This is a genomic window from Nocardia goodfellowii (assembly GCF_017875645.1).
Taxonomy (GTDB): domain Bacteria; phylum Actinomycetota; class Actinomycetes; order Mycobacteriales; family Mycobacteriaceae; genus Nocardia; species Nocardia goodfellowii.
Window position 1 is genome coordinate 4331865 of the sequence record NZ_JAGGMR010000001.1, and the last position, 113364, is coordinate 4445228.

At 66.4% G+C, this 113364-nt stretch carries 108 protein-coding genes and 1 pseudogene (2 of these 109 running past the window's edge); 77 read left to right on the plus strand and 32 right to left on the minus strand.

The window, feature by feature from the left end; all coding sequences use genetic code 11:
* Positions 1-144, plus strand: the 3' end of a protein-coding gene (locus BJ987_RS19855; RefSeq protein ID WP_209892175.1) for a pyridoxal-phosphate dependent enzyme. Its footprint begins 1176 nt before the window's first position; the window shows 144 of its 1320 coding nt (coding positions 1177-1320); the start codon falls outside the window, past its left edge; it ends in the stop codon at positions 142-144.
* Positions 145-149: 5 nt separating this feature from the next.
* Positions 150-1364: an aminotransferase class V-fold PLP-dependent enzyme gene (locus BJ987_RS19860; protein ID WP_209892178.1), complete on the plus strand. Its 1215-nt coding sequence runs from the start codon at positions 150-152 to the stop codon at positions 1362-1364.
* Between the two features lie 21 nt (positions 1365-1385).
* On the opposite strand, the gene BJ987_RS19865 is transcribed toward BJ987_RS19860, so the two are convergent.
* Genes BJ987_RS19865 through BJ987_RS19885 form a run of 5 tightly spaced genes read right to left on the minus strand, consistent with a single transcriptional unit; the run spans position 1386 to position 6382 of the window.
* Positions 1386-2252, minus strand: coding sequence for a class I SAM-dependent methyltransferase (locus tag BJ987_RS19865; protein ID WP_209892181.1), 867 nt, complete (start codon positions 2250-2252; stop codon positions 1386-1388).
* 47 nt (positions 2253-2299) lie between these two features.
* A complete protein-coding gene (locus BJ987_RS19870) occupies positions 2300-3481 on the minus strand; it encodes an MFS transporter (protein WP_209892184.1) in 1182 nt (393 codons plus the stop codon).
* Positions 3482-3528: 47 nt separating this feature from the next.
* The gene (locus BJ987_RS19875; protein ID WP_209892187.1) at positions 3529-4491 is read right to left on the minus strand and encodes an ABC transporter substrate-binding protein; all 963 of its coding nucleotides are present in this window, start codon (positions 4489-4491) and stop codon (positions 3529-3531) included.
* Between the two features lie 41 nt (positions 4492-4532).
* Positions 4533-5342, minus strand: coding sequence for an ABC transporter ATP-binding protein (locus BJ987_RS19880; protein ID WP_372446882.1), 810 nt, complete (start codon positions 5340-5342; stop codon positions 4533-4535).
* Positions 5342-6382, minus strand: coding sequence for a FecCD family ABC transporter permease (locus BJ987_RS19885; protein WP_245367287.1), 1041 nt, complete (start codon positions 6380-6382; stop codon positions 5342-5344). The genes BJ987_RS19880 and BJ987_RS19885 overlap by 1 nt, the downstream gene beginning before the upstream one ends.
* Positions 6383-7239: 857 nt before the next feature.
* On the opposite strand from BJ987_RS19885, the gene BJ987_RS19890 reads away from it, so the two are divergent.
* Positions 7240-7464: a hypothetical protein gene (locus BJ987_RS19890; RefSeq protein ID WP_209892193.1), complete on the plus strand. Its 225-nt coding sequence runs from the start codon at positions 7240-7242 to the stop codon at positions 7462-7464.
* 90 nt (positions 7465-7554) lie between these two features.
* On the opposite strand, the gene BJ987_RS19895 is transcribed toward BJ987_RS19890, so the two are convergent.
* Positions 7555-8736 carry a PP2C family protein-serine/threonine phosphatase gene (locus BJ987_RS19895; protein ID WP_209892196.1) on the minus strand — a complete coding sequence of 394 codons (1182 nt, stop codon included), beginning with the start codon at positions 8734-8736 and terminating at the stop codon, positions 7555-7557.
* A gap of 139 nt (positions 8737-8875) precedes the next feature.
* On the opposite strand from BJ987_RS19895, the gene BJ987_RS19900 reads away from it, so the two are divergent.
* The 8 genes from BJ987_RS19900 to BJ987_RS19935 all read left to right on the plus strand — a co-directional run bounded on the left by BJ987_RS19900 (position 8876) and on the right by BJ987_RS19935 (position 19362).
* Entirely contained in the window at positions 8876-9358 is a 483-nt protein-coding gene (locus tag BJ987_RS19900) for a MarR family winged helix-turn-helix transcriptional regulator (RefSeq protein ID WP_209892199.1), read from the plus strand.
* Positions 9359-9630: 272 nt separating this feature from the next.
* Positions 9631-9981, plus strand: coding sequence for an STAS domain-containing protein (locus BJ987_RS19905; RefSeq protein WP_209892202.1), 351 nt, complete (start codon positions 9631-9633; stop codon positions 9979-9981).
* Between the two features lie 221 nt (positions 9982-10202).
* A complete protein-coding gene (locus BJ987_RS19910) occupies positions 10203-10511 on the plus strand; it encodes an STAS domain-containing protein (protein WP_209892205.1) in 309 nt (102 codons plus the stop codon).
* The gene (locus BJ987_RS19915; RefSeq protein ID WP_209892208.1) at positions 10508-11437 is read left to right on the plus strand and encodes an anti-sigma factor RsbA family regulatory protein; all 930 of its coding nucleotides are present in this window, start codon (positions 10508-10510) and stop codon (positions 11435-11437) included. The genes BJ987_RS19910 and BJ987_RS19915 overlap by 4 nt, the downstream gene beginning before the upstream one ends.
* Before the next feature lie 195 nt (positions 11438-11632).
* Positions 11633-15886 carry a HAMP domain-containing hybrid sensor histidine kinase/response regulator gene (locus BJ987_RS19920; RefSeq protein ID WP_209892211.1) on the plus strand — a complete coding sequence of 1418 codons (4254 nt, stop codon included), beginning with the start codon at positions 11633-11635 and terminating at the stop codon, positions 15884-15886.
* On the plus strand, positions 15883-18264 hold the full coding sequence (locus BJ987_RS19925; protein WP_209892213.1) for a SpoIIE family protein phosphatase: 2382 nt from the start codon (positions 15883-15885) through the stop codon (positions 18262-18264). Before BJ987_RS19920 ends, BJ987_RS19925 begins: the two co-directional genes overlap by 4 nt.
* Positions 18265-18558: 294 nt before the next feature.
* The gene (locus BJ987_RS19930) at positions 18559-18939 is read left to right on the plus strand and encodes an RNHCP domain-containing protein (RefSeq protein WP_245366050.1); all 381 of its coding nucleotides are present in this window, start codon (positions 18559-18561) and stop codon (positions 18937-18939) included.
* 9 nt (positions 18940-18948) lie between these two features.
* A complete protein-coding gene (locus BJ987_RS19935) occupies positions 18949-19362 on the plus strand; it encodes an RNHCP domain-containing protein (protein WP_209892217.1) in 414 nt (137 codons plus the stop codon).
* A gap of 62 nt (positions 19363-19424) precedes the next feature.
* Here the strand turns inward: BJ987_RS19935 and BJ987_RS19940 are convergent, their stop codons facing one another.
* A complete protein-coding gene (locus BJ987_RS19940) occupies positions 19425-20603 on the minus strand; it encodes an MFS transporter (protein ID WP_209892220.1) in 1179 nt (392 codons plus the stop codon).
* 73 nt (positions 20604-20676) lie between these two features.
* Between BJ987_RS19940 and BJ987_RS19945 the strand changes: the two genes are divergently transcribed.
* Positions 20677-21432: a DeoR/GlpR family DNA-binding transcription regulator gene (locus BJ987_RS19945; RefSeq protein WP_209892223.1), complete on the plus strand. Its 756-nt coding sequence runs from the start codon at positions 20677-20679 to the stop codon at positions 21430-21432.
* Between the two features lie 199 nt (positions 21433-21631).
* Here BJ987_RS19945 and BJ987_RS19950 read toward each other — a convergent pair whose 3' ends face one another.
* The 3 genes from BJ987_RS19950 to BJ987_RS19960 all read right to left on the minus strand — a co-directional run bounded on the left by BJ987_RS19950 (position 21632) and on the right by BJ987_RS19960 (position 23368).
* Positions 21632-22201 (minus strand): hypothetical protein, encoded by a 570-nt coding sequence (locus tag BJ987_RS19950; protein ID WP_209892226.1) that lies wholly within the window; start codon positions 22199-22201, stop codon positions 21632-21634.
* 98 nt (positions 22202-22299) lie between these two features.
* A complete protein-coding gene (locus tag BJ987_RS19955; RefSeq protein ID WP_209892229.1) occupies positions 22300-22839 on the minus strand; it encodes a hypothetical protein in 540 nt (179 codons plus the stop codon).
* 19 nt (positions 22840-22858) lie between these two features.
* The gene (locus BJ987_RS19960) at positions 22859-23368 is read right to left on the minus strand and encodes an anthrone oxygenase family protein (RefSeq protein ID WP_209892231.1); all 510 of its coding nucleotides are present in this window, start codon (positions 23366-23368) and stop codon (positions 22859-22861) included.
* A gap of 76 nt (positions 23369-23444) precedes the next feature.
* Between BJ987_RS19960 and BJ987_RS19965 the strand changes: the two genes are divergently transcribed.
* The 8 genes from BJ987_RS19965 to BJ987_RS20000 all read left to right on the plus strand — a co-directional run bounded on the left by BJ987_RS19965 (position 23445) and on the right by BJ987_RS20000 (position 31757).
* The gene (locus BJ987_RS19965; RefSeq protein WP_209892234.1) at positions 23445-24044 is read left to right on the plus strand and encodes a TetR/AcrR family transcriptional regulator; all 600 of its coding nucleotides are present in this window, start codon (positions 23445-23447) and stop codon (positions 24042-24044) included.
* 715 nt (positions 24045-24759) lie between these two features.
* Positions 24760-25866, plus strand: coding sequence for a polyprenyl synthetase family protein (locus BJ987_RS19970; protein WP_307869687.1), 1107 nt, complete (start codon positions 24760-24762; stop codon positions 25864-25866).
* A gap of 13 nt (positions 25867-25879) precedes the next feature.
* A complete protein-coding gene (gene crtI, locus BJ987_RS19975; RefSeq protein ID WP_209892237.1) occupies positions 25880-27415 on the plus strand; it encodes a phytoene desaturase family protein in 1536 nt (511 codons plus the stop codon).
* Positions 27412-28401, plus strand: a complete 990-nt coding sequence (locus tag BJ987_RS19980) for a phytoene/squalene synthase family protein (RefSeq protein WP_209892240.1) — start codon at positions 27412-27414, stop codon at positions 28399-28401. Before crtI ends, BJ987_RS19980 begins: the two co-directional genes overlap by 4 nt.
* 8 nt (positions 28402-28409) lie before the next feature.
* Entirely contained in the window at positions 28410-28760 is a 351-nt protein-coding gene (locus BJ987_RS19985) for a lycopene cyclase domain-containing protein (RefSeq protein ID WP_209892242.1), read from the plus strand.
* Positions 28757-29089, plus strand: coding sequence for a lycopene cyclase domain-containing protein (locus BJ987_RS19990; RefSeq protein ID WP_209892244.1), 333 nt, complete (start codon positions 28757-28759; stop codon positions 29087-29089). Before BJ987_RS19985 ends, BJ987_RS19990 begins: the two co-directional genes overlap by 4 nt.
* Positions 29086-30672 (plus strand): FAD-dependent oxidoreductase, encoded by a 1587-nt coding sequence (locus tag BJ987_RS19995; protein ID WP_209892247.1) that lies wholly within the window; start codon positions 29086-29088, stop codon positions 30670-30672. The genes BJ987_RS19990 and BJ987_RS19995 overlap by 4 nt, the downstream gene beginning before the upstream one ends.
* A 53-nt stretch (positions 30673-30725) precedes the next feature.
* Complete coding sequence (locus tag BJ987_RS20000) at positions 30726-31757, plus strand: DUF5914 domain-containing protein (RefSeq protein WP_372446883.1); 1032 nt, start codon at positions 30726-30728, stop codon at positions 31755-31757.
* 45 nt (positions 31758-31802) lie between these two features.
* Here the strand turns inward: BJ987_RS20000 and BJ987_RS38030 are convergent, their stop codons facing one another.
* Positions 31803-32999 (minus strand): PucR family transcriptional regulator, encoded by a 1197-nt coding sequence (locus tag BJ987_RS38030; RefSeq protein WP_209892251.1) that lies wholly within the window; start codon positions 32997-32999, stop codon positions 31803-31805.
* 320 nt (positions 33000-33319) lie between these two features.
* On the opposite strand from BJ987_RS38030, the gene BJ987_RS20010 reads away from it, so the two are divergent.
* The 5 genes from BJ987_RS20010 to BJ987_RS20030 all read left to right on the plus strand — a co-directional run bounded on the left by BJ987_RS20010 (position 33320) and on the right by BJ987_RS20030 (position 41356).
* The gene (locus BJ987_RS20010) at positions 33320-35077 is read left to right on the plus strand and encodes a hypothetical protein (protein ID WP_245367290.1); all 1758 of its coding nucleotides are present in this window, start codon (positions 33320-33322) and stop codon (positions 35075-35077) included.
* Between the two features lie 203 nt (positions 35078-35280).
* Positions 35281-36321: a methyltransferase domain-containing protein gene (locus tag BJ987_RS20015; protein ID WP_209892258.1), complete on the plus strand. Its 1041-nt coding sequence runs from the start codon at positions 35281-35283 to the stop codon at positions 36319-36321.
* A gap of 304 nt (positions 36322-36625) precedes the next feature.
* Positions 36626-36862 (plus strand): hypothetical protein, encoded by a 237-nt coding sequence (locus tag BJ987_RS20020; protein ID WP_209892262.1) that lies wholly within the window; start codon positions 36626-36628, stop codon positions 36860-36862.
* 68 nt (positions 36863-36930) lie between these two features.
* The gene (locus BJ987_RS20025) at positions 36931-40176 is read left to right on the plus strand and encodes a type 2 lanthipeptide synthetase LanM family protein (protein WP_209892265.1); all 3246 of its coding nucleotides are present in this window, start codon (positions 36931-36933) and stop codon (positions 40174-40176) included.
* Complete coding sequence (locus tag BJ987_RS20030; RefSeq protein ID WP_209892268.1) at positions 40154-41356, plus strand: JmjC domain-containing protein; 1203 nt, start codon at positions 40154-40156, stop codon at positions 41354-41356. The genes BJ987_RS20025 and BJ987_RS20030 overlap by 23 nt, the downstream gene beginning before the upstream one ends.
* A 20-nt stretch (positions 41357-41376) precedes the next feature.
* Here the strand turns inward: BJ987_RS20030 and BJ987_RS20035 are convergent, their stop codons facing one another.
* The 3 genes from BJ987_RS20035 to BJ987_RS20045 form a co-directional block, all read right to left on the minus strand.
* Positions 41377-42570, minus strand: a complete 1194-nt coding sequence (locus BJ987_RS20035) for a lanthionine synthetase LanC family protein (RefSeq protein WP_307869905.1) — start codon at positions 42568-42570, stop codon at positions 41377-41379.
* A 21-nt stretch (positions 42571-42591) separates the two neighbouring features.
* Positions 42592-43434 carry a nucleotidyltransferase family protein gene (locus BJ987_RS20040; RefSeq protein ID WP_209892274.1) on the minus strand — a complete coding sequence of 281 codons (843 nt, stop codon included), beginning with the start codon at positions 43432-43434 and terminating at the stop codon, positions 42592-42594.
* A 149-nt stretch (positions 43435-43583) separates the two neighbouring features.
* Positions 43584-45089 carry an MFS transporter gene (locus tag BJ987_RS20045; protein WP_209892277.1) on the minus strand — a complete coding sequence of 502 codons (1506 nt, stop codon included), beginning with the start codon at positions 45087-45089 and terminating at the stop codon, positions 43584-43586.
* 116 nt (positions 45090-45205) lie between these two features.
* On the opposite strand from BJ987_RS20045, the gene BJ987_RS20050 reads away from it, so the two are divergent.
* The 5 genes from BJ987_RS20050 (at position 45206) to BJ987_RS20070 (ending at position 48941) form a co-directional block, all read left to right on the plus strand.
* Positions 45206-45658 carry a MarR family winged helix-turn-helix transcriptional regulator gene (locus BJ987_RS20050; protein ID WP_209892281.1) on the plus strand — a complete coding sequence of 151 codons (453 nt, stop codon included), beginning with the start codon at positions 45206-45208 and terminating at the stop codon, positions 45656-45658.
* Between the two features lie 74 nt (positions 45659-45732).
* Complete coding sequence (locus tag BJ987_RS20055) at positions 45733-46149, plus strand: winged helix DNA-binding protein (RefSeq protein WP_209892284.1); 417 nt, start codon at positions 45733-45735, stop codon at positions 46147-46149.
* A 56-nt stretch (positions 46150-46205) separates the two neighbouring features.
* Positions 46206-47423 (plus strand): MFS transporter, encoded by a 1218-nt coding sequence (locus BJ987_RS20060; RefSeq protein WP_209892287.1) that lies wholly within the window; start codon positions 46206-46208, stop codon positions 47421-47423.
* Positions 47420-48010: an NADPH-dependent FMN reductase gene (locus tag BJ987_RS20065; RefSeq protein WP_209892290.1), complete on the plus strand. Its 591-nt coding sequence runs from the start codon at positions 47420-47422 to the stop codon at positions 48008-48010. Before BJ987_RS20060 ends, BJ987_RS20065 begins: the two co-directional genes overlap by 4 nt.
* Before the next feature lie 43 nt (positions 48011-48053).
* A complete protein-coding gene (locus BJ987_RS20070; protein WP_209892293.1) occupies positions 48054-48941 on the plus strand; it encodes a TIGR03621 family F420-dependent LLM class oxidoreductase in 888 nt (295 codons plus the stop codon).
* Here the strand turns inward: BJ987_RS20070 and BJ987_RS20075 are convergent.
* Complete coding sequence (locus BJ987_RS20075; RefSeq protein ID WP_209892296.1) at positions 48922-49575, minus strand: DsbA family oxidoreductase; 654 nt, start codon at positions 49573-49575, stop codon at positions 48922-48924. The two genes, BJ987_RS20070 and BJ987_RS20075, sit on opposite strands and share 20 nt — an antisense overlap.
* 85 nt (positions 49576-49660) lie before the next feature.
* On the opposite strand from BJ987_RS20075, the gene BJ987_RS20080 reads away from it, so the two are divergent.
* The 19 genes from BJ987_RS20080 (at position 49661) to BJ987_RS20175 (ending at position 71994) form a co-directional block, all read left to right on the plus strand.
* The gene (locus BJ987_RS20080; protein ID WP_209892299.1) at positions 49661-50107 is read left to right on the plus strand and encodes a winged helix-turn-helix transcriptional regulator; all 447 of its coding nucleotides are present in this window, start codon (positions 49661-49663) and stop codon (positions 50105-50107) included.
* Between the two features lie 230 nt (positions 50108-50337).
* Positions 50338-53262 carry an AAA family ATPase gene (locus BJ987_RS20085; protein ID WP_245366052.1) on the plus strand — a complete coding sequence of 975 codons (2925 nt, stop codon included), beginning with the start codon at positions 50338-50340 and terminating at the stop codon, positions 53260-53262.
* 103 nt (positions 53263-53365) lie between these two features.
* Positions 53366-54163 carry an AfsR/SARP family transcriptional regulator gene (locus tag BJ987_RS20090; protein ID WP_281070380.1) on the plus strand — a complete coding sequence of 266 codons (798 nt, stop codon included), beginning with the start codon at positions 53366-53368 and terminating at the stop codon, positions 54161-54163.
* A 108-nt stretch (positions 54164-54271) separates the two neighbouring features.
* Positions 54272-55435, plus strand: a complete 1164-nt coding sequence (locus BJ987_RS20095; protein WP_209892307.1) for a helix-turn-helix transcriptional regulator — start codon at positions 54272-54274, stop codon at positions 55433-55435.
* Between the two features lie 25 nt (positions 55436-55460).
* Positions 55461-56738 (plus strand): MFS transporter, encoded by a 1278-nt coding sequence (locus tag BJ987_RS20100; RefSeq protein WP_209892310.1) that lies wholly within the window; start codon positions 55461-55463, stop codon positions 56736-56738.
* A 163-nt stretch (positions 56739-56901) separates the two neighbouring features.
* Entirely contained in the window at positions 56902-58665 is a 1764-nt protein-coding gene (locus BJ987_RS20105; protein WP_209892312.1) for an acetyl/propionyl/methylcrotonyl-CoA carboxylase subunit alpha, read from the plus strand.
* A 20-nt stretch (positions 58666-58685) separates the two neighbouring features.
* The gene (locus tag BJ987_RS20110; RefSeq protein WP_245366054.1) at positions 58686-60167 is read left to right on the plus strand and encodes an FAD-dependent monooxygenase; all 1482 of its coding nucleotides are present in this window, start codon (positions 58686-58688) and stop codon (positions 60165-60167) included.
* A gap of 20 nt (positions 60168-60187) precedes the next feature.
* Positions 60188-60514 (plus strand): TcmI family type II polyketide cyclase, encoded by a 327-nt coding sequence (locus BJ987_RS20115; protein WP_209892315.1) that lies wholly within the window; start codon positions 60188-60190, stop codon positions 60512-60514.
* Positions 60511-61788 carry a beta-ketoacyl-[acyl-carrier-protein] synthase family protein gene (locus BJ987_RS20120; protein ID WP_209892318.1) on the plus strand — a complete coding sequence of 426 codons (1278 nt, stop codon included), beginning with the start codon at positions 60511-60513 and terminating at the stop codon, positions 61786-61788. Before BJ987_RS20115 ends, BJ987_RS20120 begins: the two co-directional genes overlap by 4 nt.
* Positions 61785-63008, plus strand: coding sequence for a ketosynthase chain-length factor (locus BJ987_RS20125; protein ID WP_209892321.1), 1224 nt, complete (start codon positions 61785-61787; stop codon positions 63006-63008). The genes BJ987_RS20120 and BJ987_RS20125 overlap by 4 nt, the downstream gene beginning before the upstream one ends.
* A gap of 13 nt (positions 63009-63021) precedes the next feature.
* The gene (locus tag BJ987_RS20130) at positions 63022-63279 is read left to right on the plus strand and encodes a phosphopantetheine-binding protein (RefSeq protein WP_209892323.1); all 258 of its coding nucleotides are present in this window, start codon (positions 63022-63024) and stop codon (positions 63277-63279) included.
* Between the two features lie 33 nt (positions 63280-63312).
* A complete protein-coding gene (gene fabG / locus BJ987_RS20135; protein ID WP_209892326.1) occupies positions 63313-64095 on the plus strand; it encodes a 3-oxoacyl-ACP reductase FabG in 783 nt (260 codons plus the stop codon).
* A gap of 29 nt (positions 64096-64124) precedes the next feature.
* The gene (locus tag BJ987_RS20140) at positions 64125-65069 is read left to right on the plus strand and encodes an aromatase/cyclase (RefSeq protein WP_209892329.1); all 945 of its coding nucleotides are present in this window, start codon (positions 64125-64127) and stop codon (positions 65067-65069) included.
* Between the two features lie 3 nt (positions 65070-65072).
* Positions 65073-67040, plus strand: a complete 1968-nt coding sequence (locus tag BJ987_RS37350; RefSeq protein ID WP_245366055.1) for an SDR family oxidoreductase — start codon at positions 65073-65075, stop codon at positions 67038-67040.
* A 34-nt stretch (positions 67041-67074) separates the two neighbouring features.
* A complete protein-coding gene (locus tag BJ987_RS20155; protein WP_209892332.1) occupies positions 67075-68646 on the plus strand; it encodes an acyl-CoA carboxylase subunit beta in 1572 nt (523 codons plus the stop codon).
* Positions 68643-68846 (plus strand): acyl-CoA carboxylase subunit epsilon, encoded by a 204-nt coding sequence (locus BJ987_RS20160; RefSeq protein ID WP_209892335.1) that lies wholly within the window; start codon positions 68643-68645, stop codon positions 68844-68846. Before BJ987_RS20155 ends, BJ987_RS20160 begins: the two co-directional genes overlap by 4 nt.
* Positions 68847-68862: 16 nt before the next feature.
* Positions 68863-69873, plus strand: coding sequence for an LLM class flavin-dependent oxidoreductase (locus tag BJ987_RS20165; RefSeq protein ID WP_209892338.1), 1011 nt, complete (start codon positions 68863-68865; stop codon positions 69871-69873).
* Positions 69854-70777 (plus strand): ACP S-malonyltransferase, encoded by a 924-nt coding sequence (gene fabD / locus BJ987_RS20170; RefSeq protein WP_209892340.1) that lies wholly within the window; start codon positions 69854-69856, stop codon positions 70775-70777. The genes BJ987_RS20165 and fabD overlap by 20 nt, the downstream gene beginning before the upstream one ends.
* A gap of 338 nt (positions 70778-71115) precedes the next feature.
* Complete coding sequence (locus BJ987_RS20175; protein WP_209892343.1) at positions 71116-71994, plus strand: alpha/beta fold hydrolase; 879 nt, start codon at positions 71116-71118, stop codon at positions 71992-71994.
* Between the two features lie 59 nt (positions 71995-72053).
* Here BJ987_RS20175 and BJ987_RS20180 read toward each other — a convergent pair whose 3' ends face one another.
* Positions 72054-73547 (minus strand): alpha/beta hydrolase, encoded by a 1494-nt coding sequence (locus BJ987_RS20180; protein ID WP_209892346.1) that lies wholly within the window; start codon positions 73545-73547, stop codon positions 72054-72056.
* Positions 73548-73701: 154 nt separating this feature from the next.
* Positions 73702-73881, minus strand: a complete 180-nt coding sequence (locus BJ987_RS20185; RefSeq protein ID WP_209892348.1) for a hypothetical protein — start codon at positions 73879-73881, stop codon at positions 73702-73704.
* A gap of 324 nt (positions 73882-74205) precedes the next feature.
* On the opposite strand from BJ987_RS20185, the gene BJ987_RS20190 reads away from it, so the two are divergent.
* Both BJ987_RS20190 and BJ987_RS20195 read left to right on the plus strand, forming a co-directional pair.
* Positions 74206-74871 (plus strand): TetR/AcrR family transcriptional regulator, encoded by a 666-nt coding sequence (locus BJ987_RS20190; RefSeq protein WP_209892351.1) that lies wholly within the window; start codon positions 74206-74208, stop codon positions 74869-74871.
* A gap of 18 nt (positions 74872-74889) precedes the next feature.
* Positions 74890-75528 (plus strand): LysE family translocator, encoded by a 639-nt coding sequence (locus BJ987_RS20195; RefSeq protein WP_209892354.1) that lies wholly within the window; start codon positions 74890-74892, stop codon positions 75526-75528.
* 110 nt (positions 75529-75638) lie between these two features.
* Here BJ987_RS20195 and BJ987_RS20200 read toward each other — a convergent pair whose 3' ends face one another.
* Positions 75639-77135 (minus strand): carboxylesterase/lipase family protein, encoded by a 1497-nt coding sequence (locus tag BJ987_RS20200; RefSeq protein ID WP_209892357.1) that lies wholly within the window; start codon positions 77133-77135, stop codon positions 75639-75641.
* A 318-nt stretch (positions 77136-77453) separates the two neighbouring features.
* Here BJ987_RS20200 and BJ987_RS20205 point away from each other — a divergent pair, with 318 nt between their 5' ends.
* Positions 77454-78467, plus strand: coding sequence for a magnesium and cobalt transport protein CorA (locus BJ987_RS20205; protein WP_307869688.1), 1014 nt, complete (start codon positions 77454-77456; stop codon positions 78465-78467).
* A gap of 42 nt (positions 78468-78509) precedes the next feature.
* Here BJ987_RS20205 and BJ987_RS20210 read toward each other — a convergent pair whose 3' ends face one another.
* Positions 78510-79328: an alpha/beta fold hydrolase gene (locus tag BJ987_RS20210; RefSeq protein ID WP_209892363.1), complete on the minus strand. Its 819-nt coding sequence runs from the start codon at positions 79326-79328 to the stop codon at positions 78510-78512.
* Between the two features lie 246 nt (positions 79329-79574).
* Here BJ987_RS20210 and BJ987_RS20215 point away from each other — a divergent pair, with 246 nt between their 5' ends.
* A complete protein-coding gene (locus BJ987_RS20215; protein WP_209892366.1) occupies positions 79575-80333 on the plus strand; it encodes a GbsR/MarR family transcriptional regulator in 759 nt (252 codons plus the stop codon).
* Positions 80334-80682: 349 nt separating this feature from the next.
* Here the strand turns inward: BJ987_RS20215 and BJ987_RS20220 are convergent, their stop codons facing one another.
* On the minus strand, positions 80683-81333 hold the full coding sequence (locus tag BJ987_RS20220) for a hypothetical protein (RefSeq protein WP_209892368.1): 651 nt from the start codon (positions 81331-81333) through the stop codon (positions 80683-80685).
* Positions 81334-81732: 399 nt separating this feature from the next.
* Between BJ987_RS20220 and BJ987_RS20225 the strand changes: the two genes are divergently transcribed.
* From BJ987_RS20225 to BJ987_RS20270, 10 genes are read left to right on the plus strand one after another with little or no spacing between them, the layout of a single operon-like run.
* Positions 81733-82752 (plus strand): VOC family protein, encoded by a 1020-nt coding sequence (locus BJ987_RS20225; RefSeq protein ID WP_209892371.1) that lies wholly within the window; start codon positions 81733-81735, stop codon positions 82750-82752.
* 47 nt (positions 82753-82799) lie between these two features.
* Positions 82800-83744, plus strand: a complete 945-nt coding sequence (locus BJ987_RS20230; RefSeq protein ID WP_307869689.1) for a fumarylacetoacetate hydrolase family protein — start codon at positions 82800-82802, stop codon at positions 83742-83744.
* A complete protein-coding gene (locus BJ987_RS20235) occupies positions 83741-84730 on the plus strand; it encodes a C-terminal binding protein (RefSeq protein WP_209892374.1) in 990 nt (329 codons plus the stop codon). Before BJ987_RS20230 ends, BJ987_RS20235 begins: the two co-directional genes overlap by 4 nt.
* Positions 84730-85713, plus strand: a complete 984-nt coding sequence (locus BJ987_RS20240; RefSeq protein WP_209892377.1) for a phosphotransferase family protein — start codon at positions 84730-84732, stop codon at positions 85711-85713. Before BJ987_RS20235 ends, BJ987_RS20240 begins: the two co-directional genes overlap by 1 nt.
* A complete protein-coding gene (eno, locus tag BJ987_RS20245) occupies positions 85710-87023 on the plus strand; it encodes a phosphopyruvate hydratase (protein WP_209892380.1) in 1314 nt (437 codons plus the stop codon). The genes BJ987_RS20240 and eno overlap by 4 nt, the downstream gene beginning before the upstream one ends.
* Positions 87020-88006, plus strand: a complete 987-nt coding sequence (locus tag BJ987_RS20250) for a fumarylacetoacetate hydrolase family protein (protein WP_209892383.1) — start codon at positions 87020-87022, stop codon at positions 88004-88006. Before eno ends, BJ987_RS20250 begins: the two co-directional genes overlap by 4 nt.
* A complete protein-coding gene (locus tag BJ987_RS20255) occupies positions 88003-89016 on the plus strand; it encodes a cyclase family protein (protein ID WP_209892386.1) in 1014 nt (337 codons plus the stop codon). The genes BJ987_RS20250 and BJ987_RS20255 overlap by 4 nt, the downstream gene beginning before the upstream one ends.
* A 41-nt stretch (positions 89017-89057) precedes the next feature.
* Positions 89058-90170 carry an FAD-dependent monooxygenase gene (locus BJ987_RS20260; protein WP_209892387.1) on the plus strand — a complete coding sequence of 371 codons (1113 nt, stop codon included), beginning with the start codon at positions 89058-89060 and terminating at the stop codon, positions 90168-90170.
* Positions 90167-91216: an amidohydrolase family protein gene (locus BJ987_RS20265; RefSeq protein WP_209892390.1), complete on the plus strand. Its 1050-nt coding sequence runs from the start codon at positions 90167-90169 to the stop codon at positions 91214-91216. Before BJ987_RS20260 ends, BJ987_RS20265 begins: the two co-directional genes overlap by 4 nt.
* A 51-nt stretch (positions 91217-91267) precedes the next feature.
* Positions 91268-92221, plus strand: a complete 954-nt coding sequence (locus BJ987_RS20270; protein ID WP_307869690.1) for a LysR family transcriptional regulator — start codon at positions 91268-91270, stop codon at positions 92219-92221.
* Between the two features lie 44 nt (positions 92222-92265).
* On the opposite strand, the gene BJ987_RS20275 is transcribed toward BJ987_RS20270, so the two are convergent.
* Entirely contained in the window at positions 92266-92943 is a 678-nt protein-coding gene (locus BJ987_RS20275; RefSeq protein ID WP_209892395.1) for a TetR/AcrR family transcriptional regulator, read from the minus strand.
* Between the two features lie 243 nt (positions 92944-93186).
* Between BJ987_RS20275 and BJ987_RS20280 the strand changes: the two genes are divergently transcribed.
* The 3 genes from BJ987_RS20280 (at position 93187) to BJ987_RS20290 (ending at position 96048) form a co-directional block, all read left to right on the plus strand.
* Entirely contained in the window at positions 93187-94428 is a 1242-nt protein-coding gene (locus BJ987_RS20280; protein ID WP_209892398.1) for an FAD-dependent oxidoreductase, read from the plus strand.
* 100 nt (positions 94429-94528) lie between these two features.
* Positions 94529-94780 (plus strand): cold-shock protein, encoded by a 252-nt coding sequence (locus BJ987_RS20285; protein ID WP_209892402.1) that lies wholly within the window; start codon positions 94529-94531, stop codon positions 94778-94780.
* A 134-nt stretch (positions 94781-94914) separates the two neighbouring features.
* Positions 94915-96048 (plus strand): AbrB family transcriptional regulator, encoded by a 1134-nt coding sequence (locus BJ987_RS20290; RefSeq protein WP_209892405.1) that lies wholly within the window; start codon positions 94915-94917, stop codon positions 96046-96048.
* Between the two features lie 420 nt (positions 96049-96468).
* On the opposite strand, the gene BJ987_RS20295 is transcribed toward BJ987_RS20290, so the two are convergent.
* Both BJ987_RS20295 and BJ987_RS20300 read right to left on the minus strand, forming a co-directional pair.
* Positions 96469-96735, minus strand: coding sequence for a hypothetical protein (locus tag BJ987_RS20295; RefSeq protein WP_209892408.1), 267 nt, complete (start codon positions 96733-96735; stop codon positions 96469-96471).
* 367 nt (positions 96736-97102) lie between these two features.
* Positions 97103-97780, minus strand: a complete 678-nt coding sequence (locus BJ987_RS20300; RefSeq protein ID WP_209892410.1) for a DUF6461 domain-containing protein — start codon at positions 97778-97780, stop codon at positions 97103-97105.
* A gap of 596 nt (positions 97781-98376) precedes the next feature.
* Between BJ987_RS20300 and BJ987_RS20305 the strand changes: the two genes are divergently transcribed.
* Positions 98377-98715 (plus strand): hypothetical protein, encoded by a 339-nt coding sequence (locus tag BJ987_RS20305; protein WP_209892413.1) that lies wholly within the window; start codon positions 98377-98379, stop codon positions 98713-98715.
* Positions 98716-98745: 30 nt separating this feature from the next.
* Here BJ987_RS20305 and BJ987_RS20310 read toward each other — a convergent pair whose 3' ends face one another.
* Complete coding sequence (locus tag BJ987_RS20310; RefSeq protein WP_209892416.1) at positions 98746-99645, minus strand: oxidoreductase; 900 nt, start codon at positions 99643-99645, stop codon at positions 98746-98748.
* 84 nt (positions 99646-99729) lie between these two features.
* On the opposite strand from BJ987_RS20310, the gene BJ987_RS20315 reads away from it, so the two are divergent.
* Positions 99730-100299, plus strand: a complete 570-nt coding sequence (locus BJ987_RS20315; RefSeq protein WP_209892419.1) for a TetR/AcrR family transcriptional regulator — start codon at positions 99730-99732, stop codon at positions 100297-100299.
* Between the two features lie 227 nt (positions 100300-100526).
* On the opposite strand, the gene BJ987_RS20320 is transcribed toward BJ987_RS20315, so the two are convergent.
* Positions 100527-100946 carry a GlcG/HbpS family heme-binding protein gene (locus tag BJ987_RS20320; RefSeq protein ID WP_209892422.1) on the minus strand — a complete coding sequence of 140 codons (420 nt, stop codon included), beginning with the start codon at positions 100944-100946 and terminating at the stop codon, positions 100527-100529.
* Positions 100947-101042: 96 nt separating this feature from the next.
* Here BJ987_RS20320 and BJ987_RS20325 point away from each other — a divergent pair, with 96 nt between their 5' ends.
* A complete protein-coding gene (locus BJ987_RS20325; RefSeq protein WP_209892425.1) occupies positions 101043-101489 on the plus strand; it encodes a MarR family winged helix-turn-helix transcriptional regulator in 447 nt (148 codons plus the stop codon).
* Between the two features lie 81 nt (positions 101490-101570).
* Here the strand turns inward: BJ987_RS20325 and BJ987_RS20330 are convergent, their stop codons facing one another.
* Positions 101571-102068: a nucleoside deaminase gene (locus BJ987_RS20330; protein WP_209892428.1), complete on the minus strand. Its 498-nt coding sequence runs from the start codon at positions 102066-102068 to the stop codon at positions 101571-101573.
* A gap of 309 nt (positions 102069-102377) precedes the next feature.
* A complete protein-coding gene (locus BJ987_RS20335) occupies positions 102378-102884 on the minus strand; it encodes a TetR/AcrR family transcriptional regulator (RefSeq protein WP_245367303.1) in 507 nt (168 codons plus the stop codon).
* Between the two features lie 150 nt (positions 102885-103034).
* On the opposite strand from BJ987_RS20335, the gene BJ987_RS20340 reads away from it, so the two are divergent.
* On the plus strand, positions 103035-103883 hold the full coding sequence (locus tag BJ987_RS20340; RefSeq protein WP_209892434.1) for an SAM-dependent methyltransferase: 849 nt from the start codon (positions 103035-103037) through the stop codon (positions 103881-103883).
* 57 nt (positions 103884-103940) lie between these two features.
* On the opposite strand, the gene BJ987_RS20345 is transcribed toward BJ987_RS20340, so the two are convergent.
* Positions 103941-104531 (minus strand): GNAT family N-acetyltransferase, encoded by a 591-nt coding sequence (locus BJ987_RS20345; protein ID WP_209892437.1) that lies wholly within the window; start codon positions 104529-104531, stop codon positions 103941-103943.
* A 113-nt stretch (positions 104532-104644) separates the two neighbouring features.
* Between BJ987_RS20345 and BJ987_RS20350 the strand changes: the two genes are divergently transcribed.
* Entirely contained in the window at positions 104645-105208 is a 564-nt protein-coding gene (locus BJ987_RS20350) for a TetR family transcriptional regulator (protein ID WP_209892440.1), read from the plus strand.
* 437 nt (positions 105209-105645) lie between these two features.
* On the opposite strand, the gene BJ987_RS20355 is transcribed toward BJ987_RS20350, so the two are convergent.
* On the minus strand, positions 105646-105972 hold the full coding sequence (locus BJ987_RS20355; RefSeq protein ID WP_209892443.1) for a hypothetical protein: 327 nt from the start codon (positions 105970-105972) through the stop codon (positions 105646-105648).
* 279 nt (positions 105973-106251) lie between these two features.
* Here BJ987_RS20355 and BJ987_RS20360 point away from each other — a divergent pair, with 279 nt between their 5' ends.
* Entirely contained in the window at positions 106252-106641 is a 390-nt protein-coding gene (locus BJ987_RS20360) for a VOC family protein (protein WP_209892446.1), read from the plus strand.
* Positions 106642-106714: 73 nt separating this feature from the next.
* Here BJ987_RS20360 and BJ987_RS20365 read toward each other — a convergent pair.
* The 3 genes and pseudogenes from BJ987_RS20365 to BJ987_RS20375 form a co-directional block, all read right to left on the minus strand.
* Positions 106715-106867, minus strand: a pseudogene (locus tag BJ987_RS20365) (IS30 family transposase); the annotation flags it as partial.
* A 76-nt stretch (positions 106868-106943) separates the two neighbouring features.
* Positions 106944-108104, minus strand: coding sequence for an IS110 family RNA-guided transposase (locus BJ987_RS20370; RefSeq protein ID WP_209892452.1), 1161 nt, complete (start codon positions 108102-108104; stop codon positions 106944-106946).
* Positions 108105-108441: 337 nt separating this feature from the next.
* On the minus strand, positions 108442-109047 hold the full coding sequence (locus tag BJ987_RS20375) for a nuclear transport factor 2 family protein (RefSeq protein ID WP_209892455.1): 606 nt from the start codon (positions 109045-109047) through the stop codon (positions 108442-108444).
* A 161-nt stretch (positions 109048-109208) separates the two neighbouring features.
* On the opposite strand from BJ987_RS20375, the gene BJ987_RS20380 reads away from it, so the two are divergent.
* The 5 genes from BJ987_RS20380 to istA all read left to right on the plus strand — a co-directional run.
* Positions 109209-109589 (plus strand): ATP-dependent DNA ligase, encoded by a 381-nt coding sequence (locus BJ987_RS20380; protein WP_209892458.1) that lies wholly within the window; start codon positions 109209-109211, stop codon positions 109587-109589.
* Positions 109590-109678: 89 nt separating this feature from the next.
* On the plus strand, positions 109679-111223 hold the full coding sequence (locus BJ987_RS20385) for a DUF6119 family protein (protein ID WP_209892460.1): 1545 nt from the start codon (positions 109679-109681) through the stop codon (positions 111221-111223).
* 614 nt (positions 111224-111837) lie between these two features.
* A complete protein-coding gene (locus BJ987_RS20390; protein ID WP_209892463.1) occupies positions 111838-112047 on the plus strand; it encodes a hypothetical protein in 210 nt (69 codons plus the stop codon).
* A 670-nt stretch (positions 112048-112717) separates the two neighbouring features.
* Positions 112718-113104, plus strand: a complete 387-nt coding sequence (locus tag BJ987_RS20395) for a hypothetical protein (RefSeq protein WP_209892466.1) — start codon at positions 112718-112720, stop codon at positions 113102-113104.
* 180 nt (positions 113105-113284) lie between these two features.
* Positions 113285-113364, plus strand: partial view of an IS21 family transposase gene (gene istA / locus BJ987_RS20400; protein ID WP_372446947.1) — the 5' end (the start) only. The gene runs 1138 nt beyond the window's last position; the window shows 80 of its 1218 coding nt (coding positions 1-80); it begins with the start codon at positions 113285-113287; its stop codon lies off the right edge, out of view.

Here is a 113364-nt window from a genome sequence, read left to right on the forward strand (position 1 = left end):
CCGGTCCTGCTGGTCTGCCCGATCGGCGAGAAATCCGTGCGCTACGCGGCGCTGTTGCGGCGCATGGGTCACCGGGATGTGCGCAGCCTGCGCGGCGGTGTCGTGGCATGGCGTGACGCGGGCGCGCCCCTGGTCCGGGACTGAGTGCGATGGCGACGACGACAACAACCAGTGTGTTCGACCGGCTGGCGGACTGGCAGCGCGACGTGCGCGGTGAGTTCCCGATCCTCGCCCGGCAACCGGACCGGATCTATCTCGACAGCGCGGCCACCGCGCAGAAGCCGGGCGCGGTGCTCGACGCGGTCACCGAGTTCTTGACCACGATCAACGCCAATGTGGGTCGCGGTTCCTACCCGTGGGCGACCGCCACCGGCGGCCGGATCGAGGCGGCCCGGGACAGCGTCCGCCGCGCGCTCGACGATCGCAGCACGGAATCGTCGGTGGAGTTCGTCGGTGGCACCAGCCACGGGTTGCGCACCGTCGCCCAGGATTGGCTGGCGGAACTCCTCGAAGACGGGGACGAGATCATCGTCCCGTTCGGTGACCACCAAGCCAACCTGCGGCCCTGGCTGGACCTGCGCGATGACCTGGCCCGCCGCGGCCGCACGGTGCGGGTGGTGGCGATGCCCGTGGACGCGGCCTCGGGTGACTACGATCATCGCGCGCTTCCGTCGGTGGTGACCGCGCGCACCCGGTTCGTCGCGGTCACCCACGTGCATCACGTCTTCGGCGCCGATATGAACGTGCATCGGATTCGCGAGGCGGTCGGGCCGGAGGTGGCGATCTGCTTGGACGCCGCGCAGAGCGTCGGCCATCGGCCGGTGTCGGTGGCGGATCTCGATGTCGATTTCGTAGTGTTCTCCGGTCACAAGATGTTCGCGTTGCCCGGGGTCGGCGCGGTGTGGGCGCGGAATCGGCGCGGGCCCCGGTTCGCGGTGCGCGGCTGGGCGGGCACGCCGAATACCGCCGGGATCATCAGTGTGGCAGCCGCTTTCGACTGGCTCGACAAAACCGGACTGTCCGAGATCCAGGCCTGGAACACCGCGCTGTGCGCTCGGTTGACCGATGAACTGAGCCGGCTGCGCGGCATTCAGGTGCTCGGCTGTCAGAACAGCCTGACCGCCTCCTCGCCGGTGCAGCGCAGGGAGAGCATCGTGACTTTCCGGCACGAACGGGTCCGGTCCGACGATCTGGGCTTCGTCCTGGCCGACGCCGGGATCATGGTGCGCGCCGACAGTCATTGCCAGGCCGGGCGTGACGCGCGGGACCTCGCGGTCCGGGTCAGCGTCCAGGCGTACAACACACCCGAGGAGATCGATCGGCTGCTCGAGGTGGTGCGCAGGTGTGAAGGGATGGCGTCGTGAGCAGCATTGCCCCGGTGGACATCACCGCGGCGCGCGCCCCCAGAACGCCGTGCGGGCGGTGAGCAGCGCCAAGTCGGTGCGCCGGCCCAGCCAGTGCGCGCCGGTCGGGTCGAGCAGCAATTCCCAAGCGGCCGCGTCGTTTTCGTGCAGGTACGGCTTGGCCCGGTTCACCCGCGCGGCCAGTTCGTCGAGCACCACCGTGCGCACGTCGTCGGAGAGTGGAGCGGGATAGTCGACCAGTGCCGTGCGACTGGTCACCGCCGTCAACCCGGCCGCGGTCATGATCTCGGCCCAGCCGCGCCGTGGCCGCCGCGCGCCCGCCCGGCCCGAGAACCATTGCGTGGACCAGCGGTTGTGCGCCTCGTCGAGCCGTATCTCCAGGCCGGGCAGACCCACCCCGACGTCCCAGGGCAGGCATCGGGCCGGTAGGCCGCCTTCGGCCAGGCAGAGCACGCCGCCCGGCCGCAACAGCCGCGCCAAAGCGCGAACGGACGCCTCCCAATCGAGGGTGTGGTGCACACATGCCGAAGACCAGAGGGCGTCTACGGGTTCGCGCACTGGCGGTGCACCGCGTTCCAGATCGTGCAGGATCGGTCGGATCCGGCCGTCGACTCCCGCCGCGCGCGCCGCCGTCATCGTGGCCTCGAGCATGGTCGAGTCGAGATCCACGGCATAGACGCGACCGCGCTCGCCTACCGCCTGAGCCAGGGCCACCGTGGCCGAACCCGCGCCGGGACCGAGGTCGACCACCACATCCCCCTCCATGACCTCGAGCGGAGACAGCAGCTGCAAGGTCGAATCGAGGAAGACCGATTCGGCGGCGGCCGGGTTGTCGGTGGAGGTTCCGGTGCCCGGCCGCGCGATCTTCGACTGCTCGGTAGAGGTCATCCGTTAATGATAATGATCTCCATTAGCTTGTACAGCCGGTGGGGGTATTACGCCGTGTCGCGGGCGTCGTCGGTCCCGCGAAGGACGCGCAGAAGTGCGAGTGCCAGGGCGGTCGGCAGGCCCAAGGCGATGGCTAGGCCGGTGTGTCCCGCCAGGTCGAGCCCGAGACCGCCCAGCAGCGCTCCGGCGAATACCCCCAGGCTCATGCCCGCGGCGTTGACGCTGAACGCGATCGTCGACAGCTCGCCCCCGAGACGCGCGAGCAGGGTGGTCAGCTGCGCGGCGACGACCGCGTGACTGAAGCCCATCAGGGCAGTCCCCAGGAGCGCGGCCGGCAACGCCGGAGCGTGGAAGACGCCGAGCACGGCGACGAGAGCGCCGAGCAGGCCGACGGCCAGCGTGGTGCGCGGGCGTCGGCCCATCGCCGAACCAGGGTCGCGGACCCATCGCCCGGTCGCGTAGTTCCCGAGGAAGAAGGCCGACCCGCTGAGCGTCCATACCAGCGCGAAAGTCGTTGCGGAATAGGCTAACCGGTCATGGTAGAAGACCGCGAGGAACGCGAGGTAGCCCATGAACGAGGTGGTGCGCAGCGCGGCGATCGCGATGAGGACGAGGAGATCCGGTCGAGATCGCAGCCGTCGCCACGAGTCGGCGTAACCGGTCGGCATCGACGGCGATGCCGGACTTCCGCCAGCCCCGGCCCGGAGAAAGCCGGCGGCGATGAGCGCGCTCACCGCCGCCGTGATCCACAGCGCGCCTTGCCAACCGCGCCAGACGCCGAGCCCGCCGATCACCGGTCCGGCGAGTACCGCCGCCAGCGACTGGGTCGCGGTGACCGTGGTCGCGGCTCTGCCCATGTTGCCCGGATCGGAGAACCTGGAGGTCGCCAGTGTGAGCAGGGTCGGCGTCAGCACCGCGGTGGCCAGTCCGATGCCCACGCAGAACGCGATCAACGCCGCGAACCTCCCGGAGGTGGCCAGCAGACTCGTCCCGGCCAGCAACCCGAGCGCGGCGGCGGCGACATGTTGCCTGGGCCATCGGGTCAGCAACGGCGCCAGCGCGATTCCCGCGACGAGCGCCGCGAGACCACCGAGGCCGCGCAGAAAGCCGACCTCGGCCTCGCTCGCCCGTACGGTCGCGGCGATAGGCACCAGGAACGTCGAATAGATCGTGAACGGAAACAGGCTGATGATCGCGGCGAGCAGTACCAGCCAGAGCGCTCGAACCATTCGACGGTCGGACACCGGTCCGTCGTCGGTGCATGTCGGCCCGGCGGTCACCTCGCGGCCGTGTACTCGCGCAGATACGCGGCGAACTTCTCCAACCCGTCGATGTTGCGCGGACTGGAGATGCCCTCGTTGTAGTCGAGAACGAAGAAGTTGTTCGCGACGACGGCGGGCAGCGCGGCGGTGGCCGGGTTGGTTTTCAGGAAGTCGATCTTCTGCTGTGCCGGCGCGTCCTGATATTCGAGGATGATGATGACTTCGGGCGCGGCGTCGACCACCGCTTCCCAGCTCGTCGCGGTCCACCGGGCGGGGACGTCACCGAAGACGTTGACACCGCCCGCGAATCGGATGATGTCGTTGGGTGGGACTTGGCTCGCCGCGGTGTAGGGCTTGTCGGTGCCCGAGTCGTAGAGGAAGACCTTGACCGGCGGTCCGGTAGGCGCTTTCTCGCGGACCTCGGCCACGCGCTGGCGGTATCGCTCGATCAACGCCGTCGCGCGTTCCCGCACGCCGAAGATCTGGCCCAGCCGCTCCAGGTCGGTGTAGAGACCGTCGAACGGTGTGTGGCGCTCGGGGAAACCCGGGTAGTTGAAGCATGATTCGGCGTGCATGAAACTTTGGATGCCCAGCGTGTCCAGGATCTCCGGCGTAATGCCCCGGGCATCGGAGAAGCCCGAATTCCAGCCCGCCACAACGAAATCCGCGTTGGCGTCCACCACCAGTTCCCGGTTGAGCAGGTCATCGCTCAAGAACTCGACCTTCGCGTAGTCCGCCGCCCAGGGCGACTCGGTCACCGGAGGGTTCGCGGGCGGCAGCACATAACCGTGGACATGATCGGCCAAACCCAACGCGAACATCTTGTCGGCGCTGCCGCCCTCGTAGACCACCGCGCGCTGCGGGACGGTGTATTCGACGGGCTCCCCACAACGCTGCACGGTGGTTTTCGCGCCTGCCGCACCGGCGGAGTCCTCGATGTTGGCACCACAGGCGGCCAGCAGAAACGTCGCTGCCACGACCGTGACCAGGCGCCGTCGCGGGGCAGGGGTAGGTGTTTTCACAGGGGTCCTCCCGGAACCGCGGTCGTCATGGATGGGTGCTTGCCGGGCAGCGCGAACAAGATCTGCGGGGCGCCCGTGAGCGGGTGCTCGACCACCGCGACCTCGACGCCGAATACTTCGGCGATCAGTGCCGGTGTCAGTACTTGTTTCGGCGTACCCGCCGTGATCAGCCGGCCGTCGGCGAGAACACCGATCCGATCACACGCTGCCGCAGCGAGATTCAAGTCGTGGAGTACGACCAGGACCGTCGGTGCCGCCGCCCGGAGCATCCCGAGCAATTCGATCTGGTGGCGGATGTCGAGATGATTCGTCGGTTCGTCCAGAATCAGGATGCTGGGCTGCTGGGCCAGCGCGCGGGCCACGAGCACTCGCTGCCGTTCACCGCCGGAGAGCTCCAGGATCCCGCGCTCGGCGAGATGGATGACGTCCAGCCGCGTCATGGCGTCCCGGACCAGTTCACGTTCGCGGTCGTCGAGCTGTTGGTTACCGCGCTTGAACGGCGCCCGTCCCAGCGCGACCACCTCGGCCACGGTGAAATCGAAGTCGGCCCCGCTTTCCTGGGTGAGCGCCGCCACCCGCTGGGCGGAATCGCGGCGTGAAAGCGTCGACAGCTCGTCGTTCCCGACCCAGATGGCACCGCCACTCGGTTTCAGGGCGCGATAGACGCAGCGCAGGACGGTGGATTTGCCGGAGCCGTTGGGGCCGATCAGTCCGAGGATCTCACCGGAGGCAGCCGCCAGGTCGAGGCTCCGGACGATCTCGCGGCCGTCGATCCGCATGGTCAGATTTTCGACGTGTAATCGCACTACGCGCCTCCGAAGACGTAGGCCTTGCGGCGCATCAACACGATGAAGGCCGGTACGCCGACCAGCGCGGTGATCGCCCCCAGCGGAAGCTCGCGGGGTGCGACGACGGTGCGGGCCAGCAGATCCACCCAGACCATGAGGATCGCGCCGAGAAACGGAGCGACGAGCAGCAGCCGGGCATGCGCCGCGCCGACGATCATCCGGGTGATATGCGGAACGATCAGGCCGACGAACCCGATCGTGCCGCTGACGGCGACCATCGCGCCGGTCAGCAGCGCGGTGAGGAGGAACATGCCGCGCCGGGCGGCCAGGGTGTCCACGCCGAGACTGGCGGCCGTCTCGTCGCCGAGCGACATCACGTCCAGCACGCGGCTGTAGCGCGCCAGCACCGCGATCCCCAGTACCGAGACCGCCGCCACCACGGGCAGCGAACCCCAGGTAGCGGCCCCGAACGATCCCATCGACCAGAACAGCACCGTGTTGGTGGCCTCGCCGGTAGGCGCGAAGTAGATCAGCACACTCATCACAGCCTGGAAGCCGAACGCGAGTGCTACTCCGGTGAGTACGAGTCGCAGCGGTGTCACGCCGAGCCTGTTGTACGCCACGGCGTAAACGAGTGCGGTCGCGGCCAGCGCGCTGAGGAACGCCCCCACCGAGACGGCGTAGATACCCAGACCCGCCAGGGCGCCGAACAGCGACACCGTGACCGCCCCGACCGAAGCGCCCGAGGAGACCCCGAGAATGTATGGGTCAGCCAGCGAATTGCGGACCAGTGCTTGAACCACGGCACCTACGGCACTGAGCCCCGCCCCGACCACGGCGGCGAGCAGCACCCGCGGAGTGCGGATTTGCCACACGATCTGATAGCGGCTCGCGTCGGCGAGATCCACGCTGCCGTTGGTCACCGCGGCCCAGAGGAATCGGGCGGTTTCGGTGGGATGGATCGACGCCGAGCCGAACCCGATGGCGACCAGCGCCGAGGCGGTGAGGACTACTCCCAGCGTCGCCACCAGCACCGCGGTGCGCGCCGGGGTCGCCAAGCCGTCCTTCGGGGCGCCCGTGCCCAGCGCTGCGGGGCCGCGTACCGCGTTCTGCGAACTCACGTGTCATCTCTTACTGCCGAAGATATTGATAATGATTACCATTTCGGGGTAATTGTCTCAACTCGTCGGTTCCCGGCGGCCATCCGCGCCGGAGGATCATGATCCGGGCGCGCTCTCGAGCCGATGACACTTGCACTCATCTGGCGTGAGTGCTAAAACAAATCTATGTCAAGCGGCATAGGTTATCTGAGTCGGTAAATTGAATACTGCGGTCGGCGGCAAGGCGCCAACGCCTGGCCCCCGACCGGACTCGGCACTTCTACCCGAGGAGTCGCGTCATGAGCACCACCACCGATATTCGATCACCGGACATCCTGGACGCGCGATTGCTTTTGCTCGATCCAGACGTCGAGGCGCTGTTCAGCGCAGTAGAGCAGATCCTGTGCGAAGCCCTCGACCCGGTGCGGGTGACGGGGCGAAGCAGAGGTTCGGCGCCTGGATCACCCGCGTCGCGGTGTGCGGCGGATCCGGTGGAGCCCGCGCGGCTCAGTGGGCGTCGGCCCAGAACCGGAAGACCCACCGAGCGTGCACCTCCGCCGGATACCAGGGGTCTATGGGTTCAACAGGAAAGAGATCAATCGAAAGTGAGGTGATGACTACATTCGAAAGAACCAGGGACTGAACACATGTCACATCACTCTTCCTGATGGCGGGGTGGGCCGGGCGCTGGTCGCACAGCCCACCCCTACCGCCGCCGACCGAGGGGGCCGAGGCGTGGACATTCGCGCGATCCCTTGATGGCCCTGCTCAGGCCGCTCCCGACGAGTTCACCTGCATACGAAGAGGATTCATCCATGGCGCTATGGCACGCACACCATTATCTTCTGGTTCTGCTCACCACCTTGGCTGCGCTCGCCGTCGCGGGTGTCCCGCCGATCATTCTGCTGATCGTGCCCGCGATCGCCGCGGTCGCGATCTTGGCCATGCTGATACGCCAACCCCTACCCGAACCCGGCAACCACCATGGGACGGCGGACCCGGTGCGCGCGGCAGCGGACCGCCCCGAAGCTACCGCCTAGCGCATGATGTGCGACCCGTGCGCGGCGGGAAACACTGCCCTGCGACACCTTCCGGCGGCATCGTGAGGCGACCCAGGTGAGTGCGTCACTTCACTCCTCGCGGGGTCCGCTCCAATCGATACAGACCACGACGGCGTCGTCGAGCAGGTCGGTGCCCTCGTGGTAGTCCAGCAACTCGGTGATGATGGCTCGCGCGGCCTCGGGGGCGGGCAGGTTACTCGACGCGTGGATCGCGAGATCGAGGTTGGTCGTGCCGTATTCGACGCCGGTGGGCGCCTGCGCGGTGTGGACTCCGTCGCTGACGATGACCAGCCGGTCGCCGGGCTCGACCTGGAAGGTTTGCTCGCGGTAGTCGGTGCCGTCGAACATGCCGAGCGGCAACTGTGCCTCGAACGAAATCAGTTCGACCGCGCCGTCGCGCAGCCGCAGCGCGCGCGGCGAGCCCGCGTCGACGACACCCACCCGGCCGGTGGCGATCTCGAAGCGCAGCAACAGCGTCGACACATGCTGGCTGCCCCCGTACTGGGCGTAGACGGCCTGGTCGGCCAGGCAGGCCTGATCGGCGATGTCCAGGCCGGCTCGGCGTGCGTTCCGGAGGGCGCTGATCGCCAGGTTGGTCAGTAGCGCGGCTCCGATGCCCTGGCCCATGCCGTTGGATACGGTGACGGTCAGGTACTCCGCCGAGGTGCTCCAGTCGAAGTTGTCGCCGCCGATGGTGTAGGCGGGCTCGAGCTGCCCGCCCAGGGTGTATTCCGCACGGGCGCAACCGCGCCCGGGCAGCAGTTGCCATTGCATCTCCGCGGCCAGGCTGAGGCGTTCCCTGCGGCGGGCTTGCAGGTAGAGGTCGGTGTCGCGTTCGGCGACGATCAGTTCGTGGCCCAGCATGGTGCCCAGTCCGGCCAGGATGTCCTGTCGGTCGCCGCTGGGCGCGGACGGCAAGTGGGCTCGCAGGATGCCCAGCCGGTCGCCGCGCACGGTCACTGGCAGATGGATCACGACGCCTTCGGCTCCCGGTCCGGGTTCCAGGAGCACCTGCTGAGCGCTGAACGCGCGCCCGGCGGTTGTTGTCCTGATCGCCAAAGGTGTTGCGGTGTGCGGCAATTCGGTGACCGGTTGCAGCACCGACAGGCGGTAGTCGGCCAGCAGCAGGTCCACCGAGGTCGCGGCGAAATCCTGCTGCAGCGTGGCCCGGAGCACGTCGAGCAGTGCGTGGGGTGCGCTGGCGCGCAGTGCCCGCTCGGCGTGCCCGAGCGAGTCACCGGTGCGAGTCATGTGGCCTCCGAGAGTCGGCGCGCCCCCGAGGGCTACGTTGCTGCGGTCGATCGCAACGATTGTCGCGCGACATAAGTTAGATGACGTTACCGCGTGCCAGGGGTATCGTCGCACCGGGCCGACGTGTCACAGTAGTGGCATGAGCAGTGCGCGGCGGCCGGACCGATCCGGGACCGATCTTGCCGCGACCCTGGAAGAAGCGGCGGCGCGCCTGGTAGTGCTGTGGGGCCAGGCTCAGCAGGCTGTCGGGACTCGGGTGTCCCCGTCGCAATTGCAGGCCCTGACCATTGTGCAACGGCACGGCCAGATCAACCTCAACGGGCTGGCCGCCGAACTCGACGCGATGCCGTCCTCGGCCAGCCGGCTGTGCGACCGGCTGCAGGCGGCGGGATTGCTTGCCCGCACCGCGAGCCCGGCCAACCGCCGGGAAGTGATGCTCGCGTTGACCAGGGACGGCCAGCGGTTGCTCGCCGAGATCAGTACCACCAGGCGGCGCGCGCTGGCCCAGGTCCTGCAGGGGATGAGCGCCGCTGGGCGCGTGGCCCTGCTGACCGGGCTGGAGGAATTCACCGCCAGCGCCGAGCAAAGCCCTGTCGTCGCGGATCAGCAGCGTCGAGCCTGACCGGCCCCGCGGTGATCGTTAGTTTCCGTGCGGCAATCGATCAGATATCTGGCGGCTACGGCGTCGAGAGCCCATGGCGGAGAAGGCAATCAACCGCAACTGACGCTGACGGTGTGCGGTGGCCGAGTGTGTGCGATCGTCGAGGGTCGCCACCCAGCAGGGTCATTGTCCGGGCGCGCGAATGTTGCCCCGGGGTTGGCTCGTCAACATTTGTCATGAGACAATCGTTTGGTGGATCGCGCCGGACCGATCCCGTGGAGGTGAGGTCGGTAGTGAGTTCATCCAGCGCCGTCCCGGCGATAGGCCCGAGGTCACAACGGTATCGCAACATCGGACCGGGTGAGGTGCGGTGTTTTCCGCAGGAAGTGCCCCCGCGGGTGGCACTGCGCGGCGAGATCGACTTGACCACGGGTCCGCAGCTGGACCTGGCCTATCAGGAACTCGCGCAACTCCCTGCGGGCGATGTCGTGCTCGACCTGACCGAAGTCACCTTCCTCGGATGCGTGGCACTCCGCCTCGTGTTCGGGCTCACCGCCCGACTGGCGCCGACCGGACACGAGGTCGTCATTCACGCGCCGAGCCCGCCCGCCCGGCGCCTGCTCGAGCTCGCGGGCTTCCTGTAGGGACCGCTCGAATGCGATCAACTGCCCCGCGAGAGATCCGGTAACGCGGTCACCGCGTTCGACGACTAGATTTTTGTGCGTGGGTGCGTGCCCGGATACTCTGTGTAGCCGGGAAGTTGATTCTTCTCCGGTCTGGTTGTAATAGTCACGCTGCGACGGTGATGCAGGCGTCCGAGTGCGGATGCTCCCCGCGCGGCAGTCGAGTCAGAAGGGTATCGAGCATGGCTGCTCTAGAGGTGAAGCCATTGCCCGATCGTCCCGGACTGCGGGCCAGCGGTGAGATCACCGCGGTGACCCGATCGTCGTGGGAAGGCGCCTTGGCGGAGTTGGCTCGGCGGCATGCGGATGTGTCGTTCGTCGAGCTGTCGGAGGTGGAGTTCGTCGATGTGTCCGGGGCGACGGCGTTGGCGGTGACCGCGTTGAACTTGACCGCCGGGCGGGTCGTGATAGAACGCCCGCCGTCACATTTGTCGCGCGTTCTGGAATTGTTTTGGCCGAACCTGCACCGAATCGAGGTGACGCCGCGATGAGCGCACCTGCCGCGAGTGAGGCGTTCGTGCATCCCGCCCTGTTCTATCGCACCGCCGAGGAGTACACGCAGCAGACCGTGTCCTTCCTACGCGAGGGCATGGCGGCGGGTGAACCGATGGCTGTCGCCGTGCCCGGACCCAACCTGGAATTGATCCGGCGCGGGATGGGCTCGGCGGCCGAGGACATTGTGTTCCTGGATATGACCGAAGCCGGCCGCAATCCCGGACGGATCATCCCCAAGGTGCTCCGGGGATTCGCCGACGCGCATCCGCAGGGGCGGGTGCGTATCATCGGCGAGCCGATCTGGGCTGGGCGCAGCGTGACCGAGTATCCCGCGTGCGCACAGCACGAAGCCCTGATCAACGCGGCCTTCGAGGGACGTCCGGTCACGATCCTGTGCCCCTATGACGAAACCCACCTGGACGCGGCCGTCCTGGCCGACGCGCGAGTGACCCACCCGACGCTGATCAGCGGAGGCCTCGAGCAGAGCAGCGACTCCTACGATTGGCAGTCGGTCGTGGCGCGCTACAACGAACCGCTGTCCCCGGCACCGAATGCCGCTGTCTTCTCCTTCGGCGAGGCGGAACTCCGGGAAGTCCGTTACTTCGCGGTGGAGCAGGCCGGACGGTTGGGCCTGACGGGCACGCGATTGCAGGATGCCGAGTTGGCGGTCGGTGAACTGACCACCAACAGCGTCGTGCACGGTGGCGGCAGCGGCACACTCGCGATCTGGGCCGAGCAAGGTCAGGTCGTGTGCGATATTCGCGACGGCGGCCGGTTCACCGATCCGCTGGCCGGTCGCAAACCACCGGAGCCGGGACAGCTGGGCGGCCGGGGCTTGATCCTGGTCAATTACATGGCCGATCTGGTTCGGGTGCACACCAGCGCCGAGGGCACGACGATCCGCTTCTACCTCAACCTCTGAAGCTCCGAAAAATCTGATCTGTAGACGGCTTCACCACGTACGCGCACGGCGTAAAGTCACCGTGCGGGTGGGTCTTCCGCAACCGGCGACACATCGTTCGTCGCCGAATTCTCGTGTGGCGTGGCGACGGTTCGGCGTGCCCGCCAGGGCCGGACAGCTGTTCGGTTCTGACCGGTCGATCAACAAGGATGGGGAATGACGGAAACGGCGGCGCCTGACCGTGTGGTGACCGAGCCGGCCGCTGTGGCCACGGATCAGGTCGAGTTGCGCCAGCTCTTGGCCGGGTTGACGGCGGTGCGCGACGGCGATTTCGGAACCCGCTTGCCCACCGACGCCGATGGTTTGCTCGGTGAGATCGCCACGGTGTTCAACGGCATGGTGGACCAGTTGTCGCTGTTCACCTCCGAAGTCACCCGCGTCGCCCGCGAAGTCGGCACCGACGGCCGGTTGGGCGGTCAAGCCGAGGTGCCCGGGGTTTCGGGGACCTGGAAGGATCTCACCGATTCGGTGAACGCGATGGCCGGCAATCTGACCGACCAGGTCCGCAATATCGCCCAGGTGACCACCGCGGTCGCGGGCGGTGATCTGAGTCAGAAGATCACCGTCGGCGCGCGCGGGGAGATCCTGGAGCTGAAGAACACCATCAACACGATGGTCGATCAGTTGTCCTCGTTCGCCGATGAGGTCACCCGGGTGTCCCGCGAGGTCGGCACCGAAGGCATCCTCGGTGGTCAGGCCGACGTCAAGGGCGTCTCCGGGACCTGGCGCGATCTCACCGATTCGGTGAACTTCATGGCGGGCAACCTGACCGCGCAGGTCCGTTCGATCGCTCAGGTCGCCACTGCGGTCGCCGGGGGCGATCTGACGCAGAAGATCCGGGTGGACGCGCGCGGGGAGATTCTCGAGCTGAAGAACACCATCAACACGATGGTCGATCAGTTGTCCTCGTTCGCCGACGAGGTGACCCGGGTGTCCCGCGAGGTCGGCACCGAAGGACGACTCGGTGGTCAAGCCGACGTCAAGGGTGTGTCCGGGACCTGGAAAGACCTCACCGAGTCGGTCAACGTGATGGCCGACAACCTCACCGCGCAGGTCCGTTCCATCGCCCAGGTCACCACCGCGGTCGCCGGGGGCGATCTGACGCAGAAGATCCGGGTGGACGCGCGCGGGGAGATTCTCGAACTCAAGGAGACCATCAACACGATGGTCGATCAGTTGTCCTCGTTCGCCGACGAGGTGACCCGCGTGGCCCGCGAGGTCGGCACCGAGGGCAACCTCGGCGGTCAGGCGACGGTGCGCGGCGCGTCGGGGACATGGAAAGACTTGACCGACAACGTCAATGTCATGGCCTCCAACCTGACCAACCAGGTTCGATCGATCGCGCAGGTCGCCACCGCGGTGGCGCGCGGTGATCTGAGTCAGAAGATCACGGTGGAAGCCAAGGGCGAGGTCGCCGCGCTGGCGGGGGTGATCAACACGATGGTCGACACGCTTTCGGCGTTCGCCGACGAGGTCACCCGGGTGGCCCGCGAGGTCGGCACCGAGGGCATGCTCGGCGGCCAGGCCCGCGTGCCCAATGTGGCGGGCACGTGGAAAGACTTGACCGACAACGTCAACTCGATGGCGAACAACCTGACCAACCAGGTCCGCAACATCGCTCAGGTCACCACCGCGGTCGCCCAGGGCGATCTGACCCGCAAGATCGACGTGGACGCGCGGGGCGAGATCTTGGAGCTGAAGACCACGATCAACACGATGGTCGACCAGCTGTCCGCGTTCGCCGCGGAGGTCACCCGCGTCGCCCGGGAGGTGGGCTCGCAGGGCCGGTTGGGCGGTCAGGCCGAGGTCGAAGGCGTGTCGGGCACCTGGAAGCGCTTGACCGAGAACGTCAATGAGCTGGCGGGCAACCTGACCCGCCAGGTCCGCGCTATCGCGGAGGTGACCAGCGCCGTCGCCGAGGGCGACCTGACCCGCTCCATCACCGTGGAGGCTTCCGGCGAGGTCGCGGAGTTGAAGGACAACATCAACTCGATGGTCGAATCGCTGCGCGAGACGACCAAGGCCAACCAGGATCAGGACTGGCTCAAGACCAACCTGGCGCGCATCTCGGGTCTGATGCAGGGCCAGCGTGACTTGAACGTGGTGGCCGAACTGATCATGGACGAGCTGGCGCCGCTCGTCTCGGCGCAGTTCGGCGCGTTCTATCTGGCCGACGATGCGGCCGAGCGGCCGGAGCTGCAGTTGATCAGCTCCTACGGCAGTCCTGAGGAGCCCGGTCGGGCGACGCGGTTCGCCTTCGGTCAATCCCTGGTCGGTCAGGCGGCGCGCAGCCGCCGCACGATCGCCGTGGACAACGTCCCCGGCGACTACGTCACCATCGCCTCCGGATTGGGCCGGGCCGCGCCGGTCAACCTCCTCGTGCTGCCGATCGTGGTGGAAGAGCAGGTGCTGGGCGTCATCGAGCTGGCGTCGATGCACCGGTTCACCCACATCCACCGTGACTTCCTGGATCAGTTGATGGAGACGGTGGGCGTCAACGTCAACACGATCGTCGCCAACGCCCGCACCGATGAACTGCTGGCCGAGTCGCAGCGCCTGACCATCGAATTGCAGGCGCGCTCCGAAGAACTGCAGATCCGGCAGGAGGAGTTGCAGCGTTCCAATGCCGAGATGGAGGAGAAGGCGGCGCTGCTGGTCATGCAGAACCGCGATATCGAGGCCAAGAACCTCGAAATCGAGCAAGCCCGGCAGGAATTGGAGACTCGCGCCCAGGAGCTGGCGCTCGCGTCGAAATACAAGTCGGAGTTCCTGGCCAATATGAGCCACGAGCTGCGCACGCCGCTCAACAGCCTGCTCATCCTCGCGCAACTGCTGGCCCAGAACCCGACCCGCAACCTCACCGCCAAGCAGGTCGAATACGCCGGCATCATCCACTCGGCGGGTTCGGATCTGTTGCAGTTGATCAACGACATCCTCGATCTGTCCAAGGTCGAGGCGGGCAAGATGGACATCACGCCCGAGCAGGTGCCGCTACGTAAGTTGCTGGACCATGTGGAGGCCACTTTCCGGCCGGTGACCACCCAGAAGAGTCTCGGCTTCCGGATCACGACAGCCCCCGGCCTGCCCGTCGACCTGCTGACCGACGATTCCCGCCTGCGGCAGGTGCTGGGCAATCTGTTGTCCAATGCCGTGAAGTTCACCGAGAGCGGATCGGTGGAGCTGCGGATGGAGCCCGCCGAGGCGCGTGAGCTGCCGACAGCCGTGCGCAGGCACGGCCCGGCCATCGCCTTCCGGGTCATCGACACCGGCATCGGTATCGCCGAGCACCAGCTCGAGTCGATCTTCGGCGCGTTCCAGCAGGCCGACGGCACGACCAGCCGCAAGTACGGCGGCACCGGTCTCGGGTTGTCGATCAGCCGGGAGATCGCCTATCTGCTCGGGGGCGCCATCACCGCGAAAAGCTCTCTCGGCCAAGGCAGTACCTTCACCCTCTACCTTCCGGTCGGCCGGCCCGACTTCCAGGAAGCGCCCTATCCGGAGCGTGACGACGCCGAGCCGGGTGCCGCCGTGGTCACTTCCGCGCCCGCGTTCGCCCCGAAACAGCAGCGCAAACTGCTGGTGGTGGAGGAGCGCCCGCGCGGCCTGCTCTCGCTGGTAGCGCAGAGCGCCGTGGCCGATCTCGCCGCGGGCAACGATCCGCGCGGCCCGGTCCAGGTCGTCACCGCGGTGGGCGTGGAAGAGGCGGCGGCGGCGATGGCCGCCGAGGCGTTCTACTGCGTGGTGCTGGAGTTGGACATGCCCGACAGCGCCGCGCTGGTGTTTCTGGACCGGATGGACGGCGACGCGGCATTGAGCAGCGTGCCGGTGCTCGTCCACAACCGCCGGCTCGACCCGGAGCAGGAGCGCGCGCTGCACGAGCGCGGCGCGCGCCAGCCGTTGGAGTTGTTGTCCAGCCTGGATGAGCTGCGGGAGCGGATAGCGCTGCACATCTCCGCGGAAGCGCCGGGGGACGTGCTGCCGCTGGTGCGACGCGAGGAGGCGCCGGCCACCGCGCCGCCGGGGCCGCGCGGCGTGCTCGCCGGCCGGACCGTTCTCATCGTCGACGACGACGCGCGAAACCTGTTCGCGCTCAGCAGCATCCTCGAACTACACGGCATCCACGCGCTGCACGCCGAGAACGGGCGGGAGGGCATCGATATGCTGCTCGCCCATCCCGAGACGGATCTGATCCTGATGGACGTGATGATGCCGGAAATGGACGGCTACACCGCGACCTCGACTATCCGCGAGATGCCGCAGTACGAAAGCCTGCCGATCATCGCCGTCACAGCCAAGGCCATGCTCGGTGATCGGGACAAGAGCCTGGCCTCGGGCGCCAACGACTATGTCACCAAACCGGTCGACGCGGACGCCCTACTCACCTGCATCGAGCGCTGGCTGGGCAGATGATCGAGCCGAACAGCGACGACGCCGCGCTCGAGCCGGCGAGCGGACCGTCGGCACCGCCCGCGGTCACTCGCCTCGCGGCGACGGTGGAGCGCCTACGCAACCAGGTCCAGCAGGCGCAGGCCACCGCGGACGGTCGGGCGCTGCTCGAGATGGCCAAAGGCGTACTGGTCGAACGACTGCGGTGCGGGCCCGCGGAGGCGGCGGCTCAACTCGACACGCTGTCCGCCCAATCCGGTGTCACCGCACTGGAATTGGCCGCGGAGCTGGTCAACCAGGCGGCGCAGGACAAGATCGGTGCGGCGGTGGGGGAGTTCCTGCTCGGCACCGCCACGCCGGCCGAGTCGGCCACGGCGGTGCGGCTGCGCACCGCCGAGAGCGGGTTGCTGGCGGCCGGGGATACCCAGCGCGTGGCGGAAGCGCTGCTCGAGCATGCCGCGGCGCCCTTGGGCGCCACGGCCGTGGCGATCTGGTCGGCGGGTACCGATTCGTCGTTGACCCTGGTGGGTTTCGCCGGAATCGCCGCACCGGAAGCCGAGCGGTGGCGGTATGTGCCGCCGGGGGTCGCGACCCCGGCGCGGCAGGTGCTGATGCGGCGCGAGGCGCTGTGGATCGAGGATATGAGCGGGTCCGGGCTGCCGTCGATCGGCGACCGGCATGGTGGCCGCGCCGCGCTGCCGGTGGCGGCCGGCGGCAAGCTGCTCGGCGTCCTCGAGATCAGCTGGCCGCGCCCGATCGCGCCGCAGCCGCCGCAGATCCACCGGCAACTGGAAGCGCTGGCCGAATTGTGCGCGCACACTTTGGAATCCGACCTGACCGCCGTGCGCGCCGCGGAGCGGCACGCTGCCGCCGAGCTCGTCCGGCTGGCCGACGGCTTGTTCGACCCCGCACTGGTGCTGACTCCGCATCTCGATGACGACGGCACCCTCACCGACTTCCGCATTCACCACGTCAATACCTGCTTCGTCGACCTGGCGGGACGTCCCAGTGGGCTGGTGCACGGTTCCCTGCTGCTCGAGATGTATCCGATGGCCGCCACCGAGGGCCAGTTGTTCGAGCTGACCGAGCATGTCTTCGCCACCGGCGAGACCTACCGCGCCGACCGGGTCGCGCTGACCGAACTGGTCGACCAGATTCCGCTGACCGTCGCGGCCGCGCTCAGTATCAGCCGCCACGGCGACGCCGTCCTCATGGTGTGGCGGATCGAGGACGAGACGGCGCGGTTGGCGTCGCTGTTGCAGCATGCCCAGCGCCTGGGCCGGGTCGGCGGGTTCGAGGAGAACGCGGCTACCAGCGAAATAACTTGGAGTGAACAGCTTTTCGGGCTCTACGGCCTGCCGCCGTCCGGCGAACCGATCCCGCTGTCCGAGCTGCCGGCGCACGTGCACGCAGCGGACGCCGACACCGCGCGGCGATTCCTGCGGACCTTGCTGCGCTATCGCCGACCGGCGTCCACGGCGTGCCGCCTGATCCGGTCGGACGGTGTGACCCGTCATATCCGGATCATCGCCGAACCGGTGCTGGACGCGGCGGGACACCTGCTGGCGATTCGCGGTGCCTACCAAGATGTCTCGTCGCAGCACTGGACCGAGATCGCGCTGTCGGCCACCCGTGACCGGCTGACGCACACGGAGGTACACGCCGCCGAGCAGAGTCGCCTGGCGCGGCAGCTTCAGCAGGCGATCATGCCGGACGCGCAACCGGCCACCGACGCCTTCGGTTTGCGGATCGCGGTGCGCTACCGGCCGACCGAGCAGGACCATCTCGTCGGCGGCGACTGGTACGACACGCTCGTTTTGCCCTCCAAAGAGATCCTGGTGTCGGTCGGCGACATCACCGGCCACGGCATCGCGGCCGCGACCGGAATGGTCGTGCTGCGCAACGCTCTTCGCGGTCTCGCCGCCACCGGCGCCGGACCGGGCCAGATGATGTCCTGGTTGAACCAGGTGGCCCACCATCTGACCGACAGCATCTTCGCCACCGCGATCTGCGGCCTGTACGACCCGCACACCCGGATTCTGCGCTGGGCCAGGGCGGGGCATCTGCCGCCGGTGCTGATCCGTGCCGGCCGGGCCACGCCGCTTCCCGAGCTCAAGGGCGTGATCCTCGGCGCATTGTCGGAGACCACGTATGAGGAGGGTGAGCTGCGACTCGAAACCGACGACACGTTGCTGCTCTACACCGACGGTCTGATCGAACGTCGCGACCGCGAGCTCGATGACTGCATACAGCGACTGCTCACGCTATCGGCCGAATTCACCGGAACCCTGGACGAGCGTCTGGACCAATTGCTCGACGGCAGTGACGCCGATACCGACGACGACACCTGCGTGGTCGGTATCGAAGTCGGCTCCGGCCAAGGGTTTTCGTCACCGCGCTGATGTTCCGCCGATAGCCGCTGACTGTCCCCGGGACCTGCCGAGAGCACCGCGAATAATTCGGTGGCGGAGAGCGGCCGGCCGTTGCTACGGTGCCCGGGTGCGGACGACGCGCATCCGATTCGACTGGCGGAAGGACTGATTTATGCCCCGGCCCGCGCCGAGAGCGCCTCAGAGTGCGTACTCGGCTTGCCTTTCCGCCAGCCGCACGCACTGACCGGCTTTCCGCGTCGTCGAGGCGCGCTCGGCCTACTCCTGCCGTTTGCATATCAGCTTTCTGCCAAGGAGTGATCCGGGTTGCCCCATCAAATTTCCGCCCAGAACGAACCCAGTCCGGCCGTAAAGACCGGCACCTTCACCTGTATCCGCTGCGGGCTCACCGTTTCCGTGCTCGCGCCCGGCAACAGCCGGCGCAATCACTGTCCGAGCTGCCTGCACTCGTGTCACACCGTCGACCATGTCGAGGGTGGCGTATCCGAGTGCCACGGACGCATGGCTCCGCTGTCGATCGCGGTGCGCCGCGGCGGTGACTGGGCCATCGTGCATCGGTGTGCGCGCTGCTACGAGCTGGCATTGCATGCGGTCAGCGAGGATGACAATCAGCTGATCCTCATGCGCCTGGCAGTGCGCCCGCTCGCGGAGCCGCCGTTCCCGCTCGAAGTCTTCGGCGACCTCTAGGCGGTCGCGATGCCTCGAAGGAACAAGACGGTCTCCGCTCGACCGCAACGCGGCAAAACCGTATTGCACGGTCTCGGTGGGGAATCCGGTGCGAGCTTCCGGTGTATCGGCTGTCGTCTGGATGTGCCGATCGCCGTACCGGGTACTTCGCACCGAAATCACTGTCCACACTGTTTGACCAGCCGCCATGTCGATGGCCGCATCCCCGGCGACCGCGCGAACAGCTGCCGCGGCCGTATGCTCGCGGTCAGTTCGACCGTGCGCGACAACGGGGAATGGGCACTGGTCCACCAGTGCCTGGAGTGCGGGACATTGAAACTGAATCGCATTGCCGCGGACGACAATGCGCTGGCGCTGCTGCGAATCGCACTGCGTCCCTTGGCGGATCCACGTATCGGCCGCCGGGCGCTGTTCGCACTGTGACCGCCGGTCCCCACCACCGTGTGTGGTGGGGACCGGAATTCGCGGGCGAATGCCGCCGGTGTCTACGCCGTGCCCTTTTCCCGTAAAACACCTGCCGCGCACGCGGTGACAGCACACAGGGCCACCGGCAGCAGGAACGTGATATTCAGTGGCATGAAGTGCGTCATCGGACCGATCACTGCGGGACCGGCCAGCACTCCGAGATAGCCGATCCCCGCGACCCGCGCGACGTTGCTCCCGGCGGCGGTCTGATCGGCATGCCCTGCGGCGCTGAACAATTGGGGCACGCACCCCGACAGCCCGATTCCGGCGATCGTCCAGCCGATCAGCGCCACCGGGATCCACGGCGACATCGCCGCGATCGCCAGCCCGATGGCCGCTATCGCGGCGCCGTAGCGCAGGATCGCGATCGCGCCGAATCGGGCGGACATGCCATCCGCGAGGAATCGTCCGACGGTCATCGCCGTCGCGAACGCACCATAGGCGAAGGCGGCGGTGGCCGCGGAGGCACCGAGGATGTCGCGTAAATGCAGCGCACTCCAATCGTTGGCCACCCCTTCACACAGCATGAGCATCAGTGCGAGCGCCGCCATGATCCAGATGCGGCGCGGTGTTCGCGTCGGCTCGGCGGCCGTGTCGGTGCCGGGCGACGGCGCACGCTCCGGCCGCAGCAACAAGGTGCGGCACGCCACGGACACGGCTATCCCGGCAGCTGCCGCGGACCCCAGCGTGAGCGCCGCATTCCAGCCCAGGCTGAGCGTCGCCGCGCCGACCAGAGCGGCCAGGACGCCGCCGATGGAAAAGGTCGCATGGAACGCTGACATGACCGGACGCCCGTAGCCCCGTTCCACCTGCACGGCGTGCACGTTCATGCTGACGTCCATGGCGCCGTTGCCGCAGCCGACCAGCAGTAGCGCCGCACCCAAAGTCCAAGCGTCGGTGGCGATTCCGGGTAGAACCAAAGCAACGCTGAACAACGCCGCGCTGACCGGGACCACCGTTCGCGCCCCGAAGCGATCGGTCAGCGGACCGACGACCTGCATTCCCGCGAAGGCGCCCGCGCCGAGCAACAGCAGTAGCCACCCGAGTACTGCGTGGCTGACCTCCGTACGGTGCGCGATCGCTGGAATGTGCACGATCCACATACCCAACAGGAAACCGTTGAGTCCGAAGTAGACGAAGGTGGCCAGACGTCCCGCCCGCAGGGTGTCAAGAGGTTTGCGATACGTGGTTTGGTGCATGTTACGAACATAACTAACACTGTCGATGTTAGAAAGCCTATGAATAGAACAGAGAATCTGTTAGTTTTGCGGCATGGCGGGTTCTGACAGATTGCGGCAGATCACCGAAGCCGTCCGCGAAGCGGGCCGGCTGGGCATCGCGGAACTGGCGGAAATCACCGGCGCTTCGGAAATGACCGTCCGGCGCGACCTCGAGGCGCTGGCCGAACAGGGTGTCCTCGAACGCTATCGCGGGGGAGCCCGCAGCCTCCTGCTGCGCGGCGAGGAACCACCCTTCGGCCTGCGGCTGCGCGAAGGCGTGGAGGCCAAACGCCGGATCGCCGCCGAAGTCGCCGCATTCATCTCCGACGGCGAGTCCGTCGTCCTCGACAGCGGCACCACCTGCCTGGAAGTAGCCCGCGCCCTCACCCACCGCCGGCTCACCGTCATGCCACTCTCGCTACACGCCGTCAACGCCCTCACCGGCGCCCCCCACCTGACACTGCTGGTCCCCGGCGGTCAACCGCGCCCCGTCGAACTGGCCCTGACCGGCCCCCTAACCGAATCCTCCCTAGCCGCACTACGTTTCGACACCGCGGTGCTCGGCTGCTGCGGTCTCTCCGAAACCGGTCTCACCGCCTACGACTTAGGCGACGCCGCGATCAAACGCGCAGCCATAGCTTCATCCCGCCGCGTCATCGCCGCCGCCGAGGGCGCGAAGCTCACCCGAACCGCCTTGGCCTTTGTCGCCCCCGCCGCCGCCCTGCACGCTGTCATCACGGATGAGACCGCGCCGGAGGATGCGAGGCAAGCGCTCGCCGCGGCGGGCGTGAGTGTACGAACGGTCTGACTCGCGAGGCGAGGAGGAGCGTCGCCTCGCAGAGGAGACGGCACATCCCTGTTTATGAATATGCGCATCTATTGATTCAGACGGGCTAGCTGCCTTTGACAAACGAACCGGTGGGATCTTGGCCCGGTTCCGAATAGCTGATGAGAGGCCGAGGCTCCGGCAGGAGATTGAAACGGCACTATCCTCCGCGAAACCAGTGTCAGGGGCGTTCGGTCCAGCTGCCCACGAAGTGCCCCACCTCATAGGGCTCCGGCATCAGAAGCAAATCCGCCTGCAATCGTGCTCCCTCGGCGGCTCCCGCCAGCACCTGCCATGCCGCCCGGCCGGTGGCATCACCCCGTAGCGCCGTGCCTCCCACCAGCACCAGCATTGCGACCCGCTCGGCCCGAGTGGCCAAATCCCGGCCCAGGGTCGCGCATTCCTGCGGGGTGGCATCGAAGCAGACAGCCTGATACTCGACATCGGCCGTCAGCATTCCAGGAGGGCGGCCGAAATGTAGAAGCCATTCGCCGACCGAGAGCGACAGTGGCAGGGGCTCCGGATCGGTGTGGGTTTGCCCCCATCCGGACTGCCAGTCGATGCCGTGCACCCGAAGGCTTGGATAGGCGGCGGCGGGGTCGAAGGTCCGCGTCGTCTCGTCCCCGCCGACGAGCACCAGCAGTTGCGCTGCCTTCTCGTCGACGGGACGAGCGCCGAAACCCGTGCGGCAGGCGTACCCGTTCTCGTTCACGCCCAGCTGTGGAAGTTGTAGTCGCTGAATCGATTCCACGCACGCATCGCGAAGTCGATCCCATCGTGAACAGTCGTCACCCGCGACTTCGGGTATCAATCCTGGCGGATGCGGACATACGGCAGCGGAGATCAGCGTCACGTATTCTCCGGCTTCCCGCCAGTGTCGAAACCTGGTGCCGGATTGTTGGTGAATCCACCGATCTGCTCGCAGTGCCCATCTGTAGTCGTGGCCCACACCTCTGTATCGGCGGGGCGCCAGATGGCCAGCGTGTCGGGATAGTGTGTCAGTTCGGCCAGCATGGAGTCCGGTCCGCGAAACATCAGCACAACCTTGATTGCGGCCGGAAACTCGTAGGTCATCCCTTCGGGCTCCACGATGATCGAGTATCGATGGCTGTCAGGTGACGCTGTGACCGCCAGTTGGAACTCCATCGGCCAATCATGCCGGACGGACCAATTTTTCGGCCGGTTGTCGTCGAGCCGGTGGTCCAGGCAGGCTCTTAAGAACATCAGTGAATCGGCCACCGCGGGATCGCTCAGGTTCTCGATCACTACACGCCGCAACGGTGTGCGGTGGTCTTCGACTACTTCGCCTTTGTCGCGCCCGCCTTCCGGGCGTAATCGAGGAGCCCGGCGCTGAGAACGCAGGCACGGCTCGATTGCATAGGGGTTCAAGGGTTTTGGTGTGGGCGAGTTACCGCGCCGCCGCAACCGGTATCTGCGGCGGGGCGTCATCCGAGTCGCGGGCCGCGGCGCGTAAGGCGAGCAGGATTATCAGGGCGAAGGCGAGGAGTGCTGTGCCGGTGCGTAGGTAGTGGAAGTTGTCCCATCGGGTGAGGATTTCGGCGTAGTCGGTGGGTGCGCCTGCGGTGACCCATCTGTTGATTTGGTGGTTGATCGGGACGTTTCCGAAGCGGGTGATCACGAAAGTTGCCGCGACCAAGGCGCCGGACAGGGTGGCGAGTAGGCGAGGGCGTCCCGTGGTTACGGCGGCGAGGGCTGCGCAGGCCAGTGCGGCGAGGGCCATGGTGAGTTGCATGCTGATGCTGTTGTTCCGCATCAGTTCGGTGTGGAACTCGAGCCGCATCTGTAATGGGACGCGACGGAAGGTGGGGGCGAGGTTGGCTGCGCCGTAACCGAAGGCGCCGGCGAGTAGGCCGGTGGTGAGCAGGGCGAGGGCATGGGTGAGTCGGACGCGATTCATGGGGACTCCAGCGATAGAATTCTTACAGTGCTGTAAAGGCTAGGGCCGTCGCGTAATTTTGACAAGGATGTAAGAGTTGACCGGAGACCGGGAACCGAAGCGGCGAGCCGACGCCGAGCGCAGCAGGGCACTCATTCTGGAGGCGGCCGCTCGGTTGCTCTCCGAGCAACCTGGGGCGGGGATGGCCACGATCGCGGAAGCAGCCGGGCTGACGCGCCAGACGGTGTACGCCCATTTCGCGTCCCGCGACGAATTGCTCACCGCCACTGTCGATCACATCACCGCCCAGGCCAAAGCGGCGTTCGACGCCGCCGACCTCGATGTCGGGCCGGCCACCGACGCCCTGTTGCGGCTGCTCGATATCGGCTGGCGGTTCTTCCGGAAATCGCCGATTCTGCACCACGTCGGAGCCTTCGCGGGGCCGGGTGTCCGCAGCCGCGCCGTTCCACTGAACGCTCGCTTGCTGGCCCTGATCCGGCGTGGCCAGGAAGGGGGCGAATTCGACGCCACTGCTTCCCCGCAATGGCTGGTCGCCGCCATCATCGCGCTCGGAAATACGGCCGGTGACGAGGTGCGCGCCAACCGTATGACCGTCGCTGAAGCCCAGAAGGTATTGCGTCATAGCGCGTTACGGCTGCTGTGTAGCCGACCGGAACCCGGTTTCGAACGGCACTGACGGCCGGTGCCTCTTCATGCCGTCGCAAATGGCTGAAGTCCGTGGCGAATCCGATGCGACCGGTGCGGGACGGCGTCGTCACTTCCACGGACGGCGACCGAAAGTGATGCCTAAGTGATGCAATCGGCAAACCGTTGCATGGGGGAGACGTAGGACGCTGCGGTTGCGCGGACGGCGTTCATTCGGGGCGATGCCCTATGGCTCAATTGTCGGACGGTCCGGCGCGGCGTCCTGCTAGAAGTCCACGGCGCTGAACTCAGCCGCCCGTGCCGGTGGAGCGCCTACATACCTCGGCGGGCCTGGCTCAGAACCGATGGCTTCGGCGATCCCGCCGTCCCACTTGCACAGCCTGTCCGACGCGGTTGATCGGCCGAGTCGCCCTTAGGTGCATCGTTTTTGCATCGTTTGCGTTAGGATAATTTCCGAGGAACTGGGACGTACACGGCCGTGGCTCCCGCTCGCGGTCGGCAGCAGCCACTACGATTCGCAGCGAGTCGCGGGTGCAGGTCTGCGTTGACGCAGTCGCGCACTTCGGTGGGATCGCGTTGTGTCAGGTGCCGGACGTAGCAGCAACGACCAGCGAAGGAAACGCGGCATTGGGTCGATATCTGGTGGCAGCCACTCCGATACCCGGACATGTGTCCCCGCTGCCGGCTGAACTCGGTGCGGACCGATCCATGGCCATCGATCCGTCCTCGGGAAGGGGATAATTCCTGTGAGCACTGTCGCCTTCGATTCAGCGCGGGTGCCTTTCGGCTCGCCGGCGCCGGGCTTGGACGCGGGTTTCGAGCACTGGCATCGTGCGACCCGTTCGCGAGTGCGCGACGAGCTGACGGAATTCCTGCGGCGGGTGCGGGTGGACGAACTGCGCGCCGCCGGCGTGGACGAGGTGCTCGCCCAGTACGCCGTCGGTGGCAAATGCCTGCGTTCGACCTTCATGTATCTGGGCTGGCTGTGCGTCCGGGACCCTGATCCCGTCGCTTTGCGCGCCGCGGCCAGTCTGGAGTTGCTGCACGCTTTCGCGCTGTTGCAGGACGACGTGATGGACGACGCGGTGCTGCGCCGCGGTGCCGACGCGGCCCACGTTCGACTATCGGCGTGGCATCAGGGTCGTCCGGAGGCCGCGGCGGGATTCGGGGCGTCGGCGGCGACCCTGGTCGGTGACATGTGCCTGGTGTGGGCCGAACAGATGCTCCGGGAGAGCGGAGTCGGTGACCACGCGTTGTCGCGGCTGTGGCCGCGATACGACGCCATGCGGATCGAATTGGCGGTCGGGCAGTTCGCGGACCTGGCCAACGACGCCCGCGAAAGTCCGGCGTTGACCACGGTTCTCGATATCGCCCGCGCGAAATCGGGCAACTACACCGTCCGGCGGCCGCTGGAACTCGGTGCGGCCCTGGCCGGTGGAACCGAGCCGATCCTGGGCACCCTCGGCCACTACGGAACGCTCATCGGCGAGGCTTTTCAACTGCGTGATGATCTGCTCGGCATCTTCGGAGCCGCCGGTCGCACCGGCAAGACCGAGGACAGCGATCTGGGGCAGCGCAAGGCCACCAGTGTGGTGGTCGCCGCCCTCGAGATGGCGGAAAGCGCTGTGCGAGAAGAACTATCGAGTCTATTGGCGCGACCCGACCTCGACGTGGACGCGATCGCCCGCTGCCGGGCGCTGATCGAGATCTCCGGTGCCCCAGGGCATATCGAGGCGATGATCGCCGACCGGGTCGCCGACGCCCGGCTCGCCTTGCGCGACAGCGTGCTGGACGACGGTCCGCGGCTGGCACTGGAGCACATGGCGTCGCTGTGCACCGCACGGAATGTGTGAGGAGAGGACGAGGATGCGCACGGTCAAAGGACGCGGCGACCATATCGTGGTCGTGGGAGCAGGCCTGGCGGGGTTGTCCGCCGCACTCCATCTGGCCGGGCGCGGGCGGCAGGTGACCGTTGTCGAACGCGAATCGGTGCCGGGCGGACGAATGGGCCGACTGGACCTGAACGGCTACCGTATCGACACCGGCCCAACGGTTTTGACCATGCCCGAACTGCTGGACGAACTCTTCGACGCGGTCGGGGAGCGAACCCGTGACCGTCTGGACCTGGACCCGGTGGACCCGGCCTACCGGGCGCACTACGCGGACGGCCGAACCTTCGATGTGCACAGCGACGAGAATCGGATGATCGACTCGATCACCGAGTTCGCCGGTCCCGCCCAAGCCGCGGGGTATCGGGCGCTGCGGTCCTGGCTCACCCGGTTGTACACCGCCGAGTTCGACCGGTTCGTCGCCGCGAACTTCGATTCACCGCTGTCGATGTCGATCCCGGCGCTGGCGCGATTGACCGCGCTGGGCGGATTCCGCGGCTGGGACCGCAAGGTGGGACAGTTCATCACCGACCCGGATCTGCGGCGGGTGTTCACCTTTCAATCGCTCTACGCCGGAGTCGCGCCCGAGCGGGCGTTGGCCGCCTACGCGGTGATCGCCTATATGGACACCGTGGCCGGAGTGTACTTCCCGCGCGGAGGCATGCGGGCCGTGCCGGATGCGCTCGCGGCCGCGGCCGAAGCCGCGGGAGTGCGCTTCCACTATCGGACCTCGGTGACCGAACTCGAGCGTGTGGCCGGAAAAGTGCTCGCAGTGCGCACCGAGGAGGGCGAACGGATCGAGTGCGACGCCTTGGTGCTGACCACCGAACGACACCGGGCCCACCAGCTGCTCGCCCACCGCTCGCGTCGTCCGATCGCCGTGCGGCCGGCACCCTCGGCGGTGGTGCTGCACGTCGCCTGTGCCCGGGACCGGCGAATACCGCACCACAGCCTGCTGTTCGGCGCGGCGTGGAACGACAGCTTCCGCGAAATCATCGACGAGGGACGAGTCATGACCGATCCGTCGATCCTGGTGACCAAGCCGACAGCGGGTGACGGCGAACTCGCCCCCGACGGTCGTGACCTGCTGTACATCCTGGCCCCCGCCCCGAATCTCGGGCGCGGTGGAATCGATTGGGAGCGAACGGGTGAGGGATACGCGCAGGAGATTCTTGAGCTCGCCGGACACCGTCTCGGCACCGCCCGTCCGCGCGACACCGAGTTGCTGCGCGTGGTCACGCCCGCGGACTGGGCGCGCCAGGACATGCTGGCGGGCAGTCCATTCGCCCTGGCGCACACCTTCGCGCAAACCGGTCCATTCCGGCCCGCCAACATGATTCGCGGTATCGACAATGTAGTGCTGGCGGGCGGATCGACCCTGCCGGGTGTCGGCATCCCGCCGGTTCTGATCTCCGGGCGGCTGGCCGCCGACCGGATCACCGGCCCACCCGGGCGCGGGCATCGGGCCACTGCCGTCGCGGTGGCCTCCCGCGCGGATCGGCAGGCGACATGACGCGCGCCGAACTGGACGCGGCCGGAATCACCGATTCGAGTCTGCGTCGGTCCTATCTGTGTTGCCGTGAGCTCAACGCCGCCCACGGTAAGACGTTCTTCCTCGCGACCAGGTTGCTCGCACCCGACCAGCGCCCGGCTGTGCACGCGCTCTACGGTTTCGCCCGCCGCGCCGACGATATCCTCGACGACTTCGATCCGGTGCTGACGCCCGCCGATCGCGCACAGCGTTTGCGCTCGCTCGCCACCCAATTCGACCGCGCGGATACCGCCGGTGACCCGGTGCTGGCCGCCGTGCTGCACACCGCCCAGACCTATCGGATACCCCGGCACCTGTTCGAGGCCTTCCTGAGGTCCATGCGGATGGACCTGACGGTGACCGACTATCCCGATCGGGCCGCGCTGGACCATTACGTCTACGGTTCCGCGGAGGTGATCGGGATGCAACTGCTGCCGGTTCTGGGCACCACCGAATCCGTCGAGGCCGCAACGCCTTTCGCTGCCGCGCTGGGAAAGGCCTTTCAGCTCACCAACTTTCTCCGCGACGTCGACGAGGACCTGGCGCGCGACCGGGTGTATCTCCCCGCCGACGAACTCGCCGCCTACGGGGTGGATCGGGGACTGCTGGAGTGGTGCCGCCGGCGTCGCCGGGTCGACCCGAAGGTCCGCCGAGCATTGGCCGAACAGCATCGGATCACCCGGGACATCTACGCCGAAGCGCGGCGCGGCATCGAACTGCTGGCGCCACGCTCGCGTCCCTGCGTGGAAACGGCGGCGGTGTTGTACGGGGAGATCCTCGATCGCATCGAGAGTGCTGACTTCGAGGTATTCGGACGGCGCGCCAGAGTCGGGACCAGGCGTCGCCTGCGGGTCGGTGCGGCAGGATGGCTGCGCGCCCGACGGGCTCGGCGCATACCGCACAGCCCGGCCGGTCCGGGCACGAGTTCAGAACCGTTCGACACCGCCGAATTCCGTGAACACGGCTGAGGAGAACAATGGAGCACTGGCACTACTCGTTGGTCCTGGCGGCATGTCTGGCGCTGACCGCCCCGCTCGAGTTTGTCGGACCCGGTGTCTATCGACGTCCGCACCTGCTGTTTCAAGCCCTGTGGCCGGCCGCGGCGCTCTTCGTCGTCTGGGACCTGGTGGCGATCGCGGCGGGCGTGTGGGATTTCAACGAGCGCTACACCCTCGGAGTGCTGTTGCCGGGCCGGATGCCGGTGGAGGAGTTGCTGTTCTTTCTCGTGGTACCGCTGTGCGGGCTGCTGACTTTCGTGGCGGTCCAAACGCTCCTCGACCTGGCCGCCCGCCGACGTGGCCTCGTCTCGAAATCGGCCGGTCGATGAACCTCACCAGTGTCGGGTACACGCTGCCGGTGCTGCTGGCGGTCCTCGCCGTGTGCGTGGCCGAGGTGCGGTGGCTGCGCACGGGATTGTTCCGCCGTCCGGCCTACTGGCTGACGATGTCGATCGTGCTGGGATTTCAGATCCCGGTGGACGGCTGGCTCACGCGACTCGACGCGCCGATCGTGCTGTACAACCCCGAACATATTCTCGGCGTGCGGTTTCCGTGGGATATCCCGGTCGAGGACTTCTTGTTCGGATTCGCGCTGGTTACCGCGGCGCTCCTCGGGTGGGAACGTGGCCGGCAGCGGCGCGCGGGTGCCCAGCGGTGACCGCGGCACATACCGGCTACGGCCGCGATCGGCGGCGCGTACGGCTACCCGCGGCGCCTGGGCACCGCAATCTCGGACGCACCACCTCCGCACCGCACGTGGTGGTGGTCGGCGCGGGGATCGCGGGCCTCGCGGCGGCCACGGGGTTGGCCGAGCGTGGCTGTGACGTCGACATCGTCGAGCGGGAAGAGTATCTGGGCGGCCGAGTCGGCGGGTGGACCGAACGGCTCTCCGACGGGACGCCGGTGGGGATGAACCGCGGCTTCCACGCCTTCTTCGCCCAGTATTACAACCTGCGAAAGTTGTTGGGGCGTAGCGATCCCCGCTTGGACCGGTTGGTCCGGCTCACCGATTATCCGCTGATCGACGCCCAGGGCCGCCGCGACACCTTCCGCGGGCTGCCCCGCACCCCGCCGTGGAACGCGCTGGCCTTCGCGCTGCGCAGCCCTAGCTTCCGGCTGCGCGACCTGATCCGCATGGACCCGCGAGCCGCCGCGCCCCTGGCCGCGGTGTCGGTCCCCGACATCTACGCCCAACTCGATGACGTGGACGCGCAAACGTTCCTGCGCGACATCAATTTTCCGGCCCCCGCCCGGCACCTGGCGTTCGAGGTGTTCTCGCGCAGCTTCTTCATCGAGCCCGACCGCATGTCGGCCGCTGAACTCGCGACGATGTTCCACATCTACTTTCTCGGATCGAGCGAGGGGCTGGTCTTCGATGTGGCGCGCGACAACTTCGACGTCGGCCTCTGGTCGCCGCTCGCGGAGTATCTGACCGCACCGCGCACAGCGAGCAAGCCGGGGACCGTGCGCATCCACCGAAAGACATCCATCGAACGCGTCGAGCCCAAAGGGGCCGGGTTTCTGCTCGTCGACGACACCGGTGCGACGAGGGAGGCCGACGCGGTGGTGCTCGCCGCCGATATCGCCGGTCTCCGTCGCATCGTCGCCGCCTCACCCGAACTCGGAACTTCCGAATGGCGTTCCCGCATAGCCGCTTTGGCGCTGGCGCCCGCTTTCGCGGTGCATCGGCTCTGGCTGGATCGGCCGGTGCGCCCGCACCGGCCGGGATTCCTCGGCACCGGCGGAATGGATCCGCTCGACAACATCAGCGTGCTGGATCGCTATGAACGCGGAGCCGCCGAATGGGCCGCGGCCACCGGGGGAGGGGTCGTCGAACTGCATGCCTATGCCGCGGCCGCGACGATCCCCCCGCCGACCACCCGCAACCAGGTGCGCGATCGGCTGCTGGCGCGGCTCCACGCGATCTATCCGGAGACCGCGGCGGCGACCATCGTGGGCGAATCGATGTTGTGGCGACAGGATTGTCCACGGTTCTCGCCCGGCGACTTCGCCGGCCGTCCCGGCATCGAGACCCCGCACCCACGGCTGGCGCTGGCCGGAGACGGTATCCGGGTCGACCTGCCCGTGGCACTGATGGAACGCGCCGCGACCACCGGTTGGCTCGCGGCCAACACGCTGCTGCGGCAGTGGGGTGCGGCGGGGCACGAACTGCACTCGGTGCCGGTCCGCGGGCGCTCGACGCTGCTGCGCGAGTTCGCGTCTCGGGAGCGGGCTCGATGAAGGAACCAGAAGGAGCAGTACCACGAGCCGTCGTTTTCCGGGAGGTCTCAGCAGTGAAGGTAGTCAAGGCCGTCGGCGCTCGTGTCGACCGCATCGCATGGCTGGAAAAGTCACCGTTGCAACGGTTTTCACCGGAGGTATGGTCGCGGCAGCGGCCCACCTATTCGGACGCCGACCCCGCCCTGATCACCGCCGCCCTGAAATGGTCACAGCGACGGCCCTCCGGAAACTGGTATGTCGTAGCCGCGAGCCGTGCCATTCGCCGCGACCGGCCCCTGGGCTTCCGGATCGGGGGCAGGGAGGTCGTGGCCTGGCGCGACGAGGCCGGCGGCCTGCACACCGGGCCGGGCGCCTGCCCGCATCTCGGTGCGCCGTTGACCTCGGCGGAAGTCGACGACGACGCGCTGATCTGCCGATGGCACGGCATGCGGGTCGGCCCGCACGACAGCGCGTCCCGATGGTGCCCCTATCCCAGTTTCGACGACGGCGTGCTGGCATGGGTGCGACTGGACTCCGTGGGCGGCGAAACCCCGACCGACGCACCGATCATCGGCCCGCGACCCGCCGACACGACGGTGCACGCGGTGACCCGGCTGATCGGTGGCTGCGAGCCGCGCGACATCATCGCCAATCGCCTCGACCCCTGGCATGGATCCTGGTTTCACCCCTACTCGTTCGCGTGCCTGGAGGTGACGCGTACGCCGCCGCGCGACGAGATCACCGAGGAGAACCACGGTTTCCTGCTGAATGTGACCTTCCGGGTGACCCGCGGGCTCGGCGTGCCCGTCCAGGCGGAGTTCACCTGCCCTGACCCGCGCACCATCGTCATGCGCATCGTCGAGGGGGAGGGTAAGGGCAGCGTCGTCGAAACCCACGCCACCCCACTGGGTCCCGGCCCCGACGGCCGCGCGCGCACGGCGGTGGTGGAGGCGACCATCGCCGATTCCGAGCGGCCGGGATTCCGCTACGCGCGTCGCGCGGCACCGCTGCTGCGCCCGCTGATCAATCACGCGGCCACCCGGCTCTGGCGTGATGACATGGCCTACGCCGAGCGCCGATATCAGTTACGCACGCACCAGTGCTGACCGGTGGACATCGTTGTCCGGTGCGGCGCGCCGACGCCTTCGCGACTACCCCGCATGCGCCGCCGCGGGGGATCGGTCGGTGTATCGGCGCACGATCAGCGCCGACCGCAGTCGCCACAGACCCGCGACGCTGCAGGGATCGCAGCCGGTCAGTTGGTGAATCCTTTTGAGCCGATAGTCGATGGTGTTGGTGTGCACGTGCAGTTTCTTGGCCGTGCGCTGGCGATTCATGTCGTTGGCGAGATGCGTCGTCAGGGTGTGCAGTAGTTCGGGATGGTCGTCCAGCGGAATCAGCAAGGCGCGCAACACGTCTCGCGCCGGCCCCGGCCGGGTGAGCTGAAAATGCAGACCGAGATCGCTCATCCGGTACAGGCCCGGTTCCACGTGCATGGCCGTGGCCGTATCGAGGAAGTCGTGCGCCTGCCGGTCGGCCGCGGGGATATCGGAGGTGGCGGCTGTGAGTGCCACCGCGATCAAAGGTTGCCGTGTCGCCTCTGCCAGCGCGTCGAACAATTCGCCGAGTCCGCTGTCCTCGACGAAATCATGCGGGATCAGCAGTGTGCCGCCGTCGGCGCCGACGATCGACAACGCCTGTGGCCCACAGTATTCGGTCAGGGCGGCGTCGATGCGGGTGGCCGTGGCCGGGCCGTTCTCGGACTTGCTCCGATCCGCGACTGCCGGAACCCCCAGGGCGATGACGTGGTAGCGGGCGCTGATCGGAATGCCGCAGTGGCGGGCGAGCGGACCGGCGTGGTCCCCGCGCAGTAGAGCGACGGCGAGGTTACGGGTCGCCGCGTGGTGGGAGTTCGCGGGTGCCGGTAGCTGGCATGTGTAGACACGGCTGAGCCGCACGTGCACCGATTCCAGGGTGTCGAGTTGCCGCCGGGTCGCCATGCGCCATTCGTCGGCGGAGAGTTGCCGCCCGTCGACCCGCTCGGACCCCGCACGGAAACCGGCGTACACCGCTTGCTGGAGACGGTCCAGGCCGAGGCCGAGTTTCGCCCATAGCCGCGCCGAGGATTCTAGCTCGGCGATCCGGCCGGCCAGGTCTTCGCCCCGGTAGCCGGCGACCGCCAGTTCCGTGCAGGCATGAATGACCTGCGCGCTCAGGTCGGCAGGAGGGACTTCGCCGCGCTCGAGTGCGGCGGCCGACGGCGGCGTCGCTGCCGGAGCGGAACCGCGCGAAATGTGCACCGAACGAGCGCGCGCGGATGCTGTGCTGTGCCGAACTGTTGTATTCACGGAATCCGACTTCCTTCCACCGACCGTTTGGTGACCGTGGCCAGCGGTCAGCAGATCGTACAAGATCAGTGCACAGTTGTACACTGAGTGGAACGACAACGGACCGGCCTTCGGATTCGAGCGACTGCTGTGGAAGGCATGTCAGTGCACATGCGTGCACGTTCGAGCCTGCGACCGCTATCTTTGTGCTACTTTCCGTAACGCTAAGTTGCGGTTCGTGATGGAGGTCTGTGGTGCCCGACACTGTCGACGGGGACATCGTCCGGCTCGCCCAATCGGGCAGCGAAGGCGGTGGGGCAGCGTTGGATCAGGTGGCGCTGATGTCCGGCTCCGCCGGCGTCATCGGCCTGATCCTGCTGTGGATCGGATATCTGCACCGCGCTCGGCGGATCAGCTGGCTGCAGCGCGTCGCGGACGGCCTCGGACGCCTGTTCAACCGTCCCGGCTGGGTAGCGCTGCCGGTGGCCTTGTTCCTGGCCACGATCCTCACCGCCCTGCTCGGCTTCATCTGGGACGTCAGCCTGCATATCGGTAACGGCCGCGACGAGGGGCCCCTGGCCAACCCGGCCCACTATTTCATCCTCGTGGGACTGTTCTTCCTGTTCACCGCCGGCATGACGGCCATCGTGCTGCCCCTCGACGAGAAGCCGGGCCCGGCCGCGGTGCGCATCACCCGCACCTGGTACGCCCCGGTCGGCGGCATCCTCATCGCCGGCGCCGGCCTGTACGCTCTGATCGGGTTTCCGCTCGACGACATCTGGCATCGGATGTTCGGCCAAGACGTAACCCTGTGGGGCCCAACGCATCTGATGCTCATCGGCGGTGCGGGACTCTCCCTCGTCGGTGTGCTGCTGCTGGAGTACGAGGGCCGCCGCAACCGGCCCGATCCCGGCCGCCCCGAAGGCGGGTGGCTGATCCGCTCGTTCGCCTTCGGCGGGTTGCTGATCGGCTTGTCGGTGTTCCAAGTGGAGTTCGATTTCGGGGTCGAGCAGTTCCGGCTGGTGCTGCAGCCCATGCTGATCGTCGCGGCATCCGCTGTTGCCCTGGTCGCCGCTCGGATCACGCTCGGTCCGTTCAGCACGCTCGTGGTGGTGGCCTTCGCGGCAGTGGTCCGGGGGGCCGTGGCCTGGCTGGTCGGCGGACCGATCATCGACGCACCACGCAACGTGTTTCCCCTCTATCTCGGCGCCGCGATCGTGGTGGAGGTAGCGGCGCTGCTGCCGCTGGCACGGCGGCGGCCGATCTGGTGGGGTGCGGCCACCGGGTTCGGCATCGCCACCGTGGGACTGTGGCTCGAATCCTGGTGGATCCAGCGGATGTTCGTCGACGCGTGGCCCGCCGCGATGTGGCCCGAGATGCTCGCGATGGCTGTCCCGGTCGGAGTCGCGGGCGGTGCGGTCGGCGCGATGCTGGCGATCGTCCTGCGCGGCGAACCACTACCGCGCCCCGCGATCCGCCGTGGCCTGGTGTGCGCGGCCGTGGTGGTCGCCGCCGCCGCTACCGCGAACGGTTTGACCATCCACGTCCCGCAGAACGCCTCGGCCGAGGTCACCTTGACCGACGCCGAACCCGATGCCGGTCGGATGGTGACCGCCGAAATCCGCCTCAGCCCAGCCGATCTCGTCGGCGCGGACCCGGAATGGGTGCAGATCCTGGCCTGGCAGGGCGGCATCGGAAGCGACAGCCCCGGGCGCGGCCTGGTGGTCGATCAGCTCGAACGGCTGAGCGCGGGCCACTATCGGTCGACCCGCCCGGTTCCGGTGCACGGCACCTGGAAGACGGTCCTGCGCGTGCAAGATGGCCGCACACAGACCGCGATGCCGATCTACATGGCCGCCGATCCAGGGATAGGCGCCGAGGAGGTGCCCGCGCTGGCGTCGTTCCAACGGGACTTCGTCGCTGAGATCACCGTCCTGCAGCGAGAGCGCTCCTTCGACCATCCCGCCTGGTTGTTCAGTGCCGCTTCCCTGGTCGTGCTGTTGTGCAGCCTCGCATTGATCGCCGCGCTGTCCTGGGGAGCCGCCCGGATCAACGATCGATATCTGGCGGAAGACCGGGTTCCCGCACCCGCACCGTGACAGCGGATGCCGTTGTCGCCGGGAGTGGTTCACGGCCAACGCTCCTCGACTGTCGCGGGCGGTTGGCGGCGATCGCCTACCGCCTGCTCGGGTCGGCCGACCAGCTGACGTCGGCGCGCGCCGCGAAACCTATGTGGGACAACGGCTCCCCGAGACCTTGTTCGCCGGAGACCCGATGTCGGGCCCCGCCGATACCGTCGCCGGTGCCACAGATCGGCGGCAATAAAGAACGAATCGGCGGATGCGCCACCGGCTGTCACCGGAACGGCGGATACTTCAGTGGCATCAGCGCGCTGGAAGGCCAACCGATGGAGAAGGCGACAGAGACAGGCCGGCACGACCTTCGCTCGTCTGCCTGGTTCCGAGACCAGCGGGATTTCTGGTGGAACGATGACTTCATCGCGCTGCTCGCCGAAAGATGGCGTCTTGACGAGGCGCACTCGCTGGCCGACATCGGGTGCGGTCTCGGTCATTGGGCACGGTTGCTCTTCCCGTTCCTGGGTCCTGATGCTCGACTGACCGGGGTCGATCGAGAGGTGACCTGGCTGGCGCGTGCGCGGGAGGTATTCCTCGATGCTTACCCGGCTGCTGTGGCTGCGGGACGCGTGGAATTCGATCAAGGCGACGTGAACTCGCTCGCTCTTCCTGCCGACACATTCGACGTGGTCACCTGCCAAACTCTTTTGATGCATCTCGACAAACCCGAGCGAGGTTTGGCCGAAATGTTTCGTATCGCGAAGTCCGGGGGTCTCGTCGTTTGTGTCGAGCCCAGCAATCTGTTCAATATGATGTCGTTCGATTCATGCACCTCTGAACAGTCCACCGAGGACTTGGTGCGGAATTTCGAGTTTTGGCTTCGATTCCAGCGCGGCCGGATCGCTTTGGGTAAGGGCGATATTTCGATAGGAGAGCGCCTGCCCGGAATGTTCGCGGAAATAGGCTCGACCGATATAAACGTCTATCTCCGCGATAAAGCGTTCCCGGTCTACCCTCCGTATTCAGGTCCGGAACAGGAAGCCACACTGGAGCCGATAAAGGCTTGGGAAAGCAGCGACACAGGGCCGTGGAATTACGCACAACTGGCGCGTTATTTCCTGGCAGGCGAAGGAACCGCGCCGATGCTGGAGTCTCAGCTGGCGGCCATGCGTGCGGAAGGAGAACGGCAGTTCAACGCTGTTTCTGAAAAACGATATTCATGCGGCGGCGGCGCTGTCGTATATATCGTCAGCGGCCGGAAACCTTGATCTGAGCTCGTCGGCAACGCCGACAGCCCGTCCGTCGAGCCGTCCGGACAGCCGGCCGCCGGAGCCGGGCTTAAGCCGAAGGGCGCCTTGGCGACCCGGTCGGAACCTCCTCGATCGCCGGCGGCCCGTGTCGACGCGCGCAACCCATCTGACGGCGCGGAAATGACCTTGGATCGGACGGCAAGAAGTCTCGGCAACACCGAAAAAATGCGGCTCCGCAGTCATATACTGGTATGGGTCGTGGGGCGGTCCGTCGAAAAATTCGAACGCGTGCGCCCTGAGGCTCAACACCCAAGGAGGAGCCATGCTCGACCAGGTCGAAATTGCACATGCGCTCAAGGATAAAAATTACTTCCACTCTCTTCGGCCGGCGGAGCAAGAAGCCGTCGTCACCGCTGGCGGAATCGGGGCTGTCGATATCAGCGACGAGAGCCTCGAGTCCGTCAGCAGCGGCCTTGAAGGTGGAAGTCAAATGCTTTACACTGGCACGGATGCGCAGGAGGAGGGGGGCTCCCAGACAATGATCATTTGCACGTGCTGAGTGATTGGCGATGGTATCTGCGGATGGCTCCAGCCATCCGCAGAACTTCCTTTTGAGGAAGCGCAGCTATGGGCTCTCTACCTTTTGGTGCGGAGTGGTGGACTTCTCTTACGCTGAATGAGCGCCAGACGCTCCAGGCGGTCGCGCCGCCGGAACCATCGAATACCGAAAATTCCGCGACGGTCCGCCGCCGGTTCGAGCAGTGGAAATCCCAATCCCCTTTTTGCCGGGAAGACTACTTTGTGCGGCGCCTGGCATTCGACGATCTGGATGAATCATCCTTCAGCGATCTGCTGGGCGAGTCCGCGACGGCACTGCAACGTCGGTTCCCACAGGTGCCCTCGTGGCTTGCGCGCATCCAGTCCGCCTACAGCGCAACGAGTCCCAGCCGCCTGCCGGTAGTGGGGCCCTTGATCGAAAGCGCGAACGCCGAACTGAGTAGAAAAGTCGAAGAGCTCGCGCGCGCGTGGCCGGATGTCGATGCCGAATGGGGTTCTCTCGTCGAACAATTGATCAGTGCGATGGTCGCTCGGATCGATGACCGGATCAGCCGGACGGTGGTCCTCGAGATGAGGGTGGCGGCCCTGCAGGGGACCTTGACGGGCGATGACCCGAGTGCGCGTTTCCGGACTTTCCTGGACCGGTTGCGAGACCCGCGCCATGCGCTACTTTTCTTGGCACAGTATCCGGTCCTCGCGCGGACGTTGACAGACTGCGTCGACGATTGGACCGAGGCTTCGATCGAGCTGCTGGAACGTGTGTGTGCCGACTGGGCGAGCATCCAGAGCACCTTCTTGCCCGGCCGCGACGCCGCGCTGACGAGCATCGAAATGGGCTTGGGTGACCTCCACCGCCGAGGTCGTGAGGTATGTGTCCTGCGTTTCGCTTCCATCGGGCGCGTGCTCTACAAGCCACGGTCCCTGGCGATCGACCAGCACTTCGCACTCTTGCTGAGCTGGCTGCACGAACGAGGTGCGCCGGCCTTACGCCTGCCGCGCATAGTGGATCGCGGCAGCTATGGCTGGTCCGAGTTCGTCTCGCCGGCTCCGTGCCGCGACCGGGCGGAAGCAGGTGAGTTCTACCTGCGTCAAGGCGCATTGCTCGCGGTTCTCTACCTGTTGAACGCCAACGACTTTCACTACGCGAATCTGATCGCGGCCGCGGGGTACCCCGTCCCCGTCGATCTCGAGACCCTCTGCGGTCCGGATTTCGGGCAAGCGCAGGAGGACTCCTACGATTCGTACTCAGCATTCGAACTGGCGACCTCGGTGGTCGGCACCATGCTGCTGCCGTACTCGGACGACAATGCGGGCCGGCGTGCGGTCGACCGCAGCGGACTGGGCTCGCGCGAAGGGCAGCTGTCGGCCGATCCGATGCCGCGATGGGATCACCTCGGTACCGACGAAGCCCGCCTGTCGTTCGAGCGGCGTACGTTGTCCGCGGGACACAATCGGCCCGAACTCGACGGTTCTGCCTTGCATGCGTGCGAGTTCACCGCGGAAGTCGAAACAGGATTCTCCGCGATGTATCGCCTGCTTGAGTCGAATCGCGAAGACCTGGTATCGCCCGCGGGTCCGCTGACCGCCATGCTGAATGACGAAGTGCGCGTGGTCTTTCGAGCGACACAGTTCTACGAGAAGATCCTTCGCCAGAGCTACCACCCGGACTACCTCAGCGATGCGCTCGATCGCGAGCGGCTTTTCGATCGCCTCTGGTTCGGCATGGATCGGACGCAGTTCCCCCACATCACACGTCGATTGCTGTCGAGCGAACGCCAGGATCTCTGGCGCGGCGAAGTCCCTTATTTCAGTACGTGCGTCGGGTCACCGGATCTGACCGCGAGCGACGGCAGACGTATCGACCAGTTCTTCATCCGTTCGGGATGGGACATGGTTCAGCACCGGCTGGCTTCGCTGGGAGAAACGGACCTGCGCACGCAACTCTGGTACATCCGCGCCTCGCTCAGCACCCTCGCGCTCAACAACGAGACCACCTTCCAGCGTTACCAGGCCCCGGTCGACGCACGACCGGCCGATCGCGACCGCCTGCTTGTTCAGGCCACAGCGATCGCCCAGCGTATTTCCCGGCTCGCTCGATGGCGAGAGGACCGCGCGTCATGGCTCGGGCTGGCCTACGGGGAAAGCCGTGGCTGGCAACTGCGTCCGCTGCAAACCGACCTGTACAGCGGCCTACCCGGCGTCATCCTGTTTCTCGCCTATACGGAATCGCTGGACGGGCGGGGCGAGTTCGGGGCTGTGGCACAGGGGGCGATGCGGACACTGCGCCAGCAGATGAACCGCCGCCGCACCGGATCGGAAGGCATCGGCGGATTCGACGGCTGGGGCGGGCTCCTCTATCTCTGGGCGCATCTTTCCCAGCTGTGGAGCGACCCAGGGCTGTTGGGCGAGACCGACGCGATGGTTTCCCGGGTCGAGTCGCTGGCGAACTCCGACGATCACCTCGATGTCATCCAGGGAACAGCCGGCGCGATCGTTCCGCTGCTGAACCTGCACACAATGACTGGTGCGGTGCGGCCGCTCGAGGTGGCCCGAAAACTCGGTGACCGTCTTGTCGAACGAGCGCAGCCCGCCACCGGAGGGGTTGGCTGGCTCGGCACTACGTTCCCCACCCACCCTTTGACCGGGTTCTCGCATGGCGCGTCCGGGTTCGCGTGGGCGTTGGCGGAACTCTTCGCCGCCACAGGCGACGACAGCTACGCGCGCACCGCGCTCCGAGCCGTCGCCTTCGAACGCGCCCACTTGTCGCGAGATTCCGGAAACTGGGCGGATCTCAGGCAATCTCGGCGAGGGCGGAATCTTCGGGAGATGACCGCGTGGTGCCACGGTGCGTGCGGCATCGGCATGAGCCGCTTGCGGATGCTCGACATCCTCGGCGACTCGACTCTCGCCGAGGATCTGGATATCGCGCTCCGGACGACATACCGGCAGGGGTTCGGCGTGAATCACTCGCTGTGCCACGGCGATCTCGGATCTCTGGATCTGCTCCTCCAGGCCGGCCGTCGCTTTCCTGCGGCGGGTTGGGAATTACTGCTGTCCGAACGGGTCTCGTCGAGCCTTGCCGGCATGGAAGAGCATGGCTGGCGGTGCGGCGTTCCGCTGGACGTGGAGACTCCCGGCCTGATGGATGGGCTGGCCGGGATCGGTTACCAGCTCTTGCGCCTGGCCGAGCCGGATGGGATCCCCTCGGTGCTGATCTTGGAAGGACCCCGTGGGGTCACGCTCCCGGCGACCCGAATATCGACATCGTCTGCGAGGGAAGGATATTTCCACCATGGTGCAGGATCGAACACATAGCTTTGCCGGCCTGATCGCCCCGGTGACGAAGAGCGAATTCATCGACAAGTACTGGGGGAAGTCGACATTGGTGCTGCATCGAACCGAGCCTGACTACTTCGGTAGCCTGTTCTCGCTGGCGGACTTGGATGCTTGCCTGATGACGGCAGCGAACAGATCGTCGAAGATCCTGCAGGTAATTCCGCCGCCGAGCAGCGGGCGTAGCTCGATACTCACTTCGGTGTCCGCACTCTCCAAAGATCGGCTCTACGACGCGTATCTCTCCGGAGATACGATCAGGCTGCTCGGCGTCGAGAAAGTATGGCCCCCGTTCGAGCTGTTGGCGGCCGACGTTCGTGAAGCCCTCGACGTGGAAATCGGATTCAATCTCTTCCTGACCCCGCCGAACTCGCAAGGGTTCCCGACTCACGTCGACACACTGGACTCGTTCATCGTTCAAATAGCGGGAGCCAAACAATGGTACATCTGGGATCCGATATATGATCGGCCGTTGGGCTCGCAACGCTCGAATGAGTTAGTTGCCGGTATGAAGTGGGCCGAAGAAGAATTGACGCTTCGCGACAAGCCGGTCCTGAAGGCCGGTGATGTGGCATATCTGCCCCGTGGCTTCTTTCACAAAGCTGTCGCGGGGGACGAGTTCTCGCTTCATGTGACGATTTCTTTTCATCCGCTGACCTGGGTCGACTTCTTCGGTCGGGCTGTGGAGTTGGCGGCTATGGAGGATCTGGAACTTCGTCAGGATCTGCCGCCGGGGTTCGTTCAAGATCGAGAGAAGCAGGAGCACATGTCGCTTGTCTTCGCGCATCTGCTGGACCGGCTCAGTAAGACATTGTCCTTCGAAGCAACCCTCGGTTCACTGGTCGACGAGCAGGTGAGCGCGCGGACCTTTCCACCGGACGGCCACTTCTCTGTTCTCGCCGGTCTCGACGAGATCGGCCCGAATTCGACCGTCAACCGGAGAAGCGGCCTGGCTTGCCTCGTCGAAAACGCCGGGAGTACCGCGGTGATCAGGTTCGGGCCGAAAAGGGTGGAAGGTCCGAAGGGGATTCTCTCGACCCTCGAGTTCATTCGTGATCACCGCACCTTCCGCGTCCGCGATCTGCCGGACTCGGTGAGCCTGAACAGCAAGATCACCCTGGTCCGGCGATTGATCCGCGACGGGCTGCTCCGCCCGGTGTGATCCATCAGCGGCGCTCGCCGTTACGCCATCGCGAGCACACATGGCAGGCTGTCGGGCGCTGACAGCCGCAACAGCGAGTACCCGATGCCCGCAACGCCTGGAAAGAGCCGCGGGTCGACGTCCGTGCCGTTTGCGAGCTTCAACGAGTAGCGACCCTGCTCCCGCGCTCGCTGCATTACCCGGGTCGCTATCGCAGCTGCCGCATCGAGATAGCCGGGTTCCCGCAGGGCACTGGCCGCATAGACCAAAACATCTATCCGGCCACTGTTTCCGCAGCAGAGGTCATCCGTTTCAGATAGTCCCGGCGCACCGGTTGTTTCGAGCATGTGCACGGTATCGCCGGGCTGCCGACGAGAGGTGACCCTGCTCAGCGCGATGTGTCCCAGGGCGATTCCGGGGGCGCCTTTGCACCAAGAGTTCAGGAAGCGGTCGTCCAGGGTCGGTGCCTGCCGCGGCCCGGATGGCCCCGAGGAGGCCACGTCAGCAAACAGTCGCGGCACCATCTGCCACAGTTCAGGACGGTTCGTTCGTTCGTAGAGCCGCGCGAAAGCGGCGCCGATGCCCGCCCTTCCATGGCAGAAGCCTGCTGCCGCAGGCCCTTCGGCCGATATCCATTCGTCGGACCGCGAAAGGTGACGTGCACAGCGCACGGCAAGCTCCAGGGGCCGTTCGCCGCCCGCAATTCTCTTCGGACGCCGTTCGGCGAGCGCCAGCAGAGCCATTATGGCGCCGGCACTGCCGATCATGACATCGTGTTTCGCGGCGGCGATACGGTCGGCACTCAGCAGCCTGGCAGCGATCTGTGCATCGTCGGCGAACGATTCGTCGTTCAACAGATCGCCGATCCGCACCAGGGTATAGATGACCGATCCGAGGCCGGCGAGTCCGCCGAGCGGTTGCTGGAGTCGTTGCATTCGGACCGGGTCGGCACAGATCTGACGAATGTCGGCGCGCACCGGGGCGATCGCCCGCTCGGAGATCTCGCGGAATTCGTCAGCATCGAAGACTTTCGCCATCGCTGCGAAGAACAGAGAGATGCCCGCGGTGCCGGCGTAAAGATGTGGTCCTAGAACTGGCGGTCGAGCCGACGGGACCGGTTGGTGCCAGTACATACCTCCGTCGCGCGCGATACGCGCATTCCCCCGGAGCAGATCGGCAACCTCCACCGTGGCTTGCACCAGCGAAGTCTGGAAGCCCGCGTTTCGATGGGCCATGACCCGCCCGTCAGGCACGGCTCAGCGATAGGCGCCGATGCCATGCATGCGCATCTCCAGCAGATCATCGACTGGTACGCCATCGTGGCCTCGGTCTCGGACGCCGCGAATGAACTGCGGTGTCACGCCATGTATTCGCATAATGGTCAGTTGCTCGGGTGTGGTCGAGTTCTGATAGCCGAGTGTCTGAAGTTCCTGAATCAGCGCCGGGCTGACGCCGTGGATCCGCATCTCCAGCAGATCATCGACCGAAATACCGTCATAGCCGAGATCGTGAAGCGCACGGATGAATTCCGGTGTCACGCCGTGGATCCGCATGAGAATCAGCTGCTCGACGGTGATCGAGTTCCGGTAGCCGAGTGTCTGGAGTTCCTGAATCAGCGCCGGGCTGACGCCGTGGATCCGCATCTCCAGCAGATCATCGACCGGCACCCCTTGATGGCCCAGAGCGCTCAGCTCCCGGAGAAAGGCCATGCCGATATTGTGAATCGCCAGCCGGAAAAGGTCTGCGACGGAGAAACTTCCGTAGCCGACGCTGCGCATGGCCGCGGTGAACCCCGTGCTGGGCTGGAAGACAAACTCTCCGCCGCCCTGGCCCGCACCGACATGACCTTCGAACGCGATGGCCCCGGTATCGCGGATAAGCTTGAAGCGCGCTTGCGCATGTTGGGAGAGCAGTTCCTCCGGTGCTAGGCCGGGCAGCGCCGAAAGCCGAACTCCCACCGCACTGGTGGAATTGGGTGCACCGCTGGTCGGGCGAATAGTCAGATGGACCAGATCGTCCGGTTTTGCGTATCTGACCGCCCACGTGCCCGCGAGCGCTACGGTTGGACGATCTTTGTCGAAATCCTGACGTGCGTCCATGCCGAATAACACTACGCTTCGGGCCTGTCAGGCGGACCTGAATCAGCCAGTCGAAGGCGCTTTTCGGTGCGATCCGGTCAGCGCGCGCGGTACGCCTGTGCGGAAATAGAGCCGCAGGTTTCCGACCCACGGCTCTATCTCTCCGATGCTCACGCAGGGGCGGGCGACAGTTCGGTGTCGACTGTCTTCTCTTCGGCGTCAAGGTGTTTGGCGCGGAGGAACGCGGCGACCAGTACGGCACCGAGTAGCACGATGAGGGCGTCGACCAGGATCGAGAATCGGACCCCGCCGAGGATGGTGTCGGGTGGTTGAGAGGCAAGGTCGCCGGATACTCCCATCCAGGCCACGGCGATGGCGCTGAGAATGGGAGTGCCGAGTGTGAAGCCGATTTGCTGGGTCAGTGAGGCCAATGCGGTGGCCAAACCCTGTTCACTGTCGGGCAGGGCCGAGGTGGCGGTGATGGTGTAGGAGACGACGGCCCAGACGTGGCCGACTCCGCTGATCGCGGAAGCGATGAGCAGGACTGTCATGCCGGTGCCGGTCCGCTCGCCGATCAGCAGCAGGGCGGCGGTCGCGACGGCTTGCACGATCAGGCCGAGGATGAGGGTATCCCGAGGCCCGAAGCGGGCGACGACCTTCGGTGCGATCATGCCGCCGCTGAACACGCCGAGACCGAGCAGGGCGAAGGCCAGTCCGGTGGTGAGTACGGAAAGACCGAGGACCTGTTGCATATAGATGGTGAGCAGGAACGAGAGCCCACTTTGCATGGACAGAGTGAACAGCCCGGCGATATTGCCCCACTTCACCGTCTTCCTGGTGAGCACCCGCAGGGGCGCGAGCGGCTCCGGGGCGCGGAGTTCGATGAGGATGAATGCAGTCAGCAGGGCGGCGGCGATCAGGAGGGTCACCAGAGTTTCGGCGCTGGCCCATCCGTTGGTCTGGGCGCCGGTGAGGCCGTAGATCAGTGCGAGCAGGCCCAGGGTGACGGTGAACGCGCCCGGCAGATCCAGTCGTTTGGCCTGTTCGCCCCGACTGGGCGCGAGCACCAGTGGCGCGCAGATCAAAATAAGGATTCCCACCGGCACGTTGACGAAGAAGTTCCAACGCCAGCTGAGCAGATCGGTGAGCACCCCGCCGAGCAGGGCGCCGAAGGCGAACCCGAGCGACAGCAATGCGCCGTTGAAACTCAGGGCCTTGTTGCGCAGCGGACCTTCCGGGAACGAGGTGGTCAGCAGTGCGAGAGCGGCGGGCAGTACCGCCGCGGTGGCCAGACCCTGGGCTACCCGCGCGGCCAGCAGCACGCCCGGATCCTGGGCGAGCCCGCCGATCAGCGAACCGACGGTGAGCACGGCGATCCCCGCGAGGAATATCCGGCGCCGCCCGATGCGGTCGCCGATGCGCGAGAACAGCAGCATGAACCCCGCCGAGGCGAGCGCGAAGGCGGTGATGATCCATTGCAGATTGCTGAGGGAGAACCCCAGGTCTTCGCCGATGACCGGTAGCGAGACGGTGAGAATCGAGAAGTCGACGGCGATCATGAACGTCGCGCCGAGGAGCGCGGCCAGGGTGAGTCGGTGACGGGATGTCATGCGTGGCTCGGCATCGGCCGGCTCGTCGGCGACCGCGGCGGGCGCGCGGTCGTTGGTGTCTGTCATCGGTCAATGCCTTTCGGGATGGTGAAGAGCGGGCACTGCGCAGTGCGATTAGCTTAAAGCCAGAACTATTAAAGCTGCAAGTATTCAGGCTTGATGCTGTTTGCTACGCTGGTCTCATGGGAAACGCCAGGTCGAGCGCCGAATTGTCCGCACGCGATCTGTGCGGCTTGGTCAATCAGCTGGCCCGGCAGATCCAGGACCATGTCCACGTCTGCGCCGCCGGCCTCGGTCTCACCGCCCCGCAGGCGATGGCGCTGCACGAGCTGGGCGCGGCGCTGACCATGCGCCAGTTGGCCGATCGGATGGCCTGCGAGCCGTCGAACATCACCTTCGTCATCGACAAGATGGAGAATCTGGACCTGGTCGAACGCCGGCCCCATCCACACGACCGGCGCGCCAAGCAATTGGTCCTCACCCCGCGCGGTCGCGACCTGCGCACCGAACTGCTGCACGTGATGTCGCTGGAGTCCCCGCTCGGCGAATTGACCGCGGGGGACCAGGACCAGCTGCGCGAGCTGTTGCTGCGAGCGGTCGGCCGCGGAGCTGAATCCGAGTCGGCCCGAATTTAGATCTTCTTTGGCCTTGCCACGGATCCTTTGATCACCGGTGAGCGGTGTGATGATCTGACGGAAAGGCTCTTTCGATGCTCCAGCAGAACACGACCAAACGGCTCGGCTATTGGCTGCTACTGCTGCACCAGCTGTTCGAAGACGATATGGCCGCGGCATTACGCGACCAGGGGCTGGACCGCAGGAAGTGGCAGGTTCTGCACGCGCTGGCCATCGGCGTGCGGAAACAGGTGGAGATCGACACCGCGTTCGCGCCGTTCCTGGTCGTGGACGGCCTGCGAACCTACGCCACGATCGTGACCGACTTCGTCGACCGCGGCTGGGCAACCGTCGCGGGCGACACCATTTCGCTCACCGAAGCCGGTGTCGCCGCCCACGAGCGGGCAGAAGTCGTGGTGAACACCCAGGCTGTCGACATTCTCGCCGGGATCACCGAGGACGAATTCCTCGTCGCCAACGATGTGCTGCGCCGGATCTCGCTGAACATGTAGTCCGGAACGGGGCCAGATATGCGAAACAACTTCAGCGGCAATCGAATCGACCTCGCATGAGCGCGCCACCCGCGCCGCCGGGCACGACCCGCGCCGAGCGCGGCAAGTGGGTCCTGCTGTTCGTGCTGTCCGGCAATATGGTGCTGGACTCGATCGAAGGCTCCGTGCTCCTGCTCGCGATGCCCGCCATCGGCCGCCAACTCGGTGTCCCGCTGGCCACGACGCAGTGGATGCTGAGCGGGTTCGCCTTCGGCTTCGCCGCCTTCATCGTGCTCGGCCCGGCCCTGACCGCCCGATGGGGCAGGCGCGCAATCTATCTCGGGGCGATGCTGGCATTCACGGTGGCCTCGGTGGCCGGCGGTGTCGTGGAAAACACGGCGGTGTTGATCGCCGCTCGCGTCGTCAAGGGGTGCTGCGTCGCGCTGACCGCGCCCGCCGGCCTGGCTTTGATCAGTACGGCCTTTCCGGACGGACCTCGACAGCGGCGTGCGGTCACCATCTATTCATTGTTCGGCGCGTCCGGGTTCACGATCGGATTGCTGCTCTCCGGTTCGTTCGCCGAATGGGACTGGCGCTGGACGTTTCTCGCACCGGCGGCGGTCGCGCTGGTGCTATTGCTGGTCGCGCCGAAGGTCATCCCGTCCGCACCCGCCCCGCGGCTGCCACGGCTCACCGCCGCGGTGTTGCGCGACGGTTCGCTGATGCGCTCGACCCTGGGCGCTGCCACCCTCAACGGTGCGTATATCGGTCTGTTGCTACTCATCTCGATCCAGCTGAGTGAACGCTATGAATGGCCGTCCTGGCAGATCGCGGTTGCCCTGCTTCCCGCCTGCGTCCCGCTGGTGATCTCGGTGCCGTTCGCGGGTGGGCTGGTCCGGCGGTTCGGGACCGTCCGGTTGATCGCGATCGGGGCGGGGGCAGCGGTCCTGGGTGACCTGTTGTACCTCTGGCGACCCGTGCCGGCGCCGTATCCGGCGGGTTTGCTGCCGGTGTTGTTGTTGATCGAGACCGGACTGGTGCTGTCGTTCGCCGCGCTCAACATGCAGTCGACGTCGACGATCGAACCACGGCTCAGGCCGGTGGCCGTGGCCTGCTACCAGACCGGTGTCCAGCTGGGCGCGGGCGTACTGCTGGCAGTCACCGGCATCTTGCTCAGTGCCGCCGGCAGCTACCGTCCCGCGCTGCTCGTCATCGCGGCGGCCGGGGCGCTCGGCTGCGGGATCGCAGTCGCGGGATTGCGAAAGAACTTGCCCGAGAGAGAGTTTCACTCATGACCGACCAACCGCTGCGTGTCGCGATCATCATCGGAAGTGTCCGGGACGGCAGATTCGGGCCGACCGCCGCGCGCTGGACGGCAGCGCGAGCCGAGGCTTACTCGGGACTCGTCGTCGACGTTATCGATCTCAGGGACTATTTGCTGCCGCTGGTGATGCCGGAGCCGGATCGCGCGCCGGATACCGAGACCGCGAAAGTCCGCGACGCACTCGGGGTCCGGCTCGGCGCGGCGGACGCGTTCATCGTGGTGACTCCGGAATACAACCACACTCTGCCTGCCGCGCTGAAAAACACGATCGACTGGTTCTTCGATGAATGGGCCGCGAAGGCAGTGGCTTTCGTGTCCTACGGCGGGATGAGCGGTGGCCTGCGGGCCGTGGAACACCTGCGGCAGATCTTCGCCGAACTGCACGCCGTGAGCATCCGGGAGTCACTGAGTTTTCACAATCCGTGGGACACCTTCGACGGTGCGAATCCGCGGGACTTCGAGAGCGCCGAGAGCGCCGCGAAAACGATGCTGGACCGGCTGGTCTGGTGGGCGCGGGCGCTGCGCACCGCACGCACCGACCATCCCTTCGAACGCTGACCACCTCGAATCGACGCCGTACAAACATTCCCCGGAGGGTGCGATGACTACGATCCATGAGCGAGATTTCCGGTTCACCGTCTGTGTTTTCAGTCCTGCCGACCGGGACGGCTGGATTCACAAGGCCCGCCGGGCCGAGCAACTCGGCTATGACGTCATGGCGGTCTCGGATCATCTCGGCGCCTTCGCGCCGGTCCCGACGATCGCCGTCGTGGCCGAAGCCACCGAGCGGCTGCGGCTGGCAATCTATGTCTCCAGCAGCACCCTCTATCAGCCGAGGGTGCTGGCGCGAGACTACGCGACGCTGGACCAATACTCCGGCGGGCGGATCGAGATCGGCCTCGGGGCGGGCTACAGCCGCGCCGAATTCGAGAACGCGGGCCTACCGTGGCGGCCCGCCGGCGAGCGAGTGACTCTGCTGGAACGCGCGACCGCGGAATTTCGCCAGGTGCTGGGCGATCCCGAGTTTCGGCCGCGATTCGTACAGCCGTCGGGACCGCCCGTAGTGATCGCGGGCCGCGGTGACCGTGTGCTCCGGCTGGCCGCACGGCACGCCGATGTCATCGGTTTCTCCGGATCGGCGCCGGTGCCGGATGGAGATCCGCTACGGCTGGCCGATATGGCCGAGATCCGCGACCGGGTCGCGTTCGTCGAAGCTCAGCTCGGTGAGCGGATCCACCAGGTGCAGTTCGGCATTCCGGTGCATCGGGTGCTGCCACCCGGAACGCGCACCGGAATCACCGACGTCTGGCAGAACGACGTGACATTCTCGCCCGACGAACTGGCCGAGCACCCGTCCATCCTGATCGGCACGCCCGCCGAGAACGCGGACAAGCTGCGCGCTTTGCGGGCGAAATTCGGCTTCAGTTACTTCAATGTCATGGAGAGCGAGATGGATTCGTTCGCCGAGATCATTGCGCTGCTGCGCTGAGCGCGGCCTGCTGTAGCGCTTCGAGGTATACCGCCGAGGGCTGCGCGCCGCCCACCGTGAACCGCTGATCGATGATCGCGGTCGGGACGCCGGAGACTCCGAGCCGCCGCCCCTCGCGGTGGTCCGTACGCACCGAATCGGCGTAGTCGTCGCTGTCCAGCAGAGCCCGCACCGCGTCCTCCTCGAGTCCGGCTTCGAGGCCGAGCCTGAGCAAGGTGTGGTGATCGGCGAGATTCGCGGCCTCGCCGGTGTAAGCCCGCAGCAGCCGTTCCCGCACTTCGTGATCGCGGCCCGCCGCGGCCGCGAAGTGCGTCAGGCGGTGCGCATCGAACGAATTCACCAGCAGCGCATCGCGCATCCGATAATCGAGACCGACTTCCGCGGCCAGTGCGCCGACCTGGTCCACAGCGGCCTCGGCGGCGGCCCGCGTGAGCCCGAGATCGCGCTCCAGGCGACGCGGGATGGTCAGATCCGGTACTTTGCTCTCGCCGGGGTGCAGGTCATAGCTGCGCCAACGCACTCGCACGTCCTCGTCCCGATCGAAATCGGCGAGAGCGGCCTCGAACCGCCTTTTACCGATATAGCACCAGGGGCACAAATAGTCGAACCAGAATTCCACATTAATTTCGGCCATGTGCTCACGATATAGATTGCGCCTCCCGCTGGAAAGAACTTACTATTTAGTTAGCTCCTTACGGACCGGAAAGAATAGAGGACTGATGGCTACCTCGCTGCCGCTGACCGACGTCTTCCCGAAGGACTGCCCGGGTCGGCCGGTGTTCGAACAGGTAACCGGTCGATGGGGACTGTTCATTCTCATCGCGCTCGATCCGGGGCCGCTGAGATTTGCCCAGTTACGTGACCGAATCGGCGGGATCAGCGACAAGATGCTCGCGCAGAACCTGCGTGCGCTGGTCCGTAGCGGCTTGGCCGAACGCAGTGTGGAGCCTAGTAGCCCGCCGCGAGTCTCCTACGCGCTCACCGCGCTTGGGCGCGATCTGGCGGAGCGGCTGCGCGGGCTGGTCGAATGGAGCGATCAGCACGCGGCGGACATCCTCTCCGCCCAGCGTCGGCACGACGACGCCGAGTCGGCGGAAAAAGCCGAGGCCTCCGACCGGCCTGTAATACACACCCCGGGACAGCTATCGATCGGCCACCGTGATTGATTGCCGCAATTCCATGACAGTCAATCGGTAGCTACTCGCGGATTATTAATGACGAGTGCTGGATTTGCCACACTCGCCGATCTGGGTAAATCCGACAGAGGTGTGATGTTCGCCACTTTCAAACATGCTCGCCGAGCTGAACTCGAAAGTGTCGAGATAAGATCGGTATCGGCATCAACTGGGGGATCGGCTTTATAGTACATCGTGGTTCGCGCCGAGTGCCTTGAACAATGGGTTGGTTTCGATATCCGGGTCGGAAAAATGCCCGGGTATCTCCGGACCTGTCGCTTCGCGCCGAATGCATAGTGGCATCGCAGGTTCGACTGGATGTAGGGGGCGAACTCGTGGGCGGTCCTAGGCAGCGACGTTCCGATCACATCATTCGTGACGCTGAACTCGCGCAGGTGCTCGAGCGGATCGGGGCCAAACCTACCGGCGTCACTCTGATCGATATCGTCGGTGATCCGGGCTCCGGTAAGACGTATCTACTCGGGGCGGTGCAGCGGGCGGCGGAGCGCAATGGCGTGCCGACGCTGGTCGCCCATTGCGCGGAGGCCGATCCCCGCACTCCGTTCCTGCCGGTGATCAACGCGTTGGGTGCCCGCGCCGAGCTCTCCCCGGCCGCCGTCGAGGTACTGACCCGGCTCAGTGCGCCGGTCGGCGCGGGCCCGGTGCTGGACGGGAGGCTGCTCAGCGCGATCCGCCGGCTGCTCGGCGAGGCTCCGGGGCGTGGGGCGATGATCGTGCTCGACGATTTTCATCTGGCCGACGACGGCTCGATCGAGCTGATCGGCTTTTTGCTGCGATGCGCCACGCCGACACCGCTCACCGTGATACTCGCCCGCCGCCCGCGACCGATTCCGCCGCGCGCACAGGCTTTTCTGGTCAACAGTCCGGACTCCGAAGCCGCCTTCCGGATCGTCCTCGAGTCGTTGCCGATAACCCGGGCGGCGGAGCTGCTCGAATTGGGCCCTGAGGATCCGGTACTCGCGGATCTGTATCGCAGAGCCGGCGGCAATCCGCTCTATCTGCGGACATTGTGTGAACTCGCGACCGAGCCCGGCCTGGACTTGGCCGATACCGCTTTCGGCGCAAGGGTATTGAGCGAGATCGTGACATTGGATCCGGCTCAATTGACTGTCTTGGAGGCCGTAGCCGTTGTCGGTGAGCCCTGCGATGTGGACACCCTCACGGCGGTTACCCGGCTGGATCGGAGTCAGGTCTGCGCGGCGGCCACCGCGCTGCTCGGCCGGGACCTGGTGCGGCGGTGTTCGGCACACCAGGACGGTCTCACCATCCGGCACTGCCTGGTCGGTGCGCTGGTGCTCGCACAGGCCGACCCCTGTCGCCGTGCTCGGACGCACCGCAGGATCGCCGATCTGCTCGAAAAACGGGGCGCACCGCCGATCGCCCGCGCACCGCACCTGGTGAGCATCGGCGCCAGCACGGCCCGTGATCTCGATGTATTGATCGCCGCTGCCGGGGAAGCGATGCCGGCTGCGCCGGAATCGGCAGTCCATTGGCTGACCGCGGTGCTGCGCCGGACCGAGCAACCGATGCTGCCCGATCGGGTCGATGTGCTGGTCGCTTTGACGCGCGCGTCCTTCGCGGCAGGCGCCATCGATCAGGCCCGCGGCCTGCTGCGGGAGCTTCAGACGTGGGTGCCCGCCGTCACGGTCGACGCGATCGAGTTCTGCGCCGTGGTCACCGCGTCGTTCGGCGGGTACGCCGAGGCGCTGGAAATCCTCCGGACCGCGCTCGGCACCGGAGATTTCCGTAGTCCGACCGAGACCCTCGCGTTGCTGCTCGCCAAAGGCACGGCGCAGTTCCTGACCGGTGATCTCCCGTCCTGCCACGATCTCGCCGAGCTGCGGCGGTTGGCCGAGGTCGCCGGTGATCCCGCGCAGTGCGCGATGGTTTCCGCGCTGTGCGGCCTGCGTGAGGTATGGCATCGAGCTACCACGCAGTCGTCGGTGACCCTGGCCCGGTGCGCCTGGATCGTCGACAGCACACCGGATTCCGCCTTCGCCACCAGTCCGGCCTGTTTCGCGGTGCTGGGTTGGGCGGAGGCCCTCGTCGGGCATCTCGCCGAGGCCGAGCGTCATCTCAGCCGGGGTGTCCTGCTGGCGGGCCGCCAGGGCGACAACTACCTCCATCCCGTCCTGCTCGCCGGATTGGGTTACACCTATCAAGAACTCGGCCGCTTCGTCGAGGCGGAGCGCGCGATCCTGGAGGCCGCCGCGGCGCAGCACGAGTTGGTCGACGACAGCGAGCCGGCCTTGATCATCGGACTTCAGGCGCGCAACGTCGCCACCACTCGGCGATTACATCGCACCGTTGGCGACGCCGACGACTACGAGGCGATGTGTGCGCTGTGGCCGCGAGATTCCCGATGGACCCGAATCGCGGTGCTGGCATTGGCGGATGCGGCGTTGCTGATCCAAGACTTCGAATTGTCCGCGTCGCTCGTCCTGCGAGCCGGTGGCGGAGTCGAATTGCGGGACCTGCCATCATCTTTGAGACCGCGCTGCTACCAGGCGCTGACCGCCGCGTCGGTGCACGCGTCGGCTGCCGCCGACCGGTGGGCCGAGTACGCGGCCGAGTCCGCCGCGGCGTCGCTGCCGCAGGAGCACGCGTTCGTGATCACCGCGCGTGGACATCTCGATCGCAGCCGCGGTGATGTTCGGGCCGCGGCCCGGCGGTATGAGGAAGCAGCCGAGCTGTTCTCGATCGCGAAGATGCCCGGAGCGCAAGCGCGTGCCCTGCTCGAGGCGGCGCGCTCGGCCACCGAAGCCGGCGACACCGCGGCAGCGACGGCGCTGCTCGTTCTCACCAAACAGCTTGCGCGCGAGTGTGCTTCGGCAGGGGTGTATGAGGCGGCCGAGGAGGTCGCCCGGATGCTCGGCCGGCTGGACCCCGAACTCCTCGATCCGACGCCCGCGTTCGCCGAGTTGACCGGACGTGAACGGGAGATCGCCCGGCTGATCGCCACTACCGGGATGCGGACCCGCGAGATCGCCGAACAGCTCGGTGTCAGCCCGCGCACCGTCGATGCGCACTTGGCCCGTATCTACCGCAAGCTCAACATCAGTTCGCGTGCGGCCCTGGCGGCCTTGAGCGCCGGTACGTTCCCGCTGTCCACGTCGCCCCTGTGATTCAGATTACTGACCATGCGGTATTTTTGCCGATGCGCGGATACCGCCGGGGATGAAAAACTGAGTACGCCCGATAGAAATCGAAGTTCTCCTGGGGGCGACGTTGAAATATCAGCTGCTCGGTACTCTACAGATAGTCGCGCCCGACGGAAGCGCGGGTCCGGCTCTGCCGCGACAAGTCCAGGCATTGCTCGTTATCCTGCTGATGCAGGACAATCAAACCGTATCCACGGCGCACCTCGTCGACCAATTATGGAACGGCCGCCCGCCCCGCCGGGCCCATGCCGCGTTGCACGTCTATATATCCCAGCTTCGTAAGGGTCTCGCCGGCACGGACGGTACGGCCCTGGTTACCCGGAAGCCCGGCTATCGACTGACCACCGGAACCGACGACGTCGATCTGCGGGTTTTCCGCGAGCTGGTTCAGCGGGGGCGGACCGCGTCGCGCGCCGGTGATCGGGAAGCGGCGGCGGGACTGCTGGGCGCGGCCTTGCGCATGTGGCGCGGACCGGTGCTCCCCGACCTCCAGGACAACGCCGCGATCAGCGCGTATACCGCCTGGCTGGAAGAACTTCGGACCGAATGCGTGGTGCTCTTCGTCGAAACCCAGTGGGATCGCGACCGCGCTTGGACGACCATCGGTCTGCTCCGCGAAATGGTGCGCCAGTACCCCTTGCACGAAATCTATTACGGACAGTTGATGCGCGTGCTGCACCGTTCCGGTCGCCGTGCGGAGGCGCTGCACACCTTCACGGTGGCACGTCGCGTACTCGCCACCGAACTCGGTGTCGAACCCTGCCGGGAATTGCGGGATCTATACGGACGAATACTGCTGGACAAGGAGCCGCCGCAGTCGCTGGTCATTTACTCGGCCGCTCGAGCCATGGAGTCGTCGCGATGAGGCATTCGATGTCGCGGAATCATTCGAGACGCTGTGACGGTGAACAATTGCGAGGGGACAATGAATAGCGTGGCGGACCGGCGGAAATGGGGGAACGAGTATTCCGTCATGGCCGACGGGGATGAAACTCAGGGCGCGGACATCCAATTCGCATATCGAGGCGTGCACAGGTCGGCGGCGATTCAACGCGCCGAATCGACGCTCTCCGGGATGAACGGCCGTCCCGAGGCGGCGCGCGCCTGGGCGGCACTGCTGGATTTGATCTACGCGGACCGGTTCACCGACGTCTCGGCGCACTGCGATCGGATCGTGCGGGAGGGTCGGCCGTCACGCTCGATGCTGCAGGTGATCACGCTGGTGCGCGCCCGGGTCGCGAGCCTGACCGGCGATACGGACGCCGCGGTCGCTGACATGAAAGTACTTCTGGCCGAAGGAGTTCCGGCCGCACTGCACGGGCGGACGGTCGCCTGGCTCGTCGCGGCCCTGGTACAGGCGGGCGATACCGAGCAGGCTTATCGGCTGGTGCTCGGGGATCGGGCCGCTCCGATCGAGACACTGTCGGATCGGGCGCACGTGCTGGCCGCTCGCGGCGCCCTCTACCTGGCCGGCGGTCGGATCGAGCGGAGTCTCGCCGACTACCTGGAATGCGGCCGGGTGCTGACGACGCTCAATGTGACCAATCCGGCGGTCATTCCGTGGCGTTCCAGGGCGGCCCTGGTCGCCCTCGCGCTGGATCGCACCGATCTCGCCACAGCCCTCGCCGAAGAGGAATTGGCGGCGGCCCGGCGGTGGGGGTCGCCCGGTGCGGTCGGGTGCGCGTTGCATGCCCTCGGGATGGCGCTGCGCGATCATCGATCCACCGAACTGCTGGAACGCTCGGTCGAACTACTCGAACTCGTGAACGCCAGACACGAGTTGGTGCCGACACTGTGCGATTTGGGGTTGCTGTATGCCGAGCGCGGCGACACCGCGGGTGCCCGTGCCACTTTGGCGGCGGCCGCGGATGCGGTCGCGGGAAACACGGCCTGGTCGAGGCGGATCGAGACCGTACTGTCCATGATCGGGGATCGGCGCCATACGCTCGAGCTGACCAGACAGGAACGCAAGATCGCGGGTCTGGCCCGGGACGGCCACCGCAACAAGGCGATTGCCGAGATCATGTTCCTGACGGTACGCACGGTGGAGTTCCATCTGTCGAATGTGTATCGCAAACTTGGGATTTCGGGTCGGCACGAGCTGCACGAGGCGATGACGACGCGCTCGTGCGCCTGAAACCCGCACTCGGGCAGTCGTTCCCGTGGACCGCGTACTGAGGCGGTTCGCCGATCGGCCGGGTTCGAGGTTCTCGGTGCTGGCGATCCGCAATTTCCGGCTCTTCGTGGCGGGCCAGGTCACCTCGGTGACCGGAACCTGGATGATGGTGGCGGCCCAGGACTGGCTGGTGCTGGAGCTGACGGACGATTCGGCGATGGCGCTGGCTCTGCTGACGGTGTGCCAGTTCGCGCCGGCCGTGCTGCTGCCGGTCGGAGCGGGGCTGCTCGCCGATCGAATCGCCAAACGGACGCTGTTGGTCATCGCGAATCTCGCAGCGGCGCTTGTGGCCTCGATTCAGGCGGTAGTGGTGCTGTCGGGCCGGGTGGAGCTGTGGCAGCTGTATCTGGTCGCACTCGCCATCGGGATCGTCATGTCGATCGAGACGCCGATTCGCATGTCGTTCATCAGCGAGATCGTCGGTGACGAGCGGTTTCGGGATGCCTCCGCGCTGAGTGCGATGTATTTCAGCGTCGCGCAACTCTGCGGTCCGGCCGCCGCGGGTTTGCTCATCGGCCTCTTCGGTACCGGGACCGCGATGGCGGTCAATGCGGTGAGCTACTCGGCCACCGTGCTCGGCCTGGTGCTGATGCGGCCCGGTGACCTGGTATCGGCCGCTCCACGCGCCGCCGCACTGGATGTGCTGCGGGGATGGCGGCGCATACGGAACAGCGACTCGCTGATGTGGGCGACCGTCCTGCTCGCCGGGGTCGGCTTCTTCGCGCTGAATCTGCGGGTCACCGCACCGCTGCTGGCCAAGAGCGCGTTCGAGGTGAATCCGGCGGCGTTCGGGCTTGTCACCGCCGCGTTGGCAGCCGGGTCGCTGCTCGCGGCGCTGCTGGTCGGCGGTCGGGGCCGGCCGTCGTTGCATGCCGCACTCGGGTACGCGGCCCTGCTCGGCGGTGCGGAGGCCGCGCTCGGGTTAGCGACCTATCTGCCGGTGGCGATGCTCCTGCTGGTCCTCTGCGGCGCGGCGATGACGGCCTTTCTGCAAGCCACGAACCATCATCTGCAACTCGGCAGCGGCCCGGCGTATCGGACGCACGTCATCGCGGTCTATACGACGATTGTGCAAGGGGTGACGCCGCTGGCCGCGCTCGCGGTCGGATTCTTCGCCCATCGTGTGGGGGTGCGGCCGGTGGTCTCCCTCGGCGGGCTCGCTGCGGTATGCGTCGCGGCCGCGATCTTTTTCACCTGTGGTCGCCGCAAAGAACCTACGGGTGCGCCGGTGCCGCCGGGGGAGAAACCTACGGTCGGACCGTAGGGTTGCCCGTCCGGCCTTGAACCGCCCCGGGATCTGCCGGAGCATTTCCATTGTTCGGCAAAGGCATTGCCGCCGAATCGAATTCGAGATTCTTTTGCTGTCGCCCCGCATCGGCGCCGGGCCTGCTTCGTCTGAAATCCACTGTGCTGCGAGGGATGCGGATATGCGTAAGGTGCTCATTGCCAATCGAGGCGAGATCGCGGTGCGAATTGCCCGCGCCTGCCGAGACGCCGGACTCACCGCCGTGGCTGTCTACGCCGATCCGGATCGTGACGGCATGCACGCACGGTTGGCGGACGAGGCCTACGCACTCGGCGGCGACACTCCGGTGACGAGCTATCTCGATGCGGGCAAGATCCTGCGCGTCGCGATCGAATCCGGTGCCGACGCCGTGCACCCCGGTTACGGGTTCCTTTCCGAGAACGCTGATTTCGCGCAGGCGGTAATCGACGCCGGACTCACCTGGATCGGCCCTCCTCCGGCCGCGATCCGCATGCTCGGCGACAAGGTCGCCGCGCGCCGGATCGCCCGGGCGGTCGGTGCACCGCTGGTCCCGGGCACACCGGAGCCGGTCGCCGAGGCCGGGGAAGCGATGGCCTTCGCTGATCGGCACGGGCTGCCGATCGCTATCAAGGCGGCCTTCGGCGGCGGTGGACGTGGGTTGAAGGTGGCTCGGGTCCGCGCGGAGATTCCGGAACTGTTCGACTCGGCGGTCCGCGAGGCGACGATGGCCTTCGGCCGCGGTGAGTGCTTCGTCGAGCGCTATCTCGACGCGCCGCGGCATGTGGAAACCCAGTGTCTAGCAGATACTTTCGGCAATGTCGTGGTCGTCTCCACTCGGGACTGCACGTTGCAGCGCCGACACCAGAAGTTGGTGGAGGAAGCGCCCGCGCCGTTCCTCACCGCGGACCAGCGTGCCGAGCTCTACCGGGCCTCCAAGGCGATTCTCGCGCACGCGGGCTATGTCGGCGCCGGGACGTGTGAGTTCCTGATCGGCCGGGACGGCGTGGTCTCGTTCCTCGAGGTCAACACCCGCCTGCAGGTGGAACACCCGGTGACCGAGGAGGTCACCGGAATCGACCTGGTGCGCGAGATGTTCCGGATCGCGAACGGCGAGCCGCTGGGCTACGACGACCCCGAACCGCGCGGGCACGCGGTGGAGTTCCGGATCAACGGTGAGGACCCCGGCCGGGGGTTCCTGCCCGCGCCGGGCACTGTCACAGGATTCGCGCCGCCGTCGGGGCCGGGTGTCCGGCTCGACACCGGAGTCGAGTCGGGCACCGTGGTCGGCCCCGCGTGGGATTCGTTGCTGGCCAAGCTGATTGTTCTCGGCGCGACGCGGGAGCAGGCCCTGCGGCGCGCGGCCCGGGCGCTGGCCGAGTTCGTGGTCGAGGGGCTGCCGACCACGCTGCCGTTCCACCGGGCGGTAGTCGAGGATCCCGCGTTCATCGGTGACCCGTTCCGGGTGCACACCCGCTGGATCGAGACCGAGTTCGACAATCGGATCGCGGCCCAGCCGCTCGACTCCGCCGTGGCGGAACCGCCGGAACGCGAGACCGTGGTGGTGGAGATCGGCGGGCGGCGACTGGAGGTCTCACTGCCCGCTGTCGCCCCTGCGGGGCGACCTGCCGTTGTCCGCCCCGCGGGGCACTTCCGGCGGCGAACCGGCTCGGCGGGACCTGCCGGGTCGTCGGACGCGACGCTGTTCGCCCCGATGCAGGGCACCGTCGTGCAAGTCGCTGTCGCAGAGGGACAACGCGTCGACGCCGGGGACCTGGTCGTGGTCGTCGAGGCGATGAAGATGGAGCAGCCGTTGACCGCGCACCGGGCGGGCGTGGTCCGTGACCTGACCGCATCGGTCGGCGCCACGCTGAGTGCCGGCGCGACCATTTGCCGGCTCGTGGACTCCGAAACGACCGCCGCATGAACGGAATCGAGGAGTTGAAGATGGACGTTGCGCAATCGAACGTGGACGCATCGGTGATCATCGTCGGAGCGGGCCCGGCCGGGCTCATGCTGGCCGCCGAACTTCGCCTGGCCGGTGTGGATGTCGTTGTCCTGGAGAAGCTTTCCGAGCGCAGCGGCGAATCGCGCGGCATCGGTCTCACGCTGCGCACCATGGAGGTGTTCGACCAGCGCGGCCTGCTGCCCCGCTTCGGCGAGTTGGAGGTCAGCTCGGCCGGGCATTTCGGCGGCATCGCGCTGGATCTCGAGGTGCTGGGCGCGCCGCTGCGGGCGGCACGCACCGTGCCGCAATCGACGACCGAAACCGTACTCGAATCCTGGGCGGCCGAGCTGGGCGCCGACATCCAGCGCGGTCAGGAGCTGATCGGCATCGATCCCGACGCCGACCGGGTGACGGCGCGGCTACGCGATGGGCGAGCCCTTACGGCGCGGTACGTCGTCGGCTGCGACGGCGGGCGCAGCGTGGTGCGCCGATCGGTGGGTTTCGACTTCCCTGGCACCCCGGCGACGACGGAACTGTATCTCGCTGATATTCGCGGTGTGGAGATCGCGCCGCGGATGATCGGCGAGGTGCTGCCCGGCGGCATGGTGATGGCCGCGCGGCTACCCGATGGCGCACACCGGATCATCGTCAGCGAACGGGGGATACCGCCACAGCGGCGTACCGGCCCACCGAGCTTCGCCGAGGTGGCCGATATCTGGAAGCGGTTGACCGGAACCGATATCTCGCACGGAGAGCCGGTGTGGGTGAGCGCTTTCGGTGACGCCGCGCGCTTGGTCACCACCTATCGGCGCGGCAGGGTCCTGCTGGCCGGTGATGCCGCGCACGTCCACCTGCCCGCGGGCGGCCAAGGGATGAACACCAGCATCCAGGACGCGGTGAACCTGGGTTGGAAGCTGGGTGCGGTTCTGCGGGGAACCGCGCCGGAGGCACTGCTGGACACTTATCACACCGAGCGGCACGAGGTCGGCCGCAAGTTGCTGGTCAACACCCGTGCGCAGAGTCTGTTCATCCTCGGTGGCGAGGAAGTGGCGCCGCTGCGCGAGGTACTCACCGAACTGGTCGGAATTCCTGCGGTGGAGCGCCATCTCGCTGCCCGCGTCAGCGGCCTCGACATCCGCTATGACGTCGGCGGCGGGACGCATCCCATGCTCGGCGCGCGGCTGCCCCGGACATCGCTGACCCGGAACGGCCGTGCGACCGATACCGCCGAACTGCTGCGGTCCGGCCGCGGTGTGCTGCTCGACCTCGCGGACAATCCGGCGCTGCGTCGCCGGGCCGCCGGATGGACAGACCGGATCGATCTGGTGACCGCGACACCCGACCGATCCGGCGCCGCGGACCAACTCGTGGGCACCACTGCGCTGCTGGTGCGGCCGGATGGCCATATCGCTTGGGCCGCGCCGGGCAGCCGGCACGACCTGCCGATGGCCCTGGACCGCTGGTTCGGACCAGCCAGATGACATCGGACAAGGAGAGAGAAATGTTCAGCACACTGATCGTGGCCAGAATGCGGCCCACCGCGGCCGATGACGTCGCAGCATTGTTTCGGGCATTCGACGAAACCGAGATGCCGCACCGGATGGGTACGCGCCGCCGTCAGCTCTTCGCTTACCACGGCTTGTATTTCCATTTGCAAGATTTCGATTCCGATGACGGCGGCGAACGCATCGCCGGCGTCCGGACCGCACCGGAATTCGTCAAGATCAGCGAGGATCTGCAGCCGTTCATCGAAGCCTACGATCCGCAGACCTGGCGCTCACCCGCTGACGCCATGGCCGGTCGCTTCTACACCTGGAGTGCGTTGTGAACGCCGGGCGGCGGCGGGTGGTCATCACCGGAATAGGTGTCACCGCGCCGGGGGGAGTGGGTACCAAGAGTTTCTGGGACCTGATCTCCAACGGCCGCACCGCGACTCGGCGAGTCTCGTTCTTCGACCCGTCCGCCTTCCGCTCGCAGATCGCGGCGGAGATCGACTTCGATGCCGAGATGCACGGGCTGAGCCCGCAGGAGATCCGGCGAATGGATCGCGCCGCGCAACTCGCGGTGGTCAGCGCTCGGGAGGCCATCACCGACAGCGGTCTGGAATTCGGCGCGCTGGACCCGCATCGCACGGGAGTCACCATCGGCAGCGCGGTCGGGGCCACCATGGGGCTGGACGAGGAATATCGAACCGTCAGCGACGGCGGCCGGCTGGAACTGGTCGACCACAACTACGCGGTACCCCATCTCTACAACTACCTGGTGCCCAGTTCGTTCGCGACGGAGGTGGGATGGGCCATCGGCGCGCAGGGACCCAGCGCGGTCGTCTCCACGGGCTGCACCTCGGGCCTGGACGCTGTCGGCTACGCCGCCGAGGTCCTGCGTGACGGTGGCGCCGACGTGATGATCGCGGGCGCCACCGACGCGCCGATCAGCCCCATCACGGTGGCGTGTTTCGATGCGATCAAAGCGACCACCTCGCGCAACGACGACCCGGAGCACGCATCACGTCCCTTCGACGCCACCCGCAACGGGTTCGTGCTCGGCGAGGGCGCTGCGGTGTTCGTGCTCGAGGAACTGGGCAGCGCCCGGCGTCGCGGTGCGCATATCTACGCCGAATTGGCCGGGCACGCAACACGTTCGAACGCCTTCCACATGACCGGGTTGCGTCCGGACGGTAAGGAGATGGCCGAGGCGATCCGGGTCGCGCTGGCCGAAGCGCAGATCAATACCTCCGAGATCGACTACATCAACGCGCACGGTTCCGGCACCAAGCAGAACGATCGGCACGAAACCGCCGCGTACAAGCGAAGTTTGGGCGAGCACGCCTACCGCACACCGATCAGCTCCATCAAATCGATGGTCGGGCACTCCCTCGGAGCGATCGGGTCGATCGAGATCGCCGCTTCCGTACTGGCGATGACCAACAACGTGGTCCCGCCGACGGCGAACCTGCACACCGCCGATCCCGAATGCGACCTGGACTATGTGCCACTGACCGCCCGTGATCACCAGGTCGACGTGGTGTTGTCGGTCGGCAGTGGGTTCGGCGGATTCCAGAGCGCCGTGGTGCTGGCCGACCCCTTCCGGAGCCGGTCATGACCAGCACCGTGGTGACCGGGTTGGGAGTAGCCGCGCCCACCGGGCTCGGCCTGGAGCAGTATTGGACCGCGACGCTGGCCGCGCGCACCGGGATCCGGCGGATCTCCCGGTTCGACCCCTCCTCCTATCCGGCTCAATTGGCCGGGGAGATCACCGGTTTCAGTGCCGAGGCACACCTGCCGAGCAGGTTGCTGCCGCAGACCGATCGGATGACGCGGATCGCGCTGGTGAGTGCCGACTGGGCGTTCGCCGATGCCGGTGTGCGACCGGGCGATCTGGGCGAGTACTCCGCCGGTGTCATCACCGCGAGCCATTCTGGTGGGTTCGAGTTCGGTCAGAACGAACTGAAAGCCCTGTGGAGCCGGGGCGGGGAATACGTCAGTGCCTACCAGTCATTTGCCTGGTTCTACGCGGTCAACAGCGGTCAGATCTCCATCCGCAACGGTTTGCGCGGGCCGAGCAGCGTGGTGGTCAGTGACCAGGCCGGCGGTCTGGACGCGGTGGCGCACGCGCGCAGGCAGATCAGGAAGGGAACCGCGCTGATCGTCTCGGGCGCGATCGACGCGTCGATCTGCCCGTGGGGCTGGGTGGCGCAGTTGGCCGGCGGCGGTCTCAGTACCGAAACCGACCCGGAGCGGGCGTATCTGCCCTTCGACGCCGGCGCCAGCGGCTACGTGCCGGGCGAGGGTGGCGCCTTGCTGGTGCTCGAGGATGCCCGGCACGCCGAGCAGCGCGGTGCGCGGCAGATCTACGGCGAGATCGCCGGTCACGCCGCCACGCTGGATCCGCCGCCTGGTCCCGGCGGCGAATCCGGATTGCGCCGGGCCCTGGAGCTCGCACTGCGGGACGCGGGCTGCTCGGCCGCGGAGATCGACGTCGTCTTCGCCGATGCCGCCGGAATCACGGCGCTGGATCGCAGCGAGGCCGCCGCCATCACCGCGGTGTTCGGCGCCCGCGCCGTACCGGTCACCGCGCCGAAAACGATGACGGGCCGGCTGTATTCCGGGGCGGCCCCACTCGATCTGGCCGCCGCGTTCCTGTCGATCCGCGACCGCGTGATCCCGCCGACCATCGGCAGCTCACTGGCCGAGGAATACGAACTCGACCTGGTCACTACGGCACGGGAGGCGCCGGTCCGCACCGCGCTCGTGCTGGCTCGTGGTGCGGGCGGCTTCAACTCCGCGATGGTCGTGCGCGGTCCTGGTCGAAACCTCAACTGACGAAAGGAAAGTCATGCCATTCACCCTCGAAGATCTCCGGCGCATCCTGCGGGAGGGCTCCGGCGACACCGGCCTGCTGGACGGCGACATCGACGAGCTCGAGTTCGAAGAACTCGGCTACGAATCGCTGGCACTGCTGGAGACGACCGGCCGCATCAAACGCGAATTCGGCGTCGCCCTCGACGACGAGGAGGCGGCCGCGGCGAGTACGCCGCGGGCCCTGGTGGCCCTGGTCAACGCGCACCTGCTCGGCGCCTCCCAGCCCGGCTGAAGCCAAAACCTCTATTAGACAAGGAGATTCGCTATGTCTCGAGACGACAGGGTGGCATTGGTCACCGGCGCGACCAGCGGCATCGGCTTGGCGTCGGTACGGCAACTGGCCGAGCAGGGACACCGGGTGTTTCTCTGCGCCCGCGACAAGGAAGCCGTCAGCGATACCGTGGCGCGATTACGCGACGCGGGCCTCGACGTCGACGGCACTACCGCCGATGTTCGTTCGCAGGAGGACATTTCGGCCCTGGTACGCGCGGCGGTCGACCGGTTCGGTCCGATCGACGTGCTGGTCAACAACGCGGGCCGCAGTGGGGGCGGGGTGACCGCCGACATCCCGGACGAACTGTGGTTCGACGTGATCGCGACCAACCTGCACAGCGTCTTCCTGATCACCCGCGAAGTTCTCACCAGCGGCGGGATGCGCGCGAAGCAGCGCGGCCGAATCATCAACATCGCCTCCACCGCCGGAAAACAGGGCGTCGTGCTCGGTGCGCCCTATTCGGCGTCCAAACACGGCGTCGTCGGCTTCACCAAGGCACTCGGCAACGAGCTGGCTCCGACCGGGATCACCGTCAACGCGGTCTGCCCGGGGTACGTGGAAACGCCCATGGCGCAACGAGTCCGGAGCGGATACGCCGAGGCCTGGGACACCACCGAAGACGCCATCCTGGCGAAATTCCAGGCCAAGATCCCGCTCGGTCGCTATTCGACGCCGCAGGAGGTCGCGGGCCTGGTCGGCTACCTGGCCTCCGACCTCGCCGCCTCCATCACCGCACAGGCACTCAATGTCTGTGGGGGCCTGGGCAACTTCTGATTTCGACCACCTGATTCGAAGGAAAAGTCATGAGCGCACACACGCGTGAGGTCGAGCACGCCATCACCGTGCAGGCACCGGCCGGTGAGGTCTATCGCATGCTCGCCGAGGTGGAGAACTGGCCGCGGTTGTTCCCGCCGTCGGTCTACGTCGATCGGATCGAGCAGACCGGCAACGAGGAACGCATCCGGATCTGGGCGACGGCCAACGGTGTACCCAAGAACTGGGTGTCACGGCGCGTCCTGGACCCGGAGTCTCATCGAATCACGTTCTGGCAGGAGGTTTCCGCGCCGCCGGTAGCGCAGATGAACGGCACCTGGATCATCGAGGACCAGGGCGAGCGGCGGACCCGGCTACGGCTGCTGCACAGCTATCGCGCGGTCGACGACGATCCAGCGGGGCTGGACTGGATCGAGCGGGCGGTCGACGAGAACAGCAGGGCCGAATTACCCGGCTTGAAGGCGGCGGTCGAGTCGGCCGTGCGGACCAGCGAGCTGACCCTGTCCTTCGTGGATTCGGTCCAGGTCAACGGCTCGGCCAAGGACATGTTCGACTTCGTCAACGAGGCGAACCGGTGGACCGAGCGGTTGCCGCACGTCGACGCCGTCGAGCTGACCGAGTCCGCTCCGGGCCTGCAGGTGCTGCGCATGCAGACCCTGACCAAGGACGGTTCGAGTCACACCACCGAGTCGGTCCGGGTCTGCTTCCCGCACCACCGCATCGCCTACAAGCAGACAACCCTGCCCGCCCTGATGGATCTGCATACCGGGTACTGGCAGTTCGATGCGGATGCCGACGGCGGCACCACCGCCTCCTCGCAGCACACGGTGATCATCAACGCCGATCGGATCACCGAGATCCTCGGCCCGGACGCTGGCATCGCGGAGGCGCGCACGTTCATCCGCGACGCCCTCGGCAACAACAGTCGCGCCACCTTGGCGCACGCCAAAGCGTATGCGGAAGAACGGCGTTGACCGATGACCGGGCCGGCGGATCTCGACACCGACGTGGTGGTCGTCGGTGCGGGCCCGGTCGGGCTGTTGCTGGCCGGGGACCTGGCACACGGCGGAGTCCGGGTCACGGTGGTCGAGCAGCTGGCCGTACCCACTACCGAATCGCGAGCCTCGACACTGCACGCGCGCACCATGGACCTGCTGGCTGAACGCGGCATACTCGGCCGGCTCGGCCGGCTCGGCCGATTGCCCCAGGGCGGTCCCGGCCACTTCGGTGGCATCCAGCTCGAGCTGACCGATGCCGATCCGGCGCATCCCTATGCGGGCCAATGGAAATGCCCGCAGGCCCGGCTCGAAGCCGTGCTGCAGGACCGGGTCGTCGAGGCGGGTGGTCACGTGGCGCGCGGACAGCGGGTGGTCGGGCTGAGCGTCTCCGATGATCGAGTCCGGGTCGCGATCGTGACCGCCGCGGGCCTGCGGCGGTCGATGGCGGCCGCCTACGTCGTCGGCTGCGACGGCGAGCGGAGCACGGTGCGTGCGCTGGCCGGGTTCGACTTCGCCGGGACCGCGGCCACCAAGGAGATGCTGCGTGCCGACGTGGCCGGGCTCGACCTTCCGTCCCGGCGTTTCGAGCGGCTTGCCAACGGGCTCGCGACCGCCGCGCGCTGGCCCGACGGCAGCACCCGGGTGATGGTGCATGTGTATGGCGCCGAACCCCGGGCGGGGCAGGCCGAACCCGGATTCGACGAGATCGCCGACGCGTGGGCGAAGGTCACCGGTGAAGCCATCGGTCATGGAAATCCACTGTGGTGCAACGTTTTCGACGACACCAGTCGTCAAGTCACCGAGTACCGGCGGGGCCGGGTACTCCTGGCCGGCGATGCCGCCCATCGGCAGCTACCGGTCGGCGGGCAGGCCCTCAACCTCGGCCTGCAGGACGCCGCCGAACTCGGCGGCCGGCTCGCCGGGCGGATCACCGGCACGGGCGGCGACGAACTCCTCGACGGCTACCACCGTGCCCGGCACCGTACCGGCGCCCGCACCTTGACCAACATCCGGGCGCAGACCCTGCTGCTGCTCGGTGGCCCCGAGGTCGAACCGGTCCGGGAGCTGTTCACCGAGCTCATGCGCTCGGACCCGGTCCGCGCCCGGCTGGCGCGCATGATCAGCGGCCTGCCCGAACCAGGCCCGAAACACCCCATCAACCGCAAGGAGACAACCATCATGGGCAGCCTGACGAACAAGACCGCACTGGTCACCGGGTCGAGCCGAGGCATCGGACGGGCCACGGCGCAGCGCCTCGCTGCCAAAGGCGCGCTGGTCGTCGTGCACTACGCGGGCAACGAGACAGCCGCGCGGGAAACCGTCGAGTCGATCGAGAACGACGGCGGCCGAGCGTTTTCCGTTCGTGCCGAGCTGGGTGTGCCCGGCGACGTGCACGAGCTGTTCCTCGGAGTGGAACACGGTCTCAAGGAGCGCACCGGACAGACGACGCTCGACATCCTGATCAACAACGCGGGCGTGACCACCCCGGCGGGAGTCGCCCCGGAAGAGGTGAGCGCCCAGGAATTCGACCGGCTTTTCGCGGTGAACGCCAAAGCGCCGTTCTTCATCGTGCAGCGAGCACTGAGTCTGCTGCCCGACGGCGGCCGCATCGTCAACATCTCTTCTGGGCTGACCCGATTCGCCAATCCCGAGCAGGTGGCCTATTCGATGACAAAGGGCGCGGTCGAGCAGATCACGCTGCACTTCGCCCGCTATCTGGCGCCGCGTGCCATCACGGTCAACAGCGTCGCGCCGGGCATCACCAACAACGGCAGCGCCTTGTTCGACATCCCGGAGGCGGTCGAGCAGATGTCGCAGATATCGGCGTTCAAACGGGTCGGTGAGGCCGTCGAGGTCGCCGACGTGGTGACTTTCCTGGCGACCGACGAGGCGCGCTGGATCACCGGCGCGTTCATCGACGCCACCGGCGGGACGCTACTCGGCTGAATCAGCCGGTCCCGCACCGAGAACAGGAGACCCGATGACCACAGTGCAGGAACCGACACGGTTCACCGACCGGCTCGACGACCTGGACCGGCGCAAGCAGGACGCCCGGTCCGGGCCGGACCAGGCGGCCACCGACCGCCAGCACGCCAAGGGCAAGCTGACCGCCCGCGAACGCATCGATCTGTTGCTGGACCCGGGCACCTTCGTGGAGGTCGAACCGCTGCGGCGGCACCTCGCCACCGGCTTCGGCATGGAGGCTCGACGTCCGTACACCGACGGCGTGGTCACGGGCTGGGGAAAGGTCGACGGGCGCACCGTCTTCGTCTACGCCGCCGATTTCCGCATCTTCGGCGGAGCGCTCGGCGCGGCGCACGCGCAGAAGATCCACAAGATCATGGATATGGCGATCACCGCCGGGGCACCACTGGTGTCGCTCAATGATGGTGCGGGCGCGCGCATTCAGGAGGGTGTCACCGCCCTGGCCGGCTATGGCGGCATCTTCCGGCGCAACACCCGCGCCTCCGGTGTGATTCCGCAGATCAGCGTCATGCTCGGACCCTGCGCCGGGGGCGCGGCATATTCGCCCGCGCTCACCGATTTCGTCTTCGTCGTCCGCGAGATCTCGCAGATGTTCATCACCGGCCCCGAGGTGGTCCGCACAGTGACCGGGGCGAACGTGACCATGGACGGTCTCGGCGGCGCCGATGTGCACGGAAGCACTTCTGGCGTAGCGCATTTCGTCCACGATGACGAGCAGTCCTGCCTGGCGGAGGTGCGGCTGCTGCTCTCGATGCTGCCCGGCAACAACCGGGAGCTGCCGCCGGTGGCTTTCACCGCCGATCCGGCCGACCGGAAAGCGGACGCCCTGCTGGACCTGGTGCCACTGGATGGCAACCGGCCCTACGACATTCGAGAGGTAATCGCCGAAATCGTCGACGACGGTGAGTATCTGGAAGTGCAAGCGTTGTGGGCGGGCAACCTGGTGTGCGCGCTGGCCAGGCTCGACGGTCACGTCGTCGGCGTGGTCGCGAGCCAGCCGATGGTGCTGGCCGGGGTACTCGATATCGACGCGAGCGAGAAAGGCGCGCGGTTCGTGCAGTTCTGCGACGCCTTCAATATTCCGCTGCTGACGTTGGTCGACGTGCCCGGGTTCCTGCCAGGCGTCGACCAAGAACACGGCGGCATCATCCGGCGCGGCGCGAAGCTGCTCTACGCCTACTGCAACGCCACCGTGCCGCGAGTCTCGCTGGTCTTGCGCAAGGCGTATGGCGGGGCGTACATCGTGATGGACTCGCTGTCCATCGGTACGGATCTGGCGCTGGCCTGGCCGACCAACGAGATCGCGGTAATGGGTGCCGAGGCCGCCGCCGACGTGGTGTTTCGCCGGGAGATCGCGGCCGCGGCCGATCCTGCGGCCACTCGCGATCTGAAGATCGCCGAATACCGCAGCGAACTGGTGCATCCGTACTACTCCGCCGAGCGCGGCCTGGTCGACGATGTCATCGACCCCCGCGACACCCGCGGCATCGTGATCCGCGCTTTCGCGATGTTGCAGGGCAAGGACACCGACTTGCCGCGCCGCAAGCACGGGAATCCGCCGCAATGAGCGCCGTATTCCTACGGATCGAGAAGGGCACGGCCGATCCGGTCGAACTCGGGGTGCTCACCGCGCTGCTCTATGCCAGGGCACGCGCCGCCGCAGCCGCTGCCCCGGTGCCGGCGCGCGGCACCGCACGCTGGCGCCGGCTCGAACGACACCCAGGGTTCGCTGATCCCCGGGCCTGGACGAACACCACGACCGGTTGACGAACGGAGCCAGAATATGGATGTCGGACTGCTCTTCGATCTGCGAAATCCCGTCGCCTGGCAGCGGCCCTGGGCCGACCGCTACGCCCGCACCCTCGAGCTCTGCGAAGAAGCGGAGCAGCGCGGCGCGGATGGAGTCTGGTTCACCGAACATCACCTGTTCGACGACGGATACCTACCGCAACCGCTGACCTTCGCCGCCGCGGTCGCGGCCCGCACGCGCACCGTGCGCATCGGCACCGCGGTCGTGCTCCCGGCGCTGCGTGCGCCCGCCCACCTCGCCGAGGAGGCGGCCCTGGTCGACCTGATCAGCGGTGGACGGCTCGAGCTCGGTCTCGGAGCTGGTTACCGGGTGCCCGAATATCAGCTGTTCGGTGCCGATTTCGGCCGCCGGTTCGCCCGCACCGGCGAGAACATCGCCGAGATCCGGCGATTGTGGGAGACCGGCGGCGTCACCCCGGGACCGATACAGCAGCCGGTGCCGCTGTGGGGCGGTTTCTACGGTCCGCGTGGCGCACGCCTGGCGGGCCGGCTCGGCATCGGGCTGCTGCACATCTCCCACGACTTGTTCGCGCACTATCGCGCGGGACTGGCGGAGGGCGGCCATGATCCGGAGACCGCGCGGGTCTCGGACCTGCTTCCGGTGTTGCTCGCCGATGACCCCGAGGCCGCATGGGCCCGCGTCGCCCCGCACCTGGTGCACCAGATGAACTCCTACCGCCAGCTCTCGGTCGAGGGCACCGACCTGCCGCGGCCGCCCCTGCTCGAAGCCGCGGAATTGCGGCAGCGCCCGGCCGACGGTTCATGGGCCGCCCTGGAGATCCTGACGCCGGAGCAGGCGGCCGCGCGGATCCACGAACGGACGGCCGGGCTGCCGGTACGGCACCTGATCTTCTGGGCTGACATCGCCGGGATGCCCGACGATCTGGTTGTCCGCAATATCGAGTTGGTCAGTACGCGACTTCCGCCGCTATTGGAAAAGCAGTTCGCGCAGGGAGGCGCGGTCGATGAACGAATTACCAGCTAGTCCCACGGCGGCGCCGCGCTCACTCGGCCTGTTCCCGGGCCAAGGCTCGCAACGGCCCGGCATGGCGGCCTGGATCACCGACCACCCGGTCGCCGAGAAAGTGCTGCGGCGGGCCGACGAGATCCTCGGGATCCCGCTGCGGAAACTCTGCACAGCGGGGACCGCGGCGGAGTTGCGAGCCACCGACGTCACCCAACCGGCTGTCGTCGCAACGAGTCTCGCGTTGATGGCGGTCCGCAGACAGCGTGGCTGGACACCGGCCGCGGTAGCGGGACACAGCCTGGGCGAATTCACCGCCCTGGCGATTGCCGGTGTCCTGGACGAGGAGTCGGTGCTCCGGCTGGTGCGCCGGCGTGGTGAGTTGATGGCCGAGGTTTCCGCGAGATCAGACGGTGCGATGAGCGCGGTCATCGGCCTGCCCCACGAACAGGTCGAAACCCTGTGCGCGACAGTCGAAGTCGGTCTGGTCGCGGTCGCGAACTACAATCAACCCGCCCAGACTGTGGTTTCCGGCCACACCGTCGCGGTCGCGGCGCTGGAGGACCTCGCCCGCGCCGCGGGCGCCCTGAAGGTGGTGCGGCTCAAGGTAGGCGGCCCATTCCATTGCGCACTCATGGGTGAGATCGCCGACGAATTCGGCGCCGAGCTCGACCGATACACAATGCGTCCGCCGACGATACCCGTCTTCAGCGCGGTCACCGCCGACCACGTCGACGATCCCGCCCAGATCCGAGCTCTCCTGCGCACGCAACTCGTCACCCCTGTGCGCTGGGTGGAGACCATCCGCCGAGCGGTCTCCGAAGGGTACGACGAACTGGTGGAGCTGGGCCCGGGTCAGGTCCTCACCGGCTTCTCCCGCCGCATCGCCCCGTCCATCTCGTCGATGACCGTCTCGGCCCCATAGCACGCTGGCGGAATCTGACCAGCAAACGCGGCCGGAAGCCAGTTGCTCTGACACTGCTCGGATCACACCGACAAGCCCGTCGCCGCCAGGACGGCACCAAGGCAGCCTGAATCAGGACCGGCGTGCCCGTGCTGACCCTGGTCGGCATTGCCGGGGCCGTGCATCCTCGGTGCCGGTGCGCTGGAGTTTCTCGGCGGCATAGCGGGCCGCCCGCCTCATCACCGGCGGTCCCGCACTCGCCGCCAACCCTACCTTGACGAGTCAATGTAATGCCTTTACCTTGGATACTCAAGGTAAAGGGAGGGTGTGCTGTGCATCGACAATCAACGATTCCGGCGATGGTCGAGTTGGCGGCGTCGCTGGGTGTCACGATCCATGATCCGGCGCCGCCTCGGGAGATCGGATTCTCCCGGGCGGACTGCCGGCTGCACGGATTGGATTGGGGTGGAACACGATTCCCGGTACTGCTGCTGCACGGCGGCAGATTGACCGCGCACACTTGGGATTTCGTCTGCCTGGGCCTGCGCGGTGCCGCTCGGTTGGTCGCACTGGATCTGCGTGGACACGGTGACAGCGACTGGTCCGGCGACTACCGCATCGAGACCATGGCGGCGGATGTCGTCGCGGCTGCCGAGTATTTGGGTTTCGACCGGTTCGTGCTGGTCGGAATGTCACTCGGCGGCGTGGTCGCGGCCCACGTCGCCGGCCGGTGGCCCGACCGGGTGCAGCGGCTGGCGCTCATCGATATCGCACCCGGCGTGGACTTCGAAAGCACCCGGCGAATGCGGGCATTCATCACCGGGCTCGGCCCGGTGCGGGAACTCGACACGGTGGTTCGGGCCGCGATGCGGGTCAATCCACGTGCCAACCGAGCGGCGGTCACCTATCGCATGAGCACGCTGTTTCGCCGTGCGCCCCATGGCGATTGGGTGCCGAAGGCCGATCCGAGGCCGCCCGATTTCCCTGCCGTTCTCGCGGCCATCGACCGGCTGCCCGCGCAACTGACCCGGGTGCCGGTGCTCCTGGTGCGTGGCGCACGCAGCAGGGCGCTCCCGCAAGCCGCCGCCGAACAGCTGATCGAGCGCATTCCGGACGGGCAACTCGTGGTAATACCGGACGCGGGGCACAACGTCCAGGAGGACAATCCGGCCGCGCTGGTCACCGCGTTGCGCGCCTTCTTGACCCGCGGACCGTCCAACGATCTGTCGCACACCTGACGCGTGATCGGGTTGCGTGACGACCGGTCGGAGCAGCCCCTGATGAGATCACCGAGGTGTCACAGGCTGCAGCGCGCGTCGACGGGCGGTGCTTGGAGGTCGAGAAGATACGCGTCGACGACGCGGTCGACGCACTCGCTGCCGCCCAGGAGGTAGGCACCGTGTTGCTTGCCTTCGACGGAAAGCAGGTTTGCGCCCAGAGCGTGTGCCATCGCGATGCCGCCCTCGTGTGGCGTCGCGGGATCACCGGTAACCGACACCACGAGCGTCTTGGGAAGGTCATCGACAGGTGCGAGCCAGGGCTCGTCGCCGGTGGGCGGCGCGGGCCACGCCTCGCACTCGCTGCGGTAGTCGCCCGCGGTGAGTACGTCGAGGTCGAACATCGGCGCTACTTCGCCTGCCTCGCGTGCCAGCGCGGTGGTTTCCCCGGACGTCGGGCGCGGCCAGTCCATGCAGCGCACGGCGATGTTCGTGTCGAGGTCGAGTGCGTAGTCGCCGTCCGCGGTGCGGCCGTAGAACGTGTCGCGCAGGGCGAGCATCTCGTCGGCCCGGCCTCTCGCAAGGGCAGTGAGCGCTGCGATGATGCCGGGCCATCCCGCCTGCGAATACAGCCCGCCGACGATACCGAGGTAGACGTCCCAGACGCTCACCTCTCTGCCGTTGGCGGTCGGTGGCGTCTCGACGAGCGGTTGGACGATCTCGTGGAGGCGATCGTTCGCCGCTGTGGGATCGGTGCCGAGCACGCAGTCGGGTGTCTGGGCGCAGGACGCGGCGAGGTCGTTGAACCGCGCCTGCATGCCGGCGAACTGCGAGAGGCGGAACTCTGATGCTGTCAGGTCGGGCGCGATGGCCCCGTCGAGCACGATCGCGCGAACTTTTTCGGGGTAGGTCGTGGCATACATGGCACCGAGCTGGGAGCCGTAGCTGTAACCGAGGTAGGTCAGCTGGTCGTCGCCGAGCGCCGCTCGCATGATGTCCATGTCCCGCACCACGTTTGCCGACCCGGCATTCACCAGGTTCGCGACCCCGCCAGAGCCCTCGGCGCAACGTTCGGCGAGCTCGGCCGCCTGGTCGGCACTGGTGACGTCGTATACGACGCCGAACCGGGGTGCCGTGCCCGCGTCGTACTCATCGTCGGTGTAGCAGTCGAGGGCCGGGGTGGACGAGCCGATTCCGCGCGGATCGAAGCCGACGATGTCGAAGCGCTCGGCGACGGGGCCAGCCTGCCACTGGGCCGCGGTCAACGCGACGAAGTTGGTGCCGGAGCCGCCGGGGCCGCCCGGGTCGATCAGCAGCGAGCCCTCGGCCGCACCCCTGGCGGGCAAGCGCAGGAGCGCCACGTGCGCCCTCTCGCCCTCCGGTTCGTCGTAGTCGAGCGGCACCTCCACCGACGTGCACTCGAGCGCCGGGTTCGCGAACAGCTCGGCGTCCGCTGTGTTCGTCGCGGTGGCCCCGCACGGGCCCCAGTCGAGTTTTTGGTCGAGGTAGGAGCCGAGGCCTCCGTCCGCCTGGGAGTCCGGTGGGGAAGAGGCGGCTGTGCAGCCGGTGAGCAAGAGCAGTGCCGACGTGGCGGCGGCGAGCAGGGTCGTGGACCGTCGAGATCGATGTGATCGCATGCGCACTTCTTTGGTTGAGCCGCGATGTGTACGAGACGCGGCGGGATGTGACGGGGCGTTCGTGGCCGAGTGCACCGCGATGCTCGCGGCGTCAGCTCTCGATCCCATCCGTTCCGGAGTCCAGGAGACGGTGGTGTCGGAAGGTGAGTGCTCGCTCGATCCCCGCGAGGGCCGCGGCGATGGTCAGCGTCGTATTCGCCCATGCGGGCAGGTCGATGGGCGAGACGAACGGCGGCCAGCGATTCGTCCACAGCGGCAGGTGGGTGACCACCTCGAGCAGCTGCGGAGCGTCGCCGTCGAGGCATCCGGAAGGTCGATCGCAAATCGCGTGCGCTCGAACGAGAGGGATGGGCGGAACGGTGGCAACGGTGAATCGGGCTGGTGAACGGGTGCCGACCACGCACCCGAATCGCCGTCGAGGTCTTCGAGGCCGTGCAGGTCCTCGCCCGTCGGGCCGAACCCGGAGTCGTACCAGCCCTTCATGTCTAGCCCTGTGCCGAACCGCAATAGGAAGAAGGACCGTCTCGGGATGTTTCTAGCATCATCATGCTAGAGAATTTAGCATGATGATGCTAAAGATCGCTATCATATGGTCATGCCCAAACGAATCGACCCGGATGTCCGCCGAGAGCAGATCGCCGACGCCGTGATCGACGAAGTCGTCGCGCATGGGCTGCGTTCGGTGACCCTCGCCCGCATCGCCGCTCGCACCGGCTTGACCATCGGGAGCATCCGCCACTACTTCGGCGACACCATCCGCGAGGTCATGCGCTTCACGCTGAGCGTGCTCATGCAGCGCGCCGCGCGGCGCGCGACGACGATGTCCGACGATCCGGTGGCCCGGCTCATCGATGTCATCGCCTTCGTCGCGCCGACCAGCGATACGGAGCGCCGGGAGAACATCGCCCTCGTCGAATACCGCGTCATGGCGCGCACGGACCCGGAGATGGCGGCCGACATCGCCGCACTCTCGCTCCAGGGCGCAGAAGTGATCCGCTCGCTGCTGCGCGACGCGCTGGCCGACCGCGTGATCGACGAGGAGGCGCTGCGCCGCGAAGCGCTACTGCTGTTGACCCTGGTCGAAGGCTTCTCGTGCAGTGCGGCGCTGTTGTCCACCCCACTGCACGAGACAGACGTCCGTGCCGTCGTGGCGGCGACCATGCACCGTCTGCGCGACGCCTACCCACCCGTCGAAGAAGCCGCCGCGGACGCGGCGACCCCGCCGCAGGAGGGCCCGTGTTCGGTTGCGGCTCCGGGGTGACACTGGTGTGATCTGATAATGCTGTCAAACCTGTTGGCGTTCACCGCCATAGCGATCGTGCTGGTCGCGATTCCCGGACCGGCGGTGGTGTTGACGTTGAAGAATGCCCTATTGCGGGGGCGGGCCGCCGCGCTCGCAATAGCGTTCGGAGTGTTGGTGGCAGATCTGGTGTGGGCCATGGCCACCGCCGCCGGACTGACGGCTCTGCTGGTGTCTTCTCAGCTCGCCTTCGATATCGTGCGAATAGTCGGAGCTCTGTACCTGCTGTATCTCGGTGTGCGGCTGGCACTGTCGCGAGACCTCTCCGTTCTCGATTCCGCCGTGCCCGCGAGTCCGTCGAGCGATCGTCGAGGCACCCTGCTGCGAAGCTTCCGCGAGGGGCTGCTGTGTGACCTGTCGAATCCGAAGACCATGATCGTCTTCGCCAGCGTCATCCCGCAATTCCTCGGCAGCGCAAGCCATCCCGGCGAAGCATTCGTGCTCGGCGTGGCCTTCGCGGTCCTGGGGATGTGCTCATTGCTGGTGTACGCGATGGTGTTCGGGACCGCTCGGCGCGCAGTGCGGAACACCCGGATTGTCCGGGCGCTCCTGCGCGGGAGCGGAGCTGTGCTGGGACTGTTCGGTGTCGCTCTGCTCGCCGAGACCTCTGCGGCGTAGCTCTCAGCCGATCACATCCGCTGCCGAGGGAGCGAGGCCGATCCAGCAGCGGCCATGAATGTCCTCCGCGAGCACGGGAGTTCCGCGGCACAGCCGCCGCTCGTCCTGGGTTACCTCGGTGGATCGCCGTCGACCAGGGCGGCGAGTTCTTTCGCCCGGGGGGCGTAGGCGAGCGCGGAGCGCGGGTGGTCGAAGGTCATCACCGGGCGGGTTCGGGGGTTGTGCGGTTCCCAGCCCGGGTCGCCGGATTGGGCGAAGGCGACCCAAGCGGCGTGCATAGTGTCGGCGAGTTGCTGGGGTGCGCCGGGTCCGGTGAGGGGTGCGGCGCCGGCGAGGGTGTCGAAGACGAAGGGGATTTCGAGGGCGTGCATGGCGCCCAGGTCGCGGTCGGTGCGGCGCCAGCCGAATTCGTAGACGTGGACCGGTGCGCCGGTGGCGGACTGGGCGTCGGCGAGTTCCATGGTGGGTGCGCGGAAGGCGTGGTCGGTGAGGATGGCGGCGAGCAGGTCGCCCGGTGCGGCCTCGGGGCGGTCGGCCGCGTAGATTTCCCCAAGGGCGGGGTCGAGACCGTAGCGGGTGAGCATGACCGGTAGCGCTTCCGCGTTCACCAGCGCCGCTATCCCGGTGGGTACCAGGAACAGCCGGAACTCCTCGGCGGTGTAGCCGAGCAGCAGCGGTACATTCGCCGCCGCGCCCGCGGCCACAGATTCGAGCACGTCGCCGGTGAGCACCTCGCCGTCGAGGACCGGGAACAGGCACGTGATGCCGAGGCCGCTCGACACGATCGACGGTCCCCAGCGCTTCGGGTCGGGATCGGCCAGGTACTGGGCGCTCAGGGTCTCCTGCGCGGCCAGCAGCGCGGCGGGTTCGACGTCGGCGAACGCCTCGGCCGTGGCCGGAATGCCAAGCACGGCAGCCAATTCCGCACCGACGAGTCGACCGTCCGCGGCGGTGGCGGCCATTCGCGCGGTGCCGCTCTGCACGATGGCTTTCGCGAACAGTCCCCGAGCGGGTGGCGCGGCGAGCAGGGCCGCCACGCTGATGCCGCCGGCCGATTCACCGAAGACGGTCACGTTGGCGGGGTCGCCGCCGAAAGCCTCGATGTTGTCGCGCACCCATTCCAGGGCGTAGATCTGGTCGCGGAGACCACGATTGGCGGGCGCGCCGTCGAGGACGGCGAAGCCGGAGACGCCGAGCCGATAGTTCACCGACACCAGCACCACACCGTCCCGGGCGAAGGCCGCACCGTCATAGGCCGTGCGCGAGTTCGCGCCGCGGGTGAACGCGCCGCCGTGAATCCACACCATCACCGGCAGCCCCCGTGCGTCCGTATCCGGTGTCCACACATTGACATTCAGGTATTCCGCGCCCGGAATGTGGTCACTGCCCAAGATCTCGGCGATGGCGGGCGGATACGGCGACTGCATGCAGGTCGCGCCGAATTCGACCGCCGGGCGGATGCCGTCCCAGGCTGCCGGTGGCGCGGGGGGCGCGAACCGCGCCGCTCCCACCGGTGCGGCGGCGTAGGGAATACCGAGAAATACGCTGACGCCGTTGACGATTCGTCCGCTCACGCGTCCGCCGGTGACTGCGACTATGGGGTCCATGGTTCTCCAATCGAGTTCGCGGTCACCGTATCGCGGGTGCGTGCGCGTGCGGGCGAGTTTCCGGAACCGTCCGGTCTCGCACCTGGAGGCTGCCAGGACCGAGGGCCAGCTCACCGAAGCCGACGCCGACGTCACCGGGAATCGGCGGTAGCCGGAATAAGCAGCTGCGGGCGGCTGCATCCTGGGTAAGGGGCGGGGCCTATGCCGGCCGTCGCGCAGTCATGGAACCACTGTCATTGCCGGGCCACGTAGCATCATTCGGTGTCAGCTTTGCCGCCCCCCAAATCATCTCGGGATCATGGACAGACGGATGGGCCGGTGCGGCGTTCGCGCGGCCGGGGGCAGGTGATCGTGGATTGTGCGGTTTACGTAGACGGATTCCGGCTGCCGGGTCTGTTCACTCCCGTCGACGCGCTGACGGAAGTCCGTTCGCGGGGAACGGGTTTCGTGTGGGTAGGGCTGCACGACCCCGATGAGAAGCAAATGACCGAGATCGCGAGCACCTTCGGTTTACACGCGCTGGCGGCCGAGGACGCGGTCAAAGCGAACCAGCGACCGAAACTGGAACGATACGACGACACCATGGTGTTGGTGATGCGCACCGTCGCCTATGTCGAGCATGAACTGCACAGCGTCAGCGAGATCGTGGAGACTGGCGAAATCCTGCTGTTCGCCGCCTCGGAGTTCATTGTCGCGGTGCGGCACGGCGAACACTCCGGATTGGCCGGCGTCCGCCAGGAGCTCGAGGCCGATCCCGATCGGCTACGCCTCGGTCCGGGCGCGGTGCTGCACGGGATCGCCGACTATGTGGTCGATTCTTACCTGGCAGTCAGCGAGTTGGTAGAACTCGACATCGATGCGATGGAGGAGGAGATCTTCACGCCAGGGCGTTTCGTGGCCATCGCCTCGATCTATCAACTCAAGCGCGAGATAGTCGAACTGCGCCGCGCGGTCGCTCCGCTGGCCGTCCCATTGCAGTCGCTGGGCAAACCTGGCGTGCCCCTGCCCAAAGAGGTTCGCCGCTACATTCGCGATGTCGCCGACCACCACACCAAGGTCGCCGAGCGCATCAGCGACTTCGATGAGGCGCTGACCACCTTGGTCGGTGCCGCGTTGGCCAAGATCGCAGTCCAGCAGAACACCGATATGCGCAAGATCTCCGCACTGGTTGCCCTGGCCGCGGTGCCGACGATGATCGCCGGGATCTACGGCATGAACTTCGATCACATGCCCGAACTCCGACAACCCTGGGGTTATCCGGCGGTCCTGCTGGTGATGGTGACTATCTGCACGGGCCTGTTCCTGGCTTTCCGGCGCAATCACTGGCTGTAGCCGGCGGTTTCGCGGAGTGCGCCGCAGTTGCCGGACGGGGCCTCAAGGGTGCACCTGGTGGCCGCGCTCGGCGACCACGCGGACTGCTTCGGCGATGGTGGGGAAGTCCTTGCGAAGGATGTTGCCGTGATTGCTGGGCACTTTCGCGTGGATTTCGATATTCGGGTTTCGTTCGACGACCTTGTGCAGGCTGGCGCGGATGAGTTCTTGCTGATCACCTTTGCTGCCCAGGGAGGACCCTGAGGCGTTCACATACCGGGTCGGGACCGTGATGCTGTCCATCACCGGGCCGAGGACCCGTTCGCGAGCGATCTCGCCGGCCTCGATGTTGCTGTCGGCCATCTGGTCGGCGGTCATCCGCGCGCCTAGACCGATCGTGCGCATCAGCGGCATCAACCAGCCCAACCGGCGCCACAATTTCCGCATCCTCTCGATATCGACCTCATCGATCCAGTCGTGCGGTTGCGCGCCCTCGACCAGCACCGCGCCGATCGTCCGATCAGGGTTGCGGGCGGCCCAGTGCGCCGCGACGAATGCGCCATAGGACCAGCCGACTACCAGCGCACGGTCCACGCCTCGGGCCGCGAGCACGGCGTCGACATCGGTGACGTTGGTTTCGAACGAGTAGTCCGCCGAAGTCTCCGACTTCCCACGGGCTCGCATGTCGTAGGTGAGGTGGCGCCATTGCGGCCCCAGTTCGGTGATGACATGCCGCCAGTACTTCTGAGTGGCGACGTGGCCGTTGACATAGAGAACCGGGATGCCGGAACCACCGGTATCGGTGACGGCCAGGGCCGTGTCACCGACCGGGACCATGCCGGTCCATGTCGAGTCAGTGGGGGAAACGCTGTTGTTCCGCATCGGTTTTCTCCTAGTGGCGGTGGTTCGGGGCTCTTTCCTGACAGTGGAAAAGCTACGTAGCTTTCCTGGACTAGGCAACATAAATCCTTGTGAGCGAACGCCGTTCATGCAGCTAGATGGAAAGATATTGTTGCGCTGGGTTTAAAGTTAACGCAACGATGCGCTGGTGGATCGTTGCGATGTCCTGCACCTGGGCGCTACAGTCGGCACGTAGGGAACCCGAGCGGAATTGCCGAGGAGAATCGCATGTCCGGAGGCAGGCTCAGCCAGTCCGAACGCAAGCAGATCGCGTTGGGGTTGGCCGAAAACCTTCCTTACGCGGCAATCGCACGGCGCTTGGGCCGCCCCACCTCGACGATTACCCGCGAGGTGATGCGCAACGGCGGGCCCACGGGCTACCGCGCCGACCTCGCTCAACGTGCCACCGGACGCCGCGCGCACCGGCGCGCGCAGCCCGCGCCGCGAGGGCAGCGAGCGCCGGTGCCAAGCGGCGGGCGTGATGCCGAGGCGATACGCCAGTACGAGGAGACCTTCACCGCCATGCTCATGCATCAGGGCATGCCCAAAACGACGGCCCGGGTGTTGACCTGCCTTTTCACCGCGGACGCGGGCAGTCTCACCGCAACCGAGCTCGTGCACCGCCTCCAGATCAGCCCGCCCTCGGTCTCCAAGGCGATCAAGTCCCTCGAAAATGAGGGATTGGTCCGCCGGGAATCCGATACGCGCCGCCGCGTTCGCTACATCGTCGACGACAATGTCTGGTACCAGTCGACGATCGAGGCAGCCCGGGGCATGGCCGAGGTCGCCGCGATCAGCCGGCAAGGCGTCGACATCTTCGGCCGCGGCACCGCGACCGCGATCCGGCTGGAGGGCATGGCGCGATTCAGCGAGGTCATCAGCGAGACCATCCTCCGGGCCGCAGCACAGGGGCGCGAGGTTCTCCGCACAAGAACCGAAGCAAGCTCGCAAGACGCGGAGAAGGTGATTGCCGACGAAATCGTCTGACACACATCGTGATCGACGATTGCCAGGCCTGCCCAAGCCCTGAAGCCGTGGACACGATTTCGATACTGACTTGCTGCACTGCGGCCCTCCGTGTTGTTCGCACCCGACCGCCGGCAGTCACCCTGCGGAGCCGCCGATATTCGGCAAGGCGCGCAACTGCCTAGCGCGGGATGCCGGGTCCACAGGTCACTGTGGCTGTCGGCCAGAATCGGCCGCAGCGTCGACGCGGCTCCGCGATGATCACCAGCGGCCAGTGACAACATCGCGTCGAGCAGGAACGCGAGTTGTCCGTGCAACTGATCCACCTCGGCCCGCTGCGCTTCCGTCAGCGCGCCGTCGTTCACGGTGGTCAGCAATCGCCGGCGGTGTCGGTCGCACCCGCCGCCAGTTGCGCCCGTACCGCGGTGAGACTGCGCTGCAGCCGCAACGCCGGATCCCGGTTCAGGGTGGCGGCGCGGGCCAGGAACGCCGTCGAGGCGGGGACGCCGCCGCGCGACTCCGCCCGCGCGGCGGATTGCTCCAGTTCCGCCGCGACCTCGTCATCGGGCCCGGCACTGGATAGGGCCCGATGCCACGCCCGCCGATCCGGATCGGCCTCGGGATCGACGACTTCGGCGAGCCAGCCGTGCACCGCGCGCCGCTGCTCCGGCTCGGCGGCCCGATAGACCACGGATCGGGCCAGCGGATGGCAGAAGCGCACGCGCGCACCGAATTCCGCCAATTCTCCGGAGTCCATGGCCGCGGGCAGTTCGATACCGGCGCGTTCGGCGGCCGACCACAGCAGCCCGGCATCCCCGGTCGGCTCGGCACTGGCGATCGTCAGCAGCAACCGGTTCGGTGCGGGCAGATTCGCCAACCGGGCGCGGAAACTGTGCTCGATGGCGGCGGTCACCGGATACTCGTCCGGCCGCGCGAACCCGCCCGCCAAGTCCGCGCTGCGCGGTAACTCCACCAACGCGAGGGGATTCCCGCGGGCCTCCGCAAGAATGCGCTCGCGCACACGGTCATCCAGTGACGCTCGGACCCTCGCGGTCAGGAGTCGGCGCGCTTCCTGATCGGACAGTCCGGCCGGCTCGAAGCCGGGCAGCGCAGCCGAAGTCGTTGCGCGGCCGGACAACCGGGAGCCGATGATGCACCAGCGCCGCTACAGCAGCGACCCGGAACTGACGAAGCTGGTCTCGGATCTCGGGGAATACAGCGGTAGCGCTGCCCCTGGTCGGCACGGCCGGAAATAATCGCCGAATCCCCGCCGGCCTATTGCCCGGCGGGGATGGCCGAACCTGAACTATCCATCGGGTGAATAGTTGGTATCCGTGAGACCCTGTTCCCCTTTGGGTCGGCTGCCCTGAGACTGGTGACTCGCACCACAGTCAGTCGAACCGTCGATAAGGACAGAATTGTGCCTCACCTGCTGTCTCACCTGAGTCATGTCGAAATCACCACCCCGGACATCGCCGCGTCGGCACGTTTTTATGTCGAGCAGTTCGGGATGCGGGCTATCCATGAGGTCGATGGTCGTGTGTATCTCCGTTGCTGGGGTGATTACTACAGCTACAGCCTGGTCCTCGTCGAGGGTGCCGAACCGGCGTTGCAGCGGATGGCGTGGCGGACGACCAGTGCAGAGGCGCTCGAGCAGGCCGCCGAACGTATCGAAGGCGCCGGAATCACGGGGGAGTGGACGACCGGTGCGTTCGGATTCGGCCGAGCCTACGAGTTCACGGGGCCCTACGGTCACCCGATGCGCCTGTTCTACGACGTGGAAAAGTTCACGGCGGAACCGGAATTCGAGTCCATCTACCCGGACCGGCCGGAAAAGCGTTCCGCGCATGCCGGGGCGCCTAGGTTCCTCGATCACGTCACGATCGCGGCGACCGATGTACGTGGCTTCTGCGCCTGGTATTCCGAAGCGCTGGGCTTCCGCACGATGGCTTTCACCGATCTGGAGGAAGCGCCCATCACGGTTTTCGGTGTGCTGTCGACCAACGAGAAGTCACACGATCTCGGGGTGGTTCTCGATACCTCGGACCGGGCCGGTCGGATCAACCATGTCGCGTTCTGGGTCGATACCTATCAGGAACTGCTCGTGTGCGCGGATGTGCTGATGGAGCGCGGTACCGCCATGGAGTACGGGCCTTCCATCCACGGCATCGGGGAACAGAACTTCTTGTACTTCCGCGAGCCGAGTTCCATGCGTGTCGAACTGAATTCAGGCGGATATCGCAACTACGTACCGGACTGGGAACCGCATACCTGGAAGCCGTCCGAAGGCTCGAACAACCTCTACCGCAACGGCGCCATGCCGCATTCGATGACCGAGTCCTTCCCGTTTGCCGAGGGCTTCACGGCGACGGAGGAAGGAGCGTCCGAGGAGATGAAAGCCGAGCTGCTCAATCCCTACGCGACCCCCGGCCACGGCTGACCCGGCTCGCCACATCCGGTGTCGTTGCGTAGTGAAGGAGTAACGGAGTGAAGATCGCACGTCGGCAGACCGACGATGGGCCGATCCTGGCAGTGCTCGCGGAGGGTGACCTGCTGGTCGACCTCGAACCGGAGACCGAGCTGGTGGCTCTGCTCGGTGATCGTGGCCGAGTCCACGATGTCGCCGACCGAGCCCTGGCGCGGCGGAAGACGGTGACCCGCCTGGACGAGGCGGTGCTGCTGGCACCGTTGAATCCGCCGACGTTCCGGGACTTCTCGACATTTCCGGACCATACGGCGGGAGTGGTGAAGTTGCTCGACCCGAACGCCACCGTGCCCGCGGAATTCTGGGAGATCCCGACGTTCTATTTCTCCAACCCTTATGCCATCACCGGACCGTATGCGGACGTGCCGATCGCACCGGGCTGCACGGATTTCGATTTCGAACTCGAGGTCGGCGCGGTGGTCGGCACGGTCGGCCGTGACTCGAGCGTCGAGGAGGCGGCCGAGCACATCGCCGGATATGTGGTGATCAACGACTTTTCCGCCCGAGACGTCCAGTTCCAGGAAATGCGGCTGCGTTTGGGGCCGGCGAAGGGCAAGGACACCGCGACGGCGCTCGGTCAGTTCTTCGTCACCGCCGACGAACTCGCCGACCGGGCCTCAGGTCCGTCCTTCGACCTGCGGATGGAGGTCGCGGTCAACGGGGAGACGGTCGGCGTGGACACGCTAGATCACATGGCATGGAGTTTCCCGGCGCTGGCCGCGTACGCCTCGCGAGGCACCGAGATCCGGCCGGGCGATCTGCTGGGATCGGGAACCTGCCGCAGTGGATGCCTGGCCGAGTTGTGGGGCAGGCACGGTCGTGACGTGCGTCCGGCGCTGCGGCCGGGTGATGTGGTCACCACAACCGTCGATGTCCTCGGCGAGACCCGCAACCGCATCGTCGAGGCCGCTGCGGTGCGGCCGATCCGCGCGTGGAGGCAGGCATGAACTACCGGGTGCTGATCACCGATCATCCCGCGGCCACCGTCGATGTCGAGCGTGCGGTGTTCGACACGGCCGGGGTCGAGATGGTGGTCGCGGAGTCCACTGATCCGGCAACGCTGGCCGCTCTGGCCGCGGATGTCGACGCTATCGCCACTTGCTTCGCGAAGGTCCCCGCCGCGGTGCTCGACAATGCGCCGCGCTGCCGGACCGTGGCGCGATTCGGCGTGGGTGTGGACAACATCGACGTGGCGCGGGCCGGTGAGCTGGGCATCGTGGTGACGAATGTGCCGGTGTACTGCGTCGACGAAGTCGCCGATCACACACTGATGCTGCTGTTGGCGCTGGCACGGCGGTTGGTGTCGTTCGCTGCCGACACCGCGGCGGGCAGCTGGAATCGCGGGTTCGCCCCGGTGCCGATTCGTTTGCGCGGCAAGACCTTCGGCATCATCGGTGTGGGTGCGATCGGTTCCGCGCTGATTCCCCGGGTGGCGGCGCTGGGTATGGATGTGCTGGCACTGCGCCGCCGCGGCGGCGAGGTCGAGGGTGCCACCGCGGTGAGTTCTCTCGACGAACTGCTCACCGCCGCTGATGTCGTCTCGCTGCATCTGCCGTTGAACGCGGCCACGCGCCACTTGATCGGCGCACGTGAGCTCGGGCTCATGAAACCCACAGCGCTGCTGCTCAACACCTCGCGCGGCGGCCTGGTCGATACCGCCGCACTGACCGCGGCGCTTTCGGAAGGCCGTTTGGCAGGTGCGGGTCTCGACGTCACCGAACCCGAACCACTACCCGCCGACCATGCCCTGCGGAGGATGGACAACGCCGTACTGACCCCGCACTATGCGTTCAGTTCCGACGGGTCGACGGCCGATCTTTCGCGGGCCGCGGCCCAGCACGTCCTCGACGTGCTCGCCGGTCGCCGACCGGACTCGATCGTCAATCCGGAAGTACTCACCTCCCCGGCGCTGCGCACACCGGAGCTGGCGTGATGAGCACCGAGTACGCCGACCTGACCGATACGGTCACCGCGCATTTGCGCGCCAGGGGTCTCGCTGCTCCGGAGACCGGACTGGCTGTGCGCGCGCTCACCGGCGGCGTCTCCAACGATGTTGTCGCGGTTACCGGTCAGGGTGTCGACGTTGTGGTCAAACGAGCCCTGAGCCGGCTACGGGTCCGGCAGGAGTGGGAAGCCGATGTGGGCCGGCTGATCACCGAGGGCCGCGCGCTGCGTCTGGCCGCGACGGTCGCGCCGGAATCAGTGCCACCCGTGCTGGATCTGTCCGACGGTTTCCTCGTGATCGGCCGGGCACCCGACCACTGGCACACCTGGAAGGCCGACCTGATGGCCGGGGTAATCGATGTTCACGTCGCGGCCCGGCTCGGTGAGTTCCTGGCGGAACTACAACGGAACACTGCCGGCCGGGTCGACCGGCTGCGGAGTGAGTTCGGGTCGCGGACCGCGTTCGAACAACTGCGGGTCGATCCGTTTCACCAGCAGATCCGCGGGCGATATCCCGACCTCGCACCGCAGATCGACCGCACCATCGCGGTCATGGCGGAAACCACCGAATGCCTTGTGCACGGGGACTATTCACCGAAGAACGTGCTCGTCGGCGACTCCGACGCCGAGCTGTGGGTCATCGACTGGGAAGTCGCCCATCTGGGCGACCCCACCTTCGATCCGGCCTGGATCATCGGCCATCTGCTGCTCAAGAGTATCCGCCGACCCGACTACAGCGACCGTTACCGTGCGGCGGCCGCGACCTTTCTCGACGCCTGGAATCGCACCGATCCGGAGTCGGTGGCCCAGCTGATCCGCCAAACCGGCTGTCTCGTGCTGGCCCGCGTGGACGGCCGCAGCCCCGTCGACTACCTCGACGAACCGGCACAGGTGGCCGCCCGCTCGCTCGGCCGCCGGTTGCTCGGCGATCCCCCTCATTCACTACCGGACGCTTGGAGGCTTCTCGTATGACCGACACCGCTATCCGCGATATCACCGCCTGGGAAGGACTCGACTCACGCGGCAAACCCACGGTGGGGTGCGAGGTGCTGCTCGCCGGCGGTGCGCGCGGGCAGGCCTACGTCCCCTCCGGGGCCTCGACCGGCCGCCACGAAGCGCGCGAGCTGCGCGACGGCGGCACCCGTTACTCCGGGCAGGGCGTGCGACGCGCCGTTGCTAACGCCACCACGATCCTCGCCGACTCCGTGCGCGGCCTCGATGCTCTCGACCGTGTGGCGGTAGATGCCGCGCTGCGGGCCGCCGACGGAACCCCGGACCTGGGTGCGGTCGGTGCGAATGCCGTGCTGGCGGTATCGGTCTCGACCGCACTGGCCGCCGCCGACGCCCAGCGCATCCCGCTCTACCGGCTGGTCGCGGCAGCGGGGGACGACCCGCTGCTGCCGCTGCCGATGGTCAACATCATCTCCGGTGGCGCTCATGCCGGCCGCTCGATCGATGTGCAGGACTTCCTGGCCGTCCCGGTCGGGGCGCAATCCTTTTCCGAGGCCATCGAATACAGCGCGCGGGTCCGCCAGGGCACCGCGGACGTGCTGGCAGAGCGCGGTCATTCGGTCGCGCTGGTCGCCGACGAAGGCGGGCTCGGACCCGTACTGCCGACCAACCGGGCCGCGCTGGACATGGTGGTCGCCGGCATCGAGCGCGCTGGTCTGCGACCCGGCTCGGATATCGGGATCGCGGTCGATATCGCCGCCACCCAGTTCCTCGCCCAGGACGGGCACTATGTCCTGGCCGCCGAGGGTGATCGCCGGCTGAGTGCGGCCGAACTGATCGACGAGCTCGCCGATTGGTGCGAGCGCTACCCGATCATCTCCTTGGAAGACGCACTCGGCGAGGACGATTGGACGGGATGGGCGCGGGCGACCGAACGGCTCGGCCACCGGCAACTGCTCGGGGACGACTTCTTCGTCACCGACCCCGAACGGCTGCGTCGCGGTATTCGGGACAAGGCCGCCAACGCCGTGCTCGTCAAACCCAATCAGACCGGCACCCTCTCCGACGCCCACACGGTGGTGCGGCTGGCGCAGGACAACGGCTACCGCACCGTGCTGTCGGCGCGGTCGGGAGAAACAGAAGACGCGTGGCCGGCTGATCTGGCACTGGGCTGGCGGACCGGTCAGATCAAGGTCGGCTCCACCATGCGTTCCGAACGCACCGCGAAATGGAATCGGCTGCTGCAGATCGAAGCCCAGCTCGGCGACCGGATCGAATACGCGGGCGCCGTCGCCATCTCGGCCCCGGCCGGCGATCGGGCACGCGCATGAACCGGGTGGTCGAAGGCTACGGACTGGGGACCTTCGCCGACGGCACGCGAACGTTCGCCGGAGTGGTCGCGGGTGACCGGGTGGTGGAGCTCGCACCGGAGCAATTGGGGCCCGGGATCGTCACCACCGCGGATATCTTCGACGCCTGGGATACCGTGCGCACCGCGCTACCCGACATCGCCGCGCGCGCGGGCGTCGACGGTACGCCGTTGGCGCGGCTCCGTATTCTGCCCCCGGTACAACCGCGCCACATCTTCCAGGCGGGAGCGAACTACCGCAGCCACGTCGCCGAGATCATCATCTCGGGCAAAGCCGCTGACGACACCCGCACCGATGCGGAGCTCGAGGCCGCGGCCGCGGCGATGATGGACGAGCGAGCCCGGACGGGCAGCCCGTTCTTCTTCACCGGCCTGGCCTCGGCGATGTGCGGCGCCGACGACGACGTCCTGCTCGTTCCCGAATCCGACCAGATCGATTGGGAGGCCGAACTAGTCGTCGTCATCGGGGCCGTCGCCGACAACGTCACGCGCGCCGACGCCCTCGACTTCGTCGCCGGCTACACCGTCGCCAACGATGTCAGCGCCCGCGATCTGCAATTCCCCGCCGAACACCGGCCCCTCGGCGGGGACTGGCTGCGCGCGAAGAACCGGCCCACATTCTTGCCCGTGGGGCCGTTCGTGATCCCGGCCGACAACCTCGGCGACTATCGGGACCTCGAAATCGAATTCCGCCTCAACGGCGAACGCATGCAACACGACCGGGCCGCCAACATGCTCTTCGACGTGCCGACCCTCATCGCCCAGGCCTCCGCTGTCACTCCCTTGCTGCCGGGCGACCTCATCCTCACCGGCAGCCCGGCGGGCAACGGCGGAAAGTGGCAACGCTGGCTCACTCCGGGCGACGTGATGGCGGCATCCATCAGCGGGATCGGCACCCTCCGCAACACCTGCCAGGCGGCACCAGGAAAGAAGGCCACAGCATGACCTCCGAAAACCCCACGGCCACCGCACCGGTCTTCGACCCGGACAATCCGGCCGCCACGATCGAGGCGATGGCCCACCGGTGCAGCAACTGGGGTCGCTGGGGTGCCGACGACGTCCACGGCACCCTCAACTTCCTCGACGAGGGCGCGCGGATCCGGGCGGCCCAGCTCGTCACCACAGGCCGAACCTTCTCGCTGGCACAGCCTTTCAACGCCGAAGGCCCGCAGAAAGGATGGCGGCGGCGAACCAACCCCGTCCACACCATGACCGACACCGGTCTGGACGCCGAATTCGGTGACCAGGGCTTCCCCTTCGGCATGGGCGGGGCCGACGATGTGATCGCCATGCCGCTGCAGTGCTCGACCCAGTGGGATGGGCTCGGCCATATCTTCGACCACGGCCGCGCCTGGAACGGGCGCCGCGCCGGAGCCGTTGTCACCTCCGAAGGCGACCAGGTCACCGGCATCGAAACCGCCGCCGACCGGATCGTGGGCCGAGCCGTACTCCTCGACGCCGGCCGCGCCCTCGCCGGTGAACTCGGCCTCGAACATCCCGAGCTGCCGGACGGGTTCGCGCTCACCCCCGAGCTGCTCGACCGCATCATCGACCAGCAGGGAGCCTCGGCCCAGGTGGGCCGCGGTGACATCCTGCTCGTACGCACCGGCCAGTACAGCCGCACCCGGCGCGAAGGGTGGGGTGATTACGCCGGTGGCGCCGCGCCCGGCCTGTCGTTCCGCTCGGCGCCCTGGCTGCACGATCGGGAGATCGCGGCAATCGCCACCGACACTTGGGGATTCGAAGTGCGGCCCACCGAGTTGCACGGCGCCTTCCAGCCACTGCACCAGATCGTCATTCCCCATATGGGTCTCTACATCGGCGAAATGTGGGACCTCGATGACCTCGCCGAACATTGCTCGCGCACCGGCCGATACGAGGCGTTCCTCGTTGCCGCGCCGCTACCGGTGACCGGCGCGGTCGGGTCACCGGTCAATCCCATCGCCGTCGTGTGACAACGAAGACAAGCTAGAAAGGCCTCCGCCCCATGCCCTCAATGAAGAAGGTAGGAATCATCGGCGCCGGTATCGCCGGAATGTCGGCGGGTATCCTGCTGGCCGACCGCGGTATCGATGTCGAAATTCTCGAACGCGCCGACGGCCCGCGATCGGCCGGTTCCGGAATCACGCTGCAAGGCAACGCGCTACGCATCCTGCGGCAGCTCGGCGTCTGGGACCGGATCGCATCGCAGGGATACTCCTTCGACACCGTCGGCCTGCGCGCACCCGACGCCGAAGCCACCGTCCTGGTTGTCATGAACGACGTGCGGACCGGCGGGGACGACCTTCCGGCGACCGTGGGAATGCGGCGGCCAGAACTCGCCGCGATCCTGCGCGACCGCCTCGACGCGGCCGGCGGCCGGATCCGATACGGCGCCGACGTGGTGGGCATCGACTCGTCCGGGAACACCGCGACCGCGGTCACCGCGTCCGGGGAGCGCAGGTCCTACAATCTGCTGATCGCCGCCGACGGCGTCAACTCTCCCTGCCGCGGTCTGCTCGGTATCGATGTCACCCCGCGTCCCACCGGGGTCGGTGCCTGGCGGGTAGTGGTCCCGCGTCCCAGCGACGTCGTGCGCACCGACCTCATCTACGGCGGCCCGCACCACGTCGCCGGATATTGCCCCACCGGCGACGACTCGATCTACGCCTACATTGTCGAGGACGCCCATGTCCGAGACAACGCTCAGGGACCGCTGATCTTCAAGGAACTCGCGGCCGGCTACGGCGGTCCGTGGAAACAGATCGCCGATTCGATCGATGCGAACACCCCGGCCAACTACACCTGGTTCACGACCCATCTCGTTGAGGGCCTCTGGCATCGCGACCGGGTGGTCCTGATCGGGGACGCCATCCACAACTGCCCGCCGACGATCGCCCAGGGCGCGGCCATGGCGCTGGAAGACGCCGCGGTGCTCGTCGAGGAACTGTTCGCCGGCGACGCACCGCTCGATGCCGTATTCACCCGATTCCAGGAACGCCGGTTCGAACGAGTCAAGACCGTGGTCGAATCCTCCACCCAGTTGGTGCAGTGGATGGTCGACGGCCACCGCGGCGACATGGCCGAAGTCATCCAGCGTGTCTCCCATATGGTGAAGGAACCGGCGTGAGGGGCCCGATCGTCGACGTGCACGCGCACGCGCTGCTTCCGGCCGTCGAAGCCTACGTCGCCGAACTCGACCCCGAGGGCCTGGCTGCCGCCAAGGCTCTCGACGCCCGCCGAAACGGACCCGAATCCCTCGCCGCCTCGGGCCGGATGATCGGCGAACGATGGCAACTCCTGACCGACCTGCCCACCCGCCTGACCGCGATGGAGGCTGCCCGAGTCGACGTCCAGCTGGTGTCTCCGTCACCGTCCCACTACTACCCGTTCCTCGGACCGGACCAGGCAATCGATGTCGCCCAGCGGGTGAACACGGCCATCGGTGAGCTGGTCGGCCGGGCCCCCGGCCGGCTCCGGGGACTGGGTGTCGCCCCGCTACAGCACCCCGAACGGATGGTTCCCGCCCTCGACGACGCACTCGGCCGCGGACTGCTGGGCGTGGAGATCGGGTCCTTCGGTGCCTCTGCTACGGGCGGGCAAGCCGGCACCGTGGAACTGTCCGATCCGGCGCTGAACCCGTTCTGGGCTGCCGCCGAGTCGGCCGGCGCGGTCGTTTTCCTCCATCCGTTCGGGTGCTCCCTCGACGAACGACTCGACCGGTTCTATCTGGCCAACACCGTGTCCCAGCCCGCGGAGAACGCGGTAGCACTGTCGCACTTGGTCTTCGGCGGAGTCCTCGATCGCTACCCCGGTCTGCGCGTGGTTGCCGCGCACGGCGGTGGTTACCTTCCGACGACCATCGGGCGCTCCGACCATGCCTGGCGGGTCCGGCCCGAAGCCCGCGGGTGCCAGCACCCGCCGTCGACCTACCTGCGGCGGCTCTGGTTCGACTCGCTCACCCACGACAGCGGGCAGCTCACGGAGCTGATCCGGGTGGCCGGTCCCACGCGTGTGCTCCTCGGTTCGGATTTCCCCTTCGATATGGGAACCGACGACCCCGTCGCCGCGGTACGCGCCGCGGGCCTGCCCGAAGCGGTCGTGCGGGCCGTACTGTCCGGCAACGCCGCGGCACTGCTACCGGACATCGGAGACCCGGAGGACCTGGTCACGTAGGGTTTCGGAGGACAGGATGCGCGCGATGGCGGCCAGGGCGGAGGAGTGCCGGTGAAGGAAGTCGACTTGAACCTGCTGCCGCATCTGCACGCGCTGCTCGAACTGCGCAACGTCTCTCGCGCCGCCGAACGGGTGCACCTGAGCCAATCGGCGATGAGTGCGGCACTGGCCCGGCTGCGCCGGCATTTCGACGACGAACTCCTGGTCCGTGCCGGACGGGAGTACACCTTGACCGCGTTCGCCCGTAGTCTCGCGCCGGCTGTCCAGGAGGCTCTGGCGCGAGTGCAGGACGCGATGCAGATGCGGTCGGAGTTCGATCCCGCCGACACCGACCGAACCTTCGTCCTCGCCGCCTCCGACTACGCGACCACGGTCGTGGTCCGGCCGTTGCGCCGGCTGATCGCCCAGCAGGCGCCCCACGTATCGGTGGAAATCGTCCCTACCGCCGGGATCGACCTCGGCCTCGAAGTATTCGGCCAGGTGGATATCGTCGTCGGACCGATGGGATTCGATTTCGGCGGCAGCTACCGGCAGTTGTTCCGCGACGAATTCGTCGCCGTCATGGACAGCGGCAACCCATTGCTCGAGCGCGCCGAACTGACCCTTGCCGACCTCGCCGCCGTGCCGCACGCCGCCGGCGAGTTCGGCCCCGGCGTGACGACACCGCCCATGCAGTTCCTCGCCGACGCCGGTATCGCCCCCGTGGTGGCCGCTCGGGTATCGGGCTGGCAGATCCTGCCGTTCCTCGTCGAAGGCACCGACCTCGTCGCACTGGTCCCTCGCCTGCTGGCCACCCGATTGGCCACCGGGCTGGCGGTGACCGTCGTCGAATTCCAGGCGGACCTCGAGATACCGATCGTGGAGGCCATGTTCTGGCATCCTCTGCACACCACCGACCCCGCCGGCACCTGGCTCCGTGAGTCGATCCACCAGGTCTGCCGTGAAATCCGTGACGAAGACACCGGACCGATTCATCCGGTCCGGATCGGGCTGCCCAAGTCCTGATCGACCGTTCCGATGCGGGCACGGGGTCGGGGTCGATCGCCGGATCACCCGGCCCGTAGGTATCTTTCGACCATCGTCGCCGAGTGCGCGATCTGCTCGTCGAGTGTGGGTGCCGGGCTGATGAAGTCCGCACCCTGCATCGTATGCAGCACGGCCATCGCGTACACGGCGCGAAAGGCTTGCCGCGCCGGTATCGGGTCGCCGGTGAGTAGTCCGGTGCGCTCCAGCGCGGCGACGAACATATCTCCGAGCAGGGCGGTATGCCGTTTGCCTCGCTCGAAGACCACGCGATGCTCGGGTGCGATGGCGATAACCGGCCGGAGGAACTCGGCGTTTCGCTCGAACAGGAGCAGCACGGCGGCGACTGCCCGGCTGATCATTTCCCCGGGCGGTAGGCCCGGCTCCCGCGTCTGCCGGAACAAGTGGTCCCGGTCGGCTGCCATTTGCGTCATCTTGTGTTCGTAGACGGCCAGGAACAAGGCTTCTTTGCTCGCGGCGCGCTCATAGATGGCCCGCGGATTGATACCGGACGTTTCACTGAGCGCCGCGATCGTGAAGCCGCTGTAGCCGGCGGACTCCAGCAGCGTGATTCCGGCATCCAGCACCCGCTGCCATGCTTCGCGGCTGCGCTTTTGCCGCGGCTGCCTGATCGCGAGGGTCTCGGGAAGTTCCGGGGTTGCCGTATCGCGTTCCGGCATATCGGGGGATTTGCGGGAGGCCATTGACAAATGGTGACACGGAGCACAAGATTGTCCGTAACCGAAGTGTTCACTTCGGTTTGTGCGAGTGATCCGCGTAACGCCGGTGCGACCGCCGTCCAGGAAATCCGATGGCGGGCGACGCGGACCCACATCGAGTCGGTCGGACGCCGGCGCACAGTCACCGATACCGGCCGACATTTATCCGAAGAGTCTGTGCTGCAACAGCTCTGGGATCGGCCAGGAGTTATGGAAAGAGAGGCCCGAATGGCCCGGCAATCAACGAAGAACGGCAGGGTCGCGGTGATCGGTGGGGGGCCGGCGGGAATGGCGACCGCGCTGTCGGTGCGTCAAACGGGCCACGAGGTCACCGTGTTCGAGCGTTACCCGCATGCGCGCGTAGCGGGAAATATCCTCAACCTATGGCCCGCGCCGATCAAAGCGCTCGGGCTGATGGGCGTCGACACCGCCGGGCTCGGCGCCGGCTGCTTCACCGAGTTCCGCAGCCACCGGGGAAAGAGACGGGCCCGGATCCAACTCCCCGACGACATCGTCCGCGACTACCACGGCGGCTATATCGGACTGCTGCGCCGTGAGCTCTACGAGCGCATGCTCGCGACCCTGCCCGAAGGCGTCATCCAATTCGACCGCGGTGTCACGAGTTTCGAACAGGACCGTAGCGGTGTCCGCCTGCACATGTCCGACGGCGCCATCGAAGAAGCGGATGTACTGGTCGGCGCGGACGGTATCGATTCCCTGGTCCGCCGCACTCTGTGGGGTGATTCCCCCAAGCGTGAGCACAATCTGCACGTCCTCGCCGGATTCGTCCTCGGCAAAAAGATCGACGGCGTCGAATACAACGAGAACATCCTCAACCACAGCCGCACCGTCCAGGGCACCTGGAGCGGCATGCTCTACCGCGGCGAGTACGGATACCAATGGTGGGTACTCGAAGCACACGACGCCGACGCCGACGCCGAGTTCACCCAAAACATCGGGGCCAGAGCAAGAATGCTGGCCGCCGAATTCGGTGCCCCGCTGACGACGCTGATCGATGCGACCGATCCAGGCAATATGCAGCGCTGGCCGATTCGCGATCGCAAACCCATCGGCCGATGGTCCTCGGGCCGGGTCACGCTGGCCGGCGACGCCGCCCACCCGACCTCCCCGTATGCCGCCTACGGCGCCGGAATGGCCACTGAGGACGGCTATTTCATCGGCCGCACCCTGGCCGGTGTGGACCTGACCGAGCACGACGCCGTGACAGCGGCCCTGGCCCGGTACGAGAAACCCCGTAAACCGCACACCGCGCGGCAATCGAACCAGGCGTACTACCTCGGGCAACTGTTCCACCACACCCCGCGGCCACTGCGCCGGCTCCGCGATGCCATCCTCGACCACACTCCGCTCCTGCAGAAAGTGGCAGGTGATTCCAGCCCCGGTGAGATCATCGAGCAGATCGCACTGATCGACGAAGCCGAACAACGCTTCAACGCGCTGCGCTCCTGACCGAACCGGGCCCCGCGACCGCCTGGTGCCCGATTCGGACCAAACCGCTTCGCTTGACTGGACGAAACCCCTGTGACCATTCGAGGAAAGGGCATTCGTCATGACGCAGGCAGCGGGCACGGTGAAGTGGTTCAACAGCGACCGGGATTTCGGTTTCGTCATTCCCGATGAAGGTGGGGCTGATCTCCTGGTCGAGGGCTCGGATTTCCTGGCCCAGGACGGTGACGGGGAGATCCGGGAAGGGCAGCTGGTCAACTTCGATATCAGGGTGGGGTCGAAGGGACCGCAGGCCTTGCGGGTGAGCCCACGGTCCGAAACTCCGGATCAGTCTGCTGGAATGCGCCAGCGGTGATTCCGGCGCTGGCGGGTCGGCGGTGTTCTCGGCTTCCATCAGGGGGAATCGTGTTTGCATCGCGGACGACAGCGTCTGTCGCTAGATAACTGGGTCGTTACGGTCCGTTCATCAGCGACGGTGAGCATTGACTCATGAGCCGATGCCAAGTGATCGGATGGGTGGTTCTACTGGTCGCGGTGCTCGCTGCGGCCAAACTGCTGGACCGGTGGGGCTTTCCCGCGCCACAGATGATCCTGGCCATTGTGGTCGGCGGCGTACTGGCGGCGGCCGGGCGGCTGCCCGCGCCGCTACCGGGTGAGGTCTCGGTGGGTGCGCAGGCGATGCTTGGTGTGTTGATGGGCAGCTATCTGGAAGTATCGCTGCTGTCCACGATCGGGCTCGCACTGCTGCCGGTGCTCGGCATCACCGCCGCCACGCTGGTGGTAAGCGTGCTGGTGGCATGGGTGTTCGCGCGGGCGGCCAAGGTGGAACTGCCGACCGCCACACTCGGCCTGCTCGCCGGTGGTTCGGCCGCGGTGGTCGCCTGTGCACACGAATTGGACGCGGACCCGAGGCGGGTGGCGTTCATGCAGTACCTCCGCGTCGCCCTCGTCGCGCTCAGCGCGCCCGCGGTCGCCGCATTGCTCGATGACGAGGACCGGATCGCGAGCATCACCGCATCCGCCGGCGACGTGGTACTCGGCGCGGGCGTCACCAATCCCGATCTGCCGGAGTGGATGATCGTCGGTCGAGGTGATCAAGTCGCCGGACTGTCGATCGCGGTGATGCTCTGCTTCATCGGCATCCGACTCGGCAAGCGCCTCGGATTGCCGAGTCCGGCTTTGATCGGCCCGATGCTGATCACCGCCGCGCTCACCGCGGTGGGCATCAGCCACGGCTACGCGCCGACAAACTTGTTCAAGGAACTGCTGTTCGTCCTCATCGGTTTCGAGGTCGGAACCAAGTTCACCAAAACGGTGATCCTGGAAATGGCCAAGATGATTCCGAGTATGGCGGTGGCCATCGCCATACTCTCCGCCGCGGCCGCCGGACTCGCCTACGGTCTGGCCTTGCTGGTCGATCTCGAGTTGTCGGACCTCTATCTGGCGACCACCCCTGGCGGCATCAATGCGGTCTTGGCGACCGCGGAGGAAATGGGCGCGAACATGCCGCTCATCACGACTGTCCAGAGCGTGCGACTGTTATCAATGGTGTTGCTGCTGCCGTTGTTGATGCGCGGCTTGCGCTATGTGGGAGTGCGCCGAGACACGGGCGCACCGGTATAACTCGATGCGCGCGGTGCCTCTACCCGTTCCGGCTTGCGGTACTGCCGAACGTCCCTCCCTCGACGGCTGAGGTCGAACGAGTCCCACCATCACGGCGGCCGCGGTTGTCTTCGCAAATCCTTTACTGCTGCCGTGAGCAGCCGTTCGAGAACGTTCGCAGCTGTCGCGTTCCGGGCGAGCAAGTGAGCCGTAGCCGTTGGCTGCCAGCCGATCTCGGAACACCCGATAGTGCCGTCAGTGTCGCGCGGTCCCTTGGCTCCATTCCAGGCTCCACGGCGGTCACTGCCCGCTGGGCGAGATCCGCACCGTAGCCTGCTTCCGCGGGCTCGACCCGTCGGAGGCGGTGCACCGCTTCAGCCGCAGCGTGGACCCCGGCCATTCGCCACTCGGGCTGCCCGGCTTCGACCGTGGAGCAGAGGTTCAATCCAGCAGGCACCCCTCTCGACCACCGCGGTCGATGCACTCGTAGAAGTAGCGACGGTAGGTCGCGTCTTCGCTGGACTCGGCGGGGTAGTCCTTGTCGCACTTCTTGGTATCGCGTCGTTCACTCAGCGCGTTGTTGACGCACCTTTTCCATTCCGTGTGGTCGCTGGCACGCGCAGGGGTGGCGAGGACAGCGCCCGTGAGAACCGCTGTCGCGAACACGACTGCGATCAGTCGAACGTATGCGGCGATTCCGCGAGCCATATTCGTCTCCTGTCTCGGCCCGGTCAGACGCGTCGGGTGGATTCGGCTGGTTACGCGTTCCATCCAAGCCATAGACGTTAAAGCGAGCGCCATGGTTTCGGGGGGCAGCAGCCGCCGTGTCCGCACCGCCCTGCCGAGTGTTCGGCGCGGCGCTACCGAGCTACGAATCAACCGGCTGTATTGCCGCGTGGCGCGGTGACCGAATCGGTCGATTCGGGATTGTTCGACGGTCGACTAGAGCTGAAAGCTGTTCGTCGCATGAGCATGTCCTTCTCAGCACAGCGAACTGGTGTGCGAGGCGGGGGACGGAGTTCGGCCCGTACCGTGCAGGCATCGGCGGAAGGCCGTTTCCGAAAAGCGCACCGGGTCAAGCGGTGGTGTGGTGGGGCGGTGTCCATCGGTAGGCGATAGGTCCGATGAGCATGGACTGGTCCAGCATGTCTGCCGTGAACGACACTCCGGTGACCTTGGCCGCCAGGGCGAAGGCTCTCGGCGCGGGGCTGCTGTAGCTGATGTCCCAGGCGTCGGAGTCGCTCTCGTCTTCCGGCTCCAACTCCATGCCCAGCTCGCGCATGTAGTCGTTGAGCCGGTCGGGGTCGCTACCCCAACGGTCATGCGGGTGCTCCAGTCGGTGGCCGGTCACGATCGTCCCGTCGATCGCGTACTCGAGGCTGTGCTCGGCGTAGCCGTGGATGGTGATCGCCAGGACCTCACACTCTCTCGATAGTTCCGCCAGCGCCTTGCGGTCGGTCATCCACCACCCGACCGGTTCGATGGCCACACTCCATGCACCGGCCCGCAACACGCCCACATGACCGCCGCCGTCCCCGCCGCCGGTCTTGCCGAGGAACTCGACCATCCTGTCGTTGAGCTCTGCGAAGTCCGACTCCTGGCCGGAGTCGTCGCCTTTGCTGAAGCGCCGCACCACCTCCGACGGGTCCAGGTTTCGGAAGAAGCCGACGCTGAAGATCTCGCCCAGCGGGTCCGCTCGGCTCTCGGCTGCATCGAGCCACTGAAATGGTGCCAGGGGATCGGTTGTCGCCATATGGGTCATGGTGGCAGAGCCCACCGACAACCCTTCGATCGTCTGGAACGCCTGATCGACCCACTGCCCTCAGCGCGGACTTCCGTTGTCTCCGTTGTCATCCCAGCGACTCCTCCGGCTGATCCGCGAGTCAGCAGATCGCTGAGCGCGCGGCAGATGGCCCAGCTGCGTACCATCTCGACTCGTCTGCGTGAGATCACCGACCCCTATGCGTGAGTGCGGGCTACACGCAGTCGATCCCGTCCGCTTCGCCAGTGCCCCGATCCTGAAGAAAGCCTCATCGACGGCCCGGATGCCGTGTCGTGGGTGAAATCCGCCAGCTACCCAGCCGACCGGACGGGCGTGTCGCGCCCGTTCGCTTTGCACCTTACGATCGCAACGGCCTCACTATTTGCCTGCACTGCTACGAGGACACCCTGTTGCCCAAGCATTCGACAACCCAGGGGCTCGCGTCTGGTGAGCACTGGCGGCGCCTGGCACGTCGCTCGGCGGGAGGCCGTCGGCAAATCCCTTGGGCTGTCCTGGGTTTCGCCGCAGTCTAAAAGGGAAGAACCTGTCCAGGCCGGCAGCTGATCGGCCTGGAGGAGGTCACTATCTTGTCTGAAGAGCAACTCGCACCCAGGGTGGACGCGACGCCGGAGCCGGGCGTAGACCGGCGCGAGGGCCTCGCCACGCTGAGCCTGCGCGAGGCGAATGGGGTGCCCACTCTCGTTGCGGGAGAGGGAACTCTGTTGCCCGCGAGCATCACCGCCGTCGACGAGAGCGGCGCGCCCGTCGCGGTGTATTCGGCGCAGTTGGTTTCGGGATCGCTGTCGGCCGGTGCGAATCCAGGCACCGACGGGGACTTCGGACTGGTCGACCTGTATGGCGAGGCCATCGTCAGTGACCTGTCGAAGAACCAGGAAAACTCCGAAAATTCAGGTTCGATCTCGTAGGCCCCCGGCAGAAACCGCAGAGCCCGATCGTTAGCGCCCTTGCGCCGGATAACTGACTCCGGTCAGCTGCTCGGAGACCTCCCACAGCCGCCTTTGCCGGTGAGGGTCACGCGAGTGGGCGCTCGATCGCGCCTGGTCCGGATATCCTGCGATGCCGAAAAGTCCTGACGGACCGTAGTATTCGCCGCCTACGACCGTAGGATCGGTTGCCGCTCGCAGCGTCGGTAGCGCACCCATGGCCGGTGTCCGGCCGAAGAGCCGGGCGATGGCGAGGTTCGGCAGCCGGAATGCCGCCGGCGAGTAGCGGAAGACGTCGGTACTCGCCCCGCCGGGGTGAGCGGCCACCGCCACCGCCGGGGTATCGGCGAGACGGCGATCGAGTTCATAGGTGAACAGCAGATTCGCCAATTTCGATTTCCCGTAAGCGTTTCCGATCGGCGCGGCCGGATCCTCGGGATCGATGCGGCCGAACCGGTGGCCGATGCTGCTGACGGTGACCACTCTCGCCGAGTCGGCGGCGGTGATGCGGGACCAGAGCAGTCCGGTCAGTGCGAAGTGCCCGAGGTGGTTGATACCGAACTGCGCCTCGAAGCCGTCTTCAGTGGTTCCGGACAGTCCGGTCACACCGGCGTTGTTGATCAGTAGATCGATGCGGTCGTGACAGGCGCCGATGATCGTGGCAGCGCGGTGGACCGAGGCGAGGGAAGCCAGATCGAGTTCGACGGTCCCGATCACGGCGCCGGGTGCTCGGCGTCGGATGCGTTCGGTGGCGGCCTCGGCTTTACCTTGATCACGACAGGCGAGCACGAGTTCGGCGCCTCGCTGTGCCAGTGCCATGGCGGTTTCGAAACCCAGGCCGGTGTTCGCTCCGGTGACCACCGCGACCCTTCCGGTGAGGTCGGGCATGTCGGCTGTAGTCCACTTGCGCACGGGAACTCCTAATATGAATGCGTGGTTCACATTAAAGTGAACCAGTAGTTCACGTTGTCTGCAAGGCGAGGCCAGGAGGCTCAGATGAACGCCAGACCCCAGCGCGCGGACGCGCTACGCAATCGCCAGGCGATTGTCGGCGCTGCCCGCGAACTGGTGATCAGCCATGGTCCCGGCGTCGGAATGGATCAACTCGCCGCCGCCGCGGGGGTTGCGGTGGGCACTCTGTATCGACATTTCCCGACCAAGAAGGACCTGATAGAAGCGATCGTGGACGAGCTCTCGTCTACGATCGGCGAGTCATTGGACGCCGCTCTCGCGCGGGCCGAACTCGATCCGGGCGTGGCCGTCGAAGAGTTGATCGGACTTCTGCGCAGCGTGGTGCTGGATATGAGTCAAGAGCGCCTTTTCCGGTTCGCCGCCGCCGAGGTGGCTGAGGCGCCTTTCCTGAAGTTGCAGACGCGCGGGCGTGCCGCCGTTGACCGGTTGGTGGCCCTGGCGCACCGCGCGGATGCGCTGTATCCCGATATCACCGGTGATGATGTGATCCTGCTGCTGGCTTCGGCACCCGCCGTGGATGTCGAAGAGCCACAGCGACTTCGGTGGTTGGCGCTGGCTCGCCGGGCATTGACCCCCCACGTCGGGCGGGTGTGAGTGAGGGGTGACAACGGTTCCCGAGTCGGCGTGGCCGGACGCACTTGGGGTGTCTCACTGTTATCCAGGCGTCAGCAAGATTCCCGAAATCATCCTGATGCCTCTGTGCGCGAATGGGTTGGCCGCGAGGCGATCTCGTCGACGCGTGCTCGTGCTGACGAATGCGCAATGGTGGTGCCCGGGTGCCGGCGCGGTCGTGTCCATGCACGGTCTCCGGCGGCGCCTCGCTATGCCGGCGCGGCGGGCGAGAGAGACGCGAGGCCTGCCTCTGCGCAGGCGTCGTCTTGTTCGGGGATGCCTCCGCTGACCGCGATCGCGCCGACCACAACATCGCCGCTCCGGATCAGCCGAGAACCCGCACCCGCGATGATGGGTGTGCCCGCAACCTGATCCAGCTGCGCGAACAGTGCGGGCCACGTCTGCTGCATACGCATCAACTCACCGCCGTCGCGCTGGAACAGCGCCACGCTGGACGCTTTCGCCGGGGCGATACGCGCCGATAGTGGTGGCGCACCGTCCATTCGATCGACAATCAGCACATGCCCGCCGCCATCGACGATCGCGACCGTCACTCGCGCACCGAGCGCGGTGGCATGTTCGCGTACCCGGGTGCTGACGGTCCGCGCTTGCTCCGAAGTGAGTGACATGCTCCACCTTCAAATCTATGGGTCCAACCAAGCTTGGACGTCCCAAGGATAACCACATTCCTGGGGAGGACCAAGAGTTTGGCTACACTTCGGTCCATGCCTCTGCAGGAAACACCCACCCGCCTGCGCAGTAAACCGACATGGCTGATCAGCAAGACTGCTGTGCGGGCGCACCGGCTCATCGGCGACGCGATGGCCGCGGTCGGGGGCCGCGCCTACCACTTCGCGATCCTGGCCGCACTCGACGAATTCGGCCCTGACAGCCAGGTGCGGATCGGCCAACGGTGCGGAATCGATCAGAGCGATATGCACGCCATGCTCGCCGAACTGGTCGAACAAGGACACGTCGCACGCGCCCCGGACCCCAGCGATCGACGCCGCAACCTGATCACGTTGACCCGTTCGGGTCGACGCAGACTCGAAAAACTGGACGCAGCACTCTCGGTTGTCCAAAACGACCTACTCGACGGCCTGTCGTCCACCGAGCGAGATCATCTCGCCACGCTGCTCACCCGCGTCCTCGGGCAAGGAACCGAGTTCTAGGGAATCCTTCCGCCGATTATGTAGTGGACGCCAAGTCGCGCGGGGCAGGGGGAAACGGCTGTTGGTCGCAGCCTGAAGTCGCTACCCGTGGCCTTGTGGGTCCGTGCCGAGCCGCCGGCGATGCAGTTCACGGATATTCGCGGTGAGCTCGGGAACTGGGCCTTCGACCACCACGCCCGGTGCCACCTGCTGGATCGGCAAGGCCGTCACCGGTGCTTGCGGCGCACCGAATTCTGTTCGCCACTGGGCGAATTGGGCTGATGACGCGACGTAGACGATCCGGCCGATACCTGCCAGGGCATGTGCGGCCGCGCACATGGGGCAGTGCTCACCGGAGGTGAACACGGTGGCGCCTGCGCGCTCAGCGGGGGAGAGCCGTGCGACCGCCCAGCGGGCCAGCTCGATCTCGGGGTGCGCCATGGGGTCGGCCTGACTGGTTTCGCGGTTGCGGTCCTCGGCGAGCCGGTCGCCCGAGGACGAGACCAGCACCGATCCGAAGGGGTTGTCGCCGGCGGCAAGCGCTTCCGCGGCCAGTTCGATGCAGCGCCGCAGATGGCCGAGCTCGGTGTCGGAGAGCATGCACGCATCCTAACCACGCCGCCATACTCGACAAGGGCAACCGATGACCGTCGACAACTCGACCATCGAACCCGGGCCACTGCCTCTGCCACGCGCCTCAACGCATACAAGCGTGGAACGGATTTCCACGAGTTCACCGGACGCACCATTATGGCGAATGGCCAATGGCTCGACCGGGCGGTCGACTAGCACAAGCAAACCGAAACCATTGAGCGGCAGGTACTTTCACAGCACGCGCTCTCAGGTCAGCGCCACGGGGAAGAGCGCGGTGAAATGCCGCGACCCGCGCGGTCTGCAGCAGTGGCGGATTCACATTCGCGCGAGGATATCGAGTGCGATACGGGTCGCGGCCGCACGGCTTTCCTCATCGCCGAGTTCCAAATCGCCCATCATGGACAAGCTCCAGCTGATCGCCAGCAGTGCTTGACGAGCATGGAACACCGCGAGCGGTGCCGGGTCGGGACCGGCCATCAAGTCCGCTAGTACCCGGAATTGGTAGCGCAGGCTCGTCCCCACGCCGAGATCCCGGAAAGTGGGCTGGTTTTCGGTCCAGAACCGAATCATGTCCTTGCCCAGGCCGTGCAGCAGAGCTCCATAGCGGGTGAGGATGTGTTCGGCGCGGACCGGGCCCGGAGGTTGGGTCTGGGACCACCGGACGATCTCGTCGACGCCGCGGCGGAGATCCTCCGAGAGGCTGGCGACGATGTCTTCCTTCGTCCGGAAGTGGTAGTAGAGAGCTGCTTTCGTCACGCCCAATCGCTCGGCGATCTCACGCAACGAGGTCTTCTCGTAGCCCCGTTCGGCGAACAACTCCATTGCCACGGAACGAATCCGTTCCCTGGTGTCGCTACGGCGGCCGTCCATCGATCCCTCTCTTTTGCTTGACGACAGGCTAATTGACACCTACTTTGGGGCGCAGCGGAGATAGCTAGCCGGTCGTAAAGTTAGTTGAATCGGGAGGGGTTCATGACCGAGATTGCGCCGAGAGTGCCGGTCGACGGTGTGGCGGTGACCGCGATCGGAGTCGCTGTCATCCGCGCACGTGAGTCCGAACGCCTGGATCGGTTGTATGACGATCCGATGGCCCGGGTGTTCGTCGATGCCGCCCGTAGGGGGTTCACCGCGCAGCGCTGGGAACAACTGCTGAGGTTGGCCGATGAGTTCTACGAGGGCCGCACCGTGGGGGTGCGCTTGGTCGACGACCGGGTCCGCGAGGCGCTGAATGCCGGGATCGCCCAGATCGTGCTGCTCGGTGCGGGTTTGGACACTCGCGCCTTCCGCATGAGCATGGCGGCTGAGACGGCGGTCTTCGAGATCGACCTTCCTGAGACGTTCGCGTTCAAGGAAATGGTGTTGGACAGTGCCGGTGCGACACCGACATGTGCACGTCACGTCGTCGTCGCCGATCTGCGTGGCAATTGGCGAGACAAACTGCTAGACAGCGGTTTCCGGACCGACATTCCGGCGTACTGGGTGGACGAGGGCACGCTCGGCTTCTTGACCCAGCAGTGGAGTCAGCAGGTCGTAGCGACCCTCACCGAACTGTCCGCGCCCGGAAGCCGTTTCGGCGCGGGGCGCTACATCGCTGAGCCCGACAACCCGCGGTATCGAGATCTGCGGAGTCTTGTCGCGAGTGAGTCGGCATCGTCTACCGCGGCGGATCCGGCTGTCTCGGACTTCGATGTCGAGCAATGGCTCACCGATCTCGGCTGGAACACCGAATTCCATAGCTGGAACGACATGGTGGCCGGACTCGGGCGAGCGGTAGACCTGCCTGATGCGCATGCCGGCAACATCGCCGCGGTGCGACGGTGACGACGGCCCTGCGGGCAATCGCAGCCTCCAACGGTGACGCGCTGACCGTCTGCTGCTTCAACCCCCGAGGTAGGCCTCGCGACGGTGCATTCGCCACACGGACAGGTCACCGTCGAGCGTGATGTGTTCGACCACCGAGAATCCGAACCGTTCATACAGCGGAAGGTTTCGTTCCGTCGAGGTATCCAGCCAGCAGGCATGCCCGGCTCGATCCAGTTCGGTCAGGCCATGTTTCATCAGCGCCGTGCCGAGGCCGGCTCCTCTGGATTGTGGTGTGGTGCCGATGGTGGCCAACAGCCAGGCGCCGTCGGGCACCGGCAGCGCCGACATTCGTTCCTCGGCCACCACCAGGCGATCTAGTCGGTCGCCGTGCAGGTCCGCGATTTCGGCCGACACCGCCGCGCTCGGCGCTGGGGTGTCGGGCGGCAGGAAGGCGATCACGCCATGGCCGTCGGTGTCGATGTAGGCGTTCCCGTATGGAAGCGCCATGTGTTCGAGATAGATGCGCTGTAGCGATGAGATGCGTTGCAGGTGATCGCCTTTCGCGACGCACCAACTTGTCCAGGGGTAGTCGGCGAAGGCCTCGCCGAGTACCTGCGCGGCACGGTCGAGGTCTGGGGTGGACAAGGTGCGGATTGCAGTGGGCATAGCCAATTTGTACCCATGTACAAATTTGCTGTCCAGTCTATTTCCCGCCCGCGTACGATCGCAGCCTGGCGTTCGGTGTCCCAGGCCGAACCAAACGTGCGATGGAGAGATCGATGGCTTATCTGGCCCGCGCCGCGCGCCGTCAGTCGATCGTCGAGGCGGCAGCCACGGTGGTGGCACGAGACGGACTGAGCGCGGTGACGGCGCGCACCGTCGCGAGCGAGCTCGGCGGCTCACAAGGACAGATTCACCATCACTTCTCCTCGACCGATGAACTCGCCGCCGATGCGTGGCGGCAGTACGCGGCCCGCGAGATAGCGGCCTACCAGCACGCGGTCCTCGACCTCGAGCCGGCCGCCGCGCTGGCACTGTTCTTTTCCGACCTGGTCGGCGACAGCGGCGAGGGTCACGCACTGGCTCGTTGGGCCGAGGCAGGTGCGCACGCCCAGCTGCGCGGCCCGGTCGCGAGCAGCTATGTCGAAACCCTCACGCAATTGACTGACGTCCTCACAGCCGTGATGTCAGGTGCCGTCGCCGATGCGACCCAGGCGCGAGCGGCCGCCGCTCGCCTGCTGATGCTCGGTGTCGGTCTCGCCGGAATCGCCCGGATCACCGATGACCCGCCAGTGCCGGTGCGGACGGTCATGGCTTCCGCGATTCGCGTCGAAATCCCCTGACAGATGCCTCGGGGCGTCGCCGGTAGGGGTTCCGAACCGCACCCGCACCGTCTTCGAAGTCACCGCGGACGCCGAGCGCCTGGCCCCCGGTGTCGCCTTCGTCAACGCCGGGCTGGCCTTGCGTCTCCTTCGATCCGATCATCGACAGAACCTTCGACCTCGGCTGCTCCCCGGCGGCCGCGCGATCAAGCAGGCACGGCCTCGTGGCGAGCTGCGCCACGCAGCTGACCCGCTATCTGCGCACCCGCCAAAACTATGGCCTGACAAAAGCATTCGGCCAACCATCCACAGGGCCAACGACCTCTGCCGCGGCTTGACAGTCAGCGGAATCGGAGGTCTTGGATCCGCTGTGGCGGCGCCTATACCGCGCGCCGGATACCGCTCTCGCGTCCTCGGAGGCAGGTGGACCAGCTGACCCGTTGTGCTCGCCTAGCAGGTCAGCAGCGTTGGTTCATCCGGATGTCCGGCCACGGCGGTCGACGCAGCAACGTACCCGTTACGAAGGCCGCAGCGATCAGGCCCGTAATCGTCCCGATGGTCGCCGCGATCAGGCCCGTCCGCGCCTGTATCAACCCGATCCGATCCTCGGCCGCTTCCCACGTCACCTCGCCGTCGTGCACGACGAACATCCCGACCGGCCGCGCCCCGTTGTACCCGTAGGCGGAGACCATAATGATCGTGGACCCCTCGGGCGTGTGGTGGGGCTCCTCGTAGACCAGCGCACCCCGCAGAGCCTTCTCGTCGAACCTCTCGCGCAACGTCACAGTGTTCCCCTCGATATTTTCCATTGTCGCCCATAAACCTACGCTGCGAATCCGCCCGGCCGCTCGAGCCGAGAAGCTCAGCGGTGCAGAAGTGTGATCGTTGGCGGTCGGTCCGGGCACGCGAGCACCCGAATGCTTGCACGCACTGTCATACCGCTGAGCGCTCGACTGGGCTGAGTATCCGCTGGGGCTCAGGACCCCGCAAATCGTTGCGGCACATCCGGTCCCGTTGGGGCTGCCCGCCGGTGTACATTGCCGAATCGAGCTAGCATGCCGAGGATGCTGAACAATGCGCGTATCGAAGCCCGCATCCCCACTCAGAATCTCGTCCGCGCTCGCCGCTGGTATGCCGAGAAACTCGGCCTCGAACCAGCGGAGGAACGTGAAGGCGGCCTGCGGTATGAAGGCGCGACAGGCGTCTTCTGCCTGTTCGCCTCGGCGGGTGCGTCGGACGGTTCGTTCACGCAGATGGGCTTCTACGTAGACGACATCGAGGCGACGGTCACCGGCCTGCGTGCGCGCGGGGTGGTGTTCGAGCAGTACGACGGCGCCGTGGACGGGGTGATGGATATCGAGGGCAACTACCCGAGCAAAGGGCGTGGGGAACGAGCCGCCTGGTTCCGTGACAGCGAAGGCAACATGCTCGGCATCGCCGAGATAGTGCGCTGATCACGGGCACGCTGAGTCCGCAGGCAATACCGCGCGTTCGTCGGCGCGCGCTCCGCGGTGCGGGCTCAGGCGGTCAACGCAACACCTCATCGAGCGCTTCTGATGGTGTCTTGAAGTCGAGAGTTTGTCGAGGACGCCCGTTGAGTTCATCGGCGATCGCATCGAGATCGGTTTGACTGTAAGTCCGCAAATCCAGGTGACGCGGAAGATATTGGCGCAGGAGACCGGTCACGCAGCTGTATGACGGTCACTGGACAGGGTAGATCGGCTATCGCATCATCCGCCTCTGGCTCCCCTTTATGTCAACCCGTTGAAGCGGGTGCGGGGTTAGCCTGTTTGTTGGGTCCGGGTTGTGGCTTGTCCGAAGGATCGGTGCTCGGGTTGGAGCCGGTCGCGCTGGAGTCAGTAGTCGTCCCCGATTGCCCTCCCGGGCCCGCCAATTCACATCGCTGTTGATCGGCGAGCATGCGGGTGTAGACGACGTTGGAGAGTCGGCGTTTGAGTGCGCGCATCGCTTCCATCGAGGTTTTCCCGCCCGCTTTGCGGGCGTCGTAGTAGACGCGGCCGGCGGTGTGGTTGCGGAGTTGAACGATGGCCATGATGTGGAGCACGCGGTTGATTTTGCGGTTGCCGGCGCGCGAAAGTCGGTGCCGTTGCTGATCTCCGGAGGAGGCGTCCAGGGGCGCGGTGCCGTTCCAGGACGCGAACCGGTCGCGGCTGGCGAAGCGGTGGATGTCGGCGGTGTCGGCCAAAAGCCTTGCCGCCGAAGAGGGTTCGATTCCGTGCAGATCCATCAGGGTGGAACCGCGGTCGATGATCAGCTGGCGCAGTTCTTTGTCCGCGGCCTTGGTCTTGCGGTCGATGGTCTCGAGTTCCTCGATCAATTCGATGACCAGCCGCAGCTGGACGCGGCCGACTGGATCGCCTGGTCGCAGGTCTGCGATCAGGTTGCGGGCCTGGGGTGCGGACAGGAATTTCTTGGCGCCGCCGGGGATCAGTTCGAGCAGGATGCGGTGGATGCGGTTGAGGGTTTCGGTGCGGGCGCGTCCGAGTCCGTCGCGGCGGTCGGCGAGCAAGCCCAGCGCCACCAGTTCTGGGTCGGCGGTGACCCGGCGCAGGTTCGGTGCGTGCAGGGCGGCCAGAGCGACCGAGTGTGCGTCGACGGCGTCGGTTTTGCGGCCGTTGCCGGTGGCGAAAACACGCACTTGCGCGGAAAGTTTCGCGGGGATGTCGATGACGGTTTCGCCGTTGTGGACCAGCCGGTGGGCGAGGTGGCGGCCGATGCCGTTGCAGCCCTCGATCGCCCAGGTCCGGTCGGTGAATCGTTGTCCGGCGGTGAGCATTTCGGTGTAGCCGAGGATGTCGGTGGTGTATCGCCGGACCGCCAGTATCCGTCCGGTCGGGTCGATGGCTTCGATGGTGGCCGAGCGTTTGTGTGGGTCCATGCCGATGATGACGGTCATCGGTGTCCTTCCTGCTCGCTGTGGATGGTGTCCGTGCGAGGAGGGCACCGCTACTTCGAGCCGGGGCAGACCCCTTTCCAGCCACTCCCGCACGGCACCCCGTGAGAGGCAAGCCAGAAGAGAGCCACACCGATCACGCTGGCGGGCAGCCGCTGTAAGGGAGCATCTCACCGGGCACCTGAACCAGATCCTGGCCGGGACCCGGTCCTGACACCAGTCTTAAGTAGCCGCTGTGCGCTCGGTTGGCGGATGAGATCCGCTGCCGCTCAGGACATCCGAACATGCCGACGTGCGCGCATCATCTGCGGTGAGCAGTTCGGGAATCGTTGTCCCCGGATCAGGACGGCAGAGTGCCCGTGGTCCAGACAGGCGCGGTTTCCACGCGTGAGAATCGCCAGCCTTCGGGGGTGCGGACGGCATCGAATCGGTAGGGCCCTCCCGATGTGAATACCGGTTCCGGGGCCATCCTGCCGGCAACGGTGGCGGTCGGAACAATCGCGAAGATTGTGTTCGCCCGGACCGCCGCCCGGTCGCCCGCCAAGTCGATCTGCACGTTGCTGATGTAGTGCAACTCTCGTCGTTCGTTCGAATGGTTCCGGCTGGCCAGCGCGATCACGGCGTCACGTCCCTGCGCCTCACCGCCGGGAGACTTGGCCGTCACGTCGGTGGTGTAGATCGTGGTGAACATGTCGAATCGGCCTTCGTCGACGGTGGTTGCGAGGCGGTCGACCAAGGCATGGATCGCCTGACGGTCCAGCAGTTCCCGCAGTTGACGCCGAGTGGGATCCTCCTCGGTCGCGGTGGCGCTGGTCGAGCATGCGGCGGCCGGCAGCGCCAATGGCAACGCGAGGATCAGGAGTGTATGGCGGAGTCGGTCAGAGGAAGCGACGTTGTTAGTCATGCGGCCAGCCTCCAACCCTGACGCATGGTCAAGGTCAACCATCGTCCCGCCGCGACGCCCGCACAGCCGCTGGGTGCGCGTCAGCGAGCGGCACCATATTGCCGATTACAGCGCATGTTCGACAGTCGTGCTCTCTCAATGGCAACGACATCCCCGGCGGCTGGCCCGAGCTCGCCGGATTGGCTCCAGCGCATCCAGTCGTCGTGGTCGATGACGAGATCGTGGTGTTCGGGCCCAACGGCCTGCCGTCGTTCTCGGCGATGCAGCCCCGTATCCATCAACGCAACCCTGCCGCCGTGCAGGCACTAGCCGCGACCTCGCCCGCCACCTACGTCATCTTCGATCTTCTCCACATCGGAGGCCGCTCGCTGATCCAGCTCCCGTATCAGCAGCGGCGCGCCGTGCTTGAGCAGATCGGTCTGCAAGGTCCGCTTTGGCGGATTTCTCCGCGCCTGACCGGCCGTGGCCGACCTGCTCGCCGAATCGGCGCGGGTGGGGCTGGAGGGGCTGTTGTAGCCAGGCTTACCGCCGACATTTCCCGTTACCGATCCCGGTGGAATGCGATACTTTTCGAGGCGGGGTAGCGCCGGGCAATGGATCACGGTGGTGTAGACCGTGACCTGCTGTGACAACGCTCGACGTTCGACCACGAGCAACGGCCGGGAGCCACGGGATGGAACTGAGCATCTTCAAGATCCCACGAAATTCGTTGGAGGCACTTCGCGCACGTCTCCAAGACAACGGCTATACGTTGATCCGCGCATACGCTGACAGTGGATGGGATTCGGAATTCTGGTTCGAGGAGGGCGAGGATGCCGTTATGGGGTGGGTGAAGCGGTACGAGTCGTTCTTCCAGAACCGGGAAGTTCCCACCAGGAAGGAGCATGCGGGCCTGCACATCTTCCACCACGACTCCTCGTGCTACGCCGTGTCCTATGGATCAGGCCACCACCAGGCCCGGTCGCTGTGTGACTACGAGTTCGGTCTCGACTTAGCCAAACGGATCGCCAACGAACGCGATGTCAAGCAAACCGGGACGAAGCGGTCCCACAGCGTCAGGAGGAGGGAGAGCCGGGTCTACCGGTCGCACACCTACCTCGACATCGAGGGCGGCGAGTCGATCGACCAGATCCGTGCGGCGATCATCGCATCGAAGCGGGAAATGTACGGCTCGGTCGGCAGTTTCAGCGCCGCTGCCGCCCTGTCCCCGCCTATCGACATACCAGGAATCCCCGCGTTTCTGTCGGCTATCGAGACGGAACTGAAAAACCCGGAACAGTTCAGTCTGCCCCGGGAAAAACCGGTGAAGGACAAGCAACTGCTGGCCGTACTGGACGACCTCCTCCTCGATGCTATTCTCGGAGTCGGCGACCAGGGTGAATTCGCCACAAATAGCTTGGATCTGTGCGATGCCGACTTAAACTCCCTGTTTGGAAAGCCCGGGAAATATGACCTGAAAGCTCGCCACAAGAAGTCGATGCTGTTCCCGGAGAAGGGTTTCGACCACGACCTCACCGTCGCAGACCTCCGCCTTTACATAAGTTCCCGACAACTGACGCGCGACGAAGTATTCGCCATAGAGATCACACGGTTTACGGACGGCGGTGACTGGTACAAGCCGCACCTAACCTTGAAACAGGCCCTGGAATACACGGTCGACTCGCACAGGGCGACACTGTCCGGCGGGGTCTGGAAGCAATTCAACCAGGACTACCTGGCTTTCATCGATAAGTACGTGCGGGAAATCAAGGTCGAGCCGACCGAGGAGATTTTCGAGGTGCTTACCGGAACAGAACCGTCATTCAATGATTCCAATCAGGTCGGCGGGGCGGGTTACAAGAAGGCCGACAAGGATTTCAGTCTGGCGGTTATCGCGTCCGGAACACCGGTCGAAGCGTGGGACCTGAGCCTCGAAAAGACCGTGTTCGCCGTTAAGTTCGGCACCGCACAGAAGCTCGGCTATGTCTGCGACCAGGCGACAACGGTCCTGGAACTCATCCGGAACAATGCCACCGTCACCGACCTAGCCAAACCTGAACGATACTGCCTGTGGCTCGGCTACAAGGCGAAGAAGCTGCCCGCCAACATCGCCGACATCAAATCGGTCATCCTGAAGCAGAAGATTGCCGACTGGGCGAAGCTGTGCCTCGACGTCGGAGTTGTCCCGGTCATCAAACTGAGTAGGCACGCCGGAAGCGACCCGACGCTGAGCTTCTAGAAAATGAGCGGGCCCGGTATCCGCTAGTGCCGTGTCAGGCAACGTTGGGTAAATTACCGACCGCACGAAAGTCCTTGGCCTCGAAGGCTTCTGATCCAACCGCATCTCGGTGAGAACGCACTGAACTGCCGATGAGCGCTCACACGACGTCGGCGATGTGCACCTTCAGCGCCTCGGAGTCGGGCGCGACGTCGGTGCCTGGGCCCGACTCGACCGCGATCACCATCTCTCGAATTGCCCGATAACCAGGAGTCAGGCGCGCTGGATCCGGTCTGGCCAGCCCATGCGCTCACCGTCCTAGCGATAGTTGCCCGATGGCCGTAGTTATCTGGCAACCACCGGTACGCCTGGGAAGCGGGGGCCTCCCTGTCGGCGCTGATTCATCGCGTTACGAAATGTCGGCGGCACCGGTCCCTTGAGAAGGGGCCTGAAGCTTCTCCTAGCTGGACATACTGTGGGTTGACAGGGGCTAGAAGTCGCGTTTACTCTGTTCGTGAGTTGGGCAACAGGTGTGCCCGACGGATGCCCAAGCCTTCAATGGTTTGGGGTTTTTTGTTTTCCAGCCAGGCCTCCGGCGATCTGCCGGGGGCCTTTGTCGTTCCGGAAGGGATTTCATGTCGATCAACGCGCTCGCAAGCAGCGGATGGGCGGTGTTCTGGGTGCAGTTGCCGTTGCTCGTTTCAGCACTAGTAGTCATCGTTGTAGCAACCACCGCGCTGTGGCGGGCTCGCCCGGAGGACGTTCCACGGATCTTTGAGGCCTTCGCGACGCCTTCGGTCGCCGGGCTGGTACCGCTGCTCGCCGCCGACGAGCCATCCCACTGACCCGCGCGAAGGAGTCTGATGAGTCGCAGGGGTATCCGCCGTCAGGACGGAGTAGGTGAGCACGTCGTAAATCGGCTTGCTTGGGTCGAGACCGATGCACTGCTCCCGAGGTACTTCCAAGGCGGTCAACTCGGATATGAATTGTCAGATCTGTTCGAGCTCGCAGAATGGAACGGACACCCGCCGCCAGGCATGAGCCACCACCTATTGCACGTACTTTGGGCACTGAAGCACCATGAACTCCGAACAGTGGTAGCACCGGATACTGGCCCCGTCGCGTGCAAGGTATGTGGGCTGCCTCTGCACTATCGCGGCCGAGGCCGGCACCCGGAATACTGCGGTTCGCGATGCAAGCAAACCGCGTACCGACGTCGACGGGGACAACTACCTCGCCCGCAGCACATGACGATCGACATCATGCACTCCCTCTTCCTCTTCGAGTTGCACGTATTGCGCGACTCGGCATACCGGGCAGTTGACCGCCGCTGGTTCCAGCTCCACGGTGAGCTTCGAGATATCGAGAGTTGCGAGTCTCGCGCCGCGGCCTACGGGACTTGAGTGCCATTCTCGGTATCCTTCGCAATATGCAACTTTCTGGAGAGGAATACCGAAACACCCAGAAGTGGACACGGAGCAACGGCAATAGAGAGCCTGCCCCGCACGAGGTTGCGTGCGCCGTGTCGGCGCGTTGCGCGGCACCTGCACGATTGAGGCCGGCTACCTCCGACGCACGGCAGATGACGACACGATCGAGTGGTACGGACTTTGGCTCGTGGAGGGATTCCTGATTCACGTGAACGCGAAGTATGCTGCTACGCAACTGGAATCGGGCAGCGGATCGACGAAGCCCGTCAGCTTCGATAGTTGGCGTCGACCGTTGTCCGAGATCAAGGCCCTTGGGATCGCATCGATCGACAGTTCACAGCCCGGGCAGTGGATGTCTTTGTCCGGCGTGGCCACTCTTGAGGTAGCGGGTTGCTCTGACAAGTTCTCCTGGCCGTTTAGCGCGGAGGATGACCAGACAAATCTTGTTGCAAGGCTCCTTGAGCTCGGTTGATCGGCAGAGTCGTGAACGGGCGCCGACCGGACTGGCACCGAAACCGATCTCGACACCCTGTGGGAGGAGTCGCCGTGACCCTGCCGTTCCCACACATCCCTGTCAGCGCTCTTCCAATACCCGGCCACTGGCGCTCTTTGAAAAGTAGGCCACCCATCCACCATCGGAAGGGTGATCTCAGTGCAAGATTGGGCGCAGATCAGGTATCTCCACACCAGCGAGGGCCTGTCCAGGCGGGCGATCGCGGCCCGCTTGGGCCT

What these genes read in the sequence shown, in the direction of transcription:
- BJ987_RS19860 (WP_209892178.1), top strand. Translation starts at nt 150, where the DNA reads ATGGCGACGACGACAACAACCAGTGTGTTCGACCGGCTGGCGGACTGG.
- BJ987_RS19865 (WP_209892181.1), bottom strand. Translation starts at nt 2,252, where the DNA reads ATGACCTCTACCGAGCAGTCGAAGATCGCGCGGCCGGGCACCGGAACC.
- BJ987_RS19870 (WP_209892184.1), bottom strand. Translation starts at nt 3,481, where the DNA reads ATGGTTCGAGCGCTCTGGCTGGTACTGCTCGCCGCGATCATCAGCCTG.
- BJ987_RS19890 (WP_209892193.1), top strand. Translation starts at nt 7,240, where the DNA reads ATGGCGCTATGGCACGCACACCATTATCTTCTGGTTCTGCTCACCACC.
- BJ987_RS19895 (WP_209892196.1), bottom strand. Translation starts at nt 8,736, where the DNA reads ATGACTCGCACCGGTGACTCGCTCGGGCACGCCGAGCGGGCACTGCGC.
- BJ987_RS19900 (WP_209892199.1), top strand. Translation starts at nt 8,876, where the DNA reads ATGAGCAGTGCGCGGCGGCCGGACCGATCCGGGACCGATCTTGCCGCG.
- BJ987_RS19910 (WP_209892205.1), top strand. Translation starts at nt 10,203, where the DNA reads ATGGCTGCTCTAGAGGTGAAGCCATTGCCCGATCGTCCCGGACTGCGG.
- BJ987_RS19915 (WP_209892208.1), top strand. Translation starts at nt 10,508, where the DNA reads ATGAGCGCACCTGCCGCGAGTGAGGCGTTCGTGCATCCCGCCCTGTTC.
- BJ987_RS19920 (WP_209892211.1), top strand. Translation starts at nt 11,633, where the DNA reads ATGACGGAAACGGCGGCGCCTGACCGTGTGGTGACCGAGCCGGCCGCT.
- BJ987_RS19925 (WP_209892213.1), top strand. Translation starts at nt 15,883, where the DNA reads ATGATCGAGCCGAACAGCGACGACGCCGCGCTCGAGCCGGCGAGCGGA.
- BJ987_RS19935 (WP_209892217.1), top strand. Translation starts at nt 18,949, where the DNA reads ATGCCTCGAAGGAACAAGACGGTCTCCGCTCGACCGCAACGCGGCAAA.
- BJ987_RS19940 (WP_209892220.1), bottom strand. Translation starts at nt 20,603, where the DNA reads ATGCACCAAACCACGTATCGCAAACCTCTTGACACCCTGCGGGCGGGA.
- BJ987_RS19945 (WP_209892223.1), top strand. Translation starts at nt 20,677, where the DNA reads ATGGCGGGTTCTGACAGATTGCGGCAGATCACCGAAGCCGTCCGCGAA.
- BJ987_RS19960 (WP_209892231.1), bottom strand. Translation starts at nt 23,368, where the DNA reads ATGAATCGCGTCCGACTCACCCATGCCCTCGCCCTGCTCACCACCGGC.
- crtI (WP_209892237.1), top strand. Translation starts at nt 25,880, where the DNA reads ATGCGCACGGTCAAAGGACGCGGCGACCATATCGTGGTCGTGGGAGCA.
- BJ987_RS19980 (WP_209892240.1), top strand. Translation starts at nt 27,412, where the DNA reads ATGACGCGCGCCGAACTGGACGCGGCCGGAATCACCGATTCGAGTCTG.
- BJ987_RS19985 (WP_209892242.1), top strand. Translation starts at nt 28,410, where the DNA reads ATGGAGCACTGGCACTACTCGTTGGTCCTGGCGGCATGTCTGGCGCTG.
- BJ987_RS19990 (WP_209892244.1), top strand. Translation starts at nt 28,757, where the DNA reads ATGAACCTCACCAGTGTCGGGTACACGCTGCCGGTGCTGCTGGCGGTC.
- BJ987_RS20010 (WP_245367290.1), top strand. Translation starts at nt 33,320, where the DNA reads ATGTCCGGCTCCGCCGGCGTCATCGGCCTGATCCTGCTGTGGATCGGA.
- BJ987_RS20020 (WP_209892262.1), top strand. Translation starts at nt 36,626, where the DNA reads ATGCTCGACCAGGTCGAAATTGCACATGCGCTCAAGGATAAAAATTAC.
- BJ987_RS20025 (WP_209892265.1), top strand. Translation starts at nt 36,931, where the DNA reads ATGGGCTCTCTACCTTTTGGTGCGGAGTGGTGGACTTCTCTTACGCTG.
- BJ987_RS20030 (WP_209892268.1), top strand. Translation starts at nt 40,154, where the DNA reads ATGGTGCAGGATCGAACACATAGCTTTGCCGGCCTGATCGCCCCGGTG.
- BJ987_RS20035 (WP_307869905.1), bottom strand. Translation starts at nt 42,570, where the DNA reads ATGGCCCATCGAAACGCGGGCTTCCAGACTTCGCTGGTGCAAGCCACG.
- BJ987_RS20040 (WP_209892274.1), bottom strand. Translation starts at nt 43,434, where the DNA reads ATGGACGCACGTCAGGATTTCGACAAAGATCGTCCAACCGTAGCGCTC.
- BJ987_RS20045 (WP_209892277.1), bottom strand. Translation starts at nt 45,089, where the DNA reads ATGACAGACACCAACGACCGCGCGCCCGCCGCGGTCGCCGACGAGCCG.
- BJ987_RS20050 (WP_209892281.1), top strand. Translation starts at nt 45,206, where the DNA reads ATGGGAAACGCCAGGTCGAGCGCCGAATTGTCCGCACGCGATCTGTGC.
- BJ987_RS20055 (WP_209892284.1), top strand. Translation starts at nt 45,733, where the DNA reads ATGCTCCAGCAGAACACGACCAAACGGCTCGGCTATTGGCTGCTACTG.
- BJ987_RS20060 (WP_209892287.1), top strand. Translation starts at nt 46,206, where the DNA reads ATGAGCGCGCCACCCGCGCCGCCGGGCACGACCCGCGCCGAGCGCGGC.
- BJ987_RS20065 (WP_209892290.1), top strand. Translation starts at nt 47,420, where the DNA reads ATGACCGACCAACCGCTGCGTGTCGCGATCATCATCGGAAGTGTCCGG.
- BJ987_RS20070 (WP_209892293.1), top strand. Translation starts at nt 48,054, where the DNA reads ATGACTACGATCCATGAGCGAGATTTCCGGTTCACCGTCTGTGTTTTC.
- BJ987_RS20075 (WP_209892296.1), bottom strand. Translation starts at nt 49,575, where the DNA reads ATGGCCGAAATTAATGTGGAATTCTGGTTCGACTATTTGTGCCCCTGG.
- BJ987_RS20080 (WP_209892299.1), top strand. Translation starts at nt 49,661, where the DNA reads ATGGCTACCTCGCTGCCGCTGACCGACGTCTTCCCGAAGGACTGCCCG.
- BJ987_RS20085 (WP_245366052.1), top strand. Translation starts at nt 50,338, where the DNA reads ATGGGTTGGTTTCGATATCCGGGTCGGAAAAATGCCCGGGTATCTCCG.
- BJ987_RS20095 (WP_209892307.1), top strand. Translation starts at nt 54,272, where the DNA reads ATGGCCGACGGGGATGAAACTCAGGGCGCGGACATCCAATTCGCATAT.
- BJ987_RS20105 (WP_209892312.1), top strand. Translation starts at nt 56,902, where the DNA reads ATGCGTAAGGTGCTCATTGCCAATCGAGGCGAGATCGCGGTGCGAATT.
- BJ987_RS20110 (WP_245366054.1), top strand. Translation starts at nt 58,686, where the DNA reads ATGGACGTTGCGCAATCGAACGTGGACGCATCGGTGATCATCGTCGGA.
- BJ987_RS20115 (WP_209892315.1), top strand. Translation starts at nt 60,188, where the DNA reads ATGTTCAGCACACTGATCGTGGCCAGAATGCGGCCCACCGCGGCCGAT.
- BJ987_RS20125 (WP_209892321.1), top strand. Translation starts at nt 61,785, where the DNA reads ATGACCAGCACCGTGGTGACCGGGTTGGGAGTAGCCGCGCCCACCGGG.
- BJ987_RS20130 (WP_209892323.1), top strand. Translation starts at nt 63,022, where the DNA reads ATGCCATTCACCCTCGAAGATCTCCGGCGCATCCTGCGGGAGGGCTCC.
- fabG (WP_209892326.1), top strand. Translation starts at nt 63,313, where the DNA reads ATGTCTCGAGACGACAGGGTGGCATTGGTCACCGGCGCGACCAGCGGC.
- BJ987_RS20140 (WP_209892329.1), top strand. Translation starts at nt 64,125, where the DNA reads ATGAGCGCACACACGCGTGAGGTCGAGCACGCCATCACCGTGCAGGCA.
- BJ987_RS37350 (WP_245366055.1), top strand. Translation starts at nt 65,073, where the DNA reads ATGACCGGGCCGGCGGATCTCGACACCGACGTGGTGGTCGTCGGTGCG.
- BJ987_RS20155 (WP_209892332.1), top strand. Translation starts at nt 67,075, where the DNA reads ATGACCACAGTGCAGGAACCGACACGGTTCACCGACCGGCTCGACGAC.
- BJ987_RS20160 (WP_209892335.1), top strand. Translation starts at nt 68,643, where the DNA reads ATGAGCGCCGTATTCCTACGGATCGAGAAGGGCACGGCCGATCCGGTC.
- BJ987_RS20165 (WP_209892338.1), top strand. Translation starts at nt 68,863, where the DNA reads ATGGATGTCGGACTGCTCTTCGATCTGCGAAATCCCGTCGCCTGGCAG.
- fabD (WP_209892340.1), top strand. Translation starts at nt 69,854, where the DNA reads ATGAACGAATTACCAGCTAGTCCCACGGCGGCGCCGCGCTCACTCGGC.
- BJ987_RS20175 (WP_209892343.1), top strand. Translation starts at nt 71,116, where the DNA reads ATGGTCGAGTTGGCGGCGTCGCTGGGTGTCACGATCCATGATCCGGCG.
- BJ987_RS20190 (WP_209892351.1), top strand. Translation starts at nt 74,206, where the DNA reads ATGCCCAAACGAATCGACCCGGATGTCCGCCGAGAGCAGATCGCCGAC.
- BJ987_RS20195 (WP_209892354.1), top strand. Translation starts at nt 74,890, where the DNA reads ATGCTGTCAAACCTGTTGGCGTTCACCGCCATAGCGATCGTGCTGGTC.
- BJ987_RS20200 (WP_209892357.1), bottom strand. Translation starts at nt 77,135, where the DNA reads ATGGACCCCATAGTCGCAGTCACCGGCGGACGCGTGAGCGGACGAATC.
- BJ987_RS20210 (WP_209892363.1), bottom strand. Translation starts at nt 79,328, where the DNA reads ATGCGGAACAACAGCGTTTCCCCCACTGACTCGACATGGACCGGCATG.
- BJ987_RS20215 (WP_209892366.1), top strand. Translation starts at nt 79,575, where the DNA reads ATGTCCGGAGGCAGGCTCAGCCAGTCCGAACGCAAGCAGATCGCGTTG.
- BJ987_RS20235 (WP_209892374.1), top strand. Translation starts at nt 83,741, where the DNA reads ATGAACTACCGGGTGCTGATCACCGATCATCCCGCGGCCACCGTCGAT.
- BJ987_RS20240 (WP_209892377.1), top strand. Translation starts at nt 84,730, where the DNA reads ATGAGCACCGAGTACGCCGACCTGACCGATACGGTCACCGCGCATTTG.
- eno (WP_209892380.1), top strand. Translation starts at nt 85,710, where the DNA reads ATGACCGACACCGCTATCCGCGATATCACCGCCTGGGAAGGACTCGAC.
- BJ987_RS20250 (WP_209892383.1), top strand. Translation starts at nt 87,020, where the DNA reads ATGAACCGGGTGGTCGAAGGCTACGGACTGGGGACCTTCGCCGACGGC.
- BJ987_RS20255 (WP_209892386.1), top strand. Translation starts at nt 88,003, where the DNA reads ATGACCTCCGAAAACCCCACGGCCACCGCACCGGTCTTCGACCCGGAC.
- BJ987_RS20260 (WP_209892387.1), top strand. Translation starts at nt 89,058, where the DNA reads ATGAAGAAGGTAGGAATCATCGGCGCCGGTATCGCCGGAATGTCGGCG.
- BJ987_RS20275 (WP_209892395.1), bottom strand. Translation starts at nt 92,943, where the DNA reads ATGGCCTCCCGCAAATCCCCCGATATGCCGGAACGCGATACGGCAACC.
- BJ987_RS20280 (WP_209892398.1), top strand. Translation starts at nt 93,187, where the DNA reads ATGGCCCGGCAATCAACGAAGAACGGCAGGGTCGCGGTGATCGGTGGG.
- BJ987_RS20285 (WP_209892402.1), top strand. Translation starts at nt 94,529, where the DNA reads ATGACGCAGGCAGCGGGCACGGTGAAGTGGTTCAACAGCGACCGGGAT.
- BJ987_RS20290 (WP_209892405.1), top strand. Translation starts at nt 94,915, where the DNA reads ATGAGCCGATGCCAAGTGATCGGATGGGTGGTTCTACTGGTCGCGGTG.
- BJ987_RS20295 (WP_209892408.1), bottom strand. Translation starts at nt 96,735, where the DNA reads ATGGCTCGCGGAATCGCCGCATACGTTCGACTGATCGCAGTCGTGTTC.
- BJ987_RS20300 (WP_209892410.1), bottom strand. Translation starts at nt 97,780, where the DNA reads ATGGCGACAACCGATCCCCTGGCACCATTTCAGTGGCTCGATGCAGCC.
- BJ987_RS20315 (WP_209892419.1), top strand. Translation starts at nt 99,730, where the DNA reads ATGAACGCCAGACCCCAGCGCGCGGACGCGCTACGCAATCGCCAGGCG.
- BJ987_RS20320 (WP_209892422.1), bottom strand. Translation starts at nt 100,946, where the DNA reads ATGTCACTCACTTCGGAGCAAGCGCGGACCGTCAGCACCCGGGTACGC.
- BJ987_RS20325 (WP_209892425.1), top strand. Translation starts at nt 101,043, where the DNA reads ATGCCTCTGCAGGAAACACCCACCCGCCTGCGCAGTAAACCGACATGG.
- BJ987_RS20330 (WP_209892428.1), bottom strand. Translation starts at nt 102,068, where the DNA reads ATGCTCTCCGACACCGAGCTCGGCCATCTGCGGCGCTGCATCGAACTG.
- BJ987_RS20335 (WP_245367303.1), bottom strand. Translation starts at nt 102,884, where the DNA reads ATGGAGTTGTTCGCCGAACGGGGCTACGAGAAGACCTCGTTGCGTGAG.
- BJ987_RS20340 (WP_209892434.1), top strand. Translation starts at nt 103,035, where the DNA reads ATGACCGAGATTGCGCCGAGAGTGCCGGTCGACGGTGTGGCGGTGACC.
- BJ987_RS20345 (WP_209892437.1), bottom strand. Translation starts at nt 104,531, where the DNA reads ATGCCCACTGCAATCCGCACCTTGTCCACCCCAGACCTCGACCGTGCC.
- BJ987_RS20350 (WP_209892440.1), top strand. Translation starts at nt 104,645, where the DNA reads ATGGCTTATCTGGCCCGCGCCGCGCGCCGTCAGTCGATCGTCGAGGCG.
- BJ987_RS20360 (WP_209892446.1), top strand. Translation starts at nt 106,252, where the DNA reads ATGCTGAACAATGCGCGTATCGAAGCCCGCATCCCCACTCAGAATCTC.
- BJ987_RS20370 (WP_209892452.1), bottom strand. Translation starts at nt 108,104, where the DNA reads ATGACCGTCATCATCGGCATGGACCCACACAAACGCTCGGCCACCATC.
- BJ987_RS20375 (WP_209892455.1), bottom strand. Translation starts at nt 109,047, where the DNA reads ATGGTTGACCTTGACCATGCGTCAGGGTTGGAGGCTGGCCGCATGACT.
- BJ987_RS20385 (WP_209892460.1), top strand. Translation starts at nt 109,679, where the DNA reads ATGGAACTGAGCATCTTCAAGATCCCACGAAATTCGTTGGAGGCACTT.
- BJ987_RS20390 (WP_209892463.1), top strand. Translation starts at nt 111,838, where the DNA reads ATGTCGATCAACGCGCTCGCAAGCAGCGGATGGGCGGTGTTCTGGGTG.